This window comes from Achromobacter sp. KK8, assembly GCF_054188005.1.
This window is the reverse complement of record NZ_CM135178.1, coordinates 3,879,378-3,988,170: the sequence shown is the minus strand read 5'-3', so window position 1 is coordinate 3,988,170 and position 108,793 is coordinate 3,879,378. Positions and strand designations below refer to the sequence as shown.

The window sequence follows — 108,793 nt, the reverse complement described above, 5'->3', positions numbered from 1 at the left end:
ATCGAGCAGTCCGTGATTACGCCAGGCGTCGTAGGGTCGAGGTCGGGCGCGAAGCCGATGAAGGGAATCACTGGCGAATCTCCAGCGAGCCACCCGAGAACTTGGCCTTGTCGCTCGACGCCTGCAGGTCGCCCAGGGCCACCTGCAACAGCGATCGCCACGTCTCGATGCGCGGGTCGTTTTTCAGGTACGGTTCGGCTTCCAGCAGCGAGCCGTACAGGTAGATATCCGGCCCCGAAGTCAGCAGCCAATTCAACGGCGCGGCAGTCGTCAGCGACGGGATACGGGCGTAGTAGGTGAATTCGAGTTCGACGGTGTTGTCGATGCGGGCGCCCACCACCAGGTCGTCGCCTCGAATGGTGTAGTAGTCGCCCTCGTAACGCCCCATTCCGCCGCGCCGCTCCCGCATCTGGTCGCTGGTGACGAAGTGCAGCGGCGCGCCGTCGACAGTGGGCTTGCCGAGCAGTTCCAGCCAGTCCGCAGGGAAGGCCACCACCGGCCCGGCGATGGTCTGCGTTACCGTGGTTTCCATCTGGCGCACCCGCAGGTTGCGGTTGAAGCGGGTTTCCGCCAGGGTGATCAGATCCGGAGCCACTGGCGCCAGGTCGGTGCGGCTCAGCCAGCGCCCGATAGCGGCCTGCAGCTCCGCGTAGTTCGTGATGCTCATACACGGCCCCCGTGCACCCGAAACGCAGCGTTCTCGGGGTCGTTGACACACTCGCGCAGCAGCCGCACGTCCTGCATGACCGCATCGAAGGTCACGCCGCGCTTTTGCGCCCAGGCCGCCACCACCACCACGGGGATTTCCGCCACATGGCGGTCACCATTCGCCGCGTGCGTCTGGCCGGAGGCGGCCAGGTTGTGCGCGAAATCGACGATTTTCTCGACGTCGGCGACCGTCTGCAGGCCGATCCGGCCGTCTACCTTGTGGAAGATCGTCTGCGTGCCGCGCGAGGCGGAAAGGAGGTGTTTTTCCATAGAAAAGGCCCCCGGTTATTGGCCGGGGGCCTTCCTTCAGGGTGGTTTTAGGCGACGGTCAGGTCACGCACCGCGAAGTTGGCCGCCTCGTTGTCGCATTTCAGCGTCCACTCGGTGTTGACCATCTTCTTGACGTTGTCGCCCGTCTTGGCCAGCTCGGACGACTTGAACGGCCGCAGGGTCAGCACCGACCACATGCTGGGGTCGATGCCGAAGACGTCGCGCTGACGCTGGTAGCGGCTGTTCACCACCTTGTAGGTGCCGTAGTCGCCCTCGTACACCGCGATGGTGGCCGTCAGCTCCTTCTCGTTGATGGCGTACTGCTTCTGGGCGCCAGCATTGAACGCGGAGAAGACCGGGCGCTGCGCCGACGGCAGGAACAGCAACGTGGGGTTGCCGCCGCTGTTCCAGGCCTTCGTTGCGGCCTCGACCAGCAGGGCCTCGGTGAAGGCGCGCTGCGTGCCGTCGGTCGGCGCCGTGTTGGCCACGGGGTCGGGGTCGGTGCCGTCGCTGGCCTTGCTGGTGTTGGTCTTGATGAAGCCCAGCGCGCCGCGCGACTGCGGGGCGGTAGCGGACGCCGCGGCGATGGCGGTGGTGTTCTGCAGGGCGGCGAATTCGATGTCGCGCTTGAGCTCGACCATCTTCTTCACGTCCTGGTAGGACACTTCCGACTTGCGGCCGGCCTTGTCGACCACTTCCTGCGTGCCAGTGACGGCGAAGGTCTTTTCGGAGATCTGCGTGCGGTTGCCCAGGCGCACCGTGGGCGTGATCACCTGCGGAGACGGCTCGTTGCCCTGCACGACCTTGTTGTTGGTCGCGGCTTCCAGGGCGTCGGTCTGCCATTCTTCGTACACGGCGGTGGCTTTGCCCTTGCCGATGGCCGAGACGAACGGGGTTTCCTCGGGCGAGATGTTGTAGATCGCGTCCGAGAGGGCTTCGCGGTTGCCGACCGCGTCGAAAGTGGCGAAAGAATTGGCGAGTTTTGCCATGATTACCTCACTTGTTGGCGGCGTTCATGAGCACGGCCATGGCCTCGATCGAGGGCTTGGCGGCGAAGCTCTTGGCAGCCTTTTGCACGGTGTTGGGAGGGACGGACCGGGTTTGCGGCGCCGGCTTCGGCGCGGCCGCCACCTTTTTCATCGCCTCGGGCTTCTTGGCCTGCAGCTCGCGGTACTTCATCGCGTCATGCAGCACCCGGATATGGCGCGGGTCGGTGATGGTCGACATTTCCTCGGGGGAAAAGCCGTATTCCCGGCCGGTCACGTTCAATTTCTGAACCAGTTCCTTGCCGAAACCAGGGATCGCGTTGGGCCCCGTGGAGAGTTCAGCCGCCGCTTGCTTTTGAGCAGTCAGGAATGCCTGGTGTTGCTCTTGAGTGCGGGCCTGCTGGACGCTCTGGAGATGGGCGGCCAACCCATCCCGTTGCTTGGTGGCCATCATCAGTTCGCTCACTGCGCTGCTGTAGCCGGTCGGGTCGTCATAGCGGTTGATCTGGGCGATGTTCGCCTCGAGCTGCTTTACGATCCGGTCCTGCACATGCAGCTCACCGAGCGCCTGCGCGAACTGCTGGACCTGCTGGAACTGCTGCTGTACCCGCTCGTTGAACGAATCACGCTCACGCGCCAATTCTTGCGTCTTGTGCGTGTAGTCCTGGTTGCGCATGTAGCCGGCCTTCAGCTCGGCCACGGGCGCAGAGAACTTTTCACCCGAACTGGTTTCCCACTCGATGACCTGATCATCCGGCGACGCCGCGGCGGGGTTGTCGTCGGCACTGCCGTCAGGATCGTTCTGCGGGTCGTCGTCCTGCTCGCCATCCGGCTGGCCTGCGCTGTTCGCCTCCCCTTCGGGTTGGGCGGGATCGCCTTCCTGCAGTTCGGGTTCGTCCGACTGCGCCATTTGGCTTACAAGTTGCTCGATGGTGGTGGTTTCGTCCATTGCAAATACCTCGTGAGGTTTGACTCCGACAACAAAAAGGCCCGCTATCTGCGGGCCGATCGGTTGGTCTTTCTACGGGCCGCCATCAAGGGCTGGCGGCTTGCCCAAGAAATCATTGGTGCTGCGTCCCGTCGCTGTACGTCGCGAGCGCGTCGCCGGCGGCCAGGCGGATACCGCCGTAGCGGCCCGCATGCACGCCCTCGTCGGCGTTGGGATGGGTGATCAGGGTCACAACGATGCCCAGCGCCATGGCGGCGTCCTCGTGGCGCGTGATGAACATGCCCAGCGGCTCGGCGGGGATCGGATCGGCCGGCGGCGGCGCGGCGGGGTCGGCGGGCTCGGCGTCCGCCGGCCGCTGCTCCGGCTCGACAGGCGCCATGGCGGCGTCCTGGGGCTCGGCCGTCACGGCGGGCTGGTCCTGGGTCTGGTCTTGCGGCTCGTTGGCCGGCGTCTGCTGTTTCTTAGCCACGGAAGAACTCCTTTGCACGGGTCAAGGCGCTCTTTCGCTCTTCCTCGGCCCTCAGGTGGGCGGAAACCAGTGCTCCGGTCTCCATGTGGGTCTTCAAAGCCAGCTCGAACTTCTCGGCCACCTTGAAGAAGCGGAAAAGGTGCTCGCGGCCCTCGGTATCGCGCGCCGGCGACGCCTGCCAGGCTGCCAAAAGCTCCGCGCGGATGTCGGCCAGCGCTTCAACGACCAGCGGGTCTTCGAGGATCAGCCGCGCGCGCTCGGCGCGGGCCAGGTCAATACTGTCCTTGGTGTCCATATCCGGGGCTCATGAGGGTTTGCAGCGTGTCGCGGCGCTCTTGGCGGTCCGCGCGTTCCTGCTCGTCGGCGGCCGTGGCGGCCTTGACCAGGGAATCGCGGTTCTTGATGCCGAGTTCTTCCTGCTTCTGCTGCAGTTCGATCTGTTTCATCTGCAGTTCGACCTTCTTGGCTTCCAGGTCGAGCCGCTTCCCTTCCAGCATGGCCTCGGCCTTGACGCGCTCGGCCTCGACCTGCGCCTTGGCCAGAATTTCCTCGGGCGACGGCGGCGGCGGGTCCTTCGGCTTGGCGTTCGCCGGGTCGGTGAAGTACAGCTCCGCTCCCTTGATGCCCATCGCCTTCATGACCTGCTGCAGAGCGTTGTAGACGTTCGACTCGTCGGCCAGGCTGGACCCGGCCTCGATCGCCTGCTGCTGCATGGCAATGACCTGCTGCCACATGGCCACCTGCTCGGACTTGTCGCCCGTGCCCAGGCCCACGTTGATGGTGACGTCCATCTCGTGCGACCACTCGCGCGGGTCGAAGGCGACGAACTGATTGCGCAGCCGCACCACCGCGGCCTTGTCCTGGTACTGGCACACCAGGCGCAGCACGAGGCGGTACAGGTCCTTGACGCCGGTCTCGGCGAAGATGCGGGCGATCATCAGCATGCGCTTGTCGCCCTTGCCCATGATCTTGGTGACGCCCGTGGCGGTCTTGTTCAGGCTGTCGGCGTCCAGGCCCTGGTTGTAGCGGGTGACGCCCGTGCGCGCCTCGCGGCGGCTGTCCATGAACTCGATGCCCTGCAGCGCCTCGCCGGAGACGTTCGTCGTCTGGAGCGGGCCGGCGGCATTGGCCGCCTTCATGCGCACCACGCCGCCGATGCGGTTGGACAGCAGGTCGTCGAGGTTCACCTGGCCGTCGATCGCATAGGTGCGCGGGTTGTTGGCCAGGTACAGGGAATCCAGGTACTGGCGCTGCAGGGCGGTGTTCGTGGCCTGGATCGGCGCGACCGGGTCGGCCAGCGCCATGCCGTAGACCGAATGCGGGATAGGAATGGGCGTCAGCAGGCAGTAATCGGGCCCGTCGTCGGCCTCGACGTTCTTCAGCGTCTTGTTGCCGCCGCGCAGCACATAGCGCCATTCCGCGATGCCGTCGCCGTTGAAGTCGGCCTTGATGTAGCCGCAGAAGAGAACCACTTCTTCCGTCGACTTGTCGGTGCTTTCAGGTTCGCCCAGGCGCCAGGTGCTGGATTCGTGTTCGGCGCGCTCCTTGAGCGAGTCGCCCGTCTCCAGAATGCGGTACTCGTAGTCCTGGACCGTGTAGGCGTCTTCCCTGTCGATACCCATCTCGACCAGGTCGGAACGCGTGAATGGCCGGATTTCGCCCTGCAGGATGGCGTCGGCCTGTTTCGTGGCTCGCTTGGAGATGATGAAGGTCTCGGGCCGCACACCCTCGATGCACACCTTGCCGGCCGGGCGCGTCACCCGGATCTCGACGTCGTAGATCATCTTCGCCGGCTGCGCCAGCATCTGCTCGACCTGCTGCGCCTGCTCGGGCGTCATGGTCTGCATCTTCTGCATGGCGTCCTGCCGCATGGCCTCGTCGGTCGGGTCTGGATGGCCTTCCTGGGCCACGATCTCGACGCCCTCGGCATCCAGCAGCATGGTCAACTGCTCTTCGGTCAGCCCGCGGTACCGCTCCTTCTTGACCGACTTGGCGGCGTTCCAGTAGGCCCGCACGATACCCAGCTTGGCCAGCATCGCGTCCTTGAACCAGGTGTTGAACACCAGGAAGCCAGGATTCTGCTTGCGCACCAGGTGGTTGATGTAGTCGGTCGCTTGCGCCGCGCCCGACTCATCCTCGGGCCCGGTGGGTTCGAACTCCCCGATGTTGTCGCCGGCCAGGAAGATATCCAGCAGGTCGGGCAGCACCGATTCGACGGTTTCGAATACGTCCCAGGATACGACCTGCGAGCGGCCCTCGACCTCGTTACCCAGCGGCAGGCCCAGGTAGAACTGGTAGTTGCGCTCGCGCTCGTCCTTGATCGCCGAATCCAACCACGCTACGGACTGCGCGACCTCGTCATCGACCAGACCGTCGAAGGTCTCGTCGTCCATCTTCTCTATCTTGTCCATCAGGCAAGGCCCAGGTTCGGGTAATTGAGGGCGCCGCCCCAGGTTTCGTTGGTCATCCGGTCGGCATTGATCGCGATGTAGCGCAGGTTGTCAGCGCCGTGGCTGAACTCGTCGTGCAGCGGCGCGCCCGGCTCGTTGGTTTGCTGGTTCACGCTGCGGCGGTAGCGCTTGGCGCACTGCACGATGCGTGCGGCCTTGGTCTTGTCGAAATACATCCTCGGGAAGGCCATGCGCGCGGTCCGGATGCCGTCTTCCACGGACATGCTGGGGGTGATGTCGACCGTCCAGCCCAGCGCCTCCATGATTTCCTGGCTGCTCTTACCGGTCTTGAAATCCTTGTTGCGGCCGTCGTGAGGCAGGAACATCGTCCCCCAGTTCAGGTTGCGCTTGCGCAGCTCGGCCGAATACCAGTCCAGTGTTTTGTGGCTTTCCTCCAGCGTCTCGATGACGCGCAGGTCGGACAGGCCGCGCTGCACCAAGGAGATGAACATGGCATCGTTCCAGCCAAGGTCAACGACCACGTGCACCTTGAGCATTGGGTCATAGGGCACGTTGGTGATGCGCCCCTGCTCCTGCGCCGCGGCCATCTCGTCGTAGTAGATGGCGCCGGCCACCGCCGGCAGACACTTCCCTTCCCAGATCTGCGGATACCCCTTCGGGTCGCGTCGCAGGCATTCCAGCCGCTCCTGCTCCAGCACGTCGGGGAACCAGGGGTTGTCGGAATAGTTGATCTGGACCACCACGGCATTGCCCGGCGGGTCCAGCACGAAGCGGCTGTAGGTCTCGTCAGATTCCAGCTCGGGGTTCAGCGAGATCCAGATTTCCGAGCCTTCCTTGCGGATGGTCGGGATCAGAACGTCCCATGAGCGCTTGCTGACCTTGTGGGCTTCTTCGACCCACACAACGTCCGCACCTTCATACGACTTGATGGAATCGACGGTGTGGTCGGCCAACCCCGCGAACGAGAACTCCGTTCCGTTGGCGCCGCGGATCTCGTTGTTCTGGATCTGGTAGAACCAGCCCAGGCCGATAGCCTCGATCTGGTCCGACAGCAGCTTGTGCACCGAATCCTTGATGGACTTCTGCACCTCGCGCGTGCACAGGATGCGCAGCTTGCGCTGGGCGCCGAGGGCCAACAGCGCGCGGGCGAACGACCAGGACTTGGCCGAGCCGCGCCCGCCGTGGGCGACCTTGTACCGCGCCGGCTCGAAAAGGCATTGCAGCTTTTCGGGGAACTCCAGCACGGGAAGGTCGCGGGCGCCCATGTCAGGCTCCGGGACGGCGGAAGGCGATCTGCAACGCCATGTTGATGGGCTTATCCGGGTCGCCGCCCTCGATGGGCTGCACGGACTTGCCGTAGGCGCGGTCCAACAGCTCCTTGGCGGCGGCGACGCGGGCGGCCGGCGGCTGCTTCGTGCCCTTCATGATCGAGACGAGCGTCGCGATCGCTTCGGGCCCGTGCTGCTGGGCCAGCGCCTTGATTTCGGCGGTCGCCTTGTTCGGGACGCCCTTCTTGCGGCCCCCGCGGCGTTCACCTGGTTTCGATCCACCTGCCATGGCTATATCCGGCTACTTTTCCCTGGGTAGAAATAAAAAGCCCCCGGCTCTGGGACCAACCAGAGATCGAGGGCAGAAACGAAAAAGCCCCGGCTTGTGGGCCAGGGCTTCGGACGCAGTTGTTACGTCTATGCCGCGCATCCTAATCCTGATCGGCCCGGAAGGCAAGCCCCGGCCGTCGCATAGTCGTTTGGAATCAACTCCTTGGCGATCAGGTCGGGGATGAGCGCGGCCTTGGCTTCCTGGTACAGATCCATGGCCTGTTCGGGCGACAGCCGGCCGGAGCGCCACACGACGCCGCCCAGGCGGTTGGCGCAATGCAGGTCCACCGCCACGGCCTGCATGGTCGTCAGGCGGTCGATGCACCACTGCGTGCGCTCGGCCTTGATCCTGGCCAGGCGGACTTCCCGCTCGTCCATGTCGTCCCAGACGGCGCCGCGCGCCGGCGGGATGTCGCGGAACATGGCCGAGCCTTTCAGCCGGGGCGGCCGGCAGCCGCGAGTGGTCCAGGGATACCAGACGTTGACCAGCAGGTCTTCGACGGCGTCCAGGTCTTCGAATGGGTTTTGCATATGGTCTCCTATGCGTTGCTCGACGCCGTGCATCTCCATGAACTCCCGTGCCGCTCGGTACTGTCCGGCGGCGTCGGCAGGCCGGTGCGCGGAATGGATGAATTGAAACGACGACGGCCGCATAGCCCGTAGCAGCGCGAGGATCTTGCGCATCAATCCCCTCCCCGCCGGCCGCCCGAGAGCGACGGCGTGTATGGCTGGGCCGCGCGGGCCCGGGCGCCGTTCAGCAGCAGAGCCGGGGGCAGGCGCAAGGCCTGGCCAGGACGAACGCCAGGGACGACCGTGACGGGCCCCGCGTAGGGACGCTCCGGCTCCGGCTCATGCGGCGCGGCGTGCGCGCCGACGTGGCTGGCTAAGGACGCCTTCAGCCAGCGGTCATACGCCTCCTGCTGGGTCTCGCCGCGGCGCTCTACCCCGCCACCGGCGCACAGCCACAGGCCCAGCTCGACCTTGCGCAGGCGCGGCCGGATTCGTCCGGCCGGCTTCGCCCGCTTGGCAGGCGCTTTGGTGCGCGGCCTGGCCGGGATCTCGCCGGCCTTCTCCCGGTGGCGGCGCACCAGCTGCGCGATGCGCGTGGCCGTGACCTGGTATTCCAGCGCCAGCGCGCCGGTGGCCTCACCCGCCAGGCGGCGCTGGACGATCTCCGCGTTGCGCGCGGTCTGTTCGTGGGTCGTGTTCATGCTTTGCGCTCCTGCGCCACGGCGCCAGCCTTTCGCGTGCGTCGCGTCTTCGGCTTGGCCAGCGGTGCGGCCCACTCCCGCTTTTCCTTGGCAATGGCCAGATGCAGGATCGCCAGGGCGTCGGCGTCGTTGTCCGATTCGGGGCGGAAGCCGCGGGCGCGCGCCTGGGCCTCCATGGCGGCCTTGTCGGCGTTGCCCTTCCCCGTCCAGTGCTTTTTGATCGTGCCCACCCCCACCGGCACCAGACGCACTCGGTGACTGTCAGCCACCAGCTCGGTGAGCGCCAGGAAGGCGCCGTAGGCGTGGGCGGCGTCCGTGCCGGCGTGGCGCTTGACGTCCTCGTAGGCGATGACGTGGACGTTGTTGTGCGCCACCACCTCGTGCAGGAAGGTGCGGAAGCGCTGCCAGCGCTGGCCAGGCGACCAGGACTTGCGCGGGGCGAACGACTCAGTGCCGTGGGTGATCGGCCGGTCGCGCATCTGCAGCGCCCAACCCAGCTTCGTCCCCAGGTCCAGCGCCAGGATGTTGACGTTCACGCCCGGCAAGGGCGCCACCTCAGATCCAGCATTGGCGCGGCGTGGCGAGGCGTTCGGCCCCGATTGGGCGCCATCCCGCGCCCAGGGGTCGGCGGGCTCGATGTTACTTTTTGCCAGCTCGGATGTGGGTGCTCCCGCGCGCGCGTAGCTGCCCGCCAGCGTGCCGGCCATCGGGTCGTAGGGGTCGGTGAGGTTGGGTGAGGCGTTCATCAGATGGTTTCCTTGGCGGGGAAGTGGCGGGCCAGTTGATCGATCACCGGCAGAATGGTCTTGGCGCGGGCGTCGTGCAGAACCTGCTGGCGGTCGTCCGGGTGCATGTCGTCGTAGCCGGGCGGCAGTTCCACGTCACGCAGGCACTGCCAGCCAGGCACCCGGTACACCGTCCAGCCGAGGGCGGCCAGCTTGCGGTCCCGCGCGGCGTCTTTGCGGGCGTCGTGAAACTGCGCGCCGTCGCATTCCAGGGCCACCTTGGCGATGGGGTTGCCGAAGTCGACGAAGAAGCCGGCCACCGGCAACTGCGGCCACATGGGCAGGCCGGCGCGGCGGATGTGATACCAGGCCTCCTGCTCGATCGGCGAAAAGATCAGCACCCAGTCGCCGACGGAATACTGGTTCTCGCCATCCCAGCTTTCCAGGCCGGCGTCGACTCGCACCTGGAATTGCCGGTAGGCGCGGCGGATGCGCGAGAACATCTCGCCCAGGTTCGCGGACCAGGTGGCCTGCTGCAGCGGGTAACGCTGCGACACGCGCAGGTCGTCAAGGAATGCCGCCATGTCGTCGGCGACGTGAACGGGCTCTTTCATGCGTCGGTTTCCTCGGGTTGGGTCTGGTCCAGCCAGGTGGCGCCCTGGCCGGCGCGTTTCGGGGTGCCCATGTGTTCCTGGGGCTGGCGGCACTCGTCGCCCAGCACGCGGAGCATGTGGACGCCCAGGTGGTAGGCGGTGACGCCGCGCACGCTGGGCACCTTCTCCAGCAGGTCGGCGCGGCCCAGGGCTTTGATGCGATCGCGCACCTTGCGGCTGACGGTGTCGCCCTTGGGGCGATTGACCAGCCAGTAGGCGGCGGTGAACAGGGCCTTGCGGTTCTGGGCGCGCGCGCTGATGTCGTCGAACTCGGACCGCGGCGCGCCGAAGTGCAGGCGGCAGTGCCAATCCTTGCCGCCCTGGGTGCTGGCGGTCATCGTGCCCGGCAGGCAGCAGCCGAAGGCAGCGCAGATGCCATAGCCCCCGCTTTCGTTGCCGCCCACGGCGGCGCTGGCTTCGGCGTAGCTGCTCATGCGCGGGCTCCTTGCTGGTGCTGGGCGACCTTGGCCGCCGTCTCGGCCTTCAGGACGTCGAGGCGGTCACGTTCGGCCTGGCTGGCCGCTTCGGCTTCGCGGCGGCGCTTCTCGGACGGCGTGATGGCCTTGGCCAGCATCTGGTGCAGCTTGCGGATGTTCTCGGCCGCGACCTCGTCGTCGGGAGCGCCGAACTCGGCCGCCGGCGGCGGCAGCAGGCCGGCCACGTGCGGCGCAGGCAGTTGACCCAGATCCACGGCGTGCTGCAAGACGGCCTCGCGCTGCGCGAGGTCATGTCCCAGGGATGCCACCCAGCGCACCGGCCTGAACTCGGCGCGGGCCTTGCTGACCATCCGGCCGTAGGCGGCCTTGAACGCCATCCGGGCGCCAACCTCGTCGCCGCGCGCCAGCACAGGCCGGGCCGCCGCCAGCGCCGCGGCGATTTCTTCCGTCCAGACCACGGTGACGGCCTCGTCGTCGGCCTGCATGGCGATCGACCACGCCTCATCCGCCTCCGGCCGGCCGTCCTGCGCCGCCGCGCCCTCGATCTGCGCCACGATGTGCGCGGGCTGGATCATGGTCTTGAACTTGCCGGCATCCGGGTCGATCAGGTGCGCTTGAATGGCCTTCTCGACCAGGTGCATCGGGTAGCGACTCACCGCCTGGAAGAACAGCGCCTTGCCGCGCGCGGTCAGCGTCGGCAGTTGGCGCAGCGCGGCCACGTCATCCAGGATCTGCGCGAATTGGTCGAAATCGTCCTCAGACATCGATGACCTCCTGCTGGTGTTGCGCACGCGCGCCGGCGCCGAACAGCAGACGCTTGGCCTCGGCGTTTTCAGCGGCGGCGTTCACCGGCGGCAGGCCGGAGCCGGGCCGCCGGCTGGGCTGGCGCGCGATGCGCTCGTTCAGCGCCTTGGACAGCCAAGCGGCGGGCTCCAGCGCCTCGACGCGCATGCATTCGGACGCCAGTTCCCACGCGCCCTGATCGCCCAGTTGCTTGCGCGCGCCGCCGAGCAGGGACCGGGCGCTGCTGTCGCGCACACCGCGGGCGACGAACCACGGCACGGCGACCTGAAACAGGGCTTCGCTGGGTGTGAGCCCTTCTGGCAAAGCCTCGGGCTTCGACGCGCCAGCGTCAGGAGGACCGTTAGGTCCTACTGAACTACCCGAAGGAGAAGAAGAAGATGAAGAAGAAGAGCCGTCACCTAAGGGGGGCTTTGGTGAAGACTTAGATGGTTGCTTTGGTGCTGCCTTAGATGCTGCATCATTGCCATCACCAAAGCGCGAACCTTCGCCGCGAATGGTGCGGACATACTCGTCTTTCACCATGCGGCTGGAATACCAGATCGGGCCATCTTGGGGGGTGACAAGGGTGACGGGTTCGCCATCCTTGCGGCCGCTGCGCGGCGTGTAGACGAAGGGCTCGTCGAGCACTTTGTCGTCGCCCTTCAGCACGCCCTTGGCCACCAGCCCCTTCACCAGCGCCACCGGGCAGCCGGCCGCCTGCGCGATCTCCTTCATGGGCCAACGCAGGACGCCATACTCTTCCTGGTCGTGCATGAGACACATGATGTCCAGCCAGGCGCCCTTTTCCGCGTGTGTGCAGCGGCGCAGGTTGCTGTTCCCGGTCCAGTCGCCGGGGTAGAACTGGAATGACGGCCGCTTCATGCTGCCTCCCGAAGCTTGCTGGCGCGCACGGGCTCCCACCGGGTGTATGCCCAGTCGAAGGTGGCGCGCTTGATTTCTCGATCGATCCCGCTCTGGTCGTAGAGCGCATGGCAGAAGTGGCAGGCGGGAACGGTGAAACGGTCGTGAACCTTCAGGCCCATGCCCTTCCCTTCGTTCTGATGGGCAGGCACGACCGTGGGGTCGCCTTCGTAGCTGCAGCACCCGGCGAATTGCAGGTAGCAGCGCTCGCCGCGGCAGGCGGCCAGGTACTTCGGTTCGTGGCCGGGGCGCTTCTTCGGCGCGCGGCGCTTGAATGGGGTGCGCTGCAGGCCGGTGGTGGCCTTGAGCGGGGTCTTGCGGGTCAGCGGTGCGGAGCGCTTGAGCATCAGTCGCCCCTCACTTCCAGGATCACGCCGCGGGCGGCGAAGTCGTCGCGCACCGCATCGGCGTACTTGGTCAGCTGGCGCGTGTTCATCCGCGACGTGACCGGGAACACCCGCATGGCGATCAGCTTCTTCTCGTAGGGCAGCGGCTTGATGGAGCCGTCGTAGGCTGCGCGGAACTCTTCATCCTCGGCGCGCAGGATCGGAACCCCGTGATGCAGCTTGCAGTAGCACTTCCAGCCCAGCGCATCATCTTCGGGCAGCGCCTGGGCGATCTCGCCGTACCAGGCGTGGGAAAACGCGTTCTGGGCGCGCGAGCGCGGCTTCTGGCGCTCGCGGATCAGTACCTCGTAGGGACGCTCTGCATCGAGCGGCAGGCGCGGCAGCAGATCCAGCAGCGCCGACAGCTGGCTCGGCCCGACCAGCAAGAAAGACTTCGGATTTAGCAGGCGCGCGCGCATCAGTGCCTCGTCGAAAATGCGGTGTGGCGGCCGATGACCAGGAAGGCCTCGCGCAACTGGGGGTTCAGGTCTTCGCGCAGCATCATTTCCTCGTAGGCCTTGGCGCGGTCCCAGCCGTGCTGACGCAAGGCCTCTTCGAACGCGCGCTTGGTGATGGCCAGGGCTTCCTCATAGCTCATGCTGTCCTCTGGGCGATGACTTCTTCCATGATGGTCAGCCGGCCCAGATGGTTGAGGTATTGGCGGATGGCGTGATTGCCCACGGCCTCCTCGAACGCGTCGATGCAGTCCGCCGGCAGGTCGAGCCGCGGCCGCTTCTTGTTGTCGAGCGGTTCGGGGTGCAGGTAGCTGCTCACGTGCGGCGCGTACAGGCCGCATTCCTCGGCCAGGCTGCGCTGCGTCATGTTCGGGCGGCCCCGGTGTTCCCAGGCAAGGCGCACGGCCTCGCGGAAGGTCTTGCAAGCCGCCACAGCAGACGGCGGCAGGAATCGCTTTCCGGCGGGCGCCGGGAACGTACTGGCGCCATAGACAACTGCGGGATGGGTGTGCACTGCTCTTCCTTAGGAAAAAATCATCGGGTTACAACGTGAGTTACAGCGTGGAGCCGGGCAAAAATTTTTCGCATCGACAACCCGACGCGAACGAAATGACCGACACCGAAAAGCTGCTGCAGAACGCCCAAGACATCGCCCGCAGGACCTTCGTGGACCCGTCCGAGGCCGCGGTGATGGCCATCTTTGAAGAGCTGCGCGCCGAGCGCGACCGCATGGCCTGGGCCACCGACGACCGCGTCGGCGCGACGGTGCATTGATGGCGTCATGTCGCCTTCCCTTCGGCTGCGTCCGCAATGCGCCGCAGGACCGCGCGCACGTCGGCCTTGAGGTCCGGCGCATCTGCGGCGATGGTGCGGATCAGTGCAGGTGCACCATCACCAACGGCGGCGGCGAAGGCCACAGTCGACAGGGCCAACAGAGCGGCCACCACCGTCTCCAATTCTTCGAGGCGCTGCTCGGTGGTCTTCATCTACGCCGCCTCCTGCTGGGCCGCGGCGGACGTCGCCAGCTCGGGCCAGATGCGTTGCCAATCATCGGGCCGGAGATCTCTGCGGGAGACGTCGCCGCCGGTTACCTGTTCAATCGCGGCGCAATGCTCCACGGGAACAGGCCGGCGCCCAGTGCGCCACTGGTATACGAGCGCTGGGGAAACGCCCACATGGCGGGCGAGCGCTGCCGCGCTGCTCGCATCATCCCGGTTCAGGTAGCTGTTCAGGTCCATGGCAAAAACTATAGCTTTGCTACAGTTAAAACGCAAGCCATGCTACAGATTAATTTGAATAGCATTGCTACATGAAAATCTGGACGATCGAAGAAGAAGCCGCCGCACTGCGCAAACGCTTTGAGGGCGTAAACCGCGCTGCATTCGCGCGCGACCACCAGGTCAAAGGTGGCCAGGCGATGATTTATCAGCACATCACCGGCCGGCGTCCGATCAGTGTTGAAGCGGCTATGGCTTACGCTTCAGGATTTCAATGCTCCCTCGAAGAAATCAGCCCAAGGCTGGCCATCGAGGCTCAAAAGGCTGCGGCGCTCTCATCTGAAGTACCTGTTGCTGCGCCGGGCCCGGCGATATCCTGGCCGTTCTCATCAATCTCCGAAGCCGCTGTACGCGCTCTACCACCTAGCAAACTAAACGCCCTAGACGGCGCGCTTGCCCTTGCCATGGCGCAGCTCAACATAGGTATAGAGGTTGCACCAAAGAGATCTCTACCCTCGCGGGCCGCGGCCGGCTCTTTGGTTGACATAGACACAGCGGCCGACGAGTTCCCCATGAGCATTGGCGGCGTGCTTCCTCCTTGGAAGGAGGGCGCCACTACGACCCATCAACTCGAGCGCGCAACCTCCAAGCCGTTGGCAAATGCCTCGGAAGTCGTGACGAACGTCCGTGCGGGCGATCCGCCTGCAGCCAATGAAAAGATCGAGAGGGTGCCTGAACTCGGGGAGGTCCGACTGGCAGCTGGTGACGGCATAGAAAATCACACGGAGGAGATAACCGGATTCGTGCAATTCCGTAGGTCCTTTCTCCGGTCAGTTGGCGCTGACAGCGCCCATGCGCGTGTGGTGTATGCCCAAGGCGACAGTATGGAGCCGCTGATCCGTGATGGGGCGGCCCTTTTGCTTGCCCTCGACGAAGGTCTCACGCTGCAAGATATCGCTCCCGGCTCCGTCTACGCTATCAACTATGACGGCAAGATGCTGGTGAAAACCTTGGCAAAGGACCGCCTCACTCGCCGATGGGTCGCCAGGTCAATAAATCCGAAGCATCCAGATATCTCGTTGGAAGACGACGTGCCGGTACGCATTCTTGGCCGAATCGTCTGGACTGGCGCTAGACTACCCAGAAACGTTAGCGAACAGTGACTTCGGTCTAGGACAAAGGTGGAAAATGAAACTTGTCTTACTTTTGGCTGCCTCTCTTGCTCTGGTCAGCCCCTTCAGTGCAAACGCTGAAAAGATAATCGCCATATGCAAGGACCCGCAGGGAGTTGTCATGGCGTCACCGTCCAAAGGGGACAAGCCAACGATCACGGAAGACGGGTTTAAACAAGCCACTTGGACTTTCACCTGGGACAGCGCCTCACCCGGGTTCGGTCAGGTAGTGGTTCAAAGCTCGGCGAGCGCCGGCGGCCGTGCAGAATCATCATCGCTCCCAGCAGTGAAGCGGTCGGTAAACGGGCCGATTTCGTTTGTCGCTCCGTATGAGCAGGGAACATGGCTTTACACCCTGTTCCCGCAATCCAAGACCCTGTTGACCTCTCGCCATCTGGAAGGCCTTCCCGGGGAGCAGCCACACGCGGGACTCTTCTATACCCGGTGTGATATCACCGTCAGCAGATAACCCGGCCCGAACCCAACTTGCTAAGCCCGCCCGTCGCGGGCTTTTTTCTTGCCTGTTACAAAAAACTGTAGCATAGCTATTGCACCGAAACTGTAGCGTTGCTATATTTCTCCCAACACCTCCCCACCCCGGGGAGAACTGGGAGAAACAGCATGGCAAGCGATCTGATCCTCACCCCGGACCAGCAGCCCCGCGTCATCGCCTTTGACGATTGGATGGTGTGGGCGCGTGATGCACAAGGCCGCATCGTCGAAACGTGTACTGAAATGTGGCCCGAATGGCTGGACGAAGCCCGCGACCCGTCCGACATGGAAACCGACGAATACCGCGCCGCCGTGCTGCGCATCCTGCGCACGAAGCGGCCGCAATGGCGCGATGCCCTGGCTTTCGCAGAAGACCAGGAACACCGCGACATGATTCTGCGCGACCTGGCTTCGCTGGAAGCCGCGCAGGCCGCGTTCATCGCCGGCGCCACCGCCTGACCTTCCCCACCCGCCCCGGGTGCCGGGGCAAGGAGACCACCATGGAACAGCAAACCAAGCCGAAGGCGACCGATGCCGAAGCCGTGCACGTCATGCGCCAGTACGGCGGCTCGTTCGTGAAGCAGTTGGCGCAGTTGTGGCTGACGGCCGACCCGATGAACCAGGCGCGGCTCAAGGAAGCGTTTCGGCCGGAGTTTGACCGCTACCGCAAGGACGCCGCCGCCCTGAAGCATTACCAGGGCCTGGCGCGCGAGGCCGAACTGGCTTCGAGGAACTGAGCCATGGGTGCCTATCACGCAGAACTGATGGACGACCTGCTGCGGGTCGCGCCGCCCTACTCCCTGCCGCACGAGCCGGACGAAGACGCGCCGACCGTGACGAAGGCGCAGGCCGTGGCCGCGGTGGTGGCGTGCCTGTCGAACGAAGCGCCGACGGCCTACGGGCTGACGGCGGCGGACTGGGCCGAACACCTCATCAACGAGCTGGCCGACAACTCGGCGGCGGTGCTGCTGGTGCTGCTGATCGGCTCGGCCGTGCCGAGCGTGGGCGAGTTCCTGGCCGGCCACCTGGGCAACTGCATCGAGGGCCTGGCCAACCGCCAGCTTGCCAAGATGAACGCGGACGAGCTGGAGGCCTACCTGTGATCGGCTTTCTCATCATCGGCGCGCTGTGCCTCTACTACGCGATCGTTGAAGCCTGGAGGTCCCGCAAATGATGGCCTACGCCATGTGGGGCTTGGCCGCCCTTTACGCAATTGCCCTGATCGGCGACGCCTTGATGGCGCGCCACCGGAGAAACGCATGACGACCATCAACGTCCTGGGCGTGGACCCGCGCAGCCAGAGCAAGACCATGCTCAAGGCGCCGGCGCCGCTGCCCCATGTCTCGCGCCGCGCGCTGGCGCGAGTACGCGACCGCATCGAGCCGCCCACGTCGTGCCATTGCTGCGGCGGCCCGGTGAAGCTGACCAACAACCGCGACATCTACAACGGCCAGTCCTTTGGCGATTGGCCCTATGTCTACCGGTGCGCGCAGTGCCAGGCCTACGTCGGCCTGCACCCGGACACCGATCTGCCGCTGGGCATCATGGCCGACCGCCAGACGATCCAGGCGCGCAAGGAGGCCAAGACGGTGTTCCAGCGCATGGTGCTGGTGCGGCACAACCGGGACCGCAACGCCGGCTATGCGTGGCTGGCCCGCGCGCTGGATATCCCGGCGTCCATCTGCCACTTCGGCATGTTCGATCGCTCCCGGGCCCTGGCCGCGCGCAACGCATGCTGGTGCGCCCTGGAGGCCCGGCAATGATCCGCCGCCTGCTGCGCGCCCACTGGGAAGGCATCGTCATGGCCCTGCTGATGACCGTCGCTTTCTCCCTCGCCGGCCTGTTGGACGAGCCGGCGCCCACCCTCACCGCCTGCGAAGGCTGCGGCAAGACCGCCGTCGCCGCCAAGGAATGAACATGCACAACCTGAAAGCCATTCGCCGCATGCCCTGCAGCGAACTGAACATCTACCAGCACGCATTGATCGCGGTCGCCGAAGAGATGCTGGCCGTTCGGAAGTTCGCCAACGAAGTGCGCACCTCGACTTGGATGAGGCAGACCTTCTACCGCGAAACGGTGCGCCGCCAGGCAGACTCGGTGGAAACCCGGCTGATCGCCACGCTTTTTGCGTTCAGCGGTCCCATCATTTGGATGATGGGTACCGATGTCTTTGAAGAGTACGACCTCCTGAAAGAAGCGTGCTTCAACGAAACGGCCTTCCTGACCAGCGACGCCTATCTGCTGGGTGAGCAGCAATGAACGCCATCACCGAACCCGTCGCGCTCATCGACGCGCCGTGCACGATCGAAGGCCAGGACATCGAGGCGTACCACCGCGGCCCGGGCATCAGCAAAACCGGCCTGGACCACGTGGCGCGCTCGCCGGCGCTGTTCTACGCCCTGCACCTGGACCCGGCCCGGCCGGCCGAGAAGGAGCGCGCCGGCCAGCTCGAGGGCCAGCTTGCGCACTGCGCCATCCTGGAACCGGCCGAGTTCGACAAGCGCTATTCGGTGGGCCCGGACGTTTCGCGCGCCACCAAGGCCTGGAAGGAATGGGAAGCCAGCCTGCCGGCCGGCGTGATCGCCATCAAGCCCGACCAGCGCGAGACGGCGCTGCGCCAGGCCGAGAGCGTGCGCCGCCTGCCGGACGTTGCCGAGGCCCTGGCCGCCGGCCGGCCCGAGGTTTCGGCGTACTGGATCGACCCGGACACGGGCGTTCTGTGCCGCTGCCGGCCCGACTGGGTGCACCCGGCCGGCGAGTCCGGCGTGGTGCTGCTGGACGTCAAGACCTTCAGCGACGCCAGCCCGGCCGAGTTCGCCCGCCAGATCGCGCGCAAGCGCTACCACGTGCAGGACGCCTTCTACAGCGAGGGCTACGCCCGCGCCGCCGGCGTCGACGTGCTGGGCTTCGTATTCGTGGCCGTCGAGACGGAATGGCCGTTCGCCGCCAGCGCCGTGATGCTGGACGAGCCGGGCAAGCGCCAGGGCGCGATCGACATGCGCCGCGATCTGACCACCTACGCGGCGTGCCTGAAGGCCAACGACTGGCCCGGACACGGCGCCGCCATCCACCAGGTTTCCATGCCCGCTTGGGCGCTCACCAACGAATGACAGGACCGATCATGTCCCAAACCACTTCCCTCGCGGACCTCAAGAAAACTTCCAAGATGGTCGCCTCGCAGGCCGGCATCGGCCAGGTCAAGGCGTTCATGGAATCGCAGAAGGCCACGCTCGCCGCCGTGCTGCCGCGCCACGTCAGCCCGGACCGCATGCTGAAGATCGCGCTGGGTGCCATGCGCACCACGCCCAAGCTCATGGGGTGCACCGTTGAATCCCTGATGGGCGCCGTCGTGCAGGTGTCGCAGCTCGGCCTGGAACCGAACACCCCGCTGGGCCATGCCTACCTGATCCCGTTCGAAAACCGCCAGAAGAACACCACCGAAGTGCAGATAGTGCTGGGCTACAAGGGCCTTATCGACCTGGCCCGCCGCTCCGGCCAGATCGTGAGCATCGCCGCCCACGAAGTCTGCGCCAACGACCATTTCGAATACTCCTATGGCCTGGACGAAAAACTGGAGCATCGCCCGGCGATGGGCGACCGCGGGGAGGTGATCGCCTTCTACGCCGTGGCCAAGCTGGTCGGCGGCGGCCATGCGTTCGAAGTCATGAGCAACCAGCAGGTGCTGGACATCCGCGACGCATCGCAGGGCTGGAAGCAGGCCAAGCGGTACGGCAAGACGGAAAACACGCCCTGGGGCGCGCACTATGCCGAGATGGGCCGCAAGACCGTCCTTCGCCGCCTGTTCAAGTACCTGCCGGTCAGCATCGAGCTAGCCAACGCCGCCGCGCTGGACGAGCTGAACGCCCGCGGCGAATCGCAGGCCCTGGACAACGTCCTGGAGGGCGACTACATCACGCCCGCGCCCGGCGATGACGCCGACGACACGCTGGCCGCCGCCGCGCTTGCCTTCGATCCCGCGCCCATCCTGCAGCAGATCACCGACGCCAACACCGTCGACGCGCTCGACCTGGTCGCCGACAGCTTCCGCGACGCGCCGGACGAGCACTACGACGCGCTGAAGAAGGCCTACGACGCCCGCCGCGCCGCGCTCGGCTCGGCCGCCTGACCCTTTCCCAACGTAGCACCCAACCCCTGGAGAAATCCATGCATCCATCCCACGTCAGTTCTTCCCTGTCCGTTGGCGCTGCCCAGAACCAGCCCACGCCGGTCCCCAGCGGCGAAATCGTCGACGCGCTCCACGAGCTGAACCGCGTTCTGGACAACCTGGAAGTGGTGGCCGGCGGCGTCTTCGAGCGCCTGGCGCCCGTCCTGCGGCCGGAAGCGGACATCGCAGGCGGCACCTGCGCCAGCAATGCACCCCGCGACACCCCCTTCGGCGCCGATCTGGGCCGCATTCAAGGCCGCATCGAGCGCCTGCACAGCCAAGCCGCGAACGTCAGCTTCCGCCTGGCGCTGCCCTGACCAATCACCCTGGAGCCCTGCCCCATGTTCTCGATTACCGAGCAAACCGCCCGCTTGCAAGTCACCAACCGGCTTGAAAAACACGGGCCTTCCAATGTGCCCGCGATGACGTTGCGGCTCACCTTCCGCGCGCCCAACGACATCCTGTCGGAAGTGGATTCCACGCTGAAATCGTCGCTCTATCGCCGTCCGCACCCTGGCGAGAACGACATGGCCGACGAGGCCGACGAGCGCATGCAGGACCCCAACTACCTGCCGCGCCTGCGCCATCCCAAGATGAAGAACAAGGTGGTCATCGACGAGAAGATCGTCGGCGCGAAGTTCACCCTGCATTACGGCCTGGGCGGCCCCAGCAACACCGTCCTCGACGACGTGAACGTCGACAACTTCCAGTTTGATCCGCAGGACGGCGGCACCGTCGAATGCTCCATCGACATCGACATGGTGCCGAGCGAACAGGCAGCAGGCCGGATCTTCATGCAAAACGGGCAGGACGTCGTGTTTTCGGTGACGCCTCCCGAGGAACCGCAGGCATCCCTGAGCCTGGACCAGTAACCCTTTGGCCGGCCCGGCGGCGGGCTACCTCAAGCACCCCCACCGCCGCCGGTGCCTGGCCACCTGATACCGAGAAGAACATGACGAAATCGACCTTTCAGCCTGGCGCTGACGTGTACAACGCCGACGGCGCTGTCGCCTCCTACGTGGGCCCGGCGCCGCACTTCGGCCACGTGGTGCTGCCGTGCTACGAGCATGACGACGAAGAGCCGCACTACGGTGAACCCGAGATCTGGCCCGAAGCGTTCGCCACGCCTCCGCGCGCCAAGCTGGCCGAAGACCTCGCCGAGCTGCGCCAGGACATCAGCGACGCGCGCCAGCAGCTGGAAGTCGTGCTGACGAAGGTCGCGGAGGCCGAGCGCACGAAGGTAATTCTGGAGCGCGAGGCCGCGAAGAATCCCGATCTCGCGCCGCTGGCGCTGTGGCTGTCGGGCGACGCCAAGTTCGCAGTGATCCTGGGCGCCGACTATGGCAACCAGTTCGACATCCACAGCGTGGAGACCGGTTCCATTCCTGACGTGTTCAAGACCAAAGACCGGGACAACGATATCCGCCTCGTGTCGCTGTACTGGGAGCCCAAGGCCGAGCGCACGTTCAGTGTGCGCGTTGCACGGTACTTCGACGGCAGCAGTGATCATTCTCGCCGCGTGTTCTTCGGGCGGACGCAGCAAGAAGCCATGGACGCCGCTGCTGCACATGTGGCCTACAACCAGAAGATCGAGCACAACGACCATTACTACCCGCGCATGGGTCTGTGGCTGGAACACTTCGGCTACAGCCACCTGCTCACGCCGAAGGTGCGCGAGAAGATGGAGGCCTACAAAGTGACGGCCCGCGAGAACCAGGCCAAGAGCGCGCGCGAGGAAGTGGCACGCGCCGAGGCCGCGCTGGCCACCGCACGCGCCAAGGCCCAACAGGCGGAACAGGCGGCCTGACCATGACCCACGCCCGCAAGCCCCGCCGCCACAAGCGCTTTCATCCCAGCATCCCGCGGCTGCCGATGACCAGCGCGCTGCGCGATCGCATCGCCACGCACATGCACGGCGCGTTCGCGGCGCTGCGCCTGTCGCCCAACGCGGAGGCGTTCGACTCCCTGGCCAACATCCTGAACATGGTCGGCCTGACCGTCCAGAACGATCCGGCGTTCCGTCAGCAGTACCTGCTGATCAACGGCGCGGCGCGGACGATGAACCAGATCGGCGCCAAGGTCGAGGCCGGGCTTGCGTTGCGTGACCACGAGATTGCCTCGCTGACGGTTGCGGTCAGCGCGATCGACGACATCCTCCCGCGCATCGACGTCGCGCGGCTGCGCATCAACGAATACATCGCCGTCGCCCTGATTCGGGCGGCGCAGACCAAAGGAGCCTGAAATGACGAAATCCTACGACGTTGCCCACGGCCTGAGCCAATGCCCTCCCGGCTCGCTGGAGCCGGTGGAGATTGCCCAGCAGCCCGGCGCTGCGCCTGCCACGGGCAACACCGCCCGCGACCAGGAGATGTACGTCGCCGGCATCCGGACTGGCGAAGAGAACGCCAAGCACAATGCGGCGATCCGAGCGGGCGCTGGCTGGCTGCCGATCGAGAGCGCGCCGAAGGACGGCACCGAGTTTCAGGCCTGGTTGAATGTGGGCCTCTGGGAGCCACGCTGCCGCTTCAACCCCGATAGCGAAGCGTTCGAAATCTGGGGCCGCGTGGATTACGACCGAGACGACTGGGATGCCTGCGGCCATCTGACTGCATCCCACTGGATGCCGAAGCCCGCCGCCCCTGGCGTATCCACGGTGGAGGATGCGCAAGACGGCGTGCCAGCCGACGTGATGGCCGCGCTGAATCGTATGTGCACGCCGTTGGATGCGTCCATCCTCAAGGGGGCTACGGCCGACGCTGACGCGTTCTGCATGCAGCTCATCCGCGACTACATCTTGCGCCGCCCCGCTCCCGCTGCTGGCGATGCGCTGGATGCTGAGCGGTATCGGGCAATCCGAAATCCGCCTTACTCCGACCGTTATGGCGACCTGTACGCAATGACGTTCCAGGGGGATGGGGATATCCCGCTCAAGGGTGACGAGCTGGACGCTGCCGCTGACGCCGCCATTGCAGCCCAACGTAAGGGGGATGCGTGATGGCCAGGGCCGTCGCCTACTACAACGAGATCGACCCTTACGCCGCCGACTGGCTCCGCAACCTGATCGCGGCAGGCCACATTGCCCCCGGCGACGTCGACGAACGCAGCATAGAGGACGTACACCCCGATGACCTTCGCCCCTACACACAGTGCCATTTCTTCGCCGGCATCGGCGTCTGGTCGTATGCCCTTCGCCGCGCCGGATGGCCTGATGATCGACCTGTTTGGACGGGTTCCTGCCCGTGCCAACCTTTCTCCGCGGCAGGCAAAGGAACTGCGTTTGATGACGAGCGGCACCTCTGGCCAGCCTGGCACTGGCTCATCCAAGAGTGCCGCCCTCCAGTCGTCTTTGGCGAGCAGGTTGCAAGCAAGGACGCAGAGCCTTGGCTCGACCTTGTTTCGACTGACCTGGAAGCCCTGGTCTATGCCGTCTCGGCGTGCGCTTTCCCGTCTGCGAGCATCGGTGCTCCGCACATCCGCGATCGAACCTACTTCGTGGCCTACGCCAACCACGACCGACGCACTGCGCCATCCCTCGATCGAGGCCACCACGCCAAACATCACACTCAACCACGCGGCGAATCTCGCGGCATGGCGCTCCCCCAATACGGTGGACTCGAAGCTGGGCAATCGGAACGGCGACGGGCAGGTGCAGTTGTGCCACCAAGCGCTGCTGGCGGGATGGGGAACGCCGCTGACCAACCATGCCAACGGGACGCCGGAGGCGTTTCTCGAGCGAAAGCGTCGGAGCATGGAGCGCGGGTCGGCATCGATGGGAGTCAGCCTGTCCGACCTGAACATGCAGGTGCAAGCGTGGTGCGCGGGATGGCCGACACCGATGGCAGGCACGCCGGCGCAGAACGGAAACAACGCGGCGGGGAACAACGACAGCAGCCGGAGGACAGTGGAACTGGCGACCTGGCCAACGCCACGGGCGGCGGACGGCGAGAAGAACGTGCGGACGCTGGACGGCGCCATGTCGGAGATCTCCCGCAAGGGGTCGCCGCAGGATCTAGCGCAGGCGGCAGCGATCTGCGGCCCGGCCCGGTTAACGGCTTCTGGCGAGCTGCTGATTGGCTCCTCTGCCGGGATGGAAAGTGGCGGCCAGTTGAACCCGGCACATTCCCGCTGGCTCATGGGGCTCCCGCCCGAGTGGGACGCCTGCGCGCCTACGGCAACGCGATCAACGCGCAGCAAGCGCAAATCTTCATCGAAGAAAGCATGAGGTGCATATGACCCAACAAGACGACATCACCCAGCGCCTGCGCGACAACGCGGACCTGGACGAAGCTGAACACGGCAATGCCCGCGTGGTGCAGCTGGAGCGCGACGCCGCCGACGAGATCGAACGCCTGCGCGCAGAGCTGTCCAAGCTGCGCGCCCCTGTAGCCGATGCCGTGACGCCGACTAACGCCGATTTGGACGCCGCATTTAATAAGGCCGTAGGCGCATCCGTCGCTATGGAGGCAAGCGCCCCTGTAGCCGATGCTGGGAACTGGCAGCAATACAGCCTCCGGGGCAGCAACGAAACCGCCGAACAGATCATCGAGCGCGAGCGCAAGGCCTACGCCGATCTGCTGCAATCGGTGATGGACAAGCGCAGGAACCAGGTAAGCGCCCCTGTAGCCGGGGAGGCGCAGCCGGTGGCCGTCACGGATCACCAAGGCGACGTTCACTGGAGGCATGGGCGCAAAGCGGGGATCGCGCTCTATGCCGCGCCCCAGGCCAGCGCCGAGTACGACCGAGGCCATGCCGATGGCTGGGCGGCAGGATGGGATCAGGCAATCAAGCAGCCCCAGGCGGACAAGGACGGCGGCCAGCAGCGCGCCGGGGATGGCAAGACCCGCGAGGCCGTGGACTATCCCCGCGGTGGCGCGCTGAACTTCGACGACCCTGTGTCGGCCAGCGCCGAAGGCATCCGCAGCCCGTCCAACGCCTGCATGCACCGCAACGAGTGCCGCGCCATGCTGGACCGCCAGCAGCGCGCCGGGGATGATCTGCCAGCCTTCATGCAGCCCCGCATGACGCCGTGGGGCCTGCTGGTGCGCGCCGGCCGCATCATTCTGGGCACGACGCTGATGGACATGTCCAAGGCGCTCGGAATGCGCCCATCAGAACTATCCGCCTACGAATGCGACCGGCAGCGCCTGACCGACGACGTCATCCTGGCGGTCATGCGGTTTTTCGAAGAACGCGGGTTGTGCATCCCCGCAACTGCCTGGCGGAAGGCCTCCCGCTCTTCCCCCCAGGCCGAACAAGGAGAGCGGGATGCGTGAACGTCCGATACTTCCCGCCGCCCACGCTGCGCTCAATGCCGAGCGCGCGGGCCGGCCCTACCAGCCTTCCAACGGCACCGAGGGGGAGTTCTTCTTCGAGGCCTGGTGCCGCGGCTGTGCACGCGACCGCGCCATGCGCGAAGGCGACGACGTCCACGAGTGCGACGATGACGAGGTCTGCAACCTCATCGCCCAGTCCATGGCGTTCAAGCCCGGCGACGCCGAGTACCCGGCCGAGTGGCAATTCGACAAGACCGGACAGCCCTGCTGCACCGCCTTTGTGCCGGCCGGCGAGCCGATCCCGACGCCGCCCTGCCCGCACACCATGGCGCTGCCGCTGGGCAACGACACCGAGGACGGAGGTGCCCATGGCTGACCATATCCCCTACCCCACATCCTGCACGGACGCCCAGGGCCGCGTATGGCGCGCCTACTCGGTCAAGTTCTACAGCCCGGACGGCTCCTACGAGTGACACATTTCAGCCATCAGCGACGACCACGCCCGGCTGCAACTCGATGCCCTCAAGGAAACGGGCCATCTCACTGGGCAGACTTTGGAGATACACGATGAATGACCGCGAACTGTTGGAGCTGGCGGCGAAGGCTTCGCGCCAAGAGCGCTCGCCGGCCGGTGACCTGTGGAGCAACGAGCGGGGCATGCTTTGGAACCCGCTCGACGACGACGGCGACGCGCTGCGGCTCGCCATCAGGCTGCGCCTATGGCTGCATGTCGAGGAATACGGCGCATCAGCACGGCGCGCCGGCGGCGCATGGGTTGGCTGTGAAGCGCGCCTGCACGGCGGCATTAAAGCGGCGACCCGCCGCGCCATCGTGCGCGCCGCCGCCGCTATCGGAAAGGAAATGTGATGGCACACGCAGCCCAACACCAAGCACCGGCCGCGGCGCCGAAGCTGCTCTACCGTCTGCGCGAGGCCGAGGAAGCCCTGGGCCTGTCGCGCACGATGATCTACCGCCTGGTGAAGCGCGGAGACCTGGAGAAGGTCGTGATCGGCGATGCCACGCGCATCACGGTCGAAAGCGTGCAGGCGCTGATCGAGCGCAGCAAGCAGAAGAAGGCGGCATGACCGGGTATCATCTGGCCTTGTCCCTGGCGTCAGCCAACCACGCCCCGGATGAGTAGCCAGATGAGTAGCTAGGCCGGGATTTTGGAAGGCAGCACTGCCGAAAGCCGCATGAATAAACGGTCTACGAAAATTATGAAATTAGCCACCTGGAACGTCAACTCCCTCAACGTGCGCCTGCCCCAGGTGCTGGACTGGCTGGCCGCCAATCCCGTCGACGTGCTCTGCATCCAGGAACTGAAGCTGACCGACGACAAGTTCCCCGAGGCCGCCTTCAAGGAGGCCGGCTACCACGCGGTCTGGGCCGGCCAGAAGACCTACAACGGCGTTGCCATCGTGTCGCGCGTGCCGGGCACGTCCATGGTGCGCAACCTGCCTACCTACGAAGACCCGCAGCAGCGCGTGCTGGCCCTGACCTTCCCCAGCGCGGACGGCGACGTGCGCGTGGTCTGCGCCTATTGCCCCAATGGCCAATCGGTCGGCTCGGACAAGTACGCCTACAAGCTCGAATGGTTTGCCGCCATGCGCGCCTGGCTGGCCGACGAGATCAAGCAGTACCCGCGCCTGGCGGTGCTGGGCGACTACAACGTCGCCCCGGCCGACGAGGACGTGCACAACCCCGAGAAATGGGAAGGCCAGGTGTTGGTCTCCGAGCCCGAGCGCCAGGCGCTGCGCGACCTGATCGATCTGGGCCTGGCCGACTCGTTCCGCCTGTTCGAGCAGCCCGAGAAGTCGTTTTCGTGGTGGGATTACCGGCAGTTCGCGTTCCGCCGCAATGCCGGCCTGCGCATCGACCACATCCTGCTGTCACCGCCGCTGGTCAAGCGCTGCACCGCCTGCGTCATCGACAAGGAACCGCGCCGCAACGAGCAGCCTTCCGACCACGCGCCGGTGGTGGCCACGCTGACGTTCGATTGAGCCAAAAATCTTGCGCACCGGCTTGCACGGCGCGCGGAAATTCCTGTATAGTTGCGCTCTTGCTTGATTTGGGGCGGTAGCTCAGCTGGGAGAGCGTCGCGTTCGCAATGCGAAGGTCGGGAGTTCGATCCTCCTCCGCTCCACCAATTCAAGCTCCAGAGCGATCTGGGAAAGTACAAGACAGCGCCTTAGGGCGCTTTTTTGTTTGGCGTTGTTGTTTGGCGCTGTTTTTTTGGCCTTGCGGCGGGCGCGGCCCGCGGATTCAAGACTGCAGCAAGGAGATGCGGGGCCTGCCGTATTCCTGCCGGTAACACACGCATAGCAGCACTCTGCCGACCCGCTCGCACCGCGCGACGAAGCTCCAGCGGCTGAATACCAGGCCGATTTCCGCCCCGCCCAGGCCGAGCGGCCTCGCCCCGGTGATGGACAGGCGCGGCAGCGCATGCAGCAGCCCCAGCCCCACGCTTTTCGCGCAAGCCTCGCGGGCGACCCAGCCGGCCAGGAAATCCACCACGACGCGATCCCGCCGCGCCAGCCACGCCGCCAGGCGCTGCTGGCGGACGGCCAGATCGGGCCGATCCAGATGCTCGATGTCTATGCCCACATACTTGCGGTTGGCGTATAGCCGCGCCTGCATGCCGGCACTGTCGCTCACGCCGAAACCGGCAAGGCCGGGAAGGTACGGCTTGCCCAAGCGCGTGCGCGCGGCCCGCCCGGAAAGCGCCGGGTCCAAAGCGCCCAGCGCCACCGTGACGTCAAAGCTCGACGAGGGTACGGTCATGCGTGCCGGTCGCGATCAGGGTGTCGGCATCGCCCGTCACGGCGTGCGCGCTGAACCGCAGGGAATTGCCGAACATGGCCGCCACCGTGATCGTCAGCCGCACCGCGCTGCCCGGATGCGCGTGCGCCACGTGCCGCACGCTGACCGCGTGTCCGACCGACCCGCAACGCCCGCCGCCCGCCAAGCGGATGCACTCGGTCGCATAAGACTCGATCCAATAGACAATAACCGGGGTGGCCAGCACGTCCAGGTCTCCGCCATAGCTCAACGCGCTTGCGGCGGCATCGACCACGCAGGTTTTCTGGAACTGCTGGCCTGTCTGAAACAGCGCCTGCGCCTGTAGCGTCGGGCGATCCATCTAGGCGCGCTCCAGCGCGGCGAGCGTATCCGCCGCGTTGCCGAAACGATCCTTGAACATGGAGATCCAGCGCTCCAACCCGAACGCGACACAACTGGTATGCACGAAGTTGCCCGCCAGGCGGATATCGAATTTTTCACCGAAGTAGTTGCGGTGATAGTTCAGCGAAGACACGGCATGGCCGTCGAACACCAGTTCACGCTTGGTGGGCGTCAGCGCCGACAGGCGCGCCACGGCGCTGCCTGAATCAAAGAAGGGATCGTTGGCTTCTTCACAACCCGCGCTGATCCCCAGTTGGGCGAACAAGGAGAACAGGCGGTCGTAACCCGCTTCCAGGTGCGCCCGCGCGCCCTCCGCGGTGCCCAGGTACACGTATTCCTTCATGGTGAAGTTAAAGGCACGGTAACGATCCAACGCCTTGTCCTCGTGCCGGAAGCAACGCGCGATGCAGGATTCCACGCGCGCCCCGTCCAGATGCTGCCCTTGCAACCCCAGATAGACCTTGTAGCAGGTCGCCGGCAACAGCGCCACGTCGGCGACAAGCGCCTTGAAATCCTGGTCCAGCTTGCGCTGGCCGCGCGCGAACCCCAGCAACTCCCCTTGCTCTATCGAGCACATGACGCAGGTCAGGTGCGGGAAATTACGCACATAACCCAGTGCATTGATCTCTTCATGGGCCAGCAAGCTGTCGAATTCCGTGGTGGCGTCGGGCGCAATCGAGAATATGTCGTCCAGCTTGCCCTGCAGCACGGTCTTTACCTGGTGCCATTGCTTTTCGATGATCACGATGAAATCTCCTGGAAAGCCCTAAAAGCACTTGAAGAATACGGACAGGACCAAGCCTTACGACGTCAAGTCAGCCAGCACCTGCCGCACGGTTCGGATGGAATGCGTGTCCTTGCAGGACGTGCCGCAATACAACGCCATGTCCTCGATCAAACCCTCGGTGTGGACGGTGGGCACCGCGACGCTGTACCGCAGGATGGGATAACGCTTTCCAAAGTAATACGCAGAGCCGATGACGCCCGCCGGCAGCGATTCCTCGCAACTGGCATTGCGGATGACCCGGTGGCGATGGGTATGCCACCCCACGCTGAAGCGGTCGGTGACCACGGTATCGCCGGGCGTGGCGTTCACGATCGCCTGCTTGTAGCGCTCGTGCGCCGCGGACTCCCGGGTGGCCGCGAATACCGTGCCGCACAGCACGCCGGAAAATCCGGCCTGCATTACCTGGCGCAATTCCACCGCGTTGCTGATGCCGCCGCTTATGAACACCATGCGCTTGTCGACGCCATGGCGGGCGGCCTGGTCCAGCGCCTGCTCGCGCGCGGTCGAACCCAGGTGATGGCCGCCCGCTTCCGTGGTCTGCAATACGCCAAAACGCGCACCGGCATCGAACCCCGCTTCCAGCTCGCCCCAGTTTCCCCCTTGCACGCCATATTCCATCCCGACCGGCAAAGCCCGCAGCACGGTGGCGTCCGGCAGGCCGAAGAAGGTCACGATCGGCCGCTCCGGACGGTCCGCCAGGAAAGCCAGCCGGTCGAGCAACGCGCCCGCGTCCAGCACGAAGGGCACCAGATTCACGCCAAAGCGCGCCCGGGTCAGCGTGGCGGTCTGCGCGAGCAACACGCCGATCTCGTCCAGCGTGTGGCGATACAGGCCAATCATGCCGAACGCGCCCGCCTCGCACACGGCGGCCGCCAGCTCCGGCTGCGCGACGCCGCCCATGCCGGCCTGCAGAATGGGCAAGCGCGCGCCAAAAAGCGCTTCCACCTTGGAACTGCTGGCAATCTGCGCCATGATGTGCCTCCGCCCTATAGCGCGGCCAGGTTCAGGTCCGTCACCAGCCCCTGTTTGGTGAAGTAGGCGGCGCTACGCTTGAACCATTGCTCGTGGACGGCCTTGCGCGCCGGATGCGAGCGCAGCGCGTTGCGCATGGCGTTGCCGTTGCGAAACCCCAGCGGCTCGTAGACCTTGGCGTCGTCATAGACGGCGGGGTTGTACATCAGGCTGATGAAGTACCGGAACATATTGGTCACCGTGCGCGCCACCTCCGCCCGCGTCGCGTCGGGATCGCCGCTGCGCTCCAAGGCCAGCTGGTACAGGCGCGGCACCATTTCCCGGCCGAAGGACACGTGGCGGGACTCGTCCACATGATGCTGGTAATTGATCTGCTTGAGGATCTCGGTGATGCCGTCCGTGGTGCCGACCTTGTGGTTGTAGTAGTCGACGAACTCTTCGAAGATCAGGGTGCTGGCGAACATGTACAAGTCATCCAGCTCTGGCGTGGACGCCTGCGCATCGCCCTGCAACTGAATGGACGGATATATTTTTCCCGCATAATCGAGACAGGCCTTGGCGAAATACCACATATGGAAGTTCTCTTCGCCCATGAAGATATGCAGGTATTCGGATACATCGGCATAGCGCTCTTCATAGATGCATCGGCTGACAAAGCCCAGCACTCCTTTGATGCCGTGCACGTTCAGGCTGAAGAAATTGACCGCCTCCCATTTGCTGAGCCGTATCTGCTGCGCGGCGTCCAGTTGCTCCTGCAGGGGCGTTCCATAGGTGGTGAGCAAGTCATTGCTGCACCAGGGCTGGTCATCCGGAATATGGGCGGGCCACTCGAAACGCTCGTAGGGGTCATGCGAACGCCCCTTGGACAGCGTCTTCAAGCGGTCGATTCTTGAGTAGTCGAATGTCATGGCGGGTTCCTTGGACTAGCGCTGTACGTGGACGAAGTTGACGATGGCATCCACCGTGCGCAGGTCGTCGACGGTGATGGCGGTCGAGACATCACGCCCCACCAGTTCGCCCAGGAACATGATGAAATCCAGGAACTGCATGCTGTCCAGGATGCGCTCTTCGATCAGGTTCTTCTCCTTGATGCCTTCGACCTGCGCATTGCGGTTTTCCTTCAGCCAGGCGATCACTTCGGCTTCGGTATCGGTATCGGTGACGGTGACGGTCTGTGTGGACATAGGGACTCCGGTTCAATGGGGTGGATAACGCGTCAGACCTTGACGGCCGACAGCAGGCAAAACCCGCTGCTCTCCTGGCGCAGCACGGCCTGGCGCTCAAATCCGGCGGCCGCGATCTGCGCCTGCATGTCGCCCACCGTCCAACTGCGCCCGCCATCCCACAGCGCCAGCGCGGACAGGTTGTGCAAGGTGGTGAACAGCGGCGCGCGCCGGTCCTCGGCAAGGAAGTAGCCTTGCACCAACAAGGTTCCGCCCGGGCGCAATGCCTGCCTTGCGCGGTCCAGCATCGATCGGCACACCTGCGCGCTCTCCTGATGCAGCACGTTCGAAAAGAGCAGCGCGTCGGCCGCCTCGCCAAAGCCGTCCTGCCGATAATCGGCCACCTTGGCGCTCACGCGGTCCGCCAGGCCGGCAGCGCGCATGGTTTCGCGCGTGATCTCGACAACCGGCGCCAGATCCAGAACCTGCGCGGTTACGTCGGGCCGCGCCGCGCACAACGCAATGGAATACGTGCCTGCGCCCCCGCCCACATCCACCAGGTGGCGAATGGGCACGTCTTGCAGGGCCTGCGCAAACGCGGGGCCCGAACGGGACGCGAACTGATGCATGCCGAGGATGAAATCGCGCATGAACTGGGGGTCCTCGCCCAGCCACTTGGATTGGTTGTCCACCGCCTCGCCTCGCCGCACCGCCTCGGCCAGTTGCGTCCAAGGCTGCTTCCAGCGCGCCATGACGCGCAGCCAGCACAACAGGGATTCGGGGCTGCCCTCGGTGAGAAAACGCGTACTGAGATCGGTATTGGCGTAGCGCTCGCCGTCGCATGCCAGCAGTTTCTGCGCGACCGCGCAGTCCAGCAAGCGTTCCAGCGGCTCGGATTCGCAACCGATTTCCCGAGCCAGCTCGGCGCAGGTACGGGGTTCAGCCAAACGCTGGGCAATCCCCAGATCGGCCAGGGCATACAAGGGTTGCCCCTCCCAATGCCCGAATGCCAACCGGGAAAACGCCATGAAGCTCACATCCATCGAGATTCCCTCCTGATTCAACGGTGATGGCCCGACGGGCCAGACAGGTGAACACGCAACAACCCCGGGGACGGAGTTGGAAACCAGCGATCAGGATGTATGCACGCAAAGCCGATGGAGATCCGGCCGCATGCGCCATCCTGGGAGTTGACAGCGATCTTGCGGGGCGGCTAAAAGGCGTCGCCGGAGTGTCTTCAATGGTCCATATTCTGGACCATTATTTATTATTTAATTTTCGAGCATTCTATACCCACGAAGAAAATAGGCAATAATAAATTTCACCCGATATTTTTTGGTCCATTATGTAGACCATAAACGCTGTTTAACGAAGAGGTGTGGGCATGGAGTGGACCATCGCGGCACTGCTGGCCGGCGCGGGCACGCTGGGCGGCGTCATCAATGCGCTGGCGGGCGGCGCCACCTTGATTACCTTTCCCGCGATGGTGGCGGCGGGCCTGCCGCCTGTCATCGCCAATGCCTCCAGCGCGGTAGCCATATCACCCGGCCATATCCTCGCGGCACTGGCGGATCGTGAAAATCTGCCCGCTCCCGATCGGCGCTTCTGGTTGTTATCGATCGCCACCACCGCGGGCGGCGCGCTGGGCGCATTCATCCTGCTTGCCATTCCCCCCGCCTATTTCATCCTGCCGGTGCCGGCGCTGATCGCGTTCGCCACCCTGCTGTTTGCCTTTGCGCCCCAGGTGCAGGCCTGGAGCGCGCGCCGACGCGGCGGCCAGGCGCAGGACGGTCCCGCGCGCGGCGTGCTGCCGATCGCGCTGGCCTCCGTGTATGGCGGTTTTTTCGGCGCCGGGCTGGGCGTGATCCTGACCGCGGTGATTTCCATCACGGATCCCGGAAACCTGCGCGCCATCAAATCACTGAAAAACCTGCTGGCCACGTTTGTCACCGCCGCGGCGATCGTCATCTTCATCGTGCAGGGCTCGGTGCACTGGCCGGCCACGCTATGCATGCTGGCCGGCGCGCTGGCGGGAGGCTACCTGGGCGGCCACTTGATACGCGTCCTGCCGGCTTCGGCCATCCGGGCGTTCGTGATCGTCACGGGCGCCGCCATGACCGTGATCTATGCGGCGAAGTACTGGTTCTGAACGCCCCGCGCCATTGCCGGCCTTGGCGCATCACCGGCGTCGTCGGAACATCGTCCTGCGTGCGTGAACGCCGCAACTGCGATACAACGGTAGGCACTCTGCCGTCACCCGGATGGAACACCGATGTCCGCGCCCGCCACCACCGTTCCCGCTGCCGCCTCCACCGACGAGCGCCTGCCGCTGCTCCTGAGCCTGAACGCGGGCTACGTCGACACCCTTGGATTCATCGCGCTGCACGGCCTGTTTTCGGCGCACGTGACCGGCAACTTCGTCACCATCGGCTACGCGCTCGGCAACGGCGCCTCGGGCGCCTGGACCAAGCTGGCGGCCCTGCCGATGTTCTGCCTGGGCGTGTTCCTGGCGCGGCTTTACGGGCAGGCGCGACGCGACGCGGGCAAGCCGGCGTTCATGCGGCTGCTCACGGCCAAGACGCTGCTGCTGTGCGTGGCCGCGGCGCTGGCCCTGGCGCTGGGGCCGTTTGCCCCGGGCGACAGCTGGGGACTGTTCGCCACCGGCATGACGCTGGTGCTGGCGATGTCGATCCAGAACGCGGTGCATCGGGTGCACCTGGGCGCGGCCCCGCCCTCGACGCTGATGACGGGCACCACCACGCAGATCATGCTGGACCTGGCCGACGCCGCGCGCGGCCAGGCCGACGAGGCGGCCAGGCGCCGCATGGGACGCATGGGACGGGCGGTGCTGGCGTTCGCGATCGGTTGCGGCGCGGCCGCGCTGCTGCACGTGTCGATCGGGCTGTGGGCCTTCGCGCTGCCGCCGCTGGTGTCGCTGGCGGGACAGGCGCTGGCGCGCCCCTACCCCGGCTGACGCGCCTGGCTGGCGCGCCGGGCCCGGGCGCCCTTGCCCTGGGGCCGCGGATCGCGTGGTGTCTGGCCGGCCCGCCGGCCGCGCAAGCGGCGGGCAATGGCGTCATAGAGCCGCACGCCGGGCGTGCGCATCAGCAGGAACACCAGTACGCCCAGCAGCAGGGCCAGCCATACGGCGCGCAGCGAGATCATGGCGCTCCCCCCGCCGGTTCGGCGCGCAGGTGACGGCGGATCGACCGCGAGAAACCGATCGAATCCTCGCCCAGGATCGGCGGAATGCCGACGAAGCCGCGCTCGCGCAGCGTCTGCAGTGGCAGCCGGGTATCGAGTCCGCCTTGCTCATAAAGGTATTCGGGCAGGTAGCCCGACAACAGGATGCGGTAGTCCAGCGGCAGGCCGGGCACGATGGCGCGCACCATGCGGTAGACCAGCGTGGTGCAGTTGGCGGTGACCGTGTGGTAGAAGCGCGGCGTGTCCGCCAGCTCGTTGGCGGTGCGCACGTACGACAGGAACAGTTCGCGCATGGCATCGACCGGCATTTGCACCGGGTAGATGTAGACATTCTCGGCGCGCGGACCGGCGCGCACGTAGAGCACGTCGCGCTCGTCGGCGGCAACCACGCTCAACTCGAACTTCTTGAAGAAGCCGCCCAGTTCCGAGAATTGTTCGCCGCGCTCCTTGCGGATCTCGACCGAGAACACCACGTGACGGCCATCGGCGAAACCGAACGAGACCAGGGTGTGGGCGATGGCGGGGCCGTCCCAGTAAGACAGCACCATGTCGACCGACCGCAGGTCGTTCAGGTCGTAGACCCGGGTTTCCCAACGCTGCGTGTAATCGCTGTCCGAGCGCCACTTGAAGTCACGCACATTGTCCAGCGTGACGATGCTGCCCGCGACACGGCCACGCAGGGTGCGGGCCACGTCGTCGGCCCAGACCCGGTCATTGGAGGGCGCGATGCCTTGCCACCAGGCCGCCAGCGCGATCACGGCCAACAGGTAGGCCCACAACGCGGGCCGGCGGCGCAAGCGACCGACGCCATGCCACAGCCGTAGCAAGGCATACAGCCCCAGCGCGACCCAGGCCAGCATCAGCACCGCCTTGGCCCAGACGGCCCCCGGCCCCTGATACCAGAACGCCAGGCAGGCCCACCCGATGGAGAACAGCATCAGCAGGCTGAGCGCGGCCCGGCCCAGCAGCCGCAGGCCGCGCCGGGCCCAGCCGGCGCGGGTGGCGTCAGGCACCGGCGCCATGCTGGCTCACGATTTCCAGCACGCCGTTGATGACGAACTGCACGCCCATGCACACCAGCAGGAAACCCATGATGCGCGAGATGGCCTCGACCCCGCCGTTGCCGATCAGGGCGACGATGCGGCCGGCCGAACGCAGGCAGATCCAGAACAAGAGGCCCAGCAGCGAAAAGACGATGACCGGCGTGACGGCGATGGTCCACGCGGGATACTGGCTGGCGGTCTCGCCGCCGACGGTCGAAGCCGCGCTGATGATCATGGCGATGGTGCCCGGCCCCGCCGTGCCCGGCAGCGCCAATGGCACGAAAGCGATGTTGGGCACCTGGCGGTGAATCGCGACATCGGCGGCGACGTCGGCCTCGCGCTCGTCACTGGCGGCGCTGGCCGCCGACGGAAACAGCATGGTGAAACCGATGCTGACCACGATCAGTCCGCCGGCGATGCGCAGGCCCGGGATCGAGATGCCGAACGTGGCCATGATCCAGGCGCCGGCGTAGTACGTGACCAGCATGATGCCCACCACATAGCAGGCGGCCTGCCGGATCTGGCGTTCGCGCTCCTTGTAGGGAATGTGCTGTCCCAGGGACAGCAGCATGGTCATGGAGGTCAGGGGATTGGCCAGCGGCAGCATGAGCGCCAGGCCCAGGCTGACCAGCTTGCCCAATTGAACCAGATCATCAATCATCGCGGCGAAGGAGAAAACGGCGGATCGGGAGGGACGAACAACGCGCGCGTCCGGCGTCATCGACCGCGCTACACCGCACAGTGTAATGTAAGCAAAGGCAAACATCCGTATTTACCGGGTGGCGCGCTCCGGTACCATGCTGCCCGGGTGGCCGCCGGCCACGATCCCTAGAGGAATTGCGCCGTGACCGTCCTTCGCCCGCGCGGCTGGCTTGCCGCCCTGTCCCTGCTGTTCGCCCTGCCCGCCGCGCCCGCCGTGGCCGGCATGGATTGCGCGCGGGCGCGCACGCCCACCGAGAAGACGCTGTGCGCCGATGCCGCGCTGTACCGGCTCGACGATGAGCTCGGCGCCGCCTATGCCAGGTTGCGCGCCGCCCAGCAGCCCGGGCAGAACGAGGCGCTGCGCCAGGCGCAACGCGGCTGGCTCAAGCAGCGCGACGCCTGCGGCAGCGATGCCGAATGCCTGCGCCAGCGCTACGACACCCGCCTGGCGCAACTGCAGGCGCAGCAGTCCCGCGCGCTGGCCTATCGCCCCGACGACATCGATCGCCTGGCGCTGGAAGACCTGCGCCAGGCGATCGAGGCCGCGCGCCAGTCGAATCCGGAATTTGCCGTGGAAACCGTGCTGGCGGCGCGCTCGCTCAAGGCCGAGGCCAGCGCCATCCACAACGAACGCGCGGCGGACGGCGACGGCCCGGCGCGCCTGCCCGCCGCCCGCCCGGCGGGTGTCACCGAGGACGAATGGGCCGCCGTGCTGGCGTCGGACCTGGAATCCGACGCCGAAGAAGGGTCCGTCTCCTACCTGCTGCTGGACCTGGACGGCGACGGCCGCCGCGACCTGGTGCTAGACAGCTACATCGGCGGCACCGGGCTGTTCTCGGAGGTCAGCGCCCTGCGCCGCGACGGCGACCGCTTCCTGCCGGCCGACCTGAGCGGCGCGCCGGACGCCGGCGCCTCGCTCTATACGATCAATGGCCGCGGCGCCAACCAGTCGGGCGACTGGATCCGGCTGCGCGACCGCGTCTACGCCGTCTACCGCGTCGGCGCCTACGGCGAAGACCGGCTCCATCTGCTGCGGCCGCTGCGCCGGGTGGGCGAGGTGCCGATGCTGACGGTGCGCTACCGCTACGAACTGTCGGTGCCGCGCCAGCAGAAGAACAGCGACAAGGGCACGGTCAGGACATTGGACGAGACGCTGCACGCGGCATTGACGCGCGCCGTGGCCGCCGTGCCCGCCGACCGCGCCTGGGGCGACGCGCCAAGCCGCAAGCCGCTGTGTCCCGTGCCGGCCGGCGCCGCCCAGGACGAAAGCGGCGCCTACTTCGGCTTCGGGCCGGGCCACTACAGCTACGAGACCGTCGCCGACGTGACGGTGCAGGCGGGCCCGCGCTGCTACGTGGGCCGGGTGGTGGACTGGTTCGGCGACTACAGCGCCAAGTCGGGACTGTCGGCGCAGATCTGGATCCGCGACCCCGCGCCCGGAGACCGGCAGGAATCCTTCGACCTGCACGGCAGGCGCCGCGCCGTCGGCGTCGAAGCCGGCATCGGCCCCGTGGTCGGCGACAACGGCGCGTAGCCCGCGGTCAGCCCCCTGGCCGGCGCCAGTGCCGCGCCGCCAGCGCCAGCAGGCGCGCGTCGGCGCCTTCGGCGGCCACCAGTTGCAACGCCACCGGCATGCCGTCGACAAAGCCGGCCGGCAAGGCGATGGCCGGCAGCCCCAGCAGGTTCCACGGATTGGTCAGGCCCAGCAGCGTCTCGCGCACGGCGGCGCTGCCGGGGCCGGCCACGCTGCGCTGCTGCAGCGCCGGCGCGGTGATCGCCACCGCCGGCAACGCCAGCACGTCGACCCGCTCGAAGATGCCCGCGAACACGCCGCGCAACCGCTCGCGGGTGTTGCGCGCGCGGACGTATTCCCAGCCCTGCACCGGACGCGAGGCGCGCAGGCGCTCCAGCACTTCGGGATCGAACTTGCCGGGTTCGTCCTCGACCCGCTCGGCGTGCACTTCATAGGCTTCCGAACGCTGGATGGCGCCCAGCGCCGCCTGCAAAGCGCGAGCGTGGCGCGTGACCTCGGCGCCGTCCACCAACACGCCGCCGAAGCCTTCGGCGAGCGCGCGGGCGCGGGCCGTGACGGCCGCATCCTCGATGGCGAACGGCGCGTTCGGCACCCACATCATGCGCGGCGCGGCCAGCCCGGGATCGGCCGCCTCGGCATAGGCGCCGATCGCGCCGCCGGACAACGCCTGCATGAAGACCTGCGCATCCTCGACGCTGTTGGCCAGCACGCCGGCATCCTCGATGCTGGGCGCCAGCGGGAACACGCCGCGGGCCGACACGCGGCCATGGGTCGGCTTGAAACCGACCACGCCGCACAGCGCGGCGGGCACGCGCACCGAGCCGCCGGTGTCGGTGCCCAGCGCCACCGGCACCATGCCCGCGGCCACCGCGGCGCCGCTGCCGGCGCTGGAGCCGCCCGTGATCTGGCTGGTGCGCCACGGATTGCGCGCCGCGCCCTGGACGCTGCGGTCGCCGGTGGGGCCGTAGGCGAATTCATGCGTGAGGGTCTTGCCGATGACGATGGCGCCCGCCGCGCGCAACAGCGCCACGCAGTCGGCGTCGGCCGCGGGCCGGTGCCCAAGGAAGTGCGCCGCGCCCATGGTGGTGGGCATGTCGCCGGTATCGACGTTGTCCTTGATGGCGACGGGGATGCCGTGCAGCGGCCCGCGCACCTGGCCGCGGGCCCGCTCGGCGTCCAGCGCGCGGGCGGCGGCCAGGGCGGCGTCGGCGTCCACGTGCACGAAGGCGTTCAGTTGCGGGTTCAGGCGCTCGATGGCCGCCGCCGCGTGGCGCACCAGCGCTTCGGCGTCGAGCGCGCCCTGGCGCATGGCGTCCTGCAGTTCGGCCACGGTGCGGCCGGCGAAAAAGCCGGGTTCGACGGCCAGCGCCGGAACGGGGTTGGATTGCGGATTCATCGCGTGGCTCCCTGGTAGTTGGCGGGCAGGCGCGGGCCGACGCCCGGACGCACCTGCAACATGGCGATCATGCCGACCGCCGTGGCGACCGAGGCGGCCACGAACATGACCGAATAGCCGTGGCGCGCCGCCAGGTAACCGGTCAGGGTCGGCGCCAGGATCGAGGCGATGTTGGCGAAGAAGTGCATCAGGCCGCTGAAAGTGCCGACGCGGCTGGCGGGCGCGGTATCGATCACCACGGCCCAGTAGACCGAGTTGGGCATGGCGTTGAGCGCGTTGGCCAGCGTCATCAGCGCGATCACGGCGAACACCGACTGCGCCTGCGACACCAGCAGGAAGCACAGCGTGGTGGCCAGCAGGCAGCCGGCGGCGAACCAGCTGCGGGCGATCTTCAGGTTGCCGGTGCGCCTGGCCAGCATATCGGAGATGCGGCCGCCCAGCAGCACCGTGACGCAGGCGCCGGTCCAGGGAATCATGCCCATGTACCAGAGCGAGGACAGGCTGTAGCCGAAGGTGTCCTGCAGGTACTTGGGAGTCCAGGTCAGCAGCAGGAAGTTGACGTAGTTGAACGAGAAATAGCCCAGGGTGTTCAGCACCAGCGTCTTGCTGCGAAAGAAGCTCCACCACGGCAGCGCCGGCGCGTCGCCGCCCTGCCCGGCCGCCGCCTGCTCGGCGCGCGCCGCCTGGATCTCGCGCAGTTCGGCCGGGGACACGCGCGGGTTGGTGTCGGGCCGGTCGGTGAAGATGCGCATGAACAGCACCAGCACGAGCAGGCCGGCCGCGCCCAGGATGTAGAACATGGCGCGCCAGCTGCCGGTCAGGCTCAAGAGGCCCACCGCCACGGGCGCGGTCAGCAGCGCGCCCAGCGGCGTGCTGAGCAGGCCGAAGCCGACCACGAAGCCGCGTTCGCGCGGCGTGGCCCAGTTGGCGATGGTCTTGTTGATGATGGAGTACGCCGGCCCCTCGGCCGCGCCGAACAGGATGCGGATGGTGGCAAAGCCGGCCAGCGCCGAGCCGCCCAGGAAGGCCAGGCCGAAGTCGCCGGCCCAGGCGGTGGCGATCTCGAAGATCGACCAGGTCACGCCGGCCACGATCCAGACCTTGCGCGGGCCGTAGCGGTCGGCCAGCATGCCGCCGAACAGCGCGCCGACCATGTACCCATAGCCGAAGTACCCCAGCACGGCGCCCCAGTCGCCGCGATCCAGGCCATATTCGCCGGTGATGTGCGCGGCGGCGTAGGACATGGCGCCGCGGTCGATGTAGTTGATCAGTGCCAGCAGCACGACCATGGTGAAAATTCGGTAACGGAACCGCGAGTTCCGGGATTCAAGTGTCATTGCGATCAATCCAGTCGATTTACCCAAACGTTTGGGTTGCGCAATGCTAAGGGCTCCGAACGCAAAAATCGACACCGTGTAAACCCTAGGTTGCCGCCTAAGGCCCTGGGACGGTATTCGTGCGTGTATCCTCCAGCTCCATGAACAAATCCCGCCCTGTCACGTTGCAAAGCCTGGCGCGGCAGCTCGGCCTGAACGTGTCGACCGTGTCCCGCGTCCTCAATGGTTCCGAGGACGACGCCCGCGCCGCCGCCGCGCCCGACACCGTCAAACGGATCCGGGCGCTGGCCGCCGAGCTGCAATACCAGACCAATCCTCACGCCGCCAGCCTCAAGACGCGCCGCAGCCGCACCATCGGCGTGCTGGTGCCGCGCCTGTCGGACATGGTGCTGGCCACCATCTACGAAGGTATCGACGAGGCCGCGGCCGAACACGGCTACCTGACCTTCGTGTCCAACACCCAGGACGTGCCCGACAAGCAGCGCAAGCTGATCGACATGGCGCTGGCGCGGCGCGTGGACGGCCTGATCCTGGGCGACGCCCACAGCCACGACGGCGCCGCGCCCAATCCGCTGCTGGCCGAACTGGCGCGGCGCGACGTGCCGTTCGTGCTGGTCAGCCGCCATGCCGACGACCACTGCGCCGTCACCTGCGATGACCTCGAAGGCGGCCGGCTGGCGGCCGAGCACCTGCTGGCCATGGGCCACCGGCGCATCGCGGTGATGGTGGGCGAACCCTTCACCAGCACGGGCCGCGACCGCTCGGCGGGCTTTTTCGCGGCCTGTGCCAGGCACGGCGTCGAGGTCCCGGCCGCATGGCGCATCGAAAGCCCGTTCGACACCGACGCCGGCCGCCACGTGGGCGCGCGCTTGCTGGCCGGCCCGGACCGCCCCACCGCCATCTTCGCGGTCAACGACTTCCTGGCGGTGGGCGTGATGGGCGCGGCGCGCGAGCACGGCCTGGAGGCCGGCCGCGACGTGGCCGTGGTGGGCTACAACGACACGCCGCTGGCGGGCGCCCTGCCCATCGGCCTGACCACCATCCACTCGCCCATGCACCAGATGGGGCGGTTGGGGCTGGAACTGTTGCTGCAGAAAATCGCCGGCGGCCGCCCGGACAGCGTGCGGCTGGCACCCACGCTGGTGGTGCGCGGCAGCAGCGACCGGCCGATACCGGGCTGAACCGCGCCGACAGGCTCGGCCACCGGCCGCATGGCCAACCACCGGGCCCGATCGGCCCGGACGATCGCCGCTTTCCTCACCCCCGCGCCGGCTTGACCGCCCGCGTCGCCAGGAACGTCGGCACGTAGCGGTCGATCAGGAAGCGCGGCCGCGGCTGGTGGTCTTCGTGAAAGCCCGCCAGCAGGAAACCGGCGTCCAGCTGGCCGCCGATCTGGTCGCGCAGGCTGTGGCCGAACACCAGGGCCTCGCCGCGCGCGCGCTTGGCGTCCAGCGCCGCCGCGTCGAGCATCGGGCGGCAAACCCCTGCCGCCAAAGAGATTCGCGGCCCGGATATCATGATCGCCCCAAGACAACGCCCTTTGAACCAGGCATCCACGCCATGAGCACCTCATCCCCCAGGCTCGTCGACATCGGCGGCAAGCGCGTCCTGCAATACGGCGAGACCGGCCCGGCCCTGGCCACCGGCCAGGACACCAATGACCTGATCAGCGCCGCCTGGGAACACGAGGCCGAGTGGCTGGCGCTGCCCGCCGCGCGCGTGCATCCCGATTTCTTCCGGCTGGAAACGCGCATCGCCGGCGAGCTGATCCAGAAGTTCGTCAACTACCGCCTGCATTGCGCGGTGGTGGGCGATATCTCGGCGCACCTGGCCGCCAGCAAGTCGCTGCGCGACTTCGCCTACGAGACCAACCGCGGCCGCGTGTTCTGGCTGCTGGAGGACATGGCGGCGCTGACGGCGCGATTGACGGCAGGCCAAGGCTGAGCGGGCCATCGGTCGGCTGCCTGGCTCGTCCCCCTGCCCGGCGAGCTCGTGGCGCGGCTAGTGGTTATTGCTGGCATGGAAAAAACGGCAACTCAAGGAAAGCGCCAAGCTCGGTCCATTGCGCAAAGCCCCTTCGGCGCGGACGGTCTTGCTTGACGCTGGCTCGCCCCGAACCGTATTCTTATTTGAACGATCATTCCATAAACCACGCCATGCGCACCAAGGATTTCGAACCCGACGAAGTCGCCGACGCCGCCATGCAGGTGTTCTGGCGGCGCGGCTATGCCGCGACCTCCGTGCAGGATCTGGTGGACGGCACCGGGCTGGGACGCGGCAGTCTCTACAACGCCTTCGGCAGCAAGCAAGGCCTGTACGAGGCCGCGCTGCGGCGCTATCACGAACTGACGGCCGCCAATCTCGACCTGCTGGCCCGGCCCGGCAATGCGCGCGAGCGCATCGGCCGCCTGCTCGACTTCATCGCCGACGACGAATTGCGCGAGCCCTCCCGGCGCGGTTGCCTGGTCGCCAACGCCTCGCTCGAAATGGCGGGGCAGGATGAGATGGTGGCCGAACTGGTGCGGCGCAATTTCCAACGCCTGGAAAAAGCGCTGGAACAGATCCTGGCCGAAGGGCAGGCCAACGGCGAGATCGACGCCGGCAGGTCGCCGCGCGCGCTGGCCCGCTTCATCGTCACCACCGTCCAGGGCCTGCGCGTGGTCAGCAAAGGCAGCAACGCGCGCGAGCGCCGCCAATGGCTGGGCGACGTGATTTCAGTGGCGCTGGGCACGATCTAGCACATCCCCTGGCATACTGGACCGCCTCGGCACCCGCGCTTTTTTTCGTTCTTTTTTGGAATGACCGTTCCAATTCAATCGCAATCGGAGTTTCCGCATGAGTTTCACCTCTCCCCTGCCCGCCGAGGGCTGTCCCGAACACGGCGCCGACAGCCTGCCCATGGGCAGGCTGCTGGCCCTGGCGCTGGCGGGCTTCATCGCCATCATGACCGAGACCGTGCCCGCCGGCCTGCTGCCGCAGATCGGCCTGGGCCTAGGCGTGTCCGAGGCGCTGGCCGGCCAACTGGTGACCCTGTTCGCGGCCGGCTCGGTGCTGGCGGCCATTCCCATCATCGTCGCTACCCGCGGCTGGAACCGCCGCCCGCTGTTGCTGCTGGCCATCGGCGGCCTGTGCATTTTCAACGTGGTGACCGCGCTGTCGGCGCACTACGCGCTGGCGCTGGCGGCGCGCTTTGGCGGCGGCATGGCGGCCGGCCTGCTGTGGGGGCTGCTGGCTGGCTACGCGCGCCGCATGGTGGCCACCCGCCAGCAGGGCCGGGCCCTGGCGGTGGTGGGCGCGGGCCAGCCGCTGGCGTTGTGCCTGGGCGTGCCGGCCGGCGCCTGGCTGGGCAGCCTGATGGACTGGCGCGGCGTGTTCTGGCTGATGGCCGCCGTGTCGCTGGCGCTGGTGGTCTGGATCCGCGCGGCCGTGCCCGACTTCGCCGGCCAGGCCGCGCGCCAGCGCCTGCCGATCGCGCGGACCCTGCTGCTGCCCGGCATCCGGCCGATCCTGTTCGTGCTGTTCACCTGGATCCTGGCGCACAACGTGCTCTATACCTACATCGCGCCCTACCTGATCCACCTGGGTCGGCCGGCGTCCGTGGACATGGTGCTGCTGGTGTTCGGCGCCAGCGCGGTCGCCGGCCTGTTGTTGACGGGCGTGCTGGTGGACCGCCGCCTGCGCCGGCTGACGCTGCTGTCGCTGGCACTGTTCGCGCTGACCGCCACCGCGCTGGGCCTGGCCGGCGCCCACCCCGTCGTCCTGATGGCTGGCGTGGCGTTGTGGGGACTGAGCTTCGGCGGCGCCCCGACGCTGTTGCAGACCGCCCTTGCCGACACCGCCGGCGAACATTCGGAGGTGGCGCAATCGATGCTGGTCACGATCTTCAATCTGGGTATCGCCAGCGGCGGACTGCTCGGCGGTGTGCTGCTGAACACGGCCGGCGCGGGCTCCTTCGCATGGACGGTGGCGGCCCTGGCCGCGATCGCGCTGCTGGCGGCCTGGCGCGCCCGCGGCCACGGCTTCCGCCCCGGTCACCGGCACTGACGTCAGGGCCGCGGCGGGCGTACGGCCGCCGTGACCGAGCGGCGCGCCGCGGCGACCCTCAGTCGCGCGCGCTGCGGCCGGCGATCGCCGCCAGTGGCGCCAGCATGCATGCGGCGGCGGCCAGCAACGTGGCCGGCAGCCCCCAGCGGTCAACGCCGATGCCGCCCGCCAGCGCCCCCAGCGCGATCGCCAGATTGAACACGCCGACGAACCAGGACGTCGCCGCCTCGATGGCGCCGCGTGAAGCCTGCATCACCCAGGTCTGCAACGCGACCGAAACGCCGCCGTACGACAGGCCCCATAGCAGCAACAGCGCCACCACGGCGCCGCGCGCCTGGCCCAGCCACGGCAGCAATGCCAGCGTCGCCAGCAGGCCCAGCAAGATCGCCAGCAGGGTCGCGCGCGGGCGCCGTCCCGCCATGCCGCCGGCGGCGAAATTGCCCGCGATGCCGGCCACGCCGTAGGCGAACAGCAGCGGGCCGATCCAGGCCGGCGCGAACCCCGCCATCGACTGCAATACGGGCCGCACGAAGGTGTAGGCCATGAAATGCCCGGCCACCAGGAACAGCGTGATGAACAGCCCCCGCCGCACGTCGGGGTTGCGCAACTGCCGGCCCAGCTGGCGCGCCGTGACCGATTGCGCCACCGGCAGCGGCGGCAAGGCCAGCGCGGCGAACAGCAGCACGGCCGCGCTCAGCGCCGCCATGGCGCCAAACGCGCTGCGCCAGCCCGCCAGATTGCCGATCAATGCGCCCAGCGGCACCCCCAGCACCGACGCCACCGCCACGCCGCCGAAGATCACGGCGGTGGCCATGCCGATGGCGGCGGGCGGCACCAGCCGTCCCGCCAGGCCGCCGGCCACCGCCCAGATGCCGCCGATGCAGACGCCCACCAGCACGCGCGCGGCCAGGAACCACGCCATGTCCGGCGCCAAGGCGCTGCCCAGGTTGGCGGCGGCCAGCAGCAACAGCAGGCCGCACAGGATGCGGCGGCGGTCGACGCCACGCGCACCCATCACCACCAGCGGCGCGCACAGCGCGGCCAGCAGGCCGGGCACCACCATCAGCCAACCGGCACGGCCGGTCGACGCGTCCAGGCTGGCGGCGATCGGCAGCAGCAAGCCCACGGGCAGCATCTCCGTGGTGACGACGCAGAACGTCGCCATGCCGGCCGCCAGCACGCCGGCCCAGGCAGCGGGCGGGCTGGTGGCCGCCGTGGCGGGCCGGGGGTCGATGGCGATGCTGCGGGTCATGGGAGGTTTCTCACCTGAGGGGAACAATGGAAAAGTGAATGGCGGGCCGGTCGTGGGGTCCGTCTACCTGGCCAGTCTACTGTTTCCATTTCACTGATAAAGTAGCTTCGTAAATAAACAAAAGGGACGATTTGTCGCCAATCGAGCGCTCGCTCCCCTTTCCTGTTGGAACTGCCCATGACGCCCCTCACCGCCACCGGCATCGACCACCTCGGCGACGTGCTCGCATTCGTGCGCGTCGCCGACGCGCAGAGTTTCACGCTGGCCTCCGAACGGCTGGGCCTGTCGCGCTCGGCCATCGGCAAGTGCATCGCGCGGCTCGAACAGGGCCTGGGCGCGCGGCTGTTGCATCGCAGTACCCGCAGCGTCAGTCTCAGCGACGAAGGCCGGCTCTTCTACGAGCACGCGCAGCGCATCCTGGCCGAAGTCGACAACGCCACCGGCGCCATGGCCAGCCGCCAGGAGGCGCCGCGCGGCCGCCTGCGCATCGACCTGCCGGTGGCGCTGGGCCGCCTGCACATCATGCCGCTGCTGGCGGGCTACCTGCGGCAATGGCCCGAGGTCGAGGCCGACGTGAGCTTCAGCGATGACTACGCCGACCTGGTGCGCGATGGCATCGACCTCGCCATCCGCATCGGCGGCGAGGCCGACAGCCGGCTGGTGCGGCGCGTGCTGGCGCCGCATCGGCTCATCACCTGCGCCGCCCCCGCCTACCTGGAACGCCACGGCGTCCCGGCCTCGCCCGACGCACTGGCGCGCCACCGGACGCTGGCCTTTACCCACATGGGCGCGCCCGTGCCGTGGCGTTACGCCAGCCATGGCCAGGAGCGCAGCGTCGCCGTGGCCGGGCGCCTGCGGCTGGGCGACACCGAAGCGCTGCGCGATGCCGCGCTCGAGGGCGCCGGCATCGTCCAGCTGGGCGCCTTCCTGGTCGGCGAAGACCTGCGCCAGGGCCGCCTGGTGCCGCTGCTGGAAACCCATGCGCCACCCGGCGCGCCGGTCTGCGCCGTGTACCCGCACCGGCGCCACCTGGCGCCCAAGGTACGCCGCCTGATCGACGAGATCGCGGCGCGCTGGGCCGGCGGCGCGCCCTGGGGCGGGTTCGGGTCGCCTCCGATTTGAATCAGCTATCATGATGATCAGCATCGCCTTGCACGATGCAAACGCCCGCGCCGCGCAGCCTCACACTAGCATAGCGCGGCACCCAGCCGGCCTTCTTGCCGCGCTAGCCTGACCCGCCTTACCCCCGGAGTTTTTCTTGAGCGACATCTATCACTTCAGCCGCGGCACCGCGCCGCTGCTGATCTCCATTCCCCACCTGGGCAGCCAGTTGCCCGATGCGCAGCGCGCCCGCATGACGGCCGTCGGCCAGCAGTCCGGGGACACCGACTGGCACCTGGACACCCTGTACCAGTTCGCCGACGCGCTGGGCGCCTCGGTGCTCGGCGCGCGCTACTCGCGCTACGTGGTCGACCTGAACCGCCCGCCCAACGACGAAAGCCTGTACCCCGGCCAGACCAAGACCGGCCTGTGCCCGACCCACACCTTCCGCGGCGAGGCGCTGTACCAGCACAACGCGGCGCTGACCGACGACGAGCGCGAGCATCGTCTGCAGACCTACTGGCAGCCGTACCACGCCAAGCTGCGCGAGGAACTCGACCGCATCCGCGCCGAACACGGCACCGTGCTGCTGTGGGAAGCCCATTCGATTGCCAGCGTGCTGCCGCGCCTGTTCGAAGGCAAGCTGCCCGACCTGAACGTGGGCACGGCCGACGGCGCCAGTTGCGCGCCCGACATCCTGGACGCCATCGCCGAACGCCTGCCCGGCTGCGGCTACACCAGCGCCGTGAACGGCCGTTTCAAGGGCGGCTACATCACCCGCCACTACGGCTCGCCGGCCGAGGACATCCATGCCGTGCAACTGGAGATGTGCCAGTCCACGTATATGGACGAGTCCTATCCCTACGGCTACCAGGCGAACGCGGCCGCCAAGGTCATCCCGGTGGTCGAGGGCATGGTGCGCGCCGCGCTGGCGCAAACGCTGGCGCGCAAGCGCTGATCCGCCCGCCCGACCGCCCGATGAACCGCCTGCCCGACCGCGACGCGGATCCGTATCCCGAATGGAGCCTGCTGCTGGCCTGGGTGGCGGTGGTGCAGGCCGCGTCGGTTTCGGGCGCGGCCCGTTTGCTGGGACTGTCACAGGCGGCGGTGTCGCAACGGATCAAGCAGCTCGAAGCCGCGCTGTCGACCGAACTGCTCGACCGCAGCACCCGGCCGGCGCGCCCCACCCCCGCCGGCGACCTGCTGTTCGAGCACGCGTCGCGCCTGCTGGCGCAGGCCGGCGACATGACCGAAAGCGTGCGCAACCTGAGCCGCGCGCGGCGCAACATCGTGCGCTTCGGTTGTGTCGACTCGTTCGCCGGCACCCTGGGGCCGACGCTGATCCACGGGCTGTCGGGCTCGTCGCGCCAGATCCGGTTGTGGTCCGGCATTACCCCGGTGCTGGACAGACAACTGGAAGAACGCCAGCTGGACCTGGTGATCAGCACCAGCGCCGCCGCCGATGCGCCCGCGATCCGCAAGCTCGGCCTGTTCAGCGAGCCTTACCTGCTGGTGCTGCCGCGCGCCACGCCGCCGCAGGAAGCGCGCTCGCTGGCCGAACTGGCGCGCCGCAGCCCGTTCATCCGCTACAGCGCGCGTTCGCACATCGGCGCCGCCATCGACCGGCTGCTCGAATCGCGCGGCGTCTTCATCGAGCGCACCTTCGAATTCGATAACACCGATCCGCTGCTCAGCCTGGTCACGGCCGGCCTGGGCTTCGCCATCAGCACGCCGCTGTGCATCTGGCAATCGCGCCATTTCGTCGATCAATTGCGGGTGTTGCCTCTGGCGCCCTGCCTGGACAAGACCCGCGCCGATGCGCCTGACCTGGCGCGCAGCTTCTATCTGGCGGCGCGGCCGCAGGAGGCCGGCAAGCTCCCGGCCCAGGCCCGCAACGTGATCCTGGTGGCGGTCGAACGGCTGATGCGGCAAGACGTGGCGCCGGCGCTGGGCTTGCCGCCTGCCACGCTGTGGCGCAGCCTGCGCCGCTGAGCCGCCGGCCGCGCGCGTCGGGCGCCCCGGCCCGCGCCGTCACGACACCGCGCCGCGCCCATAGCTGCCCGTCAGCAGCGCGCCGCGCGTGAAACGCGCCAGCGCATACGGCGCCAGGGGGACGTCGGTCGCCAGCCCCAGCGCTTCCTGCGCCAGCACCCGCCCCACCGCCGGCGACAGCTTGAAACCATGTCCGGAAAAACCGAATCCGGCCACCAGCCCTTCGACCCCGGCGATACGTCCCAGCACGGGATTCCAGTCGGGCGTGACGTCGTACACGCCCGTCCACGACGCGGCCAGTCCGGCCTCGGCATAGGCCGGAAAACGCGCGGCCACCTGTTCGCCGACCTCGGCCACGTAATCCAGCGGCACATCGCCCTGCTCCACCTCTCCGGGCGCCAGCCTTTCGCCCTCCGTGCCCTCGCTGACCAGCATCTGGTTGCCGCCATAGCTGCGGCAATAGAGCATGCCGGGCGAGGCCAGGTCCTTGTAGACGGGCATCGTGTAGGCATAGGGCGCGGCGGCGCATTGCAGCGCCAGCACCGCGTGGCGCTCGGGCGCCAATGGCATCGCCACGCCGGTCCAGGCCGCCAGTTCGGCGGTCCAGATGTTCTGGGTGCTGACCACCACCACGCTGGCGTAGTCGCCCGCCGACGTGGTCACGCCGGTCACGCGCCCGTTTCGAGTCAGCAGGCCGTGCACGGCCACGTTCTCGCGGATCGTCACGCCGCGCCGGCGCGCGGCGCGCGCGAAGCTGGTCGCGACCAGGTAGGCGTCGGCAAAACCGGCCTCGGGCTCGAAGCCGATCAGCGCGGCATCGCCGAAATCGGCGATCGGCAGCAGCTCGCGCGCCTGCGCCGCGTCCAGTTCGTGCACCGGGATGCCCAGCGCGCGCTGCTGCGCCAGCGCCGCGGCCAGCGGCGCGCGCTTGTCATCGTCGGCCGCGGCTATCAGGTAGCCGCAGCGCACCAGGCCGCTGGCGGCGTCGTCGTCGCCGACGTAGGCGGCAAAGTCGGTGAACGCGCCCCACGAACGCCGCGCCAGTTCGACGTTCTCGCGCACCGAGTAATGGGTGCGCAGGATGCCCGACGATTGCGCGGTGGTGCCGGCGCCGATGGCGCCGCGGTCCAGCACCAGCACGTTGCGGGCGCCCAGGGCCGCCAGGTGGAAGGCGACCGAGGCGCCGACCACGCCGGCGCCGATCACGATCACGTCATAACTCTTCATGGCCACGCTCCAGAAAGCAATGGAGGCAGTGTGACGCGGGCCGCGGCCGGCGCCCGCTATATCAGCGCGGCGAATATTGAGTAGAAGCGATCGATGGGCAACGATGGAAGGAAAACGGCGTCATGGCAGCCGGCCCGCCAGCGTCCAGGCCAGGCACCAGCGGCTGCGCGACGGCCAGTGTGCTGTCCCGTGGATACGCCCGCACGAAATCCACGGGACAGCACACTAGGCCGCGCCCGGCTGACGCCACGACATCGTCGCGCCGCGCCCCTCCTCGGCCAGGAACTCCACCAGCGCCGGCAACGAGGCGTCCATCGGCCGGTTGGCGTGGATGCGCATCACGTATCCCCACGAGCCCGGCATGCGCAGCCCCGGCGCCAGCGTCACCAGCCGGCCGCTGGCCAGTTCCTCGTCGATCAATGGCGCGCGCCCCAGCGCGATGCCGACGCCGGCGGCGGCCGCCGCCACCACCGTGCTCAGGCCGCTCAGCACCAGCGGATCCTGGCCGGCGCTTTCCGGCAGGCCCAGGCGCGGACGCCAGGTGCGCCAATCGGTTTCGGGACTGTCGATGTGCTTTTCCTCCAGCCAGCGGTGGCGCGTGAAGACCGCGGGGTCGTCGCGTTCGTCGGGCGCGACCAGCGCCGGGCTGCACACCGGCACCACGGTTTCCGTCATCAGCGGGATATCGCCCGGCGCCGCCAGGTGCGGGCCGAGGGCGCGCACGTGCAGGAAGGCCAGGTCGATGTCCTGCGCTTTCCAGGCAGGGTCCTGGCTGGCGTGCAGGAACACCTGGATGTCGATGTCCGGGTGCAGTTCGATGAAGCGGCCGATGCGCGGCGCCAGCCAAAGCGCGGCCAGCGAGGGGTTGGCCGACACGTTCAGGTTGTAGCGCCGCTTGCCGCGCGCGCTGCTGCGGGCATGGCGGCAGGCGGTCTCCAGCAGGGTCAAGGCCTGTTGTACCGACACCAGCAGCGCGGCGCCGGCCTCGGTGGTTTCCGCCCGGCGCACCGTGCCGCCCCGGCGCAGCAGACTCACGCCCAGGTCGGCCTCCAGCGCGCGCAGCTGATGGCTGACGGCGCTCTTGGTGACGTTGAGCTCGGCCGCGGCGCGGCTGAGGCTGCCCAGGCGGGCGACGGCCTCGAAGGCGCGCAGCGCGGCCAAGGGCGGCATATGGGTGGGCAGGGTCGGCATGGGTTGAGTTTATCTCAACCCTTGATTGAATAACTATCGCTATCGCGCAAGGGCCGGATGCGTGACCATGCAGGCTCTGCAAGGAGCATTGATATGTATTTCGATTCGAGGCTTTGGCAACTGACCGCGGGGCTGCGCGCCGGCATGGCGGGCGGCATTTTCCTCGGCCTGCTGGCGCTGGCCGCGGGCATCGCCCGCTACGTTTTCCTGGGCCAGCTGCTGGCGCGCGTGTTCGACGGCGCGCCCTGGCAGGACTGGCTCGCGCCGGCCCTGTATGCCGGCGCCATGGTGCTGCTGCGCGCCCTGCTCGACCACCTGCGCACGGTGCAGGCCAACCGCTGCTCGGCGCAGGTGCAGCAGACGCTGCGCGCGCGGCTCTACGACCGCATCGTGGCGCTGGGGCCGGCCTGGTTCGCCAACCAGCGCACCGGCGGCGTGATGCTGACGGTGGTGGACGGCGTGGAGCAATTGCAGACCTTCTTCGGCCAGTACCTGCCGCAGGTCGCCATCGCCGCGGCCGCGCCGTTCGCGATCTTCGCCGTCATCGCTTTCTGGGACGTGCCGACCGCGCTGGTGTTCCTGGTCGCGGCGTTGTTCGCGTTGTTCGGGCCGATGGCCGTGCACATGCTCGACCGCCGCGCCAGCCTGGCGCGCACCCGCTCGCTGAACGAATTCGGCGAGGAATTCCTGGACGCCGTCCAGGGCCTGCCGACACTGAAATCGTACGGCCAGGGCAAGGCCTGGGGCGAGCGCCTGGCCGCCCGCGCCCGGGCCCTGTCGGACAACACCTTCTGGGTGCTGTCGGTGAGCCTGCTGACGCGCGGCATCAGCGACCTGGGCGTGGCGCTGGGCGCCGCGCTGGCGCTGACCGTGGGCGCCTGGCGCGTGGCCGCCGGCGACATGAGCGTGGAAGCGCTGCTGATCGTGCTGATGGCCGGCACCGAGATCTTCCGCCCGCTGCGCGACCTGCGCTCGGTGCTGCACCGGGGCATGCTGGGCCAATCGGCCGCCGCCAGCATCCACGCGCTGATGGACGCGCAGCCGCTGACCGCCGCCCCCGCCGTGCAGGCGGGCGCCGCACCCGCGCGGCTCGACCCCACTATCGAATTCGACGCGGTGGCGTTCTCGTATTCGCCGCAGCGCCCGGCGCACCAGGGCCTGTCGTTCCGCGTCGCCGCCGGCGAACGCGTCGGCATCGTCGGCCCCAGCGGCGCCGGCAAGTCCACCATCGTGCGCCTGCTGTTGCGCGAATGCGTGCCGCAGGCCGGCGCCATCCGCGTCGGCGGCCACGACGTCAACCGGCTCGACACGCAGACACTGCTGGGCCAGATGGCGCTGGTCAGCCAGGACATCACGCTGTTCCACGGCACCATCGACGAGAACCTGCGGCTGGGCCGGCCCGACGCCAGCCATGACGAGGTGCGCGCCGCCGCCCGCGCCGCCAACATCGACGACTTCATCATGGCGCTGCCGCAAGGCTACGCCACCCGCATCGGCGAGCGCGGCCTGCAACTGTCGGGCGGCCAGCGCCAGCGCGTGGCGATCGCCCGCGCCCTGCTGCGGGACGCGCCCATCCTGATCCTGGACGAGGCGCTGTCGTCGGTCGACACCGAGAACGAAGCACTGATCCAGCAGGCCCTGGACCGCCTGATGGCCGGCCGCACCACGCTGATCCTGGCGCACCGCCTGGCCAGCGTGATCGGCGCCGACCGCTGCCTGGTGCTGGACCAGGGCCGCGTGGTCGAGCAGGGCCCGCACGATGAACTGATGCGCCAGCGCGGCCTGTATTACCGCCTGATGCATGAACAGGCCCTGGCGCTGGCCGCGCCGGCCGCGCCCGCCCCGGCCGCGATGGCGCGCGCGGCCACGCCCGCCGCCCATGGCAACGACGATGACGCCGGCGGCCAGGGCCCGGCGCTGCGCTCGCTGGATGCCGATGCCGAACAGGTCGGCTGGCGCGCCACGCTGGCGACCCTGCTGTCGGTGGTGCAACCCTGGCGCGGCACCCTGATCGCCACCATCCTTCTTGGCGTGGCGCGGGTGGCGGCCTTCATCGGCGTCGGCGTGCTGAGCGCGCTGGTGGTGGCCGCCATCCGCGACGGCCGCGACACCTCCGCGCTGATCGTCGGCCTGCTGATCGCCGCGCCGCTGGCTGCGCTGTTCCACTGGCTCGAATCGTGGCTGGCGCACGCCATGGCCTACCAGCTGCTGGCCGACATGCGCGTCAAGCTCTACGACAAGCTGGAGCGGCTGGCGCCCGCCTACCTGCTGCAACGCCGCTCCGGCGACCTGGTGGCGCTGGCGACGCAGGACGTCGAAATGGTCGAGTACTTCTACGCCCACACCATCGCGCCGGCCATCGTCTCGGTGCTGGTGCCGCTGTCGGTGCTGGGCTTCCTGGCCTTCTACAGCTGGCCCGTGGCGCTGGCGCTGCTGCCGTTCCTGGCCTATGCGCTGGTGTCGCCGGTGCGCGGACGCCGCAAGGTCGACGCGCTGGGCGACCACGCCCGCCAGGCGCTGGGCGAGATGAGCGCGCACACTACCGACACCATCCAGGGCCTGGCCGACCTGACCGCGTTCCAGGCCACCGGCCGCCGCCGCGAGGAATTCCTCAAGGTCGCCGACCAGTACCGCGTGCGCCGCCTGGATATCCTGCGCGACCTGTCGCGCCAGACCGCCTGGTTCGAGACCGCCATGGGCCTGGGCGGCCTGGCCGTGGCCGTGGTCGGCGCGCTGCAGGTGTCGGCCGGCGCCCTGTCGGCCAGCATGCTGCCGCTGCTGGTGCTGATCGCGCTGGCCACCTTCCTGCCGGTGTCGGAGATCTCCCAGGTCAGCCGCCAGCTGGCCGACACCATCGCCGCCACCCGCCGCCTGCACGTGGTCAACAACGAGCCCGAGCCGGTCACCGACGGCCCGCTGCCGCCGCCGGTGGCGCCGCACGGCCTGTCGCTGGCGTTCGACCACGTGTATTTCACCTATCCCGGCAAGAGCCAGGACACGCTGCGCGACCTGAGCTTCACCGTGCCGGCCGGCGCCACCGTGGCCGTGGTCGGCGCCTCGGGCGCGGGCAAGAGCACCGTGGCCAGCCTGCTGCTGCGCTTCTGGGATCCGCGCCAGGGGGCGGTCAAGCTCGACGGCGTGGACGTGCGCCAGCTGCGGCTGGACGGCCTGCGCGAACGCGTGGCGCTGGTGACGCAGGACACCTATCTGTTCAACGACACGCTGGAGGGCAACATCCGCCTGGCGCGTCCCGACGCCAGCCGCGAGGAACTGGCGCGGGCGTTGGAACAGGCCGCGCTCGGCGATTTCGTGCGCAGCCTGCCCGAGGGCCTGGCCACGCGCGTGGGCGAACGCGGCATGCAGCTGTCCGGCGGCCAGCGCCAGCGCATCTCGATCGCCCGCGCCTTCCTGAAGAACGCGCCGGTGCTGATCCTGGACGAAGCCACCTCGCACCTGGACACCCTGTCCGAGATGCAGGTGCGTGGCGCGCTGGATGTGCTGATGCGGCACCGGACCACGCTGGTGATCGCGCACCGCCTGGCCACCATCCGCGACGCCGACCTGATCCTGGTGCTGGACAACGGCGCCCTGGCCGAGGCCGGCACCCATGACCAGTTGCTGCGCAAGCAAGGCGCGTACGCCCGGCTTGCCAGCCACCAGGGGGCGCGCGACCTTACCGCCGGTAGCGCAACGTCTCTTCCGACGTAGCGTTGCGCCGCACCTCGTCCGCCGTGAACCACACCCGCTTGCTGCCAAAGCTGTTGTACAGGTCGAACTGGTCGCGGGTGTGCGGCGACGGCGTGCCGTCCGGGGCGACGAAGCCGCTCTGCCCCGGCGCCACCACGTCCACCGCGCGCACCGACCTGCCGTCGAACACCGTCATGTTGTTCTCGGTGCCGCGGTTCTGCGTGGCCGGATAGCTCAACACCGCCTTGGCGTCGGCCTGCGGCACGCCCAGGAAGTTCTTGGGCGCGAACACCATCGGCGGCGCCGGGATCTTCCACGCGGCCGGATCCTTGCCATAAGCCTGGCGCAAGGCCGCCAGCGCGTCGTCCAGCGCCGCCAGGATGACATCGTCGGCGCGCGCGCCATTGAAGAAGTCATACCGCTGTGGCACCCCGGCAGCCGGACCCGCCAAGGCGTTGAACAACACCTTCACGCCGGTGGTCAGGTTGAGCGAACCAGTGGCAGGCGCCTGCGGCGTCGGATACCCGGTGGCGCTGTACCACTTGAAGAAGTCGGCCGGCATCTCGTCGGCCAGGGTGCGCTTGAGCATCGCGCGCAGCCAGGCGTCCATCACCGCCGGGCCGGCGTTGTCGTAGTAGCCCGGCTCGCGCTCGCTGGTCATCATGCCGTCCCAGCCCCCCAGCCCCGCCACCAGCCGCACGCGCGGATCGTCGGCCGGCAGCCCCTGCACCGCGCGTTGCAGGAACGGCAGGAAATGGCGGCGGTTGACGTCGGCATAGCTGGTGGTGCGGATCAGGTCCCACATCTGTTGCGGGCTGACCTTGCCGCCGTTGGCGGTCATGGCCTTCAGGCGCGTCTCGATCTCGGCATAGCGGTCGGCCTGCCCCCAGACGATGGCGAACAGGTCGGTGGCGGGATAGCCGCGCATCGGCTGGTTGTTCCAGTTGGCGATGAACCCCTGGCCCGGGTTGTAGACCTGCGGATTGGTCGAGAACGGCAACAGGCCCAGCCAGTCCATTTCGCCGGTGCCCGGCACCGGCAGGCGCGGATCGTGGCCCGGCCGGCGCCTGGGATAGAAGCCCGTGTGCGCGTAGCCGATGTTGCCGCGGTCGTCGGCGTAGTACCAATTGATGGTCAGCGCGTGGCGCGCCGCCTGCGCCTTCCATTGTTCCCAGTTGGCCGACTGCGTCTTGCGGGTCCAGGCCATCAGCGATTGCAGTTCAAAGCCCTCCCAGGCGCGCGCCTTGGCATAGGCCACGTGCTGCGCGTCGTCGAACTTGACGATCAGGCCATGCACGCTGCGGTACACATCCAGCGTCACCGGCGCCGCGTCCTTCACCAGGATCAGGTCAGTGCGCTTTTCCAGCGTCTTCCATTGGCCGTCGTGGAAATAACGGTTGCGGTCGGCCGGATCGAGCTTCTCGGCGTAGATGTCGACATCGTCGCCGAAGCCCGCGGTCGAGCCCCAGGCCACGTGCGCATTGTGGCCGAACAGGATGGAGGGATAGGCGAACGGCGTGTTGCCGACCACGTCGAAGCCGGCGCCGTGCAGGCCGATGCCGTAGGTGTAGGCCGGATTCCACCAGCCGAACTGCGGGCCGTTCAGCAGGATCGAACGGGCATCCTTGGCATGCTCGCGGCCCACGATCCACATGTTGCTGGTGGTCGGGAAGCCTGCGATGCCCGGCTGGCCCGATTGCGCGTATTGCTCGGCCAGTCGAGCCCGCAGCGTGGCGGGCGCGCCATCGACCACGCCGCGCGTGGCCGGATCGCGCACCACGCGTTCGAGCATCGGCGGCGTGCCGTCGTAGCGCGGCAGCGCGTAGGCCAGCTGGTCCGCGCCTTCCGGCTGGAACACGGCCGGCTGGTAGCTGCCCTCCTGGGGCGGCACCGTGGTCGGCGCGCGGCTGTCCGTCAGCCAGCGCAGCTGGTTGAAGATGCGCATGGCCTCGGCCTCGCCGTGCCTGTCCTTGAGCGCCGTCAGCAGCGCCAGGTTGTCGATCTCGCTGTTGGCGTCAGAGAAGCGGTTCGCCATGGTGCCGATGAAGATCATCGCCACGTCGTAGGCGGTCCAGTCGGCCGGCGCGAAGCCCAGGTCGTTGAATTCCTTGGGCATCAACTGCCCCGGCTGCGCCCGGATCCGCGCCAGCCAGGCGTTCATGCCGGCCGCGTAGCCGTCCAGCACCTGGCGGTCGGCGGCCGGCAGCGCCGCCAGCTGGCGCTGGATGCGTTCGGGCGAAAAATTGCCGCGGATGGATTTGTCGAACGCCACCATCGACGCGCCCAGCACTTCGGCCACCCGGCCCTGGGTGCTGCGCCGCGCCATCTCCATCTGGAACAGCCGGTCCTGCGCCACCGCGTAACCGTAGCCGTAGAAAATGCCGTACACCGTGTCAGCGTAGACGTGCGGCATGCCATGGGCGTCGCGCCGGATCGTGACCTTGCCGTCGACGCCTTGCGCCGGGGCCGCGACGGCTGCGAACTCCTGGCCCGCGGCTTGCGCCACGGGTTGCGCCATCGCGGGCAGGCAGGAACAGGCCGCCACCAGGGCGGCCGACAACACATGCTGCTTCATTGAATCTGTCTCCGTATCGAATGGGACCGCGCCGCGAGCCTGCCGCGGGCGATGGCGGCGCCTCTGCCGGGCGCCGTCCGCGGACCATGATACGGAGCCGCTATCTATAATTCCAATGCATTTAATTCATACGATTCATGCGGTTGGAACATGGACTTCCAGAAACTCAAGCACCTGCTCGCCGTGGTCGAACACGGCACCTTTTCGCGCGCCGCCGACAAGGTCAACCTGTCGCAGCCCGCGCTCAGCCGCAGCATCCAGGCGCTGGAGGCCGAGCTTGGCCTGCCGTTGCTGGACCGCGGCACCCGCCAGGTGCGCCTGACGCCCTACGGCGCCTGCGTCGCCGAACGCGCCCGCCGCATGCGCTACGAGGAAGCCGAACTGCGGCGCGAACTCAAGACCCTGGCCGGCGGCGAATCCGGCGCGCTTTCGATCGGGCTGAGTCCCACGCCCGCCTCGCTGCTGCTCACGCCCTTCCTGGCCCACATGGCCACCCATTACCCGCAGGTGCGCGTGGCCGCCGAACTGGGCACCACGGCCGCCCTGGTCGACCTGCTGCGCGCCGAACGCATCGACGCCATGGTTTGCGACGCCCGCATGCTCCATGGCGCCGCCGACATCGAAACCCGCCCCCTCGCCCCCCTGCGCGCCGGCATGGTCTGCCGCAAGGGTCATCCCATCCTGGCCCACCGCCGCCCCGCCATCGAGCACATCCGCCAATACCCGGTCGCCTCCAGTACCCTCAGCCCCGAGGTCGCGCTGCGCCTGGCCGAAACCCTGGGCGCCGCCGGCGCGCCCGAACAGATGGTCAGCGTGCGCTGCGAGAATCTCGACCCGCTGGTCCGCCTGGCCCTCGCCACCGACACCCTGCTGCTGGGCGTCATCTGCGTCACCCGCCAGGAACAGCAGGCCGGCCAGCTCGTGGAAGTACCGCTGCCGCCCGATCCCCAGCGCCAGGGCCACTACGTCCTCGCGCGGCTGGCCGGCCGCAGCCCGCTGAAGGCGCAGGACGCGCTCTACAGCTACACGCAGCAGTGCTGGAGCGGCTTTGCCGGATTTCGCGCGAAGCAGCCGGCGGCGCGGCCGCGGCCAGGGCCGGTCAAGGGCCCGTGACGCGCGTGATCCAGTACGGCGCGAGATAGCCGAGCAGGACGCCCAGCGCGACGGCCAGCAGGTAGCCGTCGATGCCGGCGCCGAGCAGGGCCGCGACCAGCAGGCATCCCGCCACGGCGCAGCCGACCTGCCACAGCGCCGGATAGCGGAACGCTTTCGGCTCGATGACCGGCGCCCCGATCGCGCCGAAGATGGCGCCGGTCAGCGCGAGCCAGATCACGCTTTCCAACGAATAGCCCGTGGTCCAGCCGCCGATGACGACAAACAGCGCGGCGAAGATCAGGCAGGCCGCAAGGGCCAGTCTGATGCCGGCCGACAGGGTGCGTTTCATGTCATTTTCCTTGGCGCATGGGTGGCCAAGTGTATCCGTCCCGGCCGCCGCATCGCGCCTCACCCGCCCGCGCCTCAACCGCCGTCCGGCAGCCACTCCTCCAGCGTCACCTCGAACGTCATGCAGACAGGGTTCGCCCCCGGGACGAACACCCCGCCGTGCACCCGCCCCGCCGGGTCCGCCACCACCCCCGACAGCGAGGCCACCACCGACCCGTCCGCCTGCGCGCGCACCTCTCCCGCCAGGCTCACGATCTCCACCGCCGGCCCCTCCAGCTGCCGCACCTCCCCGCCCCGCGCATACAGGCAGGCATCCACCAGGCTCCCAAGCGCGCCGCGCACGAAGGCGTTGCGAAACCCCTCCGCCAGGCACAGCTTCTCCACCCCCTGCACCAGATCCTCGTTGGGCCCGATGCGCGCATACGCCACCCGCCCCATGCTCCCGCTTTCGACCTCGGCCGGCATCATCGTCAGATCTCCCGCGGCTGCAGTAGCCGCAAATTGGTTTCGGCGTCATAAGTGGCGCGCAGTTCGAAGCCCTCCAGCGCCGTCACCAGTACCGTCACCGGCCCCGCGCCCACGATCGTGGTCTGCGGGATCAGGTGCCCGCCCAGCAGCGCCCCGCCCTGATCGCAAAACGCCGCGTGACAGTGCACCAGCGGCTCGCCGTTGTCGCCCTTGCCCAGCGTGGCGTTGCCGAAGATCAGCGTGGCCGCGCCCGCCGCGATCGGCGCGGTGTACGCCACCACCCGCAGATGCGCCGGGTCCGGCGGCGCGGTGCAGTAGTCGAGATGGCTGAATTCGCCGCTCAGCAGCGTCATCGAGGCGTTCTCCACGCCCAGCGGCGCCAGGCCATTGACCAGCGCCTCGAATAGGCTGGCGCCGGGCTGCAGCGCCAGCCGGACATGGCGGCCGCGCCGCGCGCAGCGGCTGTGTATCCGGACCGGGTTGAAGGCTCCCGGGTGTATCAGCGTCCTGGGGCGGGGCAATACCGGTGATCCCCGCAACGAACGATCCACGGTGGTGGTTCGCATGATGTGCACTCCGTGCGCTTGTGGCGCAAGATGGGAATGAAAGCTGAAAACGCGGGCGTCAATGCACCGCCGGCAGCATGCCCGCCGCGGTGAAGCCGCCGTCCACACAGATCACCTGCCCGGTCACGTAGCTGGACTGCGACTCGTCCAGCAGCCAGCCGATGGTGCCGTTCAGTTCCTCCGGCGCCGCGTAGCGATGCTGCGGCACCACCCGACGCCAGGCCGCGCGCGCCTCATCCGTGTGCATCTGGCTCACCAGCGGCGTCTCGATCGGCCCGGGCGCGACCGCGTTCACGCGGATGCCGTAGGCGGCCAGCTCCACCGCCATCACCCGGGTCAGCGTCACCACGCCTCCCTTGGAAGCCCCGTACGCCGCCCGGCCCGCGTTGCCGCGGATGCCCGACACGGACGCGATGTTCACGATCGACCCGCGGCCGCGATCGCGCATGCGCCGGGCCGCCTCGCGCGCCACCACGAACGACCCCACCAGGTTCACTTCCAGGATCCGCCGCAGCAACGCCGCGTCGGTCTCCAGGAACGGCACGTCGCGGCCGATACCCGCCGAATTGACCAGCCCGGCGATCGGCCCGAAGTCGGACTCCAGCCTCGCGATCGCCTCGCTCACCTGCGCCTCGTCGGACACATCCATCCGCACGCAGCCCAACCGATCCGCCGGCGCCAGGCCTCGCACCTCGTCCAGTCGTTCCTGCGACACGTCGGCCACCAGCACCCGGCGTCCCGCGCCCAGCAGGCCACGCGCGACGGCCAGGCCAATGCCCGACGCGCCTCCCGTGACCAGCACCGCTTCCTGCGCTCCATCCATGACTCGGTCTCCTCGTTGTGTGCTCGCGATGTGTTCGCGATGTCCGCACCCTCTTGCGCGGCCGCCGCGCGGCGGCCCCGTTTCCTAGGCAGGCGCCAGGCAGCCCCGCTCGCGCAGGGCCTCGCGCACCAGCTTCTTGGTGATCTTGCCGTAGCCCGACCGCGGCAGCGCATCCCAGAAGAACACCTGGCGCGGCAGCTTGTAGCGCGCCATGCGCGATCCGAGCCAGGCCAGCAGGGCCTCCTCTTCCAGTGTCTCGCCGGGTCGCAGGACGCACACCATCACCCCCACCTCGCCCCACACCGGATCCGGCACGCCCAGCACCGCCGCCTCCGCCACCGCCGGGTGCGCCAGCACCTTTTCCTCGACCTCGCGCGGATAGATGTTGGAACCGCCCGAGATATACATGTCGGATTCGCGGCCAGTGATGTAGAGATACCCCGCGTCGTCCTGATAGCCCAGGTCGCCGGTGCGGAACCAGCCGTTGCGGAATGCCTTGGCGTTGGCGGCCGGGTTGTCGTAGTAGCCGGCGAACACCGCCGGCCCGCAGACGCAGATCTCGCCGGTCCGGCCCGCCGGCAGCGGGTTGCCGGCCTCGTCCTGGATGCTGACCTGCATGCCGATGCGCTCGTAGCCGCAGGTCCCCACGCGCGCCTCGGGGCCGTCGCCGTCATGGTGCTGCGCCGGCGGCAGCACCGTGATGTTGCCGGTGACCTCGCCCAGCCCGAAGTACTGCACCAGCACACGGCCCAGCTTGGCCAGCGCGCGCTTCTGGTCTTCGCGGTACATCGGCGCGCCGGCGTAGATCACATAGCGCAGGCTGGTGTGGTCGAAGGCATCCACCGCCGGATGCTCGACCAGCAGCTTGACGATGGTCGGCACGGTGAACATGTTGGTCACCCGGTGCGCCTGCACCAGGCGCCAGGCCTCTTCCGGGTCGAAGCGCTCGCCCTCCGGCAGCACGGTGGCGGCCGCGCGCGCCACCTGGGTCAGGAAATGGATGCCCGCGCCATGCGACAAGGGCGCCACCACCAGGCTGACGTCGTGTTCGGTGGTGCCCGGCATCAGGTCGCACAGGTGGTTGGTCAGCACGAAGGCCATCTGGCCATGCGTCAGCACCGCCGCCTTCGGATGGCCAGTGGTGCCGGAAGTGAAGAAGAACCAGCAGGGGTCGTCGTAGTCCACGTCGACGCAGGCCGCCGGCGTGTCCTGCAGGCGCGCATCGATCAGGGAGGCGGTGTCGGCCGCGCCGAACTCGCCCGGGCCCAGTCGCGCCAGCAGGGCCAGGTCCGGCATGGCCTGCGCCACCGCCGCGGCGTGCGCCGGCGACTGGCCCTCGCACAGGAAGGCCTTGACCCCGGCCGCCCGCGCCAGGTAGACGGCCTCGTCCGGTGAAATGCGGCAGTTGGTCGGCACCCAGACCGCGCCCAGCCGCAACACGGCAAACAGGGTTTCGGCGAACGCGAAGCTGTTGCGCGCGTGAACCAGCACCCGGTCGCCCTTGCCCACCCCGTGCTCGGCCAGCGCCCGCGCCAGCGCGGCGGTGCGCGCGTCCAGCTCGCGCCAGCTCAGGCGCGCCTGGCCGCAGACCAGCGCGGCGCGCGCCGGATGGCGGCGCGCCGCCTGCACCAGGAAATGCGCCAGGTTCATCACCCGCCGCGATACCGGCGCCACGCCGCCGGGCGGCGCCGCGACCTGCTGCAACGGGCCGCTCATTTGACGCGCTCCAGGATGCTGACGTAGTTGGCCACGGCCGCGCCGCCCATGTTGAAGACGCCGGCCAGCGTCGCGTCCGGCACCTGCATGGCGCCCGCCTCGCCGGCCAGTTGCAGGCACGCCATGACGTGCTGGGACACGCCGGTGGCGCCCACCGGATGGCCCTTGGCCTTGAGTCCGCCCGACGGGTTGACGGGCAGGCGCCCGCCCTTCTGCACCCAGCCTTCGCGCAATGCCCGCACGCCATGGCCGCGCGGCGCCAGGCCCATGGCCTCGTACTCGATCAATTCGGCGATGGTGAAGCAGTCGTGCGTCTCCACCAGGCTCAAATCGTCCAGGGTCGCGCCGGCCTCGGCCAAGGCCTCGCGCCAGGCCCGCGCCGCGCCCTCGAAGGCGATGGGATCGCGCCGGCTCAGCGGCAGGAAGTCATTGACGTGGCGCCGCGCGCGAAAGCCGATGGCGCGGCGCAGGTCCGCCGCCGTTTCCGCGTCGGCCAGCACCAGCGCCGCCGCGCCGTCGGAAATGGGCGAGCAATCGGTGCGCCGCAGCGGCGCCGCCACATAGGGATTTTTTTCGGAAACGGTATTGCAGAACTCGAAGCCCAGGTCCTTGCGGATCTGCGCATAGGGATTGTCCAGCGCGTTGGCGTGGTTCTTGGCGGCGATGCGGGCCAGCGCCTCGCCGTGGTCGCCGTGGCGCTCGAAATAGGCCGTGGCGATACGGCTGAACACGCCGGCAAAGCCGCCCGGCAGCGTGGCTTCTTCCTTGCGGTAGCTGGCATTGAGCAGGATATCGCCGGTGTCCTCGGTGGAGCGGGCGGTCATTTTCTCGGCGCCGACCACCAGCGCCACGCGGCCGCGCCCGGCCTCGATGAAATCCATGGCCGCGTACAGCGCGGCCGACCCAGTGGCGCAGGCGTTCTCCAGCCTGGTTGCCGGCACATGGGCCAATGCCGGATCGGCCAGGGCCACCAGCGCGGCCTGGAAATCCTGCTTCTGGAAACCGCTGTTCATGACGCCGGCATAGATGCCGTCCACGGCCTGCGGACTCACGCCCGCGTGCTCCAGCGCGGCGCCGGATACCCGCGCCATCAGGCTTTCGGTGTCGGGGTCGTCGAGTTTGCCGAATGGGATGTGCGACCACCCCACGATGACGGCACGCTTGCTCATTGCTGTCTCCTCTGTTGGCAGCCCCGCCCCGCCGGCATGGCGGATCAGGGCTTGGGCTTGGCGGCCGGCGGGCGCGCCCGCGCCTCGCGGCCTGCCGGGTTGGCCTGCGCAAGCAGGCGTTTGGCCTCGCGTGACAACAGCTTGGCCAGCTGGAACTGCCTTTCTTCGTCCATGCGCGATTCGACCGCGGCGATGCTGAGCGCGCCCAGCACATGGCCCTGCTCGTCGCGCAGCGGCATGCCAATGCCCCACGAACCCGGCACCACCAGGCCGCGGTTCACGGCATAGCCCTGTTCTCGCACCTCATCGACCAGCGTGCGGATCAGCGGCACGGAGTAATGCGGATAGCGCCGTTCTATCAGGCCGGCATTGGCCTGCAGGCAGGCGTCGACCTCGTCGTCGGGCAGCGCCGCCAGGATGGCCAGGCTGCCGGCGCCGATGCCCAGCGGATGGCGATCGCCGGGCAACAGCACGTGGGTCTTGAGCGGGTAGTCGCCGTCCTCGCGCAGCACGCAGACCGCGAACACGTCGCGGCGCAGCGAAAAGAAGGCGGAATCACCGCATTCGTGGGCCAGCCGCGCCACCACCGGCGCGGCCAGCCGGTTGATGCCGAAGCGCTCGCTGGCGATGTTGCCCAGCACGTGGCATTCGGGCCCGAGAAAGTAACGGCGGCTGGCGAGGTCCTGCTCGACCATGCCTTCGGCGGCCAGCGCGGCCAGGATGCGGTGCACGGTGGGCTTGCTCATGCCCGTGTCGCGCGTCAACGCCAGCAGGCCCGCGCCTTCGCCGCGGGTGCGCGACACCGCGCGCAGCACCAGCATTGCGCGGGATATCGCCTGGGCGCCACCGACCTGGGATGAGGTCTCCGTCACGTCTCCGCCTGTTTTTTCATCAGGTCCATTTTGTGGACCATCAATGTGATTTTGTTTTTTCATTCTGCACCAGTTTTATGGATTTACGCTAGCGAATCAATATGATTTAATGAATTTAAGGGTAGTAAGTAGGTCCATATAATGGACCTCATGCAAAGATAAAGCAACAAGCCTGGCAAGGCGCTTTATCCGGCCGTCCTCGACGGCGGCCGGATCTCATAACCAAGGAGACAGCATGAACACGACTCGACGCAACCTCATGCGCGCCGCGGGAGGCGGCGCGCTGCTCGCCCTGGCGCCGTTCCAGCGCACGCTGGCGGCGCCCCAGTTCCGTTACAAGTACGCCAACAACCTGCCGCCCTCGCATCCGATGAACCTGCGCGCCAACGAGGCCGCGCAGAACATCCTCAAGGACACCGGCGGCCGCTTCGAACTGGCGGTGTTCCCCAGCAGCCAGCTGGGTTCCGACACCGACACCCTGAGCCAGTTGCGCGCCGGCGCCGTCGAGTTCTTCACCCTGTCGGGCCTGATCCTGTCGACCCTGGTGCCCAGCGCGTCGATCAGCGGCGTGGGCTTCGCCTTCCCCGATTACGCTTCGGTCTGGAAGGCCATGGACGGCGACCTGGGCGCCCACATCCGCGCCGACATCAATGGCAAGGGCCTGTTCGTCATGGATCGCATCTGGGACAACGGCTTTCGCCAGGTCACCACCAGCTCGCGCGCCATTACCGGCCCGGACGATTTCCGCGACCTGAAGATCCGCGTGCCGGTCAGCCCGCTGTGGACCTCGATGTTCAAGGCGCTGGGCTCGTCGCCGGCCAGCATCAACTTCAACGAAACCTATTCGGCGCTGCAGACCCGCGTGGTGGACGCGCAGGAAAACCCGCTGGCCATCATCCAGACCGCCAAGCTGTACGAAGTGCAGAAGTACTGCTCGATGACCAACCACATGTGGGACGGCTTCTGGTTCCTGGGCAACCGCCGCGCCTGGGAGAAGCTGCCGGCCGACATCCGCGAGGTCGTCGCCAAACACATCAACGCCGCCGGCATGGCCGAGCGCGCCGACGTGCTGGCGCTCAACAATCAGCTGCAGGCCAAGCTGGCCGAGCAGGGCCTGGCCTTCAACACCCCCGACCCCGCGCCCATCCGCGACGCGCTGCGCCGCGCCGGCTTCTACGCCAGCTGGAAGGAAAAATACGGCGACAAGGCCTGGGGCCTGCTGGAGCAGGCCGCCGGGAGCCTGTCATGAGGGCTGCGCTCACGCATCCGGCGGAAGTGCTGCCCACGGCCGGCGCCGCCCCGGGCAGCCGGCGGCCCTGGGCCATCGCCGCCGACAATGCCCTGGGCCACCTGGTGGAGATTCCCGCGGCCATCCTGGTGGTCGCGGAAATCGTCATCCTGTTCTCGGGCATCGTGGCGCGCTACGTGCTGCACACGCCGCTGGTGTGGTCCGACGAGCTGGCCTCGATCCTGTTCCTGTGGCTGGCCATGCTGGGCGCGGTGATCGCCTTCCGCCGCGGCGAGCACATGCGCATGGGCGCCCTGGTCAATCGCGCCTCGCCCGCCACCCGCGCGCTGCTGGACATGGTGGCGGTGGCGGCGGCGCTGGCGTTCCTGCTGCTGCTGCAGGCGCCGGGCTACGAATACGCTTCGGAGGAACGGTACGTCACCACCGCCGCGCTGGAGATCCCCAACATCTGGCGCGCCGCGGCCCTGCCTGTCGGCACCGCGCTGATGCTGCTGATCGCGCTGCTGCGGCTGGTCGAACGCGCGCAGTGGCGCGTCACCGGCCTGGCGCTGCTGCTGGTCGGCGGCGTGGTGGCCGCCATGACGGCGCTGCAGCCGGTGCTGGCGGGACTGGGCAACCTGAACCTGCTGATCTTCTTCGTCGGCGTGGTGGCGGCCACGGTGTTCGCGGGCGTGCCGATCGCCTTCTCGTTCGGGCTGGCCACCTTCGGCTACCTGTCGCTGACCACCGACGTGCCGATGATGGTGGTGGTCGGGCGCATGGACGAAGGCATGTCGCACCTGATCCTGCTGGCGGTGCCGCTGTTCGTGTTCCTGGGCGTGCTGATCGAGATGACCGGCATGGCCAAGCGCATGGTGGCCTTCCTGGCCAGCCTGCTGGGCCACGTGCGCGGCGGCCTGTCGTACGTGCTGATCGGCGCCATGTACGTGGTCTCGGGCATTTCGGGCGCCAAGGCGGCCGACATGGCGGCGGTGGCGCCGGTGCTGTTTCCCGAAATGCGCGAACGCGGCGCCGACGAGGGCGACCTGGTGGCGCTGCTGTCGGCCACCGGCGCGCAGACCGAGACCGTGCCGCCCAGCCTGGTGCTGATCACCATCGGCTCGGTCACCGGCGTGTCGATCACGGCGCTGTTCACCGGCGGCCTGCTGCCCGGGCTGGTGCTGGGCGTGATGCTGTGCCTGGTGGTCTGGTGGCGCAACCGCCGCGAAGACCTGAGCGCGGTGCGCAAGGCCAGCGGCCGCCAGATCGGCCGCGCCCTGCTGGTGGCGCTGCCGGCGCTGGCGCTGCCCTTCGTGATCCGCGCGGCCGTGGTCGAGGGCGTGGCCACCGCCACCGAGGTGTCCACCATCGGCATCGTCTATGCCACGCTGATCGGGCTGCTGGTCTACCGCTGCTTCGACGCCAAGCGGCTCAAGCCCATGCTGGTGGACACCGCCTGCCTGTCCGGATCGATCCTGCTGATCATCGGCACCGCCACCGCCATGGCCTGGGCGCTGACGCAATCGGGCTTCTCGACCCAGCTGGCGCAGGCCATGGCGGGCCTGCCCGGCGGCGCGGCCACCTTCATGGCGGTGTCGATCGTGGCGTTCGTCATCCTGGGCAGCGTGCTGGAGGGCATCCCCGCCATCGTGCTGTTCGGGCCGCTGCTGTTCCCGATCGCGCACCAGATGGGCATCCACGAAGTCCATTACGCGATGGTGGTGATCCTGGCGATGGGCCTGGGCCTGTTCGCGCCGCCGTTCGGGGTGGGCTACTACGCCGCCTGCGCCATCGGCCGGGTCGCGCCCGAAGCCGGCATCCGCCCCATCCTGGGCTACCTGGGTTCGATGGCGGTCGGCATCGTGGTCATTGCCGCGGTGCCGTGGATCTCGACGGGGTTCCTGAAGTAAGGCGCCTGGCCGGCCGCCGCGCCCACGTGGCGCGGCGCGCCGGCGCACCTACCGCCGTGGGGAAAAACCCACACGCGAGCATTCCCCCACCGCTCGCGCGGTTGATCCGCCTACACCACTTCTATAGAATCTTCAATTCGGGCCTGTGCCCATTCTTTTTTCCCTTCACCTACACCTGGGAGGCGCAAGATGATGAATCCGCATACCGCCATCCCGCGCGTATCTCCGCGACGCCATTAAGTCGTCGCCCGCGCGGCCCCATCGCCAGACTACCTGGCGACTGGTCCGCCGTGCCCGCCCCAAACCCCTGAACGCAATGCCCGCGCCCTAAGGCGCAGGTCGTATCACCTTCTTCCCAAAAGGAAACCGGCGCCTTCGCGTTGCCGGGCGATCGCAATGAATCGAACAAAAATCGATCTGCGAGGACAAGCCTTCAAGGACGTCCTCGGCTTTACCTTCCGCTATTGGCGCACCCAGCCCTGGCGCACCACCCTCATCATCGCGCTGGCCCTGTTGTCGGCCGTGGCCGATGTGCTGACCCCGCTGTACGCGGGCCGGCTGGTCGACGCCGTGGCCTCCGGCGCCTCGTCCGACGCGCAGGTCTGGGGCGCGGCCGTCACCGCGTTCTGGCTGCTGATCGCGCTGGGCATCGGCGGCACGCTGCTGCGCCAGGGCGTGTTCCAGAACATCATCGTCTTCACCCTGAAGATGATGAACGGCATGGTGTCCAACGCCTTCTACCGCGTGCAGCGCTTTTCCACCGACTGGCATGCCAACAGCTTCGCCGGCTCGACCGTGCGCAAGATCACGCGCGGCATGTGGGCGGTGGACGTGCTGAACGACACGCTGCTGGTGGCGCTGCTGCCGTCGGTGGTGATGCTGGTCGGCGCCACCGTGCTGCTGGGCGTGCACTGGCCGGTGATGGGCCTGGTGGTGGGCCTGGGCTCGGTGCTGTACATCGCGGTGACGGCGGTGCTGTCGCTGGGCTATGTGGCGCCGGCGGCGCGGCTGGGCAATGCCTGGGACACCCGCATGGGCGGCGCGCTGGCCGACGCCATCAGCTGTAACCCCGTGGTCAAGGCCTTCGGCGCGGAAACGCGCGAAGAAGGACGCCTGGGACGCGTGGTCGACAAGTGGCGCCGCCGCACGCGCCGCACCTGGATCCGCGCCACGATCAACGGCGGCATCCAGGGCGCGATGCTGGTGGCGATGCAGGCCGGCATCCTGGGCGCGTCGCTGCTGCTGTGGTCGCGCAACCAGGCCAGCGTCGGCGACATCACCTTCGCGCTGACGATGTTCTTCATGCTGCAGGGCCACCTGCGCGACGTGGGCATGCACATCCGCAACCTGCAGCGCTCGGTCAACGACATGGAGGAACTGGTGGCGCTGGAGAAGCAGCCGCTGGGCGTGGACGACCGTCCCGGCGCGGGCGAGATCCGCGTCACGGCCGGCGAGATCCGCTTCGAGGACGTGACCTTCCGCTATGGCCGGCACGACGTGGCGCTGTACGACCGCTTCTCGGTGCGCATCGCGCCGGGCGAGCGGGTCGGCCTGGTCGGGCATTCGGGTTCGGGCAAGACCACGTTCATCAAGCTGATCCAGCGCCTGTATGACGTCAACGGCGGCCGCATCACCATCGACGGGCAGGACATCGCCCAGGTCAAGCAGGCGTCGCTGCGCAGCCAGATCGCCATCGTGCAGCAGGAGCCGGTGCTGTTTCACCGCACGCTGGCCGAGAACATCGCCTACGCCCGCCCTGGCGCGACGCAGGCCGAGATCGAGCAGGCGGCGCGGCTGGCCAGCGCGCATGACTTCATCATGGCCCTGCCCAAGGGCTACGAGACGCTGGTGGGCGAGCGCGGCGTCAGGCTGTCGGGCGGCGAACGCCAGCGCGTGGCGATCGCCCGGGCCTTCCTGGCGGACGCGCCGATCCTGATCCTGGACGAAGCCACGTCGAGCCTGGACAGCGAAAGCGAAGTGCTGATCCAGCAGGCCATGGAACGCCTGATGGTCGGCCGCACGACGCTGGTGGTGGCGCACCGCCTGTCGACGGTGCGCGCGCTGGACCGCCTGCTGGTGATGGACCACGGCCGCATCATCGAGGAAGGCAGCCATGACCAACTGATCCGCCTGAAGGGCGGCCTGTACCGGCGCCTGTTCGAGCGCCAGGCCCTGGAGCTGACCAAGGGCCTGACGCAGGCGGAGATGCTGGCCGACGGCGCCCGCCCCGTGCCGGCGCGCGCCGATGGCGAAGACCAGGACCAAGGCCAAGACCAGGACGAAGCGTCCTTCGCCTTCGGCAAGTAGGCAAAAGGCCTGACGCAAGTCAGGCCTTTTTTTTCTTTGCCGCCGGCGCGTCCCGCATGCGCCGCCCGCGCGGCCCCCGTCCTGCGCCGCCTCAACGATTCAGCGTCAGCCGCAGGCCGAAGGCGATCAGCGCGCCGCCGAACACGGCGCCCTGCCATTTCTGCACCCGCGGATGCGCCGCCATCCAGCGCCCCAGCGCGCCGCCAGCCAGGGCGCACAACACGTCGAAGGTCAGCCCCAGGCTCACCAGGATCACGCCCAGCAACGCGAACTGCCGGCCGATCGGCCCCTGCGCGGGCGACACGAACTGCGGCAGCAGCACCGAGCAGAACAACAACGCCTTGGGGTTGAGCACGTTGGTCAGCACCCCGCTGAGCAACGCCGCGCCAAGCCCTTTGCCGCGCGCGGCCGCCTGCGCCTCGTGCGCCACGCCGTACGACATGGGACCGGCGCGCAGCAACCGCAAGCCCAGCCAGATCAGGTAGCCGCCGCCCACGGTGCGCGCCGCGTCGAAGGCCCACGGATGCGTCTTGAACAGCGCCGCCAGCCCCAGCGCCGCCAGTGTCACGTGGGCGGCGCGCGCCAGGGCCAGGCCCACGGCCACCGCCAGCGCCTGGCCGCGCCCGCGCAGCGCCCCGGTTTCAAGCAGCAGGATCATGTCCGGCCCCGGCACCACATAGACAATCAACAATGCCCCGAGAAACAACGCCATATCGGCCATGAGCCACGCTCCGTGCAGCAGGAAATGGCGATCATTCTAGGGAAAAGGCATCGGCATGTGCTTGCTATTCCTGCCAACAGGAATAACATGATTGGCATCTTGGACCAATCAAGCCCTCCAAAATTTCATTCCATGCCAAAACGCCAATTGGACGCCTATGACCGGCGCATTCTCGAGGCCCTGCAGCAGAACGGCCGCCTGACCAACGTCGAGCTGGCCGAGCAGATCGGCCTGTCGCCCTCGCCCTGCCTGCGGCGGGTGCGGCTGATGGAGGAAGCCGGCGTGATCCAGGGCTACGAAGCCCGGCTGGCGCCGGACGAAGTCGGGCTGGGCCTGACCGTCTTCGTCGGCGTCAAGGTCGAGCGCCACCACGAACGCGACGCCGAGCAGTTCCGCAAGGAAGTCTGCGCCCTGCCGGAAGTGGTGGCGGCGCACCTGGTGTCGGGCGAATCGGACTTCCTGCTGCAGGTGGTGCTGCCCGACCTGCGCGCCTACGAACGCTTCCTGCTGACCACGCTGCTCAAGCTGCCAGGGGTGAAGGACATCCGCAGCAACTTCGCCATCCAGACCGTCAAGCCGCAGAGTCCGCTGCCGCTGGACCACCTGGGGCATTGAGCGCGGCCTGGCGCACCTTGGCGCTGCGCCGCTCGAAGCGCGCCTGCGACTGCGCCAGGTACTGCCGCACGATGTCCGGTTCCGAGGTCCTGGGCGTGCCGCCGGGAAACGGCGGCTCGGGGTCGTATTCGATCTGCAGCTGGATCAGCTTGGCGACCTCATCGCCGCACAGCGTGGCCACCACCTTCAGGGCCATGTCGATGCCCGACGTGACGCCGCCGGCGGTGAAGACGTTGCCGTCCACGCACAGCCGCGCGTCGGTCGGCACGGCGCCGAAATGCGCCAGCAGTTCGCGCGCGCGCCAATGGCTGGAGGCGCGCTTGCCGCGCAGCAGGCCGGCCGCGCCCAGCAGCAGCGAACCGGTGCAGATGCCGAAGACGTAGCGCGCGCCCAACGCCTGCCTGCGCGTGAAGGCTACCCAGTCCGGGTCGAGGATGGCATCATCCGTGCCCGGCCCGCCCGGCACCACCAGCAGATCGCAGGGCGGCGCCGACGCCAGCGTCTGGGTCGGCACGAAACACAGGCCGCGATCGCTGCGTACCGGATCGGGCGATTTTGCGACAAAATCGACGCTGAACCCGGGCGCGGCGGCGAGCACCTCGTAAGGCCCGGTCATATCGAGCTGGGTCAGCCCTTCGAACAAGAGAATATTGACATGCACGACGATGCTCCTTCGCAGAATGGAACCGCCAGCGTAGACCGACAGGCCGGCGCGCGTGCGCCAAATGGCGGCACGATCGCGCCAAAACGCATTGTCTTCCTGCTGTACGACGGCTTCCAGCCGCTCGACCTGGCCGGGCCCTGGCAGGCATTCAGCGGCGCCAACGACGAAGGCGGCGCCGGCTACCAGTTGAGTACCGTGGCGGCCACGCCGGTGGTCGCCACCTGGGACCAGGGCCTGCGCATGCAGGTCAACGCCACCTTCGCCACCGACGACGACGCGCCGATCGACATGCTGTTCGTGCCGGGCGGCCCCGGCATCGACCAGGCCGCCGCCCATGGCGAAACCCTGGCCTGGCTGCGCCGCCGCAGCCCGCAGGCGCGCCGCACCTGCAGCGTGTGCACCGGCGCCTTCCTGCTGGCCGCTGCCGGCCTGCTCGATGGCCGCCGCGTCACCACCCACTGGCGCTCGGCCGACCGCCTGCGCCAGCTGCATCCCGGCCTGAAGGTGGAAGACGACCGCATCTACATCGAAAGCGGCGCCGTCTGGACCTCGGCGGGCGTGACCGCCGGCATCGACCTGGCGCTGGCGCTGATCGAGCGCGACGTGGGCGCGCGGGTGTCGCAGGACGTGGCGCGCCGCCTGGTGGTCTTCATGCGGCGCGACGGCGACCAGCGCCAGTACAGCCAGTCGTTGCGCCTGCAGGACCGCCTGGCGGCGCCGTTCCGCGACCTGGTGGAGAAGATCGAGGCCAGCCTGTCGGCGCGCTGGTCGGTCGACGACATGGCCGACGCCTGCCATATGTCGCGCCGCACCTTCCAGCGCAAGTTCGCGGCGCATTTCGGCGTGACGCCGGCCGAGGTCCTGCGCCAGTTGCGGCGCGAGCGCGAAGGCGCCCTGCGCGCGGCCGGCAGGGCCTCGGACAAGGCCGTGCGCCATGCTCTCGGGGCAGCGGGCCGGCCGTAGGGCCTGTCGCGCCAAGACAAACCTTGCGCCGGCGTTGCCGCGGCGCGCGGACTGCCCCTATCATCCCGTCCAGGCCCGTTTCCCATACGCCATGAGCGAATCCGCCCCGTCCTCCCCCTGCCCCGAATGCGGCCAGCCCCAGACCGTCACCGAACAGGGGCTGAGCCTGATCGCGCGCTGCGGCGGCTGTGGCTGGATGGTGGCGACCACCAATCCGAACCACCCGATCATGGACCGCACGCCCTACACGCTGCGGGTGCGGGCCGGCGACCTGCCCACGGCCAGCGCCGTCGCCCGCCTGGCGGTGGCGCTGGGCATCGGCGTCAAGCGCGCGCGCGACCTCATCGCGCAGGACCTGCCGGTGGCCGAGAACGTCCTGGCGCTCGAGGCCATCCGGCTTCACGGCGTGCTGGCCGGCGCCGGGTTGCAGGTGGGGATCACGCCGCCACTTCGCTGGCCGCTGGAGCGCCGCGACTGACGCGGCGGCGCCCCGGGTCCGGCACGCGGCGCCTCGCCGTGTGAACGCTTACCCGGCCAGACCGACCGACATGCCGCCGCAGACGTACAGCACCTGCCCGGTCATGAAGCCGGCGCGCCGGTCCAGGAACGACGACACCGCGTGCGCCACGTCCTCGGGCCGGCCGATGCGCCCCACCGGGATGGCGGCCTCCAGCGCCACCGTCCTGGGGTCTCCCGGCGGGTTGGACTGGTCGAACAACTCGGTGGCGATCGGCCCGGGCGCCACGGTGTTGACCGTGATGCCGGCCTGGCCCAGTTCCAGCGCCCAGGTGCGTGTCATGCCCACCAGGCCGGACTTGGTGGCGCCGTAGACCGTGCGGCCCGGCTTGCCCAGGCCGGCGCGGCTGCCGATGTTGACGACCCGGCCGTAGCCGGCCCGGCGCATGCCGGGCAGCAGCGCCTGCATCAACAGCAACGGCGCGGTCAGGTTCACCGCCACCATGCGCGCCAGTTCATCCTGTGTCACCGCCTCGATGTCGGCGACCTGGATCACGCCGGCGTTGTTGACCAGGTGCAGCACCGGCCGCGCCGCCGCCAGCGCGGCGGCCGCCGCGGCCGTGGCGGCGGCATCGCCCAGGTCCACGGACTGGAAGGTTTCGCCCGGCAGCGCCGCGTCCGGCGGCCGACGGCTGAAGTTGACGACCTCGAAGCCGTCCTGCAACAAGCGCGCGACGATGGCGCGGCCGATGCCCCGGCTGCCGCCGGTGACCAATGCGATGGGGGTTGTCATTGCGCCGTGATTCCCTTGTCCTTGATGAGGCCGCCCCATTTGGCGCGTTCCTGCCTTTCGAACGCGGCCAGGTCGGCGCCGAACAGCGTGCCGGGCCGCGCGCCCATGGTGGCGAAATTGGTGGCAATGGCCTGCGAGCCCAGGCCGCTGCGCGCCGCCTCGATCAGCTGGCGCACCACCGGCTCCGGCGTGCCGCGCGGCGCGTACAGGGCGAACCAGGCCGTCACGTCAAAGCCCGGCAGGCCGGACTCGGCCACGGTAGGCAGGTCGGGCAGCGAGGCATCGCGCGCCGCCGACGTCACCGCCACGCCCCGCACCAGGTTGCCGTCCTTGATCTGCGCCAGCGCGCCGGGCAGGTTGTCGAACAGCAGGTCGACCTGGCCGCCCGCCACCGCCGGCAGCGACGCCGAGGTGCCCTTGAACGGCACGTGCAGCATGCTCACGCCGGCCATGGCCTCGAAGTAGGCCCCGGTCAGGTGCACCGACGAACCGATGCCGGGCGACGCATAGGTCAGTTTCTTTTCCTTGTTCTGGCGCGCCGCCTGGATCACGTCGGCCACCGTCCTGTAGGGCGACTTGGCGCTGACGGCGATGACGTTGGGCGTGGTCGACACCAGCGCGATCGGCACCAGGTCGCGCTCGGGGTCGAACGCCATGTTGCTGTACAGGAACTGGTTGATGGTCTGCGTGCCGATGGTGCCCAGGCCCAGCGTGTAGCCGTCGGCCTTGGCGCGCGCCACGTAGGCCATGCCGATGTTGCCGCCCGCGCCCGGCTTGTTCTCGACCAGCACGGTCTGCTTCAGGCCCGGCTGCAGCGCGTTGGCGATGGCGCGGCCGAAGATGTCGGCGCCGCCACCCGGCGGATACGGCACGACCACGGTGACGGGATGCTCCGGATAGCCGGCCGCCTGGACCGCATGGATCGGGGCCCCGGCCAGCACGGCCAGCGCCGCCGTGGCCAGCGCGCGCCGCCCGGCGCGCCTGTGCAGGGAATGCGTCATGGATCTGTCTCCTCGCGAATCCGCTTGGCGCGGATTTCTTCTGGCTCCGCCTCGGGGCGGATGCTGTCGATGGGCGCCCGCGGAATGCGGACACTTCCTATAGTACGTAAATACGTACTATATTCACAAGAACGCGAAAAACATACCGGAGACAAACCATGAAACGCTGGACGCGCCGTCCCGAGGGATCGACCTGGGGCGATTTCGGGGCTGACGACGAGATCGGCCGCCTGAACCTGCTGACCGAGGAAAAAGTGCTGCAGGCGGTGCGCGAGGTGCGGACCGGCAAGGTCTTCTGCCTGTCGCTGCCGCTGGACCTGCCCGGCGGCAACGTGCTCAACCCGCGCCGCCACCCGCCGCAACTCAAGCCCACCTTCCGCGACGGCACGCCCTACCTGAACTTCGCCATGGCGCGCCTGCAGCCCGACGCCGTCGACGTGCTGTCGGACGACCAGGTCACGCTCAGCCTGCAGTACTCGACCCAATGGGACGGCCTGTGCCACGTGGGCGCCCAGTTCGACATCCAGGGCGACGGCCAGGCCCGCCGCGTCTACTACAACGGCTATGCCGCCGGCGTCGACGTGTTCGGCGGCGAGGACGCCGGCCCCGACGCCTGCTGCCCGCCGGGCGGCTCGTATGCGCGCAGGCTGGGCATCGACCGCTATGCCGAAAAAGGCATGCAGGGCCGCGGCGTGCTGGTGGACCTGGCGCGCGCCTTCGGCCCCGGCCGCACGCTGGTGGGCCATACCCAGCTGCAGGCGGCGCTGCGCGAGCAGCGCGTGGTGGTCGAGCCGGGCGACATGCTGGTGCTGCGCACCGGTTTCGCCGAAACGCTGGTGGAAATGGCCGGCCAGCCCGATCCGCACCAGCTGGAGCAGACCGGCGCGGTGCTGGACGGCGCCGACCCGGCGCTGCTGGACTGGATCACCGACAGCGGCATCGCGGCGATCTGCGCCGACAACTACGCGGTCGAGGCCTATCCGGCGCGCACCACCGGCCCCGGCCATTCGATCCTGCCGCTGCATCATCACTGCCTGTTCAAGCTGGGCGTGCCGCTGGCCGAGCTGTGGTACCTGAAGGCGCTGGCCGACTGGCTGCACGCGCAGGGCCGCAACCGCTTCCTGTTGACCGCGCCGCCGCTGCGCCTGCCGGGCGCGGTGGGGTCGCCCGTGACGCCGATCGCCACGGTGTGACGCCATGACGCAATCCTCCCTCCTCTTTTCGCAACACCTCGACGCCCTGGCGGCGCGCCACCCCGGGCGCCCCGCCCTGATCGACCGCGACCGGGCCATCAGCCACGCCGAACTGCGCGCGCGCAGCCGCGCCCTGGCCGCCGGCCTGGCGCGCATCGGCGTGCGGCCCGGCCAGCGCGTGGCCGTATGGCTGCCCAATTGCGCCGCCTGGGTCGAGACCTTCCTGGCCTGCGCCCACCTGGGCGCGCTGGCGCTGGCCGTCAACACGCGCTTTCGCGCCCTCGAACTGGCCGACATCCTCGGCCGTGGCGGCGCCGACTGGCTGGTGTTCTGGCCCGGCTTCAAGGGTATCGACTTCCAGGGCATCCTGGACGGCGTCGCGCCCGAACACCTGGCGCGGCTGCAAGGCATCGTCGCCGTGTCCGAAACGGACGAACCCGCCGCCGCGTCGCTGCGCGGCAAGCCGGTGCACCGCTACGCCGACCTGCGCGCCTGCGCCGACACGCCCCCGCCGCCCCAGCCCGACGCCGGCGTGCTGTGCTTCACCACGTCCGGCACCACCTCGCAGCCGAAGTTCGTGCTGCATGACCAGGGCACCCTGCTGCGCCACGGCGCCGCGGTGGCGCAAGCGTTCGGCTACGACGACGACAGCCGCGTGCTGGCCAGCGCGCCGTTCTGCGGCGCGTTCGGCTTCGCCACGCTGGCGGGCGGGCTGGCGCGGGGCGTGCCGGTGGTGTGCGCGCCGGTGTTCGACGCGGCCGAATCGGCCGCCGCGATCCAGCGCCACCGGGTCAGCCACACCTACGCCAACAACGAGGCGCTGGTCGCCATGATGCGCGCGGCCGCGCCCGGCGCGTTCGCCTCGGCGCGCCTGTTCGGCTTCGCCAGCTTCACGCCGGCGCTCGACCACATGCTGGACCTGGCGCGCGCGGCCGGCGTGCCGCTGACGGGGCTGTATGGGTCCAGCGAACTGATCGCGCTGGTGGCCGGCCAGCCGCGCGACCCCGCCGAGGGCGACGTGGCCGCGCGCCACCAGCCAGGCGGCACGCTGATCTATCCCGAGGCGCGGGTGCGGGCGCGCGACCCGGCCAGCGGCGCAATCCTGCCGCACGGCGAATCGGGCGAGCTGGAAATCCTGTCGCCCAGCCTCATGCGCGGCTACCTCGACAACCCCGAGGCCACCGCCCGCGCCTGCACCGACGACGGCTACTTCCGGACCGGCGACCTGGGCTACACCCTGAACCCGCGCCAGTTCGTGTTCCAGACCCGCATGGGCGACTCGTTGCGCCTGTCCGGCTTCTTGGTGAATCCGGTCGAGATCGAACAGATGGTGGAAACGCTGCCCGGCGTGCGCGCCTGCCAGGTGGTCGGCGCCACCCGCGACGGCAAGACCGTGCCCTACGCCTTCGTGCTGCTGCGGGAAGGCGCCAGCGCCGACGCGACCGGCTGGACGGCGGCCTGCAAGCAGGCCATGGCCGGCTTCAAGGTTCCCGCCGGCTTCACGGTGCTGGATGCGTTTCCGTCCGTGGAAAGCGCCAATTCGGTCAAAATCCAGAAACACCGGCTGCGCGAGATGGCCGACGCCCTGCTCGCCGCCCCCGCCACCTCCTGACCGATCCGACCATGCCCGCGCGCCCGCTTTTCTCGCACAGCCCTCAACCGCTCTACCTGCAGGCGGCGGCGCTGTTTCGCAGCCATATCCAGAACCGCACCTGGCGGCCGGGCCAGCAGATCCCGCCGCTGGAAGCGCTGATGGAAACCTATGGCATCTCGCGCGCCACCATCCGCCAGGCCCTCGGCCAGCTGGAACAGGACGGCCTGATCCGGCGTTCGCGCGGGTCCGGCACCTTCGTCAACGCCGACCTGCCGGAGACGCCGACGCTGCTGATTCCCAAGACCTGGGCCGAGACGGTCGAACTGAGCAACCAGCTGGGCACGGTGTCGCTGGTGGAGTCGAGCGCCGATTCGCCGCTGCCCGACACGCTGGGCATGCCGTGCGCGGCGGAGCGCGGCGGCAGTTTCCAGTACCTGCGGCGGGTGCACACCACCGAGGCCGGGCCGTTCTGCTATAGCGAGGTATTTCTGGAAAGCAGCCTGTTCCGCAAGCATCGCGCCCGCATCCAGAAAAGCACGGTGGCGCCGGTGCTGGACCAGTTCTACGGCGCCCGCATCAGCGAGGCGCGCCAGGTGCTCAATGTGATCGAGGCCGGCCAGGAGTCGGCCGAATCGCTGCGCATACCGGTGTCCTCGCCGGTGGCCGAGCTGCGCCGCTACGCCTGCATCGACGGCCGCGTGGTGTATTTCGCGCGGCTGGAATTTCCGTTCCGCAAGGTGCGCATGGAGTTCGACCTGTTGAGCCAGCGCTAGCGCCACCGACCTTCCCAGGAGACTTCGCCGGCCGACGCGCGGCCGGCGGCGCACGCGCCAACCCGCGTTCGCCCGCTGTTCCCGACCCATCACAAAAGCGCGGCCATCCGGCCAAAGCGCCCGCAGTGCCCGCAAGCATCCGGCATAACCATAAATGGAGACAACCATGACCCCCATGCCCCGGATTTCGCAGCATCGCAGCCCCCCTCCCCGCCGCTTCCCGCGCGCCGTAGCCATGGCCGCGGCCTGCGGCGCCACCCTGTTCGTCGGCGCCGCCAGCATGGCGCAGACCACCCCCGCCGCCATTTCCGACGATATCGTCCGCCTCGGCCTGATCCTGGACATGAGCGGCATCTATGCCGACGTGACCGGCAAGGGCAGCGCCACGGCCGCCCAGATGGCCATCGACGACTTCGGCGGCAAGGTGCTGGGCAGGAAAATCGACCTGCTGGTGGTCGACCACCAGAACAAGGCCGACATCGCCGCCGCCCGCGCCCGCGAGTGGTACGACACGCAGAAGGTCGACGCCATCCTGGACGTGGCCGGCTCGGCGCCCGCCCTGGCGGTGCTGGAGGTGGCGCGCGAGAAAAAGAAGATCGTGGTGTTCAGCGGCCCGGGCACCGAGCGCATCACCAACGACCTGTGCTCGCCGTATTCGGTGCACTACACCTACGACACCTGGTCGCTGGCCAACACCACCGCCCGCGCCACCGTCGACCGCGGCGGCAAGAGCTGGTACTTCCTGACCGCCGACTACGCCTTCGGCCACACCCTGCAGGCCTCGGCCACCGAGGTGGTGAAAGCCCGCGGCGGCACCGTGCTGGGCGCCGCGCGCCATCCCATCGGCACCAGCGATTTCGCTTCGTACCTGCTGCAGGCGCAGGCCAGCCGCGCCCAGATCGTCGGCCTGGCCAACGCCGGCGGCGACACGGTCAACGCCATCAAGGCGGCGCGCGAATTCGGCCTGACGCAAAGCGGCCAGAAGATGGCCGGCCTGCTGCTGTACATCAACGACATCCACGCCATCGGCCTGGATGCGGCGGCCGGCCTGATGCTGACCGAGGCCTTCTACTGGGACATGAATGACCAGACCCGCGCCTGGTCGCAGCGCTACTACGACAAGCTCAAGAAAATGCCCAACATGAGCCAGGCCGGCACCTATTCCTCGGTGATGCACTACCTGAAGGCGGTGCAGGCCGCCGGCACCGACGCGCCCGACGCGGTGATGAAGCAGATGAAGGCCATGCCGATCAATGACTTCTTCGCCACCAACGGCCGCATCCGCGAGGACGGCCGCATGGTCCACGACATGTACCTGTTCGAGGTGAAGACGCCAGCCGAATCCAAGCGGCCCTGGGACTACTACAAGCTGGTGGCGACGCTGCCGGGCGACGAGGCCTTCATGCCGCTGTCCAAGTCGACCTGCCCGCTGGTGAAGGCGGCGGCGAAGTAGACCGGCGGGCCGGTCCGCCGGCGCTGGCTGGCCCTGGCGACGGCGCCGCCACGGCATCATCGCCCGGGGCCGAACGACAATGGCGCCACGAGCCGCGAAAGCGCCCCGGGCTCGCGGCGCCCGCCTGCGTTCAGCGCGAGGCGGCGACCGCCTCTTCCAGCATCTCCAGCCGGTCCTGGCCCCAGAACAGCTCGCCGCGATACACGTACGACGGCGAGCCGAACACCCCGGCCGCCACCGCCGCGTCGGTGTTGTCGCGGTAGGCCCGCCGCGCCGCCGGCTGTTCGGCGGCGGCCATCAGCGCGCCGGCATCCAACCCCTGTTCCCGCGCGATGGCGCGCAGCGTGTCCGGCGACGAGATGTCCCGCTCCTCGCACCACTCGGCGGCCAGGATGGCCTTGTACAGGGCCGCCACCGGCAAGCCGGCGGCATCGGCCGCGATCACGAGGCGCGAGGCCAGCCCGGCGTCCGGGCACATGTGGGCCGGCGTGGCATTGACGTGGATACCGAGCTTGCGGCACCAGCGCGCCAGCTCGGTCACGCGATAGGCCTGGCGTTCAGGCGCGCGCTGGCCCAGCAGCACGCCGCCGGTGCGCGCATAGACCTCGGGCAGGTCCACCGGCAGGTAGCGGATGCGCGCCTGCTGGCGCGCCGCCAGCGCCTCCAGCCGGTCGGCCCCCAGGTAGGCCCAGTCGGAGTTCAGCCAGAAGTAATAGTCGATGGTCTTCATGTCGTCCTCAGGTCCGGGCGCCGGCCGGCACGCCCAGCGCGGCCTGCGCCGGCGCATCGCCGCGCATGCGCCAGGCGCTGAACACCGCCACCACGCCCAGCGCGCTCAGGTACCACACCACGTATTTCGGATCGCCGCCGGCGCGCGCCAGCAGCCAGGTCGCGACGATCGGCGCCAGGCCGCCGCCGATCGCGCCGGATACCTGCACCGCCAGCGAGATGCCGGTGTAGCGCACCTCGGCCGGGAACTGGCTGGAGAACAGCGTGCCCTCGGGGCCGTACAGGCAAGCGTAGACCAATCCCACCGCCAGGCATACCGCGACGATGATCCAGCCGGTCTGGCCGGTGGCCAGCAACTGGAAGAACAGCGGCGCGCACGCCAGGATGCCGACCGCGCCGGCCATGAACACCCACTTGTGGCCAATGCGGTCGCCCAGCATGCCGAACAGCGGCATGGTGAACAACGCCAATGCCGCGCCCCAGATGGTGGCGTCCAGCATCACCGCACGGGGAATGCCCAGCGTGCCGGTGGCGTAGGCCAGCGAAAACGTGACCACCGTGTAGAACCAGGTGACCTCGGCCAGCCGCGCGCCCACCACCGTCCACAGCGCGCGCCGGTGATGGCGCAGCACGGCCGCCACCGGCACCTCGACCTTGGCGCCCTTGTCGCGCATCTGCTCGAAGTCGGGCGATTCGGCCACCTTGACGCGGATGAACCAGCCCACCGCCAGCAGCACCACGCTGGCCAGGAACGGCAGGCGCCAGCCCCACGACAGCATGTCCTGCTCCGGCAGCCCGGCCACCGCGCCCATCGCCAGCGACGACAGGATCAGGCCCGGCGCCACCCCGGCCTGCGGCAGGCTGCCGAAAAAGCCCTTCTTGCCCTGCGGCGCGTGCTCGACCGCCATCAGCACGGCGCCGCCCCACTCGCCGCCCACCGCGATGCCCTGCAGAAAACGCATCAGCACCAGCAGCACCGCGGCCCAGTAGCCGATCTGCTCATACGACGGGATCAGGCCGATCAGGATGGTGGGCACGCCCATCAGCAGCAAGGTGATCAGCAGCATGGACTTGCGGCCGATCCTGTCGCCGTAGTGGCCGAAGATCACGCCGCCCAGCGGCCGCGCGAAAAAGCCCACCGAATAGGTAGCGAACGCGGCCAGCGTGCCGGTCAGCGGATCGAACGACGGAAAGAAGATCTTGTTGAAGATCAGCGCGGCGGCCGTGCCGTACAGGAAAAAGTCGTACCACTCGATGGTGGTGCCCATCATGCTGGCCAGGCCGGCCGTTACGTAGTCCCGGCGCGAACGCGCGGGCGCTGTCTTGGTCGTCATCATCGTGACTTCCCCTTGGAGATATAGGTATGTGAGCGGCGTCGAATCAGCGGGCGGGCCGCGGCAGCGGCGCGACGCCATGCGTCTGGCGGCACCAGTAGTCGAAGGTGGCGCGCACGATCGACGGCTTGAGCAGGTAGTCGTGGGCCTCGCGCGCCAGCGCGTCGTCCACCGGCGTCAGCGGCCCGAAGGCCTGCGCGCGGATCTGCATGCGCGCCGCCCGTTCCAGGTAGACCGACAGGTAGGTCGCCTCTTCACAGGAAGCGCCGGCCGTCAGGTAGCCATGGTGCGCCAGGATGATGGCGCGCTTGGCGCCCAGCGCGCCCGAGATGATGACGCCCTCCTGGTCGGCGATCGGCACCCCGGGCCATTCGCCCAGGAAGGCGCAGTCGTCGTGCAGCGGCGTCATGTCCATCTGCGCGATCACCAGCGGCTGGCGCGCCGCCGCCAGCGCCGAGGCCCAGGGCGAATGGGTGTGGATGATGGATTGCACGTCGGGTCGCGCCTCGTAGACCCACAGGTGGAAACGCGTCGCCGGATTGGCCATGCCCTCGCCCGTGAGCGTGTGCAGGTCACGGTCGACCTCGATGAAGTCGGCCGGCGTGGCTTCGTCGAAACCCAGGCCGAAGCGCAGCGTCCAGTAGGCGCCGGGGCGCTCTGAACGCACACTGATCTGGCCGGCCAGGCCGGCTTCCTGCTCGGTCATTGCCAGGATGCGGCAGGCATAGGCCATGGTCTCCTGGATGGTGCGCGGCACGGCGCGCAGGTGCTGCGCCATTTCCTGGGTGGCGCGGGTGTCGAAGTACGCTTTTTCGCGCAGGGTGTTGTCCATGCTGCCGCCTCCTGATGCGGTCGGGTGGCGCGCACGGAGGGCGCGCCTTGGCGGACAGTATGGAAAGCGCCCCGCCGGCGAGCCATGCAGCGGCGCTCATAGCAGCTATTCGGCGCGGCGCTCCCCAGGGGCGCCGGCGGAGCGGTACGGGTAAACGCCGACTCAATCCCGCGCGATGCGGCGGGCGCAGTCCAGCAGCTCGCGCACCAGCGGCAGCGGCGGCCGCTGCGCCAGCGTGATGGCCACCACCCGCCGGCGCAGCACCGGCTGGCGGATGACGACCTTGCGCAGGCCGTAGTCGGCCAGCAGCTTGTCGGGGATGCGCGAGGGCAGGATACAGGCGCCCACCCCCGAGGAAACCAGCTTGAGCATGGCGTCGATGGTTTCGGCCTCGGCCACGAACTCGGGCTGCAGGCCGGCGCTGTGGATCATCTTGCGCAACGCGTAATGCGGCGGAAAACCCACCAGCCGCAGCGTCATGGCGGCCAGGTCGGCGCCATCCTCGACCGCGACCCCATGCCGCACGATCAGGCACATGTCGTCGTCGAACAGCGGCGTCGAGGCCAGCGCGTCAGAGGCCACCGCGGCGTCATAGACGAAGCCGATGTCGGCCTTGCCGCTTTCCACCAGCGCCACCACCTCCGGCGAACTGCGACCCATGACCGACAGATTGACGTGCTCGCGGCTGCTGACGAATTGCGCCACCACCTCGGCCATGAAGTAGTAGCTGAGCGTATGCACCGTAGCCAACCGCACCGAGCCCTGCGTCACGCCTTCGCGCTGGCGCACCGCCTCCAGCGTCTGGTCGATGCTGCGATAGGCCGGCAGGATGCCATCGAGCAGCCGCGCGCCCGCCTCGGTCAGTTCGACGCCGCGGCCGGTGCGCACGAACAGCGGCTTGCCCACGTGGGCTTCCAGCGCCGCCAGCTGGCGGCTCAGGCCGGACTGGGTCTGGTCCAGGTCCTCGGCGGCCCGCGACAGCGATTTCAATTCCGCGATCCGCACGAAATAGCGCAATTGCCTGTCCGGCGTGTCCATGCTGCTTCCCCCCGCGAGCCCGAGCGCAGGCCCTGTCGTTATCCAACGCGCTCATGGCGGCGCGCCTGACAGTGTGCACCAAGGGGCGGGCCGCCACTACCGGGATTTGCGCTAGGCCGCCGCGGCCCGGACGGGCGATCTGCTAGCGGGCCCGCGGCGCCGCGTCGCCAGGCGCGCCCAGCCGCGCCAGCGTCGGCGCGCACAGCAGGTAGAGCGCCGCGCCCGCCACCCAGGGCCAGCCGGTCCAGCCGCCGACGCTGGCCGCGTACAACGTGGTGAAGGCCAGCGGGCCGGCGATCGCGGCGGCACTGGCGAGGCTGTTCATGGCGCCCTGCAACTGCCCCTGGCTGCCCGCGCCCGCCCGCGCCGACAGCAGCGCCTGCAACGCCGGCGCGCCCACGCCGCCGGCGGCCAGCAGCAGCATCAGCGGCGCCGCCATCCAGCCCTGCGTGGCGCACGCCAGCAGGACATAACCTGCCGCGTCCGCCGCCATGCCCACCACCAGCGCGCCGCGCTCACCCAAGCGCGCGCTCAACGGGCCCGGCAGCGTCGCCTGCGCCACGGCGTGCAAGGCGCCGAACCCGGCCAGCGACAGGCCCACCGCCGCCGCGTCCCACTGAAAGCGGTCCTGTCCGTACAGCACCCATAGGGATCCCGGCACCTGCCCCGCCATCTGCATCACCAGGAACACCCACAGCAGGCCGGCCAGGTTCTTGCCGCCCAGTGCCTGGCGCAGGCCGCCAATCGGATCCAGCGCGCGCCACGACCACGGCGCGCGAGCGCCCCGGCGCGATTCCGGCAGCCACGCCAGGGCCGTCAGTAAGGCCACGCCATTGGCCGCCGCGGCCGCCACGAACGGCATGCGGGCGCCGGCCAGGCCCGCCAGGCCGCCCAGCGCCGGCCCGAGGATCATGCCCAGCCCGAAACAGGCCGACAACTGGCCGAAGCGCCGCGCGCGCCGCGACGGATCGCCGGCGTCGGCGATGCAGGCGCCGGCCACCGCGCCGGTGGCGCCCGTAATGCCCGCCAGGATGCGTCCCGCGTACAGCACCCACAATGCCGGCGCGGCCGCCATCACCAGATAGTCGACGGCGGCGCCCGCCAGCGACACCAGCAGCACCGGCCGCCTTCCGTAGCGATCCGACAGCGCGCCCAGCACGGGCGCGGCCAGGCACTGCGCCAGCGCATACAGGGACAGCAGCACCCCGTAATGGGCCGGCGTGGCCGCGGCATCGCCAAGCTGGTCGAGCAGGCCCGGCAGCACCGGCATGATCAACCCGGCGCCCGCGGCATCCAGGGTGACGATGAACAACAGCAAGGCAATGGCGCGGTCCGGCATCGAGGCAATAATTTATCAGTGATAAGTTTGTGCATCATAAATTGATCAGTGATAAATTATCCAGCCCAACAAGGAGTCCCTATGGCCAAACTGCAACGCGACGCCGTCATCGCCGCCGCGCTGGACTTGCTGAACGAGGTGGGCGTGGACGGCCTGACCACGCGCAAGCTGGCCGAACGCCTGGGCGTGCAGCAACCGGCGCTGTACTGGCATTTCAAGAGCAAGCAGGCGCTGCTGGACGCGCTGTCGGACGCCATGATGCGCGAGCACATGCATACCCTGCCGTCTCCGGGCGGCCCCTGGAAGGAATTCCTGTACGCCAACGCGCGCAGCTTCCGCCGCGCGCTGCTGGCCTGTCGCGACGGCGCCCGCATCCACGCCGGCACCCGCCCCGCCGAACCGCAATACGATCGCGTCCAGGCGCAGATCAAGCTGCTGTGCGACGCGGGCTTCACGCCGCTGCGGGCCGCCAATGCGCTGGTGGCCATCAGCCACTACGTGGTCGGCTCGGTGATGGAACAGCAGGCCGGCGAGGCCGCCGCGCCCGAGCGCGTCGCGCCGCCCGCGCCCCCGCCCGCCCTGGCACGCACCATGAAGGCGCTGGACCGGCAGGGACCGGACGCGACCTTCGAATATGGATTGGCGATGATGCTCGACGGCCTCTCGCCCGACCTGCCATGACCGCCCAGCCTTCCCGCCCCATCCCCGCCACCATCGCCGCCGTGCTGCGCGACGGCCACGTGCTGCTGGTGCGCCGCGCCAACCCGCCGGACCAGGGCCGCTGGGCCTTTCCCGGCGGCAAGATCGAGGCCGGCGAGCGCCTCGAAGACGCGACCGCGCGCGAGCTGTTCGAAGAATGCGGCGTGCGCGCGCAGGCGCTGCAGGTGTTCGACGCCGTCGACGTGTTCGACCACGACGACAGCGGCGCGCTGCGCCGCCATTACATCCTGGTCGCGGTACTGTGCCGCTGGCAGTCGGGCGAACCGGTGGCCGGCGACGATGCGCTGGACGCCCGCTGGGTGTCCCTGGCCGAACTGGACGGCCAGGCGCTGGCCACCAGCTTCGGCGTGGCGGCCATCGCGCGCAAGGCGGCGGCGCTGGCGGCGGCGGCCGGCATTCTCTGATACCGTAGCCCTGCCCGCCGCCGACCCGGCGCCCTACCCGCCCGCCCATGTTCGACACCTACCTGTCCCGCTGGAACCTCGTGCCCGATGGCGCCCCCATCACGACCCATGCCGCGCGCCTGCTGCCGGTGCGCCAGGCCGGCGTGCCGGCGATGCTGAAGGTCGCGGTCGAGGAAGACGAACGGCAAGGCGGCGTGCTGATGACCTGGTGGGACGGCCACGGCGCCGCGCGGGTCCTGGCGCACGACGGCGACGCCATCCTGCTCGAACGCGCCACCGGCACGCGCTCGCTGGCCGGCTATGCCCGCAACGGCCGCGACGACGAAGCCACCCGCATCCTGTGCGGCGTGCTGCGCGAGCTGCACGCGCCGCGCGCCAGGCCGCTGCCGCCGCTGCGGTCGCTGGAAGAATGGTTCGTCGAGCTGTGGCCGATGGCGCGGGCGCGCGGCGGCATCCTGGCGCACAGCGCCCGCTTCGCCCGCGCGCTGCTGGACGACCCGCGCGACCAGGTGGTGCTGCACGGCGACGCGCACCACGACAATGTCCTGGACTTCGGCGAACGCGGCTGGCTGGTGATCGACCCCAAGCGCCTGTACGGTGAACGGGCCTTCGATTACGCCAATATCTTCTGCAACCCCGACCTGTCCGATCCGGAGCCCCCGGTGGCCATCGCGCCGGGCCGCTTCGAGCGCCGCCTTGGCATCGTGCTGGAGGAATCCGGACTGGAGCGCCGCCGGCTGCTGCAATGGGTGGTGGCCTGGTGCGGGCTGTCGGCGGCCTGGTTCATGGGCGATGGAGACGATGCGGCGATCGACCTGGAGATCGCCAGGCAGGCGCTGGCGTTACTGGACCGCTAGAACCGGCGTCCCCGCCTCAACCGCCGGCGATCTGCTCCAGATACCGCGTCGGCGACACCCCCATCACATTGCGGAACATATAGACGAAGGCGCTCGCGCTGGCATACCCCAGCGTCCGCGCCACGTTCACCACCGACTGCCCCTGCAACAACCGGCAGATGCCCTCGTCGATGCGTACCTGCAGCCGCCAGTTGTGAAAGCTCATGCCGGTCTCGTCCTTCATGCGCCGCGCCAGCGTGCGCGCGCTGGCGCCCATCCGTTCGCCCCACTGCTCCAGCGTGTCGTCGTTGCCGGGCGATTGCAGCACGGCGGCGCAGACCTTGCGCAGGCGCCGGTCGAACGGCAGCGGCAACTGGCGATGCTGCCGCTCGGTGCCGGCCAGCAGGTTCAGCAACAGCTCGGCGCTCAGGCGCTGCACGGGCCCGTGGCGCGCCGCCGGCTGGTTCAGCGCCAGGATCAGTTCGCGCATCAGCGGCGCCACGTCCAGCGCGCAGGTATCTTTCCACAGCCAGGGCGCGGCGTCCGGCGCGATGAAGGCCGAGCGCATCGTCACCTGGCCGACCATGCGCACCTCGTGCGCCACGCCGGGCGGAATCCACAGCGCGCGCATCGGCGCCAGCAGCCAGGCGCCGTCCTCGGTCATGACGCGCATGATGCCGGTGGGCGAATACATCAGCTGGATGCGCTCGTGCGAATGCGGCTCTTGCCGCTGGCCATCTTCGTAGTGGAACGAGCGCGCCACCACGGGCGGCGCATCGAGGGGAAACTCACGCATTGGCGGGATTTCGATAGCAAGGGTTGATCGGCCCCCAATCCAGCCAGTTATGTCCGTTTTTCGACATTTTCTGTCCAGCAAACAGGGAACTTGCTTTTTATCATTAATGCAAATGATTCCCATTGTTTTCAAAAGAAAATGACGCCCGTCGCACTTCCCCCTGTCGCATTTGTCCCACGCCGCCTCCCCGCCTTCCGCCTGACCCTCGCCGCCGCCCTGCTGGCCCAGGCCGGCCTGCCCGTCCTGGCCCGCGCCGCCGACGAGGTGCCGCAACTGAGTCCCGTGCGAGTCACCGGTGCCGCCGAAAAGCTGTCGGACCCCGGCCAGACCGAGGGTTCGCAGTCCTACACCGCCAATACCGTCACCGTCGGCAAGACCGGCGCCAATGTGCGCGACATCCCCAACTCGGTGTCGGTGGTGACGCGCCAGCGCATGGACGACCAGAACATGGTCACGGTGGAGGACGCGCTGCGCCAGACCACCGGCGTCAGCGCCATGACCTACGGCGACGGCACCGCCTACTTCACCGCGCGCGGCTACGAGACCGACGTGCAGTTCGACGGCGTGCCGGCCAACGGCGCGCTGCAGTACCTGCCCCAGTTCGACCTGGCGCTGTACGACCGCGTCGAGGTGCTGCGCGGCCCGGCCGGCCTGCTGCAGGGCTTCGGCAGCCCCGCCGGCACCGTCAACCTGGTGCGCAAGCGGCCGCAAGACGCCTTCAGCCTGACCGGCGCGGTGATGGCCGGCTCGTGGAACAACTACCGCACCGAACTGGACGCGACCGGCCCGATCACGGCCGACGGCCGGGTGCGCGCCCGCGCCGGCCTGGCCGCGCAGGACCGCGACTTCTTCTTCGACAAGGCCCACAATCGCCAGGGCCTGGCCTACGGCTCGCTCGAATTCGATCTGACCGCCAACACCACCCTGACGCTGTCGGCGGCCTACCAACGCCAGCGCGAGGCGCCGTTCGACTACGGCCTGTCGATCTACTCGAACGGCCACATCATCGACTCGCCGCGCAAGGGCTTCTACGGCACCGACTGGTCGCGCGGCGACACCACCCTGTCGGAAATCTATTCGGAACTGAGCCACCGCTTCGCCAATGGCTGGACCGGCCAGGTGTCGATGAACTACCGCTCGACCGACATGGACAGCCGCTACGGCTACGTCAACGGCCCGGTCAATCCCGCCAACGACCGCGCCGGCTACCGCCTGCAGGTGCAGAAGGACCAGATCCGCTGGATCGGCTTCGATACCCATGCCTCCGGCCCCTTCAGCCTGCTGGGCCGCACCCACCAGGCCATGATCGGCGCCAACTACGCCGAGCGGCGCCAGGACAGCCGCTCCGGCGGCATGAACATCAGCAACGTGTCGATCCACGACATCGACGTGCCCGATCCGGACCTGCCCTACACCTCGGGCGACGACTCCAAGTCCAGCCAGATGGGCGTCTACGGCCAGCTGAGCTTGAACGTGGCCGACCCGCTGACGCTGATCGTGGGCGGACGCCAGAGCTGGTACCGCAACGCTACCCAGGCCATCCTGCCGGTGGCGGGCGACACCCAGCGCGATCCCGAGGTGCGCAAGTTCGTGCCCTACTACGGCGCGGTGGCGCAGTTGAATTCGTGGCTGTCGGCCTATGCCAGCTATTCGGACATCTACGCCTTCTCGGAAGCCTGGCAGATGACGGCCGACGGCAAGCCGCTCAAGCCGCGCACCGGCAAGCAGTACGAGATCGGCCTGAAGGGCCAGTTCCTGGACGGCGCGGCCAATGCCTCGCTGGCGCTGTTCCGCATCCGCGACAAGGACCGCGCGGTGGCCGACGACGCCAACCCGGGCCGCTACCTGGCGCAGGGCGAGGCCCAGAGCCAGGGCGTCGAGGCCGAGATCAGCGGCCGCCTGCTGCCCAACTGGGACCTGTACGCCGGCTACACCTACCTGCAGACCCGCTACCTGTCCGACCCGACGCAGGAAGGCCAGATCGTCAACCCGGAAACGCCCAAGCACCTGTTCAAGGTCTGGACCACCTATCGCTTCACGCCCGACGTGCTGCCGGGCTGGCGCGTGGGCGGCGGCGTGCGCGCGCAGAGCCGCACCAGCCGCAACAACGTTTCGTGGCAAGGCGGCTACGCGGTGGTCGACGCGCAGGTCGGCTACAAGGTGAACCGCAACCTGGACGCCTCGCTGACGCTGAACAACGTCTTCGATCGCCACTACTACGCCCGCGTGCCGTCCAACTTCTACGGCATCTACGGCGAACCGCGCAACGTGATGCTGACGCTGCGCGCCACTTACTGACGCGCGCATGGGGTCCGGTCCGACAACGGGCCGGCATCCCGCCCTGTCAAACAGCCGCCCGGAACGATCGGTTAAGGTGTAGCCCCACACCCCTTGACCCTTCATTCCTGGAGTAACGAATGACCGGATTGTTTATCGTGGTGGCGGCGCTGGCATTCCTGATGCTGGCGGCGTATCGAGGCTACAGCGTCATCCTTTGCGCGCCCATCGCGGCCATGGGCGCGGTGCTGCTGACCGACCCGTCGGCGCTGGCGCCGGTGTTCTCGGGCATTTTCATGGAGCGCATGGCGGGCTTCGCCAAGCTCTATTTCCCGGTGTTCCTGCTGGGCGCGGTGTTCGGCAAGCTGATCGAGCTGTCCGGCTTCTCGCGCGCCATCGTGCAGGCGGTGCTGCGGCTGATCGGCGCCGAGCGCGCCATCATCGCGATCGTGCTGGTGTGCGCGGTGCTGACCTACGGCGGCGTGTCGCTGTTCGTGGTGGTATTCGCGGTCTACCCGTTCGCGGCCGAGATGTTCCGCCAGGGCGGCATTCCCAAGCGGCTGATGCCGGGCGCGATCGCGCTGGGCGCGTTCACCTTCACCATGACGGCGCTGCCCGGCACGCCGCAGATCCAGAACATCATCCCCACCACCTTCTTTGAAACCACCACCTGGGCCGCGCCCTGGCTGGGGCTGATCGGCGCGGCCTTCACGCTGACCGTCGGGGTGGCCTACCTGGAATGGCGCCGCAAGCGCGCCGCGCTGGCGGGCGAAGGCTACGGCACCGAACTGCGCAACGAACCGGACACGCCCGCCGGCGGACGCGAGCATCACCCGCTGGTCGCGCTGCTGCCGCTGGTGGTGGTGGGCGTGGCCAACTTCCTGCTGACGCGCTGGATTCCCGGCTGGTACCCGGCCGGCTCGCAGGTCGAACTGCCCGGCCTGCCGCAGCCCCTGCCGGTCAACGCGCATGACCAGGTGGCGCTGTGGGCGGTGATGGGCGCGCTGATAGCCGGCATCGCCACCATCCTGCTGTTCTCGTTCTCGCACATCAAGGCGCATTTCGCCGAAGGCAGCAAGAGCGCGGTCTCGGGCGCGCTGCTGGCGTCGATGAATACGGCGGCGGAATATGGCTTTGGCGGCGTGATCGCGGCGCTGCCCGGCTTCCTGATGGTGGCCAGCGCGCTCAAGGCGATTCCCGACCCGCTGGTGGGCGAGGCGGTGGCGGTGACCTCGCTGGCCGGCATCACCGGTTCGGCCTCGGGCGGCATGAGCATCGCCCTGGCGGCCATGGCGCAGACCTTCATCGACAGCGCCCAGGCGGCCGGCATCCCCATGGAGGTGCTGCACCGCATCGCCGCCATGGCCTCGGGCGGCATGGACACGCTGCCGCACAACGGCGCCGTCATCACGCTGCTGGCCGTCACCGGCCTGACGCACCGCCAGTCCTACGGCGACATCTTCGCCATCACCCTGATCTCGACGCTGTCGGTGTTCCTGGTGATCGCGGTGTACTACCTGACCGGCATCGTCTGATCGTCCTGGCCGAAGGCGCGGCCAAAGATGCCGGCCAGCCACTGGCTGAACACCCGTACCCGCGCCGACACCTGGCGGTTCTGCGGATACAGCACCGACACCGGCATCGGCGCCGGCGGCGCGCCGGGCAGCACCAGCTTGAGCCGGCCGGCGGCCAGGTCCTCGGCCACGCGGTAGCGCGGCACCTGGACCAACCCCAGCCCGGCCAGCGCCGCGCTGGCGTAGAGCTCGGCGCCGCTGACGCTGATGACCGAGCCCGGCCGCACCAGCACGTTGCGCCCGTCCACCGTGAAATCCAGCGGCAGGCTGCGGCCGCTGGACGAGGACACATAGTCCACCGCTCGGTGCCCTTCCAGATCATCCAGCGTGGCCGGTTCGCCGTAGCGCGCCAGGTAGGCCGGACTGGCGACGGTGACCTGCGGCATCAGGGCGATCTGGCGCCCCACCAGCGATGAGTCCTGCAGCGTGCCGGCGCGCAGCACGCAGTCCACGCCCTCGCGCACCAGGTCCACCAGACGGTCGTCTTCGCCCAGGTGCAGCACCAGGTCGGGATAACGCTCCAGGAAGCCCGGCAACGCCGGCATCACGAACACCCGCGCCAGGGTGCCCTGCATGTTGACCCGCAACAGGCCCTTGGGCGCGGTGTTCAGGAAGGCACCGTCCGCTTCCTCCAGGTCGGCCAGCAGGCGCACGCAGCGCCGGTAATAGGCCTCGCCGTCATGGGTCAGCCGCACCTGGCGCGTGGTGCGTTCCAGCAGGCGCGCGCCCAGGCGCTTTTCCATGCGCTTGATCAGATTGGTGACGGTGGCCCGCGGAATCCGCAGATCCTCGGCCGCCTTGGAGAAACTGCGCCGCTCGGCGATCCGGACGAACACCTGCATTTCCTGGAAACGGTCCATGCGCGGGCTCTATTATTAATACAGATGAAATTATGTTAGCAAAACTGGCGTAATTATCTTTGGTTTGGAATAGTCCATGATTCGTTCCACCGCATGATTCGTCCTACATTCCACCCAGGAGTCACCATGAATTCCCAAGCCTCCCAACGCGTTGCCCTGGTCACCGGCGCCTCGCGCGGCATCGGCGCCGCGATCGCGCGCCGCCTGGCCGCCGACGGTTTCGCCGTCGCCATCAACTACGCCGCCAGCGCGGCCGAAGCCGACGCCCTGGCCGGCGAGATCCGCGCCGCGGGCGGCCGGGCGCTGGCGGTGCGCGCCGACGTGTCCAAAGCCGCCGAGGTGCGCGCCATGTTCGACCAGGTCGAGGCCGGCCTGGGACGCATCGACGTGCTGGTCAACAGCGCCGGCGTGCTGAAGCTGCAGGCGCTGGCCGAGGCCACCGACGAGGTCTACGACCAGACCTTCGACATCAACACCCGCGGCACCTTCAACACCCTGCGCGAGGCCGGCACACGGCTGGCCGACGGCGGCAGCATCGTCAACGTCTCCAGCACCACGCTGGCGCTGAACCTGCCCACCTACGGCCTCTATATCGCCAGCAAGGCGGCCGTGGAAGGCTTTACCCGCGTGTTCGCCAAGGAACTGCGCGGCCGCCGCATCACGGTCAACGCCGTGGCGCCGGGCCCGGTCGCCACCGACCTGTTCAAGCAGGGCAAGAGCGCGGAACTGATCGAGCACTACGCCAAGATGCCGCCGCTGGAACGCCTGGGCGAACCCGAGGACATCGCCGGCATTGTGTCGTTCCTGGCCGGCGCCGACGGCGGCTGGATCAACGGCCAGGTGTTGCGCGCCAACGGCGGCATCGCGTGACGCGCCGATCCGGCGCGGATGCTACTGTTGCGCCCATGCCAGGAATCGACCCAATGGACCCGATGACAACGCCCCGCGCAATCCGCGCTCCTCATCCAGAAAACGCCCGGCGCCGCGCGGCCAGCCTGCGGGCCAGCGCCGTGGCGGCCGCGGCGCTATGCCTGGCCCCGCTGGTCTCGCCCGCCGCCCGGGCCACGCCGCCGGTGCAGACCGGCGACCTGGTCTTCCAGCAATCCCGTTCCGCGCAGAGCCTGGCCATCCAGCAGGCCACCCGCTCGCCCTACAGCCACATGGGCATGATCGTGATGCGCCAGGGCGCGCCCTACGTGCTGGAAGCCGCCGCCACGGTCAGCTACACGCCGCTGGCCGCCTGGGCGGCGCAGGGCGAACGCGGCGCCTATGTCGTCAAGCGCCTGCGCGACACGGCGCGGCTCACGCCCGAGGCGCGCGAACAACTGGCTCGCGTGGGCACGGACTATGTCGGCAAACCCTACGACCTGGTGTTCGGCTGGTCGGACGAGCGGATCTACTGCTCCGAACTGGTCTGGAAGATCTACCAGCGCGCGCTGGGCGTGCGCATCGGCGCGCTGCAACCCTTGAAGAGCTTCGACCTGAGTCCGCCCGCCGTCCAGGCCAAGATGCGCGAGCGCTACGGCAAGGACATTCCCTGGGACGAGCCCATCATCTCGCCCGCCGCGATGTACGACTCGCCGCTCTTGACCACGGTCGCGGACCGCTAGCCGCGTGGCCGGCGTCGACATCGTGGCGCTCGCGCGGGCCGTCCCGTTCATGGGCAGATTTATTCCAACCGGGACTCATTCCATGAAAATTACTTGTTTGTCGTGATCAACCGCGGGGCCTAGCATGAGTGGCATCCCCCGACTTCACGGAGACAAGCCCGCCATGAGCGCCCCGATTCCCGCCTTCCCCCACAGCCACATCGAGCGCGACGCGCGCGGCGTCTACACGCTGCGGATCGACGACGCCAAGAGCCTGAACATCCTGGCCTCGCCGGTCACGCTGGGCCTGACCGAAGCCGTGCGCTGGATCGCCGCGCAGGCCGACGCCCGCGCGCTGGTGCTGCGCGGCAGCGGCGACAAGGCCTTCGTCGGCGGCGCCAACATCTATGAGATGGCCGAACTCGATCCGGACGGCGGCCGCGCCTTCATCACCCGCCTGCGCGACCTGTGCGAAGCGGTGCGCGCGGTGCCGGTGCCGACCATCGCCCGCCTGCCCGGCTTCTGCCTGGGCGCCGGCATGGAACTGGCGGCGGCCTGCGACATCCGCCTGGGTTCGCGCGACGGCGTCTTCGGCATGCCGGAGGTGCAGGTCGGCATTCCGTCGGTGATCCATGCCGTGCTGCTGCCGTCACTGATCGGCCCGGGGGCCACCAACTGGCTGCTGCTGACCGGCGCCACGGTCGATGCCGAGCAGGCGCTGCGCTGGGGCTTCCTGCAATTCCTGGGCGAGACCGGCGAGCTGGACGCGCTGGTCGAGCGCACCGTCGCGCCCATCGCGGCCAGCGGGCCGCTGGCGGTGCGTTCGCAGAAGGCGCTGCTGCGCTATTGGGAAACGTCCACGGTCGAGGCCGGCCTGGACCGCAGCGTCGACGCCTTCGGCGCGGCCTTCGCCACCGACGAGCCGCGCCGGCACATGGCGCCGTTCCTGGCCCGCAAGCGCGCGCGGGAGGCGCAATGACGGCGGCTGTCCCGGCCGCCGGCCCGCTGGCCGGCGTGCGCGTGATCGACATGACGTCGGTCGGCATGGGCCCCTACGCCACCCAGATCCTGGGCGACATGGGCGCCGAGATCATCAAGATCGAAGCGCCCGAGGGCGACGTGTTCCGCGCCTCGGCGCCGGCCGCCTCGCCCGGCATGGGCGCCGTCTACCTGAACCTGAACCGCAACAAACGCAGCGTCACCCTGAACGCCAAGGACCCGGACGACCTGCGCCGCCTGCTGCGGCTGGTCGACGATGCCGACGTCTTCATCTCCAACGTGCGCCCGCGCGCGCTGGCGCGGATCGGCCTGGACGCCGCCAGCCTGCGCGCGCGCAACCCGCGCCTGGTCTATTGCTCGGCGGTGGGATTCGGCCAGGACGGCCCCTACGCCGCCCAGCCGGCCTTCGACGACATCATCCAGGCCATGAGCGGCCTGGCCGACCTGCAGGGCCGCAACAGCGGCGCGCCGGCCTACATCAACACCATCATGGCCGACAAGGTGGCCGGGCTGACGCTGGCCTACGCCATCCCGATGGCGCTGTACGAGCGCGAGAAATCCGGCCTGGGCCAGGCGATCGAGGTGCCCATGTTCGAGACGCTGGTGTCCTTCACGTTGATCGAGCACCTGGGCGGGCGCACCTTCGAACCGCCGCGCGGCGGCATGGGCTACAGCCGCGTGCTGTCACCCGAGCGCCGGCCCTACCGCACCCGCGACGGCTTCCTGGCGCTGCTGCCGTATACCGATGCCCAATGGCGGCGCTTCTTCACCCTGGCCGAACGCGCCGACCTGGCCGCCGATCCACGCTACGCCAGCGCCCGGACGCGCGCCGGCAACTTCGACGCACTCTACCGCGACCTGGCGGACATCGTCGCGTTGCGCAGCACCGAAGACTGGCTGGCGCTGCTGGCCGACGCCGACATTCCGCACTCGCGCGTCAACCCGCCCGAGGCACTGTTCGACGACCCGCACCTGGCCGCCACCGGCTTTTTCCAGCGGGTCGAGCATCCCACCGAAGGCACGCTCACGGCCACCGCGATCCCGGTGCGCTTCTCGCGCACGCCCGGGTCGATCCGCCGCCTGGCGCCGCGCCAGGACGCGGATCGCGATATGCTCGATCCGGATTGATTCCCCGGGACGCGGCGGGCGCGTGCTTGCGCGTCCCGGGACCACCCGGGGCGCCCGCCCCCATTCCGTCGCGACCATGAACATCACCCTGAAGCAGTTGCGCGTGTTCTGCGCGCTCTACGAGTTGCGCAGCTTCACCGCCGCCGCCCGCGCCGCCTTCGTCACGCAATCGGCCGTCAGCAAGCTGTGCGCCGAACTCGAGGCCGAAGTCGGCCAGCCGCTGTTCGAGCGCTCGACCCGCAGCGTCACGCCCTGCGAGGGCGCGGCCGACTTCTATGCCTATGCCCAGGAGATCCTGGGCACGGTGCGCGCCGCCGAACGCAGCATGTCCGGGCTGCGTTCGCTGGAGCGCGGCGTGGTCGGCGTGGCCTGCTCGCCGATGATGATGGTCGGCCTGCTGGGCGGGGTGATCGCGCGCTACCACCGCCGCCATCCGGGCGTGAAGCTGGACCTCTTCGAACTGAACACCGACGAGACCATCGAGCACGTGCGCCATGGCCGCGCCGACTTCGGCATCGTCTCCACCGACATCGACGGCGACGAGCTGGCCGCGCGCGTGATCTACCGCGACACCATGCATGCCGCCTACGCGCCCGGCCATCCGCTGGCGCGCCGCAAACAGCTGCGCTGGGCCGACCTGGCCGCGCACGAGCACATCACGCTGCGCAACGTCTACAGCGTGCGGCGCGCCGTCGACCGCATCAGCGGCGAACTCGACCTGCAATTCCAGTCCGGCATCGAGGCCGGCATGCTGACCTCGGTGCTGAACCTGGCGCGGGCCGGCCTGGGCATCACGGTGGTGCCCGGCTACGTCTGCGCCTTCGCGCGCCAGCTGGGCCTGGTCACCGCGCCCATCGGCGGCGGCGGCCAGCGCGGCCATGCGCTGTGGCTGATCCAGCGCCACAGCGCGCGCCTGTCATTGGCGGCGGACGCCTTCCTGGCGAACCTGGAAAAGACGCTGCGCGCGCGCGAGGCCGCGCCCGACCCGACCCGCTACGACGAGGACGCCGCCGAACCGTGAGGCGGCGCCGGGCGTGAGGCGGCGCCGGGCCGATGCGCACGGCGCGGCACTTATCCGGATACGGAATAGGTCTATGAAAATTAGTCCCTTGTTGCGATAAGCCGCGCGGCCGCATCATGACGGAAATCGCGGCCGTTGCACGCCATCGCGGCCGCAGAAGAACACAGGAGACTTTCATGACCCGATCCCCGCAACGCAGCCGCATGCGCCGGTTCGCCGCCTGCTGCGCCCTGGCCCTGGGCACAGCAGCCAGCGCCGTCCAGGCCGACGACGCCTATCCCGGCAAGCCCATCACCATCGTGGTGCCGTTCTCGCCCGGCAGCGCCACCGACACCAGCGCCCGCATCCTCACGGAAAAGCTCGGCCCGCGCCTGGGCGTGCCGATCGTGATCGAGAACAAGCCCGGCGCGTCCGGCACCATCGGTTCGTCCACCGCCGCGCGCGCCGCGCCCGACGGCTACACCCTGATCCTGACCAGCAGCTCGACGCACTCGGCCACGCCCGCCCTGTTCCGCAAGCTGCCCTACGACCCTACCGGCGACTTCATCCACGTCATCCGCATCGCCACCATTCCCATGATGCTGGTGGTGCGCGCCGATTCCCCCTACGGCTCGGTGTCGCAGCTGGTGCAGGCCACCCGCGCCAAGCCGCTGAACTATGCCTACGGCTCGCCCACCAGCCAGATCGCCGGGGCCACCTTCAACAGCGTCGCCGGCGCCGCCGCCAACGCCGTGCCCTACAAGAGCCAGCCGCCCGCCGTCACCGACCTATTGGGCGGCCACGTCGACTACCTGTTCGCCGACCTGTCGGTGGTGACCTCGTTCATGCACAGCGGCAAGCTCAAGGGCATCGCCTTCACCGGCCAGGCGCGTTCCAAGGACTTCCCCGACGTGCCGACGCTGGCAGAACTGGGCTACCGGAATTTCGACCTGGTGGTGTGGGTGGGCGTGGCCGCGCCCAAGGACACGCCGGCTCCGGTGGTCGAGCGCCTGAACCGCGAAATCACGCGCATCCTGAGCGAGCCCGACAGCATCGCCAAGTTCGAGACGCTGGGCATGCAGGTCGCGCCCAACACGCTGGCCGAACACCGCGCCTTCGCGCAATCGCAACGCCAGATCTGGACCCAGCGCGCGATCGACGCGAAGATCGAACCGCAATAAACGCGCCGGACGCGGCCTCAGCCCATCCGGACCGGGGCCGCCGCGTTGGCCAGCGGCATCACGGCCAGCCGCAAGCCCATCGCCTTGAGAATCGCCAGCAGGCTGGCCAGCGATGGGTTGCCCTTGGGCGACAGCGTGCGGTAGAGCTGCGTCGGATTCAGCCGCGCCTGCTCCGCCACGGCCTGCATGCCGCCGAACGCCTGCGTCATCTGGCGCAGCACGATCAACAATTCGGCCTGGCTGCCATCCGCGAGAATCTCGTTGAGCGTCGCCAACGCAAGATCCGGATCGCCCGCGTACACCTGCGCCATCGCTTCGTCATGGAGTCTGCTTTTCATGGTTCCTGTCCCAGCCCAATAGCCATTCGATTCCAGCTTGGCGAGACCGTACCGCCGCGGCCGCACCATGCCTCGTCAATAAACGAATCTTAAACGGACACGCGCCAAACGCCCGGCGTTTTTCGAAAAAGCAGACGGGCGCCAAAGCGCCCGTCCGTCCTGCCGGGATGTTGGCTACCCGTCAGAACCGATACTGCGCCGTGGCGATCACCGTGCGCGGCTCGCCCACGCGGATCTGGCCGGCGCTGGTGGCCGAGGCGTAGTAGGTCTTGTCGGTGATGTTGCGCACCGCCAGGCGCCAGTCCCACTGGCCGACGCGGTAGCCGACCAGCGCGTCCCAGGTGGCGTAGCCGGGCAATACCGCGGTGTTGGCGTTGTCGGCGTAGCGCTGGCCGACAAAGGTCAGGCCGGTTTCGCCGTACAGGCCCTCGGCCGGCCTGTAGGTCAGGAATACGCTGCCGTTGCGCCGCGCCACGTTGCTGACGCGGTTGCCGGCCAGGCCGTTGTTGTCCTGAACGATGGCGGCGTTCTGCAGGCCGATGCCGCCGCGCAGGTACCAGTTGCCCGCGAGCCGTCCGGCGGCCGTGAGCTCGATGCCGCGCGAGCGCTGCTTGCCGGTCAGCAGCACGAGGGTCGGATCGACCGGGTCGGTGGTGCGACGGTTGTAGAGTTCCAACTGGTACAGCGCCAGCGTGGTGCTCAACTGCCCGTCGAGCCAATCGCTCTTGACGCCCACTTCGTATTGGCGCGTGTGTTCGGGGTCGACGTCGTTGGTGTTGCCGCGCGCGTTCGGCGTGATGCCGATCAGGCTGCCGCCCACGGGCGAGAAGGTCTTGCTGTACGAGGCGTAGAAGGAATGGTCGCGCAGCGGCGTCCACACCACCCCGGCGCGCGGGCTCACGCCACGGCTGTCGCGGCGGGCCGAGAGGTCGAGCATGCGATTGGTCGAATCGACGCTGAAGCGGTCCATGCGCAGGCCCAGCAGCACCTGCCAGGCGTCGTCCAGCTTGATCTGGTCCTGCACGTAGTAGCCCTGGCTGCGGGTCTTGTGGCGGGCCGAACTGCTGAGCGTCATGGCGCCGTCGTGCTGCCGCGACAGGTCCGGATCGTACAGGTCCAGCGCCGGCACCGGTTGCGCGCCCGGTCCCCGCGCCAGCGTGGTGTAGAGATCGGGCGTGCGGTCCTGGTTCGCCACGTCCACGCCGAACAATACCCGATGCTCGACGCTTCCCGTGTGGAACAGGCCCTCGGCTTCAAGGTTGTTGTTGATGCTGCGCGTGGTCAGGTCCTGTTGCCAGCGGGTGCGGCTGACCTTGCCGGTGGCGGCGCTGTAGCCGGTCAGGTAGGTATTGTCGAACTTGCTGTCCAGCGCGAACACGCCCAGCGTGTAGCGCAGTTGCCAGCCCGGCGCCACGCTGTAGGCCAGCCGCGAGCGGAACGATTGCGCGCGGTCGTCGATGTAGTCGCGGTCGGGGTCGCCGTAGACGGTCGAGCGGCCGACGTCGGCCGGCCGGCCGTTGACGCTGGGGATGCCGCGGTCCGGGGTGCGGTCGTAGCGGCTGTACTCGTACTGCACCAGCCAGTCCAGGTCGGGCGTGATGCGCCAGTTCAGCGACGGCGCCACCAGTTGGCGAGTGCCGCCGATCTTGTGGCGGAAGCTGTTGCTGTCTTCCTGGCCGATGTTCAGGCGCACGCTGACGTCCTGGCCGGGGTCGGCGCTCAGGTCGCCGTAGAAGCTGCGCAGGTCCCAGCTGCCGGCCACGGCCTCGAGCGTCGATTCGCGCCCGGGCTGCGGCGCCTTGCTGACGCGGTTGACGATGCCGCCCTGGCTGCCGCGGCCATACAGCACCGCCGCCGGGCCCTTGAGCACCTCGATCCGCTCGATGTTGTGCAGGTCGCGCACGTACTGACTGTCGTCGCGGATGCCGTCCAGGTAGAAATCGTTGCTGGCGTCGAAGCCGCGGATGCGCAGCGAATCGAAACGGGTGTCGGAGGCGTTGCTGACGTTGGGGATGCCGGACAAGGCTTCGCCCAGCGTATTGATGCCGTAGTTCCGCAGGTTCTCGACCTTGACGCTGTCGATGGCCTGCGGCACGTAGCGCGCGGCGGTCTGGGTGCGGGTGGCGGTGGTGACTTCGGGCACCCGCGGATCGTCGGCGTTGGCGCCTTCGACACTGATGGCGGGAAGCTGCGCGGGTTCGGCGTGGAGCGGGGCAACGGGGACCATCAAGGCCAGCGCGGCCCCAAGCATGAGGCGGCGCGGTACAGGGAAAACGGGCATCGCAAGCTATCTGTAAGATTCATCGAGCCGCGATCATATCGATAATGAAACTTATTTGTAAATGAGAATCCTATCATTTACAAAACCCTTGCTTTGGCTGTTGCGGTGTCGCAACGACACCCGCTCGCCAGCCCCGCGCCGGTCGCGCCGCGCCATCCCCTGCCCTCCATTCGCATGAGCCGACGGCGTCGTGCGCGCGCCTTGCAACGCTCGCGAATCTGCGACGGTCCTCATCCATGCCGACGAGTCTCGGGTCATCCAGCCGCATGACATCGCGGCCCCGGACGCAATGTTTTCCAAACAATCACTCCGATGTTTGCACTACGGAAAACTCTAGCCGGCCGGACGAGGTTTGCATGAGAGGGACGGGGCAACACCTGTATTAGGCTGGCCCGGCAGTACTCCGACTCACCTTGATCGATTGGACGAAAGCAAATGAATCAACTCATTCATCCGGACTGCCATCCCTTTACCGCCGCAGGCAATTTGAAGCAAGTCTCCGCGTTCTATGAGGAAGGACGACGTGTCATGTGGATGATGCTGCGCGCCCAGCCGCGCCCCTGCTTTAACCATGAACTGATCGACGAAATCATGACCCTGGCGCGCGCCGCCAAGGACTCCGGCCTGCCCATCGACTTCTGGGTCACGGGCTCGCTGGTGCCGCAGATCTACAACGTCGGCGGCGACCTCAACTTCTTCGCCGAAGCCATCCGCACCGGCCGCCGCGAGGCGCTGCGCGCCTATGCCCGCGCCTGCGTCGATTGCGTGCATGCGGCCACCCGTGGCTTCGACACCGGCGCGGTGTCGCTGGCCATGATCGAAGGCACGGCGCTGGGGGGTGGCTTCGAGGCGGCGCTGGCGCACCACTTCGTGCTGGCGCAGAACAACGCCCGCATGGGCTTTCCCGAAATGGCCTTCAACCTGTTCCCGGGCATGGGCGGCTATTCGCTGGTGGCGCGGCGCTCGGGCATGAAGCTGGCCGAGGAATTGATCGGCAGCGGCGAATCGCACACCGCCGAATGGTTCCAGGCGCGCGGCCTGGTGGACGTGCTGTTCGAGCCGGGCGACGCCTACAAGGCCACCCGCACCTTCATCGACGTGATGCGGCCCAAGCTGAACGGCATGCGCGCCATGCTGCGGGCGCGCCAGCGGGTGCTGCAGCTGACGCGCTCGGAACTGATGGATATCACCGAGGACTGGGTCGAGGCCGCCTTCTCGATCGATCCGAAGGACCGCGCCTACATGGAACGGCTGGTGATGGCGCAGAACCGGCGCTCGCCCGCGGGTCCCGATGGCCTGATCGACGCGACCATGCATTGAGGCCGGCGCGCGCCGGCCGCGTCAGGCGATCAGATGCAGCCGGCGCCGCTGCGCCAGCCAGGTGGTCAGCTCGGCCGCCGGCATGGGCTTGGCGTACAGGTAGCCCTGCTTGGCGTCCACCCCCAGCGTGTCCAGGAAGGCGGTTTCCTCCTGGGTCTCGACGCCCTCGGCGATCACCTGGAGTTCGAGCGTGCGGGCCACCGCCACGATGGCCCGCGCCAGCGCCTGCGACACCGGGTTCTCGTTGACGCCGCGCACGAAGCTGGCGTCCAGCTTGATCGCGTCCAGCGGAATGCGGGCCAGCTGCGACAGCGACGAATAGCCGGTGCCGAAGTCGTCCAGGTGGACGCGCGCGCCCAGCTGGCGGAACTGCTTCATCAGCTCGATCGCCGCGACTTCGTCCTCGATCAGGCAGCTCTCGGTCAGCTCGATGTCCAGCAGGCAGGGGGCCAGGCCGGCGTCGCCGACCGCCCGCATGAATTCACTGACCACGCCCTTGTCGTCCAGCTGCCGCGCCGACATGTTGATCGCGACACGCAGGTCCAGCCCGTCGCGCTTCCATGCCGCGGCCTGGCGCGCGGCCTCGCGCATCACCCACACGCCCAGCTGCGAGATCAGGCCGGACTCTTCCGCGTAGGGAATGAAGACGCTGGGGCAGATCATGCCGCGTTCGGGCGAACGCCAGCGCAGCAGCGCCTCGACCCCGTCGACCTCGCCGCCGCGCCCGGCCAGCTTGGGCTGGTAGTACAGCATCAGGTGGCCTTCGGCCAGGGCCTTGCGCAGGTTGGTGTCGAGCCAGACGTAGTCGGCGTTGCGGCGGTCCATTTCGGGCTGGAACACCCGATAGGTGTGGCGCCCGGCCTCCTTGGCCACGTACATGGCGATATCGGCGCTGCGCACCACGCTGTCCAGGTCGTCGCCATGCTCGGGATACATGGCGATGCCGATGGAGCAGCTGGTGTAGACCTCGATCAATTCCTGGCGGAACGGCTCGCGCAGGCGTTCGATGATGCGGCCGGCGGTGGCCTCCAGCTGCCACGCCTCGGCGTGTTCCTGCAGCACCAGGAATTCGTCGCCGCCCAGCCGCGCCAGCGTCTGGCCGGGCGCCAGGCAGCTGGAAATGGCCACCGACACCGACTTGAGCAGGCGGTCGCCGAAGCCGTGGCCGTAGTGGTCGTTGATGCGCTTGAAGTTGTCCAGGTCCAGGAACAGCACGCCGCCGCGCGCGCCCTCGCCTTCGGCCAGCGCCGTCTTCAGGCGCGTGGTGATGGCGTGGCGGTTGGGCAGGTTGGTCAGCACGTCGGTGTTGGCCAGCACCCGCAAGCGCTCCTGCGCCTGGCGCTCCTCGGTGATGTCGGTGCCCGAGCAGATCAGGTAGACGCGCTTTTCGCCGCTGCCGCTGGTGACGAACTTGTTGCGGAACAGGAACAGGCGCGGGCCCTTGACCGTGTTGATCAGGCGCTCGACCTCATAGGACTGCCCGCGCTTGTAGAACTCGGCGATGTTGCGGCGCGAGGCGGCGGCCTCCTCGCGCGTCATGAACATGTCGAACACGCTGCGCCCGACGATGTCCTGCTCGCGCTTGCCGGTGTATTCCTCGCTGACCTTGTTGAAGCGCTGCACGCGCCCGTGCTGGTCGACGATGACGATGACCGAGTTGGCCTCGGACACCACCGTCTCGGCGAACGACAGGCCTTCGACCAGGTCGCGCGCCACCGAGTCGGTGTCGCTGTGCGCCGAGGCCGTGCCGGCCCATTCGTTGGGATTGATCTTGCGGCCGACCAGCCGCAGCTGTATCGGATCGCCGTACAGGACGATGTCGATGCGCAGGCTGGCGGTGATGCCGGTCAGGGCGCGGATGGCCTGCGCCTGCTCGGGCTTGAGCGCCATCGCGATGTTGGTGGCGCCCTTGACCGCGGATAGTTCGATCGCGTCGCTGTCCGCCGCCAGCCTCCAATAGGGGCTCGGCGTACCGAAATGCAGGTACAGGATCGATTTTTCGTCCTGAGTCTCAGTCATTGGTGTCCCCCGCCGTCCTAGGAAGGCCTGCGAGAAACATACGGCCTAGCCAGTTCGGGGTCAACCACCCGTGCGAACAGCGTTTGGGCTGTATTGCGGATTATTTCACCGTCCCAGGCAACTGTAGCGTCATCATCGCCCTTGGCGCTATGGACGATTCACGGGAGGAAAGCCAACTTCACGACCGTTGCGCAACCCGGCATCCACCATGCAAACAATAACGCCGGAAATTTGTGACCATTTCCCGCATGTGGCGCAAATGAAGCAACGCGGGGGACGCGCCGGTGCCGCCGCGTCCCCCGCCCGCAAGGCCTTATTCGGGCTTGACCCCGGCCTCGTCGATCACCTTGGTCCAGCGCGCCACCTCGGCCGACACGCGCGCGCCGGCGTCGGCCGGGCTGGTCCATTCGGCAATGGCGCCCTGGTTCAGCAGCGAAGCCTTGACCGCCGGCTTGGCCAGGATCTTCTTGAGCTCGCCGTTCAGGCGGTCGATCACCGGCGCCGGCGTGCCGGCCGGCGCGACGATGCCGAACATGGAGCTGACCTCGAAGCCCGGCAGGCCGGCCTCGGCCGCGGTCGGCACGTCCGGCAGCGCCTCGACGCGTTGCGCCGAAGTCACCGCCAGCGCGCGCAGCTTGCCGGCCTTGATGCTGGCCTGCGAGGCCGGCACGGTCTCGATCATGCTGAGCACCTGGCCCCCCATCAGGTCGGTCATGGCCGGGCCGCTGCCCTTGTAGGGCACATGCAGGATGTCCACGCCGGCGGTGCGCTTGAACATCTCGCCGGCCAGATGCTGCGGCGAACCATTGCCGGCCGACGCCATGGTGACGTAGCCCGGGCGCGACTTGGCCAGCGCGATCAACTGCTTCAGGTCATTGGCCTGCACCGAGGGGTTGACCACGAACACCAGCGGCACGGTGCCGACGATGGACACCGGCGCGAAGCTCTTTTCCACGTCGTAGGTGACGCGGCCGCGGTACAGCGCCGCGTTGATCGAATGGCTGGTGAGCGCGCCCATCAGCAGCGTGTAGCCGTCGGGCTGGGCCTTGGCAACCTGGTCGGCGCCGATGTTGCCGGCGGCGCCGGCGCGGTTTTCGACGATCACCGACTGGCCCAGCGCGCCGGTCAGTTCCTGCGCCAGCACGCGGCCGATCACGTCGGTGGCGCCCCCGGGCGGGTACGGCACGATCAGGCGGATGGGCTTGTCGGGATAGGCGTCGGCGGCCAGGGCGGGCGCGGCGGCGCCGGTACACAAGGCCAACAGGGAAAGCAGCAAGGCGCGGCGGGGCCGCAGACGCAGGTCTGACATGTAGGTCTCCTGCCGGGATGGGTATAGGAATGGAACGGACGCCCGGCTCGTCAACCGCGCCAGTGTAGGAGGCCAATCTTGATTGATGAATCAGAATTTTTCTATCGACTGATCTTATTTGGAGATCAATAAATATTTATCGCAAAAGCGCTTGCCGGGCGTTTCCCAGGCTGTATATGATCTTCGCCCTGGATTATCAATAATATTATCGGGAAGCAAAATGACGGACGACACCAAGGGCGGCAAGCCCGCCCAGGGCCCCTTCGACAGCGACGGCGCGCGCAGCACCGGCGTGGCGCGCGGGCTCACCAACTACGGCGACACCGGCTTTTCGCTGTTCCTGCGCAAGGCCTTCATCAAGGGCGCCGGACTGTCCGACGACGCGCTGGCGCGTCCCATCATCGGCATCGTCAACACCGGCAGCAGCTACAACCCCTGCCACGGCAACGCGCCGCAACTGATCGAGGCGGTCAAGCGCGGCGTGATGCTGGCCGGCGGCCTGCCGATGGACTTCCCCACCATCTCGGTACACGAGAGCTTCTCGCAGCCCACCAGCATGTACCTGCGCAACCTGATGTCGATGGACACCGAGGAAATGATCCGCGCGCAGCCGATGGACGCGGTGGTGCTGATCGGCGGTTGCGACAAGACGGTGCCGGCGCAGTTGATGGGCGCCTCGTCCGCCGGCGTGCCCGCGATCCAGCTGGTGACCGGCTCGATGCTGACCGGCTCGCACCGCGGCGAACGCGTCGGCGCCTGCACCGACTGCCGCCGCTACTGGGGCCGCTACCGCGCCGAGGAGATCGACGCGCCCGAGATCGCCGACGTCAACAACCAGCTGGTCGCCAGCGTCGGCACCTGTTCGGTGATGGGCACCGCCAGCACCATGGCCTGCCTGACCGAGGCCATGGGCATGATGGTGTCCGGCGGCGCGTCCGCCCCGGCCGTCACCGCCGACCGCGTGCGCGTGGCCGAGCGCACCGGCGCCACCGCCGTCGCCATGGCGGCCGCGCGCCTGACGCCCGACCGCATCATCACCGGCAAGTCCATCGAGAACGCGCTGCGCGTGCTGCTGGCCATCGGCGGCTCGACCAACGGCATCGTGCACCTGACCGCCATCGCCGGCCGCCTGGGCATCAATATCGACCTGGCCGGGCTCGACCGCATGAGCCGCGAGACGCCCGTGCTGGTGGACCTCAAGCCCTCCGGCCAGCACTACATGGAAGACTTCCACCACGCCGGCGGCATGCTGGCGCTGCTGCGCGAACTGCGCCCGCTGCTGCACCTGGACGCGCTGACCGTCTCGGGCCGCACCCTGGGCGAGGAACTGGACGACGCCCCCGCGCCGTTCAAGCAGGACGTGATCCGCAGCGTCGCCGCGCCCATCTATCCGGTGGGCGGCCTGGCCGTGCTGCGCGGCAACCTGGCGCCCGGCGGCGCCATCATCAAGCAGTCGGCCGCCAATCCCAAACTGATGGAGCACGAAGGCCGCGCGGTGGTGTTCGAGGACGCCGAGGACATGGCCCGCCGCATCGACGACGAGGCGCTGGACGTGACCGCCGACGACGTGCTGGTGCTCAAGCGCATCGGCCCCACCGGCGCGCCCGGCATGCCCGAGGCCGGCTACATGCCGATCCCCAAGAAGCTGGCGCGCGCCGGCGTCAAGGACATGGTGCGCATTTCCGACGGCCGCATGAGCGGCACGGCGGCCGGCACCATCGTGCTGCACGTCACGCCCGAGGCCGCGATTGGCGGCCCGCTCGCCTACGTGCAAAATGGCGACCGGATCCGCCTGTCGGTGGCGCGGCGCGAAATCGCCCTGCTGGTCGAGGATGCCGAGCTGGCGCGCCGCATGGCGGCCGGCCCGGTCGAGCGTCCGGCCGCCGAGCGCGGCTACCGCAAGCTGTTCCTGCAGACCGTGACCCAGGCCGACCAGGGGGTCGACTTCGACTTCCTGCGCGCCAGCGCCACGCGCGACACCGTGCCCAAGCAATAACGTCTTCCCCCTTGCCCATGAACGCCATCACCCCCGCCGCCCACGAACCGCAAGCGCCCGACGCCCTGGCGGCGGCGGTCGCCGCGCTGGAGGAAGACATCGTCTTCGGCCGGCTGCATCCGCGCGAGCGGCTGACCGAGGACGAGCTGATGGCGCGCTTCGACATGAAGCGCCACGCGGTGCGCCAGGTGCTGGTGGAGTTGGAACTGCTGGGCGTGGTCGAGCGCAAGCGCAACGTCGGCGCGGTGGTGCGGGCCTTCTCGGCGCGCGAGGTGATGGAGCTGTACGCGCTGCGTGAGGTGCTGGAGGTGCACGCCGCCAGCCTGATGCCGCTGCCGGTGCCGCCCGCGCGGCTGGCGGCGTTGACGGCGGTGCAGCGCGAGCACGACGCCGCCGTGGCCGATGGCGACGCGCGCCGCGTGTTCCGCAGCAACCAGCGCTTTCACCGCGAGTTGTTCGGGCTGCTGGACAACGCGGTGCTGGGCCAGGCCATCGAGG

General features: G+C 68.5%; 118 protein-coding genes, 1 tRNA gene and 1 pseudogene (2 of these 120 only partly in view). 58 read left to right on the top strand and 62 right to left on the bottom strand.

Going from position 1 to position 108,793, the window contains the following annotated elements:
* From ACVN9Z_RS18500 to ACVN9Z_RS18400, 21 genes are all read right to left on the bottom strand, one after another.
* Positions 1-71: the start of a hypothetical protein gene (locus ACVN9Z_RS18500; protein WP_458212502.1), read on the bottom strand. Its footprint begins 1,378 nt before the window's first position; the window shows 71 of its 1,449 coding nt (coding positions 1-71); it begins with the start codon at positions 69-71; its stop codon lies beyond the left edge, outside the window.
* Entirely contained in the window at positions 68-667 is a 600-nt protein-coding gene (locus ACVN9Z_RS18495) for a phage adaptor protein (RefSeq protein WP_458212501.1), read from the bottom strand. Before ACVN9Z_RS18495 ends, ACVN9Z_RS18500 begins: the two co-directional genes overlap by 4 nt.
* Complete coding sequence (locus ACVN9Z_RS18490) at positions 664-978, bottom strand: hypothetical protein (protein WP_458212500.1); 315 nt, start codon at positions 976-978, stop codon at positions 664-666. The genes ACVN9Z_RS18495 and ACVN9Z_RS18490 overlap by 4 nt, the downstream gene beginning before the upstream one ends.
* A 47-nt stretch (positions 979-1,025) precedes the next feature.
* A complete protein-coding gene (locus ACVN9Z_RS18485) occupies positions 1,026-1,967 on the bottom strand; it encodes a DUF5309 domain-containing protein (protein WP_458212499.1) in 942 nt (313 codons plus the stop codon).
* Positions 1,968-1,974: 7 nt separating this feature from the next.
* Positions 1,975-2,913: a hypothetical protein gene (locus tag ACVN9Z_RS18480; RefSeq protein ID WP_458212498.1), complete on the bottom strand. Its 939-nt coding sequence runs from the start codon at positions 2,911-2,913 to the stop codon at positions 1,975-1,977.
* Positions 2,914-3,025: 112 nt separating this feature from the next.
* Positions 3,026-3,382, bottom strand: a complete 357-nt coding sequence (locus ACVN9Z_RS18475; protein ID WP_458212497.1) for a hypothetical protein — start codon at positions 3,380-3,382, stop codon at positions 3,026-3,028.
* Positions 3,375-3,677 (bottom strand): hypothetical protein, encoded by a 303-nt coding sequence (locus ACVN9Z_RS18470; RefSeq protein ID WP_458212496.1) that lies wholly within the window; start codon positions 3,675-3,677, stop codon positions 3,375-3,377. Before ACVN9Z_RS18470 ends, ACVN9Z_RS18475 begins: the two co-directional genes overlap by 8 nt.
* Positions 3,655-5,793: a portal protein gene (locus ACVN9Z_RS18465; RefSeq protein WP_458212495.1), complete on the bottom strand. Its 2,139-nt coding sequence runs from the start codon at positions 5,791-5,793 to the stop codon at positions 3,655-3,657. The genes ACVN9Z_RS18470 and ACVN9Z_RS18465 overlap by 23 nt, the downstream gene beginning before the upstream one ends.
* Complete coding sequence (locus tag ACVN9Z_RS18460; RefSeq protein WP_458212494.1) at positions 5,793-7,058, bottom strand: PBSX family phage terminase large subunit; 1,266 nt, start codon at positions 7,056-7,058, stop codon at positions 5,793-5,795. The genes ACVN9Z_RS18465 and ACVN9Z_RS18460 overlap by 1 nt, the downstream gene beginning before the upstream one ends.
* Position 7,059: 1 nt before the next feature.
* Entirely contained in the window at positions 7,060-7,350 is a 291-nt protein-coding gene (locus tag ACVN9Z_RS18455; protein ID WP_458212493.1) for a hypothetical protein, read from the bottom strand.
* Between the two features lie 128 nt (positions 7,351-7,478).
* The gene (locus ACVN9Z_RS18450; protein WP_458212492.1) at positions 7,479-7,922 is read right to left on the bottom strand and encodes a hypothetical protein; all 444 of its coding nucleotides are present in this window, start codon (positions 7,920-7,922) and stop codon (positions 7,479-7,481) included.
* 152 nt (positions 7,923-8,074) lie between these two features.
* Positions 8,075-8,602 (bottom strand): hypothetical protein, encoded by a 528-nt coding sequence (locus tag ACVN9Z_RS18445; RefSeq protein ID WP_458212491.1) that lies wholly within the window; start codon positions 8,600-8,602, stop codon positions 8,075-8,077.
* Positions 8,599-9,348, bottom strand: a complete 750-nt coding sequence (locus ACVN9Z_RS18440) for a hypothetical protein (RefSeq protein ID WP_458212490.1) — start codon at positions 9,346-9,348, stop codon at positions 8,599-8,601. Before ACVN9Z_RS18440 ends, ACVN9Z_RS18445 begins: the two co-directional genes overlap by 4 nt.
* Positions 9,348-9,941 (bottom strand): endonuclease domain-containing protein, encoded by a 594-nt coding sequence (locus ACVN9Z_RS18435; RefSeq protein ID WP_458212489.1) that lies wholly within the window; start codon positions 9,939-9,941, stop codon positions 9,348-9,350. Before ACVN9Z_RS18435 ends, ACVN9Z_RS18440 begins: the two co-directional genes overlap by 1 nt.
* Complete coding sequence (locus ACVN9Z_RS18430; protein ID WP_458212488.1) at positions 9,938-10,414, bottom strand: hypothetical protein; 477 nt, start codon at positions 10,412-10,414, stop codon at positions 9,938-9,940. Before ACVN9Z_RS18430 ends, ACVN9Z_RS18435 begins: the two co-directional genes overlap by 4 nt.
* Complete coding sequence (locus ACVN9Z_RS18425; protein WP_458212487.1) at positions 10,411-11,181, bottom strand: hypothetical protein; 771 nt, start codon at positions 11,179-11,181, stop codon at positions 10,411-10,413. The genes ACVN9Z_RS18430 and ACVN9Z_RS18425 overlap by 4 nt, the downstream gene beginning before the upstream one ends.
* Positions 11,174-12,082 (bottom strand): hypothetical protein, encoded by a 909-nt coding sequence (locus ACVN9Z_RS18420; protein ID WP_458212486.1) that lies wholly within the window; start codon positions 12,080-12,082, stop codon positions 11,174-11,176. Before ACVN9Z_RS18420 ends, ACVN9Z_RS18425 begins: the two co-directional genes overlap by 8 nt.
* On the bottom strand, positions 12,079-12,468 hold the full coding sequence (locus ACVN9Z_RS18415; RefSeq protein ID WP_458212485.1) for a hypothetical protein: 390 nt from the start codon (positions 12,466-12,468) through the stop codon (positions 12,079-12,081). Before ACVN9Z_RS18415 ends, ACVN9Z_RS18420 begins: the two co-directional genes overlap by 4 nt.
* The gene (locus ACVN9Z_RS18410; protein WP_458212484.1) at positions 12,468-12,893 is read right to left on the bottom strand and encodes a hypothetical protein; all 426 of its coding nucleotides are present in this window, start codon (positions 12,891-12,893) and stop codon (positions 12,468-12,470) included. Before ACVN9Z_RS18410 ends, ACVN9Z_RS18415 begins: the two co-directional genes overlap by 1 nt.
* A 32-nt stretch (positions 12,894-12,925) precedes the next feature.
* Positions 12,926-13,105, bottom strand: coding sequence for a hypothetical protein (locus ACVN9Z_RS18405; protein ID WP_169535634.1), 180 nt, complete (start codon positions 13,103-13,105; stop codon positions 12,926-12,928).
* Complete coding sequence (locus tag ACVN9Z_RS18400) at positions 13,102-13,476, bottom strand: helix-turn-helix domain-containing protein (protein ID WP_458212483.1); 375 nt, start codon at positions 13,474-13,476, stop codon at positions 13,102-13,104. Before ACVN9Z_RS18400 ends, ACVN9Z_RS18405 begins: the two co-directional genes overlap by 4 nt.
* Before the next feature lie 95 nt (positions 13,477-13,571).
* Between ACVN9Z_RS18400 and ACVN9Z_RS18395 the strand changes: the two genes are divergently transcribed.
* Entirely contained in the window at positions 13,572-13,736 is a 165-nt protein-coding gene (locus ACVN9Z_RS18395) for a hypothetical protein (protein ID WP_192579584.1), read from the top strand.
* A 5-nt stretch (positions 13,737-13,741) separates the two neighbouring features.
* Here ACVN9Z_RS18395 and ACVN9Z_RS18390 read toward each other — a convergent pair whose 3' ends face one another.
* Both ACVN9Z_RS18390 and ACVN9Z_RS18385 read right to left on the bottom strand, forming a co-directional pair.
* Positions 13,742-13,948 (bottom strand): hypothetical protein, encoded by a 207-nt coding sequence (locus ACVN9Z_RS18390; protein WP_458212482.1) that lies wholly within the window; start codon positions 13,946-13,948, stop codon positions 13,742-13,744.
* The gene (locus tag ACVN9Z_RS18385; RefSeq protein WP_458212481.1) at positions 13,949-14,200 is read right to left on the bottom strand and encodes a YdaS family helix-turn-helix protein; all 252 of its coding nucleotides are present in this window, start codon (positions 14,198-14,200) and stop codon (positions 13,949-13,951) included. It lies immediately after the preceding gene.
* Positions 14,201-14,271: 71 nt separating this feature from the next.
* Between ACVN9Z_RS18385 and ACVN9Z_RS18380 the strand changes: the two genes are divergently transcribed.
* The 21 genes from ACVN9Z_RS18380 to ACVN9Z_RS18280 all read left to right on the top strand — a co-directional run bounded on the left by ACVN9Z_RS18380 (position 14,272) and on the right by ACVN9Z_RS18280 (position 27,427).
* Complete coding sequence (locus ACVN9Z_RS18380; protein ID WP_458212480.1) at positions 14,272-15,342, top strand: S24 family peptidase; 1,071 nt, start codon at positions 14,272-14,274, stop codon at positions 15,340-15,342.
* A gap of 630 nt (positions 15,343-15,972) precedes the next feature.
* Entirely contained in the window at positions 15,973-16,302 is a 330-nt protein-coding gene (locus ACVN9Z_RS18375) for a hypothetical protein (protein ID WP_458212479.1), read from the top strand.
* A gap of 41 nt (positions 16,303-16,343) precedes the next feature.
* Entirely contained in the window at positions 16,344-16,580 is a 237-nt protein-coding gene (locus ACVN9Z_RS18370; RefSeq protein WP_458212478.1) for a hypothetical protein, read from the top strand.
* 3 nt (positions 16,581-16,583) lie between these two features.
* Positions 16,584-16,946 (top strand): hypothetical protein, encoded by a 363-nt coding sequence (locus ACVN9Z_RS18365; RefSeq protein WP_458212477.1) that lies wholly within the window; start codon positions 16,584-16,586, stop codon positions 16,944-16,946.
* Between the two features lie 156 nt (positions 16,947-17,102).
* Positions 17,103-17,606 carry a zinc-finger-containing protein gene (locus ACVN9Z_RS18360; RefSeq protein ID WP_458212476.1) on the top strand — a complete coding sequence of 168 codons (504 nt, stop codon included), beginning with the start codon at positions 17,103-17,105 and terminating at the stop codon, positions 17,604-17,606.
* Positions 17,603-17,758 (top strand): hypothetical protein, encoded by a 156-nt coding sequence (locus ACVN9Z_RS18355; RefSeq protein ID WP_458212475.1) that lies wholly within the window; start codon positions 17,603-17,605, stop codon positions 17,756-17,758. Before ACVN9Z_RS18360 ends, ACVN9Z_RS18355 begins: the two co-directional genes overlap by 4 nt.
* A 2-nt stretch (positions 17,759-17,760) precedes the next feature.
* Positions 17,761-18,102: a hypothetical protein gene (locus ACVN9Z_RS18350; protein WP_458212474.1), complete on the top strand. Its 342-nt coding sequence runs from the start codon at positions 17,761-17,763 to the stop codon at positions 18,100-18,102.
* Positions 18,099-18,953: a PD-(D/E)XK nuclease-like domain-containing protein gene (locus tag ACVN9Z_RS18345; RefSeq protein ID WP_458212473.1), complete on the top strand. Its 855-nt coding sequence runs from the start codon at positions 18,099-18,101 to the stop codon at positions 18,951-18,953. The genes ACVN9Z_RS18350 and ACVN9Z_RS18345 overlap by 4 nt, the downstream gene beginning before the upstream one ends.
* A gap of 11 nt (positions 18,954-18,964) precedes the next feature.
* Positions 18,965-19,969, top strand: a complete 1,005-nt coding sequence (gene recT / locus ACVN9Z_RS18340; protein WP_458212472.1) for a recombination protein RecT — start codon at positions 18,965-18,967, stop codon at positions 19,967-19,969.
* Between the two features lie 38 nt (positions 19,970-20,007).
* Complete coding sequence (locus ACVN9Z_RS18335; RefSeq protein WP_458212471.1) at positions 20,008-20,325, top strand: hypothetical protein; 318 nt, start codon at positions 20,008-20,010, stop codon at positions 20,323-20,325.
* A 24-nt stretch (positions 20,326-20,349) separates the two neighbouring features.
* Positions 20,350-20,880 carry a hypothetical protein gene (locus tag ACVN9Z_RS18330; RefSeq protein WP_458212470.1) on the top strand — a complete coding sequence of 177 codons (531 nt, stop codon included), beginning with the start codon at positions 20,350-20,352 and terminating at the stop codon, positions 20,878-20,880.
* Positions 20,881-20,960: 80 nt separating this feature from the next.
* Positions 20,961-21,815, top strand: coding sequence for a hypothetical protein (locus ACVN9Z_RS18325; protein ID WP_458212469.1), 855 nt, complete (start codon positions 20,961-20,963; stop codon positions 21,813-21,815).
* Between the two features lie 2 nt (positions 21,816-21,817).
* On the top strand, positions 21,818-22,249 hold the full coding sequence (locus ACVN9Z_RS18320) for a hypothetical protein (RefSeq protein WP_458212468.1): 432 nt from the start codon (positions 21,818-21,820) through the stop codon (positions 22,247-22,249).
* 1 nt (position 22,250) lies between these two features.
* The gene (locus ACVN9Z_RS18315; RefSeq protein ID WP_458212467.1) at positions 22,251-23,003 is read left to right on the top strand and encodes a hypothetical protein; all 753 of its coding nucleotides are present in this window, start codon (positions 22,251-22,253) and stop codon (positions 23,001-23,003) included.
* A complete protein-coding gene (locus ACVN9Z_RS18310; RefSeq protein WP_458212466.1) occupies positions 23,003-24,241 on the top strand; it encodes a DNA cytosine methyltransferase in 1,239 nt (412 codons plus the stop codon). Before ACVN9Z_RS18315 ends, ACVN9Z_RS18310 begins: the two co-directional genes overlap by 1 nt.
* Complete coding sequence (locus tag ACVN9Z_RS18305; protein ID WP_458212465.1) at positions 24,238-25,281, top strand: hypothetical protein; 1,044 nt, start codon at positions 24,238-24,240, stop codon at positions 25,279-25,281. Before ACVN9Z_RS18310 ends, ACVN9Z_RS18305 begins: the two co-directional genes overlap by 4 nt.
* Positions 25,274-25,657 (top strand): hypothetical protein, encoded by a 384-nt coding sequence (locus tag ACVN9Z_RS18300; RefSeq protein ID WP_458212464.1) that lies wholly within the window; start codon positions 25,274-25,276, stop codon positions 25,655-25,657. The genes ACVN9Z_RS18305 and ACVN9Z_RS18300 overlap by 8 nt, the downstream gene beginning before the upstream one ends.
* A 191-nt stretch (positions 25,658-25,848) precedes the next feature.
* The gene (locus ACVN9Z_RS18295; RefSeq protein WP_458212463.1) at positions 25,849-26,148 is read left to right on the top strand and encodes a hypothetical protein; all 300 of its coding nucleotides are present in this window, start codon (positions 25,849-25,851) and stop codon (positions 26,146-26,148) included.
* Complete coding sequence (locus ACVN9Z_RS18290) at positions 26,148-26,366, top strand: helix-turn-helix transcriptional regulator (RefSeq protein ID WP_148316741.1); 219 nt, start codon at positions 26,148-26,150, stop codon at positions 26,364-26,366. Before ACVN9Z_RS18295 ends, ACVN9Z_RS18290 begins: the two co-directional genes overlap by 1 nt.
* 132 nt (positions 26,367-26,498) lie before the next feature.
* Positions 26,499-27,281, top strand: coding sequence for an exodeoxyribonuclease III (gene xth / locus ACVN9Z_RS18285; RefSeq protein ID WP_006386403.1), 783 nt, complete (start codon positions 26,499-26,501; stop codon positions 27,279-27,281).
* A 70-nt stretch (positions 27,282-27,351) separates the two neighbouring features.
* Positions 27,352-27,427: transfer RNA gene (locus ACVN9Z_RS18280), tRNA-Ala, on the top strand.
* Between the two features lie 116 nt (positions 27,428-27,543).
* On the opposite strand, the gene ACVN9Z_RS18275 is transcribed toward ACVN9Z_RS18280, so the two are convergent.
* From ACVN9Z_RS18275 to ACVN9Z_RS18245, 7 genes are read right to left on the bottom strand one after another with little or no spacing between them, the layout of a single operon-like run.
* Positions 27,544-28,062, bottom strand: coding sequence for a 4'-phosphopantetheinyl transferase family protein (locus tag ACVN9Z_RS18275; RefSeq protein ID WP_006386404.1), 519 nt, complete (start codon positions 28,060-28,062; stop codon positions 27,544-27,546).
* Positions 28,037-28,420 carry a thioesterase family protein gene (locus ACVN9Z_RS18270; protein WP_458212462.1) on the bottom strand — a complete coding sequence of 128 codons (384 nt, stop codon included), beginning with the start codon at positions 28,418-28,420 and terminating at the stop codon, positions 28,037-28,039. The genes ACVN9Z_RS18275 and ACVN9Z_RS18270 overlap by 26 nt, the downstream gene beginning before the upstream one ends.
* Positions 28,421-29,206, bottom strand: a complete 786-nt coding sequence (locus ACVN9Z_RS18265) for a hypothetical protein (RefSeq protein ID WP_458212461.1) — start codon at positions 29,204-29,206, stop codon at positions 28,421-28,423. It lies immediately after the preceding gene.
* 57 nt (positions 29,207-29,263) lie between these two features.
* Complete coding sequence (locus tag ACVN9Z_RS18260) at positions 29,264-30,220, bottom strand: NAD(P)H-dependent flavin oxidoreductase (protein ID WP_458212460.1); 957 nt, start codon at positions 30,218-30,220, stop codon at positions 29,264-29,266.
* A 14-nt stretch (positions 30,221-30,234) separates the two neighbouring features.
* Entirely contained in the window at positions 30,235-31,128 is an 894-nt protein-coding gene (locus ACVN9Z_RS18255; protein ID WP_054438907.1) for a diiron oxygenase, read from the bottom strand.
* A 15-nt stretch (positions 31,129-31,143) separates the two neighbouring features.
* On the bottom strand, positions 31,144-31,404 hold the full coding sequence (locus ACVN9Z_RS18250) for a hypothetical protein (protein WP_049051373.1): 261 nt from the start codon (positions 31,402-31,404) through the stop codon (positions 31,144-31,146).
* 32 nt (positions 31,405-31,436) lie between these two features.
* Positions 31,437-32,426 carry a methyltransferase gene (locus tag ACVN9Z_RS18245; RefSeq protein ID WP_458212459.1) on the bottom strand — a complete coding sequence of 330 codons (990 nt, stop codon included), beginning with the start codon at positions 32,424-32,426 and terminating at the stop codon, positions 31,437-31,439.
* 341 nt (positions 32,427-32,767) lie between these two features.
* Here ACVN9Z_RS18245 and ACVN9Z_RS18240 point away from each other — a divergent pair, with 341 nt between their 5' ends.
* Positions 32,768-33,532, top strand: coding sequence for a sulfite exporter TauE/SafE family protein (locus tag ACVN9Z_RS18240; protein WP_006386411.1), 765 nt, complete (start codon positions 32,768-32,770; stop codon positions 33,530-33,532).
* Between the two features lie 123 nt (positions 33,533-33,655).
* Positions 33,656-34,357: a YoaK family protein gene (locus ACVN9Z_RS18235; protein ID WP_052102861.1), complete on the top strand. Its 702-nt coding sequence runs from the start codon at positions 33,656-33,658 to the stop codon at positions 34,355-34,357.
* On the opposite strand, the gene ACVN9Z_RS18230 is transcribed toward ACVN9Z_RS18235, so the two are convergent.
* From ACVN9Z_RS18230 to ACVN9Z_RS18220, 3 genes are read right to left on the bottom strand one after another with little or no spacing between them, the layout of a single operon-like run.
* A complete protein-coding gene (locus ACVN9Z_RS18230; protein ID WP_024068574.1) occupies positions 34,345-34,548 on the bottom strand; it encodes a hypothetical protein in 204 nt (67 codons plus the stop codon). The genes ACVN9Z_RS18235 and ACVN9Z_RS18230 overlap by 13 nt on opposite strands.
* On the bottom strand, positions 34,545-35,609 hold the full coding sequence (locus ACVN9Z_RS18225) for an Lnb N-terminal periplasmic domain-containing protein (RefSeq protein WP_238878053.1): 1,065 nt from the start codon (positions 35,607-35,609) through the stop codon (positions 34,545-34,547). The genes ACVN9Z_RS18230 and ACVN9Z_RS18225 overlap by 4 nt, the downstream gene beginning before the upstream one ends.
* Complete coding sequence (locus ACVN9Z_RS18220) at positions 35,593-36,291, bottom strand: MarC family NAAT transporter (protein ID WP_006386414.1); 699 nt, start codon at positions 36,289-36,291, stop codon at positions 35,593-35,595. Before ACVN9Z_RS18220 ends, ACVN9Z_RS18225 begins: the two co-directional genes overlap by 17 nt.
* A 183-nt stretch (positions 36,292-36,474) precedes the next feature.
* Between ACVN9Z_RS18220 and ACVN9Z_RS18215 the strand changes: the two genes are divergently transcribed.
* The gene (locus ACVN9Z_RS18215) at positions 36,475-37,866 is read left to right on the top strand and encodes a lysozyme inhibitor LprI family protein (RefSeq protein WP_458212458.1); all 1,392 of its coding nucleotides are present in this window, start codon (positions 36,475-36,477) and stop codon (positions 37,864-37,866) included.
* 7 nt (positions 37,867-37,873) lie between these two features.
* Here the strand turns inward: ACVN9Z_RS18215 and ACVN9Z_RS18210 are convergent, their stop codons facing one another.
* Positions 37,874-39,262, bottom strand: a complete 1,389-nt coding sequence (locus ACVN9Z_RS18210) for an amidase (protein ID WP_024068572.1) — start codon at positions 39,260-39,262, stop codon at positions 37,874-37,876.
* Entirely contained in the window at positions 39,259-40,551 is a 1,293-nt protein-coding gene (locus tag ACVN9Z_RS18205; RefSeq protein ID WP_024068571.1) for an MFS transporter, read from the bottom strand. The genes ACVN9Z_RS18210 and ACVN9Z_RS18205 overlap by 4 nt, the downstream gene beginning before the upstream one ends.
* A gap of 188 nt (positions 40,552-40,739) precedes the next feature.
* On the opposite strand from ACVN9Z_RS18205, the gene ACVN9Z_RS18200 reads away from it, so the two are divergent.
* Complete coding sequence (locus ACVN9Z_RS18200; RefSeq protein ID WP_006386418.1) at positions 40,740-41,780, top strand: LacI family DNA-binding transcriptional regulator; 1,041 nt, start codon at positions 40,740-40,742, stop codon at positions 41,778-41,780.
* A gap of 76 nt (positions 41,781-41,856) precedes the next feature.
* On the opposite strand, the pseudogene ACVN9Z_RS18195 reads toward ACVN9Z_RS18200, so the two are convergent.
* Positions 41,857-42,054 (bottom strand): annotated as a pseudogene (locus ACVN9Z_RS18195) (SAM-dependent methyltransferase); the annotation flags it as partial.
* A gap of 105 nt (positions 42,055-42,159) precedes the next feature.
* Here ACVN9Z_RS18195 and ACVN9Z_RS18190 point away from each other — a divergent pair.
* From ACVN9Z_RS18190 to ACVN9Z_RS18180, 3 genes are all read left to right on the top strand, one after another.
* The gene (locus ACVN9Z_RS18190; RefSeq protein WP_006386420.1) at positions 42,160-42,543 is read left to right on the top strand and encodes a DUF4180 domain-containing protein; all 384 of its coding nucleotides are present in this window, start codon (positions 42,160-42,162) and stop codon (positions 42,541-42,543) included.
* A gap of 212 nt (positions 42,544-42,755) precedes the next feature.
* Positions 42,756-43,337, top strand: coding sequence for a TetR/AcrR family transcriptional regulator (locus ACVN9Z_RS18185; RefSeq protein WP_006386421.1), 582 nt, complete (start codon positions 42,756-42,758; stop codon positions 43,335-43,337).
* Between the two features lie 97 nt (positions 43,338-43,434).
* Positions 43,435-44,643 carry an MFS transporter gene (locus ACVN9Z_RS18180; protein WP_458212457.1) on the top strand — a complete coding sequence of 403 codons (1,209 nt, stop codon included), beginning with the start codon at positions 43,435-43,437 and terminating at the stop codon, positions 44,641-44,643.
* Between the two features lie 58 nt (positions 44,644-44,701).
* Here the strand turns inward: ACVN9Z_RS18180 and ACVN9Z_RS18175 are convergent, their stop codons facing one another.
* Positions 44,702-45,895 carry an MFS transporter gene (locus ACVN9Z_RS18175; protein ID WP_458212456.1) on the bottom strand — a complete coding sequence of 398 codons (1,194 nt, stop codon included), beginning with the start codon at positions 45,893-45,895 and terminating at the stop codon, positions 44,702-44,704.
* 177 nt (positions 45,896-46,072) lie between these two features.
* Here ACVN9Z_RS18175 and ACVN9Z_RS18170 point away from each other — a divergent pair, with 177 nt between their 5' ends.
* The 3 genes from ACVN9Z_RS18170 to ACVN9Z_RS18160 all read left to right on the top strand — a co-directional run bounded on the left by ACVN9Z_RS18170 (position 46,073) and on the right by ACVN9Z_RS18160 (position 48,988).
* Entirely contained in the window at positions 46,073-47,017 is a 945-nt protein-coding gene (locus tag ACVN9Z_RS18170) for a LysR family transcriptional regulator (RefSeq protein WP_006387049.1), read from the top strand.
* Between the two features lie 136 nt (positions 47,018-47,153).
* Entirely contained in the window at positions 47,154-47,954 is an 801-nt protein-coding gene (gene hutG / locus ACVN9Z_RS18165) for an N-formylglutamate deformylase (protein WP_006387048.1), read from the top strand.
* A 20-nt stretch (positions 47,955-47,974) separates the two neighbouring features.
* The gene (locus ACVN9Z_RS18160) at positions 47,975-48,988 is read left to right on the top strand and encodes a LysR family transcriptional regulator (protein WP_458212455.1); all 1,014 of its coding nucleotides are present in this window, start codon (positions 47,975-47,977) and stop codon (positions 48,986-48,988) included.
* A 39-nt stretch (positions 48,989-49,027) separates the two neighbouring features.
* Here ACVN9Z_RS18160 and ACVN9Z_RS18155 read toward each other — a convergent pair whose 3' ends face one another.
* A complete protein-coding gene (locus tag ACVN9Z_RS18155) occupies positions 49,028-50,215 on the bottom strand; it encodes an NAD(P)/FAD-dependent oxidoreductase (RefSeq protein ID WP_458212454.1) in 1,188 nt (395 codons plus the stop codon).
* Positions 50,216-50,440: 225 nt separating this feature from the next.
* Complete coding sequence (locus tag ACVN9Z_RS18150) at positions 50,441-51,406, bottom strand: LysR substrate-binding domain-containing protein (RefSeq protein WP_006387045.1); 966 nt, start codon at positions 51,404-51,406, stop codon at positions 50,441-50,443.
* 93 nt (positions 51,407-51,499) lie between these two features.
* Between ACVN9Z_RS18150 and cydC the strand changes: the two genes are divergently transcribed.
* The gene (cydC, locus tag ACVN9Z_RS18145; RefSeq protein ID WP_054444225.1) at positions 51,500-55,114 is read left to right on the top strand and encodes a thiol reductant ABC exporter subunit CydC; all 3,615 of its coding nucleotides are present in this window, start codon (positions 51,500-51,502) and stop codon (positions 55,112-55,114) included.
* Here cydC and ACVN9Z_RS18140 read toward each other — a convergent pair.
* A complete protein-coding gene (locus ACVN9Z_RS18140) occupies positions 55,080-57,668 on the bottom strand; it encodes a penicillin G acylase (RefSeq protein ID WP_458212453.1) in 2,589 nt (862 codons plus the stop codon). The genes cydC and ACVN9Z_RS18140 overlap by 35 nt on opposite strands.
* A gap of 150 nt (positions 57,669-57,818) precedes the next feature.
* Between ACVN9Z_RS18140 and ACVN9Z_RS18135 the strand changes: the two genes are divergently transcribed.
* On the top strand, positions 57,819-58,781 hold the full coding sequence (locus tag ACVN9Z_RS18135; RefSeq protein ID WP_024068561.1) for a LysR family transcriptional regulator: 963 nt from the start codon (positions 57,819-57,821) through the stop codon (positions 58,779-58,781).
* On the opposite strand, the gene ACVN9Z_RS18130 is transcribed toward ACVN9Z_RS18135, so the two are convergent.
* The 7 genes from ACVN9Z_RS18130 to ACVN9Z_RS18100 form a co-directional block, all read right to left on the bottom strand.
* Complete coding sequence (locus ACVN9Z_RS18130) at positions 58,768-59,112, bottom strand: hypothetical protein (RefSeq protein ID WP_053498039.1); 345 nt, start codon at positions 59,110-59,112, stop codon at positions 58,768-58,770. The genes ACVN9Z_RS18135 and ACVN9Z_RS18130 overlap by 14 nt on opposite strands.
* Before the next feature lie 74 nt (positions 59,113-59,186).
* Positions 59,187-59,579 carry a PPC domain-containing DNA-binding protein gene (locus ACVN9Z_RS18125; RefSeq protein ID WP_006387040.1) on the bottom strand — a complete coding sequence of 131 codons (393 nt, stop codon included), beginning with the start codon at positions 59,577-59,579 and terminating at the stop codon, positions 59,187-59,189.
* A gap of 2 nt (positions 59,580-59,581) precedes the next feature.
* The gene (locus tag ACVN9Z_RS18120) at positions 59,582-60,145 is read right to left on the bottom strand and encodes a PPC domain-containing DNA-binding protein (protein WP_051429124.1); all 564 of its coding nucleotides are present in this window, start codon (positions 60,143-60,145) and stop codon (positions 59,582-59,584) included.
* Between the two features lie 58 nt (positions 60,146-60,203).
* Positions 60,204-60,968, bottom strand: coding sequence for an SDR family NAD(P)-dependent oxidoreductase (locus ACVN9Z_RS18115; protein ID WP_006387038.1), 765 nt, complete (start codon positions 60,966-60,968; stop codon positions 60,204-60,206).
* Between the two features lie 84 nt (positions 60,969-61,052).
* Positions 61,053-62,684 (bottom strand): acyl-CoA synthetase, encoded by a 1,632-nt coding sequence (locus tag ACVN9Z_RS18110; RefSeq protein ID WP_458212452.1) that lies wholly within the window; start codon positions 62,682-62,684, stop codon positions 61,053-61,055.
* Positions 62,681-63,853 (bottom strand): acetyl-CoA acetyltransferase, encoded by a 1,173-nt coding sequence (locus tag ACVN9Z_RS18105; RefSeq protein WP_020927227.1) that lies wholly within the window; start codon positions 63,851-63,853, stop codon positions 62,681-62,683. Before ACVN9Z_RS18105 ends, ACVN9Z_RS18110 begins: the two co-directional genes overlap by 4 nt.
* A gap of 44 nt (positions 63,854-63,897) precedes the next feature.
* A complete protein-coding gene (locus tag ACVN9Z_RS18100; RefSeq protein ID WP_035200224.1) occupies positions 63,898-64,725 on the bottom strand; it encodes an IclR family transcriptional regulator in 828 nt (275 codons plus the stop codon).
* A 235-nt stretch (positions 64,726-64,960) separates the two neighbouring features.
* On the opposite strand from ACVN9Z_RS18100, the gene ACVN9Z_RS18095 reads away from it, so the two are divergent.
* From ACVN9Z_RS18095 to ACVN9Z_RS18085, 3 genes are all read left to right on the top strand, one after another.
* Positions 64,961-65,974, top strand: coding sequence for a TRAP transporter substrate-binding protein (locus tag ACVN9Z_RS18095; protein WP_006387034.1), 1,014 nt, complete (start codon positions 64,961-64,963; stop codon positions 65,972-65,974).
* On the top strand, positions 65,971-67,863 hold the full coding sequence (locus tag ACVN9Z_RS18090) for a TRAP transporter large permease (RefSeq protein WP_006387033.1): 1,893 nt from the start codon (positions 65,971-65,973) through the stop codon (positions 67,861-67,863). Before ACVN9Z_RS18095 ends, ACVN9Z_RS18090 begins: the two co-directional genes overlap by 4 nt.
* A 396-nt stretch (positions 67,864-68,259) precedes the next feature.
* Positions 68,260-70,170, top strand: a complete 1,911-nt coding sequence (locus tag ACVN9Z_RS18085) for an ABC transporter ATP-binding protein (RefSeq protein ID WP_458212451.1) — start codon at positions 68,260-68,262, stop codon at positions 70,168-70,170.
* A 91-nt stretch (positions 70,171-70,261) separates the two neighbouring features.
* On the opposite strand, the gene ACVN9Z_RS18080 is transcribed toward ACVN9Z_RS18085, so the two are convergent.
* The gene (locus ACVN9Z_RS18080) at positions 70,262-70,891 is read right to left on the bottom strand and encodes a LysE family translocator (RefSeq protein ID WP_049055177.1); all 630 of its coding nucleotides are present in this window, start codon (positions 70,889-70,891) and stop codon (positions 70,262-70,264) included.
* 132 nt (positions 70,892-71,023) lie between these two features.
* Here ACVN9Z_RS18080 and ACVN9Z_RS18075 point away from each other — a divergent pair, with 132 nt between their 5' ends.
* Entirely contained in the window at positions 71,024-71,506 is a 483-nt protein-coding gene (locus ACVN9Z_RS18075) for an Lrp/AsnC family transcriptional regulator (protein WP_006387030.1), read from the top strand.
* Here the strand turns inward: ACVN9Z_RS18075 and ACVN9Z_RS18070 are convergent.
* Positions 71,463-72,167: a DJ-1/PfpI family protein gene (locus tag ACVN9Z_RS18070; RefSeq protein ID WP_020927221.1), complete on the bottom strand. Its 705-nt coding sequence runs from the start codon at positions 72,165-72,167 to the stop codon at positions 71,463-71,465. The two genes, ACVN9Z_RS18075 and ACVN9Z_RS18070, sit on opposite strands and share 44 nt — an antisense overlap.
* On the opposite strand from ACVN9Z_RS18070, the gene ACVN9Z_RS18065 reads away from it, so the two are divergent.
* Positions 72,162-73,133: a GlxA family transcriptional regulator gene (locus ACVN9Z_RS18065; protein WP_020927220.1), complete on the top strand. Its 972-nt coding sequence runs from the start codon at positions 72,162-72,164 to the stop codon at positions 73,131-73,133. The two genes, ACVN9Z_RS18070 and ACVN9Z_RS18065, sit on opposite strands and share 6 nt — an antisense overlap.
* A 91-nt stretch (positions 73,134-73,224) precedes the next feature.
* On the top strand, positions 73,225-73,611 hold the full coding sequence (locus ACVN9Z_RS18060) for a hypothetical protein (RefSeq protein ID WP_020927219.1): 387 nt from the start codon (positions 73,225-73,227) through the stop codon (positions 73,609-73,611).
* 48 nt (positions 73,612-73,659) lie between these two features.
* On the opposite strand, the gene ACVN9Z_RS18055 is transcribed toward ACVN9Z_RS18060, so the two are convergent.
* The gene (locus tag ACVN9Z_RS18055; protein ID WP_054515802.1) at positions 73,660-74,382 is read right to left on the bottom strand and encodes an SDR family NAD(P)-dependent oxidoreductase; all 723 of its coding nucleotides are present in this window, start codon (positions 74,380-74,382) and stop codon (positions 73,660-73,662) included.
* A complete protein-coding gene (locus ACVN9Z_RS18050; RefSeq protein WP_458212450.1) occupies positions 74,379-75,383 on the bottom strand; it encodes a Bug family tripartite tricarboxylate transporter substrate binding protein in 1,005 nt (334 codons plus the stop codon). Before ACVN9Z_RS18050 ends, ACVN9Z_RS18055 begins: the two co-directional genes overlap by 4 nt.
* A 158-nt stretch (positions 75,384-75,541) precedes the next feature.
* Between ACVN9Z_RS18050 and ACVN9Z_RS18045 the strand changes: the two genes are divergently transcribed.
* The 4 genes from ACVN9Z_RS18045 (at position 75,542) to ACVN9Z_RS18030 (ending at position 80,396) form a co-directional block, all read left to right on the top strand.
* Entirely contained in the window at positions 75,542-76,576 is a 1,035-nt protein-coding gene (locus ACVN9Z_RS18045; RefSeq protein ID WP_054482481.1) for a cyclase family protein, read from the top strand.
* 4 nt (positions 76,577-76,580) lie between these two features.
* Complete coding sequence (locus tag ACVN9Z_RS18040; RefSeq protein ID WP_054505579.1) at positions 76,581-78,188, top strand: AMP-binding protein; 1,608 nt, start codon at positions 76,581-76,583, stop codon at positions 78,186-78,188.
* Positions 78,189-78,199: 11 nt separating this feature from the next.
* On the top strand, positions 78,200-78,943 hold the full coding sequence (locus tag ACVN9Z_RS18035; RefSeq protein ID WP_006387022.1) for a GntR family transcriptional regulator: 744 nt from the start codon (positions 78,200-78,202) through the stop codon (positions 78,941-78,943).
* A 175-nt stretch (positions 78,944-79,118) separates the two neighbouring features.
* The gene (locus ACVN9Z_RS18030; RefSeq protein ID WP_144415905.1) at positions 79,119-80,396 is read left to right on the top strand and encodes an ABC transporter substrate-binding protein; all 1,278 of its coding nucleotides are present in this window, start codon (positions 79,119-79,121) and stop codon (positions 80,394-80,396) included.
* Positions 80,397-80,526: 130 nt separating this feature from the next.
* Here the strand turns inward: ACVN9Z_RS18030 and ACVN9Z_RS18025 are convergent, their stop codons facing one another.
* From ACVN9Z_RS18025 to tet, 5 genes are all read right to left on the bottom strand, one after another.
* Complete coding sequence (locus ACVN9Z_RS18025) at positions 80,527-81,126, bottom strand: 2-hydroxychromene-2-carboxylate isomerase (RefSeq protein ID WP_054471064.1); 600 nt, start codon at positions 81,124-81,126, stop codon at positions 80,527-80,529.
* Positions 81,127-81,133: 7 nt separating this feature from the next.
* Positions 81,134-82,462, bottom strand: a complete 1,329-nt coding sequence (locus ACVN9Z_RS18020; RefSeq protein ID WP_049055120.1) for an MFS transporter — start codon at positions 82,460-82,462, stop codon at positions 81,134-81,136.
* A gap of 43 nt (positions 82,463-82,505) precedes the next feature.
* On the bottom strand, positions 82,506-83,291 hold the full coding sequence (locus tag ACVN9Z_RS18015) for an aldolase (RefSeq protein ID WP_020927209.1): 786 nt from the start codon (positions 83,289-83,291) through the stop codon (positions 82,506-82,508).
* 162 nt (positions 83,292-83,453) lie between these two features.
* A complete protein-coding gene (locus ACVN9Z_RS18010) occupies positions 83,454-84,329 on the bottom strand; it encodes a LysR family transcriptional regulator (RefSeq protein WP_006387017.1) in 876 nt (291 codons plus the stop codon).
* A gap of 142 nt (positions 84,330-84,471) precedes the next feature.
* Positions 84,472-85,668, bottom strand: a complete 1,197-nt coding sequence (gene tet, locus ACVN9Z_RS18005; protein ID WP_054444198.1) for a Tet(A)/Tet(B)/Tet(C) family tetracycline efflux MFS transporter — start codon at positions 85,666-85,668, stop codon at positions 84,472-84,474.
* Between the two features lie 81 nt (positions 85,669-85,749).
* Here tet and tetR point away from each other — a divergent pair, with 81 nt between their 5' ends.
* Genes tetR through ACVN9Z_RS17990 form a run of 3 tightly spaced genes read left to right on the top strand, consistent with a single transcriptional unit; the run spans position 85,750 to position 87,649 of the window.
* Positions 85,750-86,349, top strand: a complete 600-nt coding sequence (tetR, locus tag ACVN9Z_RS18000; protein WP_053500190.1) for a tetracycline resistance transcriptional repressor TetR — start codon at positions 85,750-85,752, stop codon at positions 86,347-86,349.
* On the top strand, positions 86,346-86,792 hold the full coding sequence (locus ACVN9Z_RS17995; RefSeq protein WP_020927206.1) for an NUDIX hydrolase: 447 nt from the start codon (positions 86,346-86,348) through the stop codon (positions 86,790-86,792). The genes tetR and ACVN9Z_RS17995 overlap by 4 nt, the downstream gene beginning before the upstream one ends.
* A 47-nt stretch (positions 86,793-86,839) precedes the next feature.
* Entirely contained in the window at positions 86,840-87,649 is an 810-nt protein-coding gene (locus ACVN9Z_RS17990) for an aminoglycoside phosphotransferase family protein (protein ID WP_020927205.1), read from the top strand.
* 16 nt (positions 87,650-87,665) lie between these two features.
* Here ACVN9Z_RS17990 and ACVN9Z_RS17985 read toward each other — a convergent pair whose 3' ends face one another.
* Positions 87,666-88,424 (bottom strand): AraC family transcriptional regulator, encoded by a 759-nt coding sequence (locus ACVN9Z_RS17985; RefSeq protein WP_409142722.1) that lies wholly within the window; start codon positions 88,422-88,424, stop codon positions 87,666-87,668.
* A gap of 138 nt (positions 88,425-88,562) precedes the next feature.
* On the opposite strand from ACVN9Z_RS17985, the gene ACVN9Z_RS17980 reads away from it, so the two are divergent.
* Together ACVN9Z_RS17980 and ACVN9Z_RS17975 are read left to right on the top strand one after the other, a co-directional pair.
* Complete coding sequence (locus ACVN9Z_RS17980) at positions 88,563-90,722, top strand: TonB-dependent siderophore receptor (RefSeq protein ID WP_054485716.1); 2,160 nt, start codon at positions 88,563-88,565, stop codon at positions 90,720-90,722.
* 119 nt (positions 90,723-90,841) lie between these two features.
* A complete protein-coding gene (locus ACVN9Z_RS17975) occupies positions 90,842-92,236 on the top strand; it encodes a GntP family permease (RefSeq protein WP_006387010.1) in 1,395 nt (464 codons plus the stop codon).
* Here the strand turns inward: ACVN9Z_RS17975 and ACVN9Z_RS17970 are convergent.
* On the bottom strand, positions 92,215-93,135 hold the full coding sequence (locus ACVN9Z_RS17970) for a LysR family transcriptional regulator (RefSeq protein ID WP_024068542.1): 921 nt from the start codon (positions 93,133-93,135) through the stop codon (positions 92,215-92,217). The genes ACVN9Z_RS17975 and ACVN9Z_RS17970 overlap by 22 nt on opposite strands.
* 126 nt (positions 93,136-93,261) lie before the next feature.
* On the opposite strand from ACVN9Z_RS17970, the gene ACVN9Z_RS17965 reads away from it, so the two are divergent.
* The 6 genes from ACVN9Z_RS17965 to ACVN9Z_RS17940 all read left to right on the top strand — a co-directional run bounded on the left by ACVN9Z_RS17965 (position 93,262) and on the right by ACVN9Z_RS17940 (position 99,032).
* Positions 93,262-94,005, top strand: coding sequence for an SDR family oxidoreductase (locus ACVN9Z_RS17965; protein ID WP_038503275.1), 744 nt, complete (start codon positions 93,262-93,264; stop codon positions 94,003-94,005).
* A gap of 53 nt (positions 94,006-94,058) precedes the next feature.
* Complete coding sequence (locus ACVN9Z_RS17960) at positions 94,059-94,745, top strand: YiiX family permuted papain-like enzyme (RefSeq protein ID WP_241044094.1); 687 nt, start codon at positions 94,059-94,061, stop codon at positions 94,743-94,745.
* Between the two features lie 163 nt (positions 94,746-94,908).
* Positions 94,909-95,703: an enoyl-CoA hydratase gene (locus ACVN9Z_RS17955; protein WP_054472530.1), complete on the top strand. Its 795-nt coding sequence runs from the start codon at positions 94,909-94,911 to the stop codon at positions 95,701-95,703.
* On the top strand, positions 95,700-96,851 hold the full coding sequence (locus tag ACVN9Z_RS17950; protein ID WP_054472531.1) for a CaiB/BaiF CoA transferase family protein: 1,152 nt from the start codon (positions 95,700-95,702) through the stop codon (positions 96,849-96,851). The genes ACVN9Z_RS17955 and ACVN9Z_RS17950 overlap by 4 nt, the downstream gene beginning before the upstream one ends.
* Before the next feature lie 76 nt (positions 96,852-96,927).
* Entirely contained in the window at positions 96,928-97,872 is a 945-nt protein-coding gene (locus tag ACVN9Z_RS17945) for a LysR family transcriptional regulator (protein WP_458212449.1), read from the top strand.
* A gap of 176 nt (positions 97,873-98,048) precedes the next feature.
* The gene (locus ACVN9Z_RS17940; RefSeq protein WP_024068536.1) at positions 98,049-99,032 is read left to right on the top strand and encodes a Bug family tripartite tricarboxylate transporter substrate binding protein; all 984 of its coding nucleotides are present in this window, start codon (positions 98,049-98,051) and stop codon (positions 99,030-99,032) included.
* 17 nt (positions 99,033-99,049) lie between these two features.
* Here the strand turns inward: ACVN9Z_RS17940 and ACVN9Z_RS17935 are convergent, their stop codons facing one another.
* Both ACVN9Z_RS17935 and ACVN9Z_RS17930 read right to left on the bottom strand, forming a co-directional pair.
* Positions 99,050-99,370, bottom strand: a complete 321-nt coding sequence (locus tag ACVN9Z_RS17935) for a helix-turn-helix domain-containing transcriptional regulator (protein ID WP_054446859.1) — start codon at positions 99,368-99,370, stop codon at positions 99,050-99,052.
* 181 nt (positions 99,371-99,551) lie between these two features.
* A complete protein-coding gene (locus ACVN9Z_RS17930) occupies positions 99,552-101,651 on the bottom strand; it encodes a TonB-dependent siderophore receptor (protein ID WP_054472533.1) in 2,100 nt (699 codons plus the stop codon).
* Between the two features lie 435 nt (positions 101,652-102,086).
* Between ACVN9Z_RS17930 and ACVN9Z_RS17925 the strand changes: the two genes are divergently transcribed.
* On the top strand, positions 102,087-102,971 hold the full coding sequence (locus tag ACVN9Z_RS17925) for a crotonase/enoyl-CoA hydratase family protein (protein WP_049055057.1): 885 nt from the start codon (positions 102,087-102,089) through the stop codon (positions 102,969-102,971).
* A 21-nt stretch (positions 102,972-102,992) separates the two neighbouring features.
* On the opposite strand, the gene pdeR is transcribed toward ACVN9Z_RS17925, so the two are convergent.
* Positions 102,993-104,990 carry a cyclic di-GMP phosphodiesterase gene (pdeR, locus tag ACVN9Z_RS17920; RefSeq protein ID WP_020927192.1) on the bottom strand — a complete coding sequence of 666 codons (1,998 nt, stop codon included), beginning with the start codon at positions 104,988-104,990 and terminating at the stop codon, positions 102,993-102,995.
* Between the two features lie 313 nt (positions 104,991-105,303).
* Positions 105,304-106,299: a tripartite tricarboxylate transporter substrate binding protein gene (locus tag ACVN9Z_RS17915; RefSeq protein WP_047992858.1), complete on the bottom strand. Its 996-nt coding sequence runs from the start codon at positions 106,297-106,299 to the stop codon at positions 105,304-105,306.
* 220 nt (positions 106,300-106,519) lie between these two features.
* On the opposite strand from ACVN9Z_RS17915, the gene ACVN9Z_RS17910 reads away from it, so the two are divergent.
* A complete protein-coding gene (locus tag ACVN9Z_RS17910; protein ID WP_045953110.1) occupies positions 106,520-108,295 on the top strand; it encodes an IlvD/Edd family dehydratase in 1,776 nt (591 codons plus the stop codon).
* A 17-nt stretch (positions 108,296-108,312) separates the two neighbouring features.
* On the top strand, positions 108,313-108,793 hold the 5' portion of the coding sequence (locus ACVN9Z_RS17905; RefSeq protein ID WP_047992859.1) for a GntR family transcriptional regulator. Its footprint extends 203 nt past the window's final position; only the first 481 of its 684 coding nucleotides appear in the window; the start codon lies at positions 108,313-108,315; its stop codon lies beyond the right edge, outside the window.

Coding starts and splice junctions, on each gene's coding strand:
- ACVN9Z_RS17950 (WP_054472531.1), top strand. CDS start 95,700: ATGACGGCGGCTGTCCCGGCCGCCGGCCCGCTGGCCGGCGTGCGCGTG.
- ACVN9Z_RS18270 (WP_458212462.1), bottom strand. CDS start 28,420: ATGGATCGCCCGACGCTACAGGCGCAGGCGCTGTTTCAGACAGGCCAG.
- ACVN9Z_RS18335 (WP_458212471.1), top strand. CDS start 20,008: ATGCATCCATCCCACGTCAGTTCTTCCCTGTCCGTTGGCGCTGCCCAG.
- ACVN9Z_RS17960 (WP_241044094.1), top strand. CDS start 94,059: ATGGACCCGATGACAACGCCCCGCGCAATCCGCGCTCCTCATCCAGAA.
- ACVN9Z_RS18435 (WP_458212489.1), bottom strand. CDS start 9,941: ATGAAAGAGCCCGTTCACGTCGCCGACGACATGGCGGCATTCCTTGAC.
- ACVN9Z_RS18490 (WP_458212500.1), bottom strand. CDS start 978: ATGGAAAAACACCTCCTTTCCGCCTCGCGCGGCACGCAGACGATCTTC.
- recT (WP_458212472.1), top strand. CDS start 18,965: ATGTCCCAAACCACTTCCCTCGCGGACCTCAAGAAAACTTCCAAGATG.
- ACVN9Z_RS17935 (WP_054446859.1), bottom strand. CDS start 99,370: ATGAAAAGCAGACTCCATGACGAAGCGATGGCGCAGGTGTACGCGGGC.
- ACVN9Z_RS18355 (WP_458212475.1), top strand. CDS start 17,603: ATGATCCGCCGCCTGCTGCGCGCCCACTGGGAAGGCATCGTCATGGCC.
- ACVN9Z_RS18405 (WP_169535634.1), bottom strand. CDS start 13,105: ATGAGCTATGAGGAAGCCCTGGCCATCACCAAGCGCGCGTTCGAAGAG.
- ACVN9Z_RS17975 (WP_006387010.1), top strand. CDS start 90,842: ATGACCGGATTGTTTATCGTGGTGGCGGCGCTGGCATTCCTGATGCTG.
- ACVN9Z_RS17930 (WP_054472533.1), bottom strand. CDS start 101,651: ATGCCCGTTTTCCCTGTACCGCGCCGCCTCATGCTTGGGGCCGCGCTG.
- ACVN9Z_RS18365 (WP_458212477.1), top strand. CDS start 16,584: ATGGGTGCCTATCACGCAGAACTGATGGACGACCTGCTGCGGGTCGCG.
- ACVN9Z_RS17945 (WP_458212449.1), top strand. CDS start 96,928: ATGAACATCACCCTGAAGCAGTTGCGCGTGTTCTGCGCGCTCTACGAG.
- ACVN9Z_RS18485 (WP_458212499.1), bottom strand. CDS start 1,967: ATGGCAAAACTCGCCAATTCTTTCGCCACTTTCGACGCGGTCGGCAAC.
- ACVN9Z_RS18455 (WP_458212493.1), bottom strand. CDS start 7,350: ATGGCAGGTGGATCGAAACCAGGTGAACGCCGCGGGGGCCGCAAGAAG.
- ACVN9Z_RS18330 (WP_458212470.1), top strand. CDS start 20,350: ATGTTCTCGATTACCGAGCAAACCGCCCGCTTGCAAGTCACCAACCGG.
- ACVN9Z_RS18170 (WP_006387049.1), top strand. CDS start 46,073: ATGACGCCCCTCACCGCCACCGGCATCGACCACCTCGGCGACGTGCTC.
- ACVN9Z_RS18250 (WP_049051373.1), bottom strand. CDS start 31,404: ATGTCCACACAGACCGTCACCGTCACCGATACCGATACCGAAGCCGAA.
- xth (WP_006386403.1), top strand. CDS start 26,499: ATGAAATTAGCCACCTGGAACGTCAACTCCCTCAACGTGCGCCTGCCC.
- ACVN9Z_RS18130 (WP_053498039.1), bottom strand. CDS start 59,112: ATGAAACGCACCCTGTCGGCCGGCATCAGACTGGCCCTTGCGGCCTGC.
- ACVN9Z_RS17915 (WP_047992858.1), bottom strand. CDS start 106,299: ATGTCAGACCTGCGTCTGCGGCCCCGCCGCGCCTTGCTGCTTTCCCTG.
- ACVN9Z_RS17970 (WP_024068542.1), bottom strand. CDS start 93,135: ATGGACCGTTTCCAGGAAATGCAGGTGTTCGTCCGGATCGCCGAGCGG.
- ACVN9Z_RS18105 (WP_020927227.1), bottom strand. CDS start 63,853: ATGAGCAAGCGTGCCGTCATCGTGGGGTGGTCGCACATCCCATTCGGC.
- ACVN9Z_RS18375 (WP_458212479.1), top strand. CDS start 15,973: ATGGCAAGCGATCTGATCCTCACCCCGGACCAGCAGCCCCGCGTCATC.
- ACVN9Z_RS18450 (WP_458212492.1), bottom strand. CDS start 7,922: ATGCAAAACCCATTCGAAGACCTGGACGCCGTCGAAGACCTGCTGGTC.
- ACVN9Z_RS18035 (WP_006387022.1), top strand. CDS start 78,200: ATGCCCGCGCGCCCGCTTTTCTCGCACAGCCCTCAACCGCTCTACCTG.
- ACVN9Z_RS18065 (WP_020927220.1), top strand. CDS start 72,162: ATGCACGACGATGCTCCTTCGCAGAATGGAACCGCCAGCGTAGACCGA.
- ACVN9Z_RS18295 (WP_458212463.1), top strand. CDS start 25,849: ATGAATGACCGCGAACTGTTGGAGCTGGCGGCGAAGGCTTCGCGCCAA.
- ACVN9Z_RS18290 (WP_148316741.1), top strand. CDS start 26,148: ATGGCACACGCAGCCCAACACCAAGCACCGGCCGCGGCGCCGAAGCTG.
- ACVN9Z_RS18150 (WP_006387045.1), bottom strand. CDS start 51,406: ATGCCGACCCTGCCCACCCATATGCCGCCCTTGGCCGCGCTGCGCGCC.
- ACVN9Z_RS18370 (WP_458212478.1), top strand. CDS start 16,344: ATGGAACAGCAAACCAAGCCGAAGGCGACCGATGCCGAAGCCGTGCAC.
- ACVN9Z_RS17910 (WP_045953110.1), top strand. CDS start 106,520: ATGACGGACGACACCAAGGGCGGCAAGCCCGCCCAGGGCCCCTTCGAC.
- ACVN9Z_RS18125 (WP_006387040.1), bottom strand. CDS start 59,579: ATGATGCCGGCCGAGGTCGAAAGCGGGAGCATGGGGCGGGTGGCGTAT.
- ACVN9Z_RS18395 (WP_192579584.1), top strand. CDS start 13,572: ATGACCGACACCGAAAAGCTGCTGCAGAACGCCCAAGACATCGCCCGC.
- ACVN9Z_RS18425 (WP_458212487.1), bottom strand. CDS start 11,181: ATGTCTGAGGACGATTTCGACCAATTCGCGCAGATCCTGGATGACGTG.
- ACVN9Z_RS18200 (WP_006386418.1), top strand. CDS start 40,740: ATGAACAAATCCCGCCCTGTCACGTTGCAAAGCCTGGCGCGGCAGCTC.
- ACVN9Z_RS18320 (WP_458212468.1), top strand. CDS start 21,818: ATGACCCACGCCCGCAAGCCCCGCCGCCACAAGCGCTTTCATCCCAGC.
- ACVN9Z_RS18385 (WP_458212481.1), bottom strand. CDS start 14,200: ATGGACCTGAACAGCTACCTGAACCGGGATGATGCGAGCAGCGCGGCA.
- ACVN9Z_RS18090 (WP_006387033.1), top strand. CDS start 65,971: ATGAGGGCTGCGCTCACGCATCCGGCGGAAGTGCTGCCCACGGCCGGC.
- ACVN9Z_RS18095 (WP_006387034.1), top strand. CDS start 64,961: ATGAACACGACTCGACGCAACCTCATGCGCGCCGCGGGAGGCGGCGCG.
- ACVN9Z_RS18325 (WP_458212469.1), top strand. CDS start 20,961: ATGACGAAATCGACCTTTCAGCCTGGCGCTGACGTGTACAACGCCGAC.
- ACVN9Z_RS18465 (WP_458212495.1), bottom strand. CDS start 5,793: ATGGACAAGATAGAGAAGATGGACGACGAGACCTTCGACGGTCTGGTC.
- tetR (WP_053500190.1), top strand. CDS start 85,750: ATGGCCAAACTGCAACGCGACGCCGTCATCGCCGCCGCGCTGGACTTG.
- ACVN9Z_RS18010 (WP_006387017.1), bottom strand. CDS start 84,329: ATGGACACGCCGGACAGGCAATTGCGCTATTTCGTGCGGATCGCGGAA.
- ACVN9Z_RS18175 (WP_458212456.1), bottom strand. CDS start 45,895: ATGACCCGCAGCATCGCCATCGACCCCCGGCCCGCCACGGCGGCCACC.
- ACVN9Z_RS18205 (WP_024068571.1), bottom strand. CDS start 40,551: ATGGTCGTGCTGCTGGCACTGATCAACTACATCGACCGCGGCGCCATG.
- pdeR (WP_020927192.1), bottom strand. CDS start 104,990: ATGACTGAGACTCAGGACGAAAAATCGATCCTGTACCTGCATTTCGGT.
- ACVN9Z_RS18140 (WP_458212453.1), bottom strand. CDS start 57,668: ATGAAGCAGCATGTGTTGTCGGCCGCCCTGGTGGCGGCCTGTTCCTGC.
- ACVN9Z_RS18025 (WP_054471064.1), bottom strand. CDS start 81,126: ATGAAGACCATCGACTATTACTTCTGGCTGAACTCCGACTGGGCCTAC.
- ACVN9Z_RS18075 (WP_006387030.1), top strand. CDS start 71,024: ATGCCAAAACGCCAATTGGACGCCTATGACCGGCGCATTCTCGAGGCC.
- ACVN9Z_RS18210 (WP_024068572.1), bottom strand. CDS start 39,262: ATGAATCCGCAATCCAACCCCGTTCCGGCGCTGGCCGTCGAACCCGGC.
- ACVN9Z_RS18315 (WP_458212467.1), top strand. CDS start 22,251: ATGACGAAATCCTACGACGTTGCCCACGGCCTGAGCCAATGCCCTCCC.
- ACVN9Z_RS18430 (WP_458212488.1), bottom strand. CDS start 10,414: ATGAGCAGCTACGCCGAAGCCAGCGCCGCCGTGGGCGGCAACGAAAGC.
- ACVN9Z_RS17965 (WP_038503275.1), top strand. CDS start 93,262: ATGAATTCCCAAGCCTCCCAACGCGTTGCCCTGGTCACCGGCGCCTCG.
- ACVN9Z_RS18180 (WP_458212457.1), top strand. CDS start 43,435: ATGAGTTTCACCTCTCCCCTGCCCGCCGAGGGCTGTCCCGAACACGGC.
- ACVN9Z_RS18185 (WP_006386421.1), top strand. CDS start 42,756: ATGCGCACCAAGGATTTCGAACCCGACGAAGTCGCCGACGCCGCCATG.
- ACVN9Z_RS18345 (WP_458212473.1), top strand. CDS start 18,099: ATGAACGCCATCACCGAACCCGTCGCGCTCATCGACGCGCCGTGCACG.
- ACVN9Z_RS18390 (WP_458212482.1), bottom strand. CDS start 13,948: ATGAAGACCACCGAGCAGCGCCTCGAAGAATTGGAGACGGTGGTGGCC.
- ACVN9Z_RS17985 (WP_409142722.1), bottom strand. CDS start 88,424: ATGCGTGAGTTTCCCCTCGATGCGCCGCCCGTGGTGGCGCGCTCGTTC.
- ACVN9Z_RS17955 (WP_054472530.1), top strand. CDS start 94,909: ATGAGCGCCCCGATTCCCGCCTTCCCCCACAGCCACATCGAGCGCGAC.
- ACVN9Z_RS17980 (WP_054485716.1), top strand. CDS start 88,563: ATGACGCCCGTCGCACTTCCCCCTGTCGCATTTGTCCCACGCCGCCTC.
- ACVN9Z_RS18220 (WP_006386414.1), bottom strand. CDS start 36,291: ATGATTGATGATCTGGTTCAATTGGGCAAGCTGGTCAGCCTGGGCCTG.
- ACVN9Z_RS18300 (WP_458212464.1), top strand. CDS start 25,274: ATGCGTGAACGTCCGATACTTCCCGCCGCCCACGCTGCGCTCAATGCC.
- ACVN9Z_RS18040 (WP_054505579.1), top strand. CDS start 76,581: ATGACGCAATCCTCCCTCCTCTTTTCGCAACACCTCGACGCCCTGGCG.
- ACVN9Z_RS17990 (WP_020927205.1), top strand. CDS start 86,840: ATGTTCGACACCTACCTGTCCCGCTGGAACCTCGTGCCCGATGGCGCC.
- cydC (WP_054444225.1), top strand. CDS start 51,500: ATGTATTTCGATTCGAGGCTTTGGCAACTGACCGCGGGGCTGCGCGCC.
- tet (WP_054444198.1), bottom strand. CDS start 85,668: ATGCCGGACCGCGCCATTGCCTTGCTGTTGTTCATCGTCACCCTGGAT.
- ACVN9Z_RS18380 (WP_458212480.1), top strand. CDS start 14,272: ATGAAAATCTGGACGATCGAAGAAGAAGCCGCCGCACTGCGCAAACGC.
- ACVN9Z_RS18460 (WP_458212494.1), bottom strand. CDS start 7,058: ATGGGCGCCCGCGACCTTCCCGTGCTGGAGTTCCCCGAAAAGCTGCAA.
- ACVN9Z_RS18235 (WP_052102861.1), top strand. CDS start 33,656: ATGTCCGCGCCCGCCACCACCGTTCCCGCTGCCGCCTCCACCGACGAG.
- ACVN9Z_RS18480 (WP_458212498.1), bottom strand. CDS start 2,913: ATGGACGAAACCACCACCATCGAGCAACTTGTAAGCCAAATGGCGCAG.
- ACVN9Z_RS18085 (WP_458212451.1), top strand. CDS start 68,260: ATGAATCGAACAAAAATCGATCTGCGAGGACAAGCCTTCAAGGACGTC.
- ACVN9Z_RS18230 (WP_024068574.1), bottom strand. CDS start 34,548: ATGATCTCGCTGCGCGCCGTATGGCTGGCCCTGCTGCTGGGCGTACTG.
- ACVN9Z_RS18350 (WP_458212474.1), top strand. CDS start 17,761: ATGCACAACCTGAAAGCCATTCGCCGCATGCCCTGCAGCGAACTGAAC.
- ACVN9Z_RS18225 (WP_238878053.1), bottom strand. CDS start 35,609: ATGGCGCCGGTGCCTGACGCCACCCGCGCCGGCTGGGCCCGGCGCGGC.
- ACVN9Z_RS18110 (WP_458212452.1), bottom strand. CDS start 62,684: ATGAGCGGCCCGTTGCAGCAGGTCGCGGCGCCGCCCGGCGGCGTGGCG.
- ACVN9Z_RS18240 (WP_006386411.1), top strand. CDS start 32,768: ATGGAGTGGACCATCGCGGCACTGCTGGCCGGCGCGGGCACGCTGGGC.
- ACVN9Z_RS18055 (WP_054515802.1), bottom strand. CDS start 74,382: ATGACAACCCCCATCGCATTGGTCACCGGCGGCAGCCGGGGCATCGGC.
- ACVN9Z_RS18015 (WP_020927209.1), bottom strand. CDS start 83,291: ATGGACAACACCCTGCGCGAAAAAGCGTACTTCGACACCCGCGCCACC.
- ACVN9Z_RS18310 (WP_458212466.1), top strand. CDS start 23,003: ATGGCCAGGGCCGTCGCCTACTACAACGAGATCGACCCTTACGCCGCC.
- ACVN9Z_RS18415 (WP_458212485.1), bottom strand. CDS start 12,468: ATGCTCAAGCGCTCCGCACCGCTGACCCGCAAGACCCCGCTCAAGGCC.
- ACVN9Z_RS18440 (WP_458212490.1), bottom strand. CDS start 9,348: ATGAACGCCTCACCCAACCTCACCGACCCCTACGACCCGATGGCCGGC.
- ACVN9Z_RS17940 (WP_024068536.1), top strand. CDS start 98,049: ATGACCCGATCCCCGCAACGCAGCCGCATGCGCCGGTTCGCCGCCTGC.
- ACVN9Z_RS18135 (WP_024068561.1), top strand. CDS start 57,819: ATGGACTTCCAGAAACTCAAGCACCTGCTCGCCGTGGTCGAACACGGC.
- ACVN9Z_RS18245 (WP_458212459.1), bottom strand. CDS start 32,426: ATGGATGTGAGCTTCATGGCGTTTTCCCGGTTGGCATTCGGGCATTGG.
- ACVN9Z_RS18155 (WP_458212454.1), bottom strand. CDS start 50,215: ATGAAGAGTTATGACGTGATCGTGATCGGCGCCGGCGTGGTCGGCGCC.
- ACVN9Z_RS18120 (WP_051429124.1), bottom strand. CDS start 60,145: ATGCGAACCACCACCGTGGATCGTTCGTTGCGGGGATCACCGGTATTG.
- ACVN9Z_RS18305 (WP_458212465.1), top strand. CDS start 24,238: ATGACCCAACAAGACGACATCACCCAGCGCCTGCGCGACAACGCGGAC.
- ACVN9Z_RS18020 (WP_049055120.1), bottom strand. CDS start 82,462: ATGATGACGACCAAGACAGCGCCCGCGCGTTCGCGCCGGGACTACGTA.
- ACVN9Z_RS18445 (WP_458212491.1), bottom strand. CDS start 8,602: ATGAACACGACCCACGAACAGACCGCGCGCAACGCGGAGATCGTCCAG.
- ACVN9Z_RS18030 (WP_144415905.1), top strand. CDS start 79,119: ATGCCCCGGATTTCGCAGCATCGCAGCCCCCCTCCCCGCCGCTTCCCG.
- ACVN9Z_RS18260 (WP_458212460.1), bottom strand. CDS start 30,220: ATGGCGCAGATTGCCAGCAGTTCCAAGGTGGAAGCGCTTTTTGGCGCG.
- ACVN9Z_RS18470 (WP_458212496.1), bottom strand. CDS start 3,677: ATGGACACCAAGGACAGTATTGACCTGGCCCGCGCCGAGCGCGCGCGG.
- ACVN9Z_RS18160 (WP_458212455.1), top strand. CDS start 47,975: ATGAACCGCCTGCCCGACCGCGACGCGGATCCGTATCCCGAATGGAGC.
- ACVN9Z_RS18080 (WP_049055177.1), bottom strand. CDS start 70,891: ATGGCCGATATGGCGTTGTTTCTCGGGGCATTGTTGATTGTCTATGTG.
- ACVN9Z_RS18495 (WP_458212501.1), bottom strand. CDS start 667: ATGAGCATCACGAACTACGCGGAGCTGCAGGCCGCTATCGGGCGCTGG.
- ACVN9Z_RS18115 (WP_006387038.1), bottom strand. CDS start 60,968: ATGGATGGAGCGCAGGAAGCGGTGCTGGTCACGGGAGGCGCGTCGGGC.
- ACVN9Z_RS17925 (WP_049055057.1), top strand. CDS start 102,087: ATGAATCAACTCATTCATCCGGACTGCCATCCCTTTACCGCCGCAGGC.
- ACVN9Z_RS17995 (WP_020927206.1), top strand. CDS start 86,346: ATGACCGCCCAGCCTTCCCGCCCCATCCCCGCCACCATCGCCGCCGTG.
- ACVN9Z_RS18190 (WP_006386420.1), top strand. CDS start 42,160: ATGAGCACCTCATCCCCCAGGCTCGTCGACATCGGCGGCAAGCGCGTC.
- ACVN9Z_RS18360 (WP_458212476.1), top strand. CDS start 17,103: ATGACGACCATCAACGTCCTGGGCGTGGACCCGCGCAGCCAGAGCAAG.
- ACVN9Z_RS18255 (WP_054438907.1), bottom strand. CDS start 31,128: ATGACATTCGACTACTCAAGAATCGACCGCTTGAAGACGCTGTCCAAG.
- ACVN9Z_RS18275 (WP_006386404.1), bottom strand. CDS start 28,062: ATGACCGTACCCTCGTCGAGCTTTGACGTCACGGTGGCGCTGGGCGCT.
- ACVN9Z_RS18060 (WP_020927219.1), top strand. CDS start 73,225: ATGAGCGAATCCGCCCCGTCCTCCCCCTGCCCCGAATGCGGCCAGCCC.
- ACVN9Z_RS18050 (WP_458212450.1), bottom strand. CDS start 75,383: ATGACGCATTCCCTGCACAGGCGCGCCGGGCGGCGCGCGCTGGCCACG.
- ACVN9Z_RS18045 (WP_054482481.1), top strand. CDS start 75,542: ATGAAACGCTGGACGCGCCGTCCCGAGGGATCGACCTGGGGCGATTTC.
- ACVN9Z_RS18420 (WP_458212486.1), bottom strand. CDS start 12,082: ATGAAGCGGCCGTCATTCCAGTTCTACCCCGGCGACTGGACCGGGAAC.